The organism is Streptomyces sp. NPDC045968 (genome assembly GCF_056430475.1).
In genome coordinates this window covers 1-112,500 of record NZ_JBWKLF010000005.1, presented here as the reverse complement: position 1 = coordinate 112,500, position 112,500 = coordinate 1, and the positions used below count along the sequence as shown (strand labels likewise).

99 protein-coding genes and 7 pseudogenes (1 of these 106 only partly in view) are annotated in these 112,500 nt (G+C 69.0%); 51 read left to right on the top strand and 55 right to left on the bottom strand.

The annotated features are described in order from the left end of the window. A protein-coding gene (locus tag AC07FA_RS16270) for a VOC family protein (RefSeq protein WP_479076093.1) crosses the window boundary here: on the top strand, window positions 1–592 show its 3' portion. Its footprint begins 233 nt before the window's first position; 592 of the gene's 825 nt are visible here — the last part of the coding sequence; its start codon lies off the left edge, out of view; it ends in the stop codon at window positions 590–592. Here the strand turns inward: AC07FA_RS16270 and AC07FA_RS16265 are convergent. Beyond that, window positions 589–1,155: a DUF6328 family protein gene (locus AC07FA_RS16265; RefSeq protein ID WP_479076091.1), complete on the bottom strand. Its 567-nt coding sequence runs from the start codon at window positions 1,153–1,155 to the stop codon at window positions 589–591. The two genes, AC07FA_RS16270 and AC07FA_RS16265, sit on opposite strands and share 4 nt — an antisense overlap. A 194-nt stretch (window positions 1,156–1,349) precedes the next feature. On the opposite strand from AC07FA_RS16265, the gene AC07FA_RS16260 reads away from it, so the two are divergent. Then, window positions 1,350–1,736 (top strand): VOC family protein, encoded by a 387-nt coding sequence (locus AC07FA_RS16260; RefSeq protein ID WP_479076090.1) that lies wholly within the window; start codon window positions 1,350–1,352, stop codon window positions 1,734–1,736. Window positions 1,737–1,748: 12 nt separating this feature from the next. Here AC07FA_RS16260 and AC07FA_RS16255 read toward each other — a convergent pair whose 3' ends face one another. The 4 genes from AC07FA_RS16255 to AC07FA_RS16240 form a co-directional block, all read right to left on the bottom strand. Beyond that, entirely contained in the window at window positions 1,749–2,240 is a 492-nt protein-coding gene (locus AC07FA_RS16255; RefSeq protein WP_479076089.1) for a GNAT family N-acetyltransferase, read from the bottom strand. Window positions 2,241–2,271: 31 nt separating this feature from the next. Next, window positions 2,272–2,676: a DnaJ family domain-containing protein gene (locus AC07FA_RS16250; RefSeq protein ID WP_479076087.1), complete on the bottom strand. Its 405-nt coding sequence runs from the start codon at window positions 2,674–2,676 to the stop codon at window positions 2,272–2,274. An 86-nt stretch (window positions 2,677–2,762) separates the two neighbouring features. Further along, on the bottom strand, window positions 2,763–3,689 hold the full coding sequence (locus AC07FA_RS16245; protein ID WP_479076086.1) for a hypothetical protein: 927 nt from the start codon (window positions 3,687–3,689) through the stop codon (window positions 2,763–2,765). 118 nt (window positions 3,690–3,807) lie between these two features. After that, window positions 3,808–4,605 (bottom strand): tyrosine-protein phosphatase, encoded by a 798-nt coding sequence (locus AC07FA_RS16240; RefSeq protein ID WP_479076589.1) that lies wholly within the window; start codon window positions 4,603–4,605, stop codon window positions 3,808–3,810. 249 nt (window positions 4,606–4,854) lie between these two features. Between AC07FA_RS16240 and mutA the strand changes: the two genes are divergently transcribed. The 4 genes from mutA to AC07FA_RS16220 all read left to right on the top strand — a co-directional run bounded on the left by mutA (window position 4,855) and on the right by AC07FA_RS16220 (window position 11,937). Next, window positions 4,855–6,717 carry a methylmalonyl-CoA mutase small subunit gene (mutA, locus tag AC07FA_RS16235; RefSeq protein ID WP_479076085.1) on the top strand — a complete coding sequence of 621 codons (1,863 nt, stop codon included), beginning with the start codon at window positions 4,855–4,857 and terminating at the stop codon, window positions 6,715–6,717. Next, the gene (gene scpA, locus AC07FA_RS16230) at window positions 6,717–8,957 is read left to right on the top strand and encodes a methylmalonyl-CoA mutase (protein ID WP_479076084.1); all 2,241 of its coding nucleotides are present in this window, start codon (window positions 6,717–6,719) and stop codon (window positions 8,955–8,957) included. The genes mutA and scpA overlap by 1 nt, the downstream gene beginning before the upstream one ends. A gap of 12 nt (window positions 8,958–8,969) precedes the next feature. Further along, window positions 8,970–9,977 carry a methylmalonyl Co-A mutase-associated GTPase MeaB gene (gene meaB / locus AC07FA_RS16225; RefSeq protein ID WP_479076083.1) on the top strand — a complete coding sequence of 336 codons (1,008 nt, stop codon included), beginning with the start codon at window positions 8,970–8,972 and terminating at the stop codon, window positions 9,975–9,977. A gap of 298 nt (window positions 9,978–10,275) precedes the next feature. Then, entirely contained in the window at window positions 10,276–11,937 is a 1,662-nt protein-coding gene (locus tag AC07FA_RS16220) for an ABC-F family ATP-binding cassette domain-containing protein (protein ID WP_479076081.1), read from the top strand. Between the two features lie 98 nt (window positions 11,938–12,035). On the opposite strand, the gene AC07FA_RS16215 is transcribed toward AC07FA_RS16220, so the two are convergent. Beyond that, complete coding sequence (locus AC07FA_RS16215; RefSeq protein ID WP_479076079.1) at window positions 12,036–13,037, bottom strand: ArsR/SmtB family transcription factor; 1,002 nt, start codon at window positions 13,035–13,037, stop codon at window positions 12,036–12,038. A 60-nt stretch (window positions 13,038–13,097) separates the two neighbouring features. Between AC07FA_RS16215 and AC07FA_RS16210 the strand changes: the two genes are divergently transcribed. Both AC07FA_RS16210 and rho read left to right on the top strand, forming a co-directional pair. Further along, entirely contained in the window at window positions 13,098–14,291 is a 1,194-nt protein-coding gene (locus AC07FA_RS16210) for an MFS transporter (RefSeq protein WP_479076078.1), read from the top strand. Between the two features lie 238 nt (window positions 14,292–14,529). Continuing rightward, window positions 14,530–15,669: a transcription termination factor Rho gene (rho, locus tag AC07FA_RS16205; RefSeq protein ID WP_479076077.1), complete on the top strand. Its 1,140-nt coding sequence runs from the start codon at window positions 14,530–14,532 to the stop codon at window positions 15,667–15,669. A gap of 79 nt (window positions 15,670–15,748) precedes the next feature. Here the strand turns inward: rho and pgm are convergent, their stop codons facing one another. Continuing rightward, entirely contained in the window at window positions 15,749–17,395 is a 1,647-nt protein-coding gene (pgm, locus tag AC07FA_RS16200) for a phosphoglucomutase (alpha-D-glucose-1,6-bisphosphate-dependent) (protein WP_479076075.1), read from the bottom strand. Window positions 17,396–17,696: 301 nt separating this feature from the next. On the opposite strand from pgm, the gene AC07FA_RS16195 reads away from it, so the two are divergent. The 3 genes from AC07FA_RS16195 to AC07FA_RS16185 all read left to right on the top strand — a co-directional run bounded on the left by AC07FA_RS16195 (window position 17,697) and on the right by AC07FA_RS16185 (window position 19,308). Then, the gene (locus AC07FA_RS16195; RefSeq protein WP_479076073.1) at window positions 17,697–18,023 is read left to right on the top strand and encodes a plasmid stabilization protein; all 327 of its coding nucleotides are present in this window, start codon (window positions 17,697–17,699) and stop codon (window positions 18,021–18,023) included. Between the two features lie 97 nt (window positions 18,024–18,120). Beyond that, window positions 18,121–18,537, top strand: coding sequence for a hypothetical protein (locus AC07FA_RS16190; protein ID WP_479076072.1), 417 nt, complete (start codon window positions 18,121–18,123; stop codon window positions 18,535–18,537). 84 nt (window positions 18,538–18,621) lie between these two features. After that, window positions 18,622–19,308 carry a DUF6766 family protein gene (locus AC07FA_RS16185; protein ID WP_479076071.1) on the top strand — a complete coding sequence of 229 codons (687 nt, stop codon included), beginning with the start codon at window positions 18,622–18,624 and terminating at the stop codon, window positions 19,306–19,308. A 281-nt stretch (window positions 19,309–19,589) separates the two neighbouring features. Here AC07FA_RS16185 and AC07FA_RS16180 read toward each other — a convergent pair whose 3' ends face one another. Next, window positions 19,590–20,555 (bottom strand): LLM class F420-dependent oxidoreductase, encoded by a 966-nt coding sequence (locus AC07FA_RS16180; protein WP_479076070.1) that lies wholly within the window; start codon window positions 20,553–20,555, stop codon window positions 19,590–19,592. A 181-nt stretch (window positions 20,556–20,736) separates the two neighbouring features. Between AC07FA_RS16180 and AC07FA_RS16175 the strand changes: the two genes are divergently transcribed. Together AC07FA_RS16175 and AC07FA_RS16170 are read left to right on the top strand one after the other, a co-directional pair. Further along, window positions 20,737–20,901: a CsbD family protein gene (locus AC07FA_RS16175; RefSeq protein WP_479076068.1), complete on the top strand. Its 165-nt coding sequence runs from the start codon at window positions 20,737–20,739 to the stop codon at window positions 20,899–20,901. A gap of 186 nt (window positions 20,902–21,087) precedes the next feature. After that, a complete protein-coding gene (locus AC07FA_RS16170) occupies window positions 21,088–21,243 on the top strand; it encodes a DUF6131 family protein (RefSeq protein ID WP_479076067.1) in 156 nt (51 codons plus the stop codon). A gap of 334 nt (window positions 21,244–21,577) precedes the next feature. Here AC07FA_RS16170 and AC07FA_RS16165 read toward each other — a convergent pair whose 3' ends face one another. The 6 genes from AC07FA_RS16165 to AC07FA_RS16140 all read right to left on the bottom strand — a co-directional run bounded on the left by AC07FA_RS16165 (window position 21,578) and on the right by AC07FA_RS16140 (window position 26,605). Then, entirely contained in the window at window positions 21,578–21,994 is a 417-nt protein-coding gene (locus AC07FA_RS16165; protein ID WP_479076066.1) for a CBS domain-containing protein, read from the bottom strand. A 120-nt stretch (window positions 21,995–22,114) separates the two neighbouring features. Beyond that, the gene (locus AC07FA_RS16160) at window positions 22,115–23,518 is read right to left on the bottom strand and encodes an oxygenase MpaB family protein (RefSeq protein ID WP_479076064.1); all 1,404 of its coding nucleotides are present in this window, start codon (window positions 23,516–23,518) and stop codon (window positions 22,115–22,117) included. Between the two features lie 134 nt (window positions 23,519–23,652). Then, window positions 23,653–23,862, bottom strand: coding sequence for a DUF4287 domain-containing protein (locus AC07FA_RS16155; protein WP_479076063.1), 210 nt, complete (start codon window positions 23,860–23,862; stop codon window positions 23,653–23,655). A 182-nt stretch (window positions 23,863–24,044) separates the two neighbouring features. Then, a complete protein-coding gene (locus AC07FA_RS16150; protein WP_479076062.1) occupies window positions 24,045–24,485 on the bottom strand; it encodes a hypothetical protein in 441 nt (146 codons plus the stop codon). A gap of 20 nt (window positions 24,486–24,505) precedes the next feature. Beyond that, window positions 24,506–25,639 (bottom strand): AraC-like ligand-binding domain-containing protein, encoded by a 1,134-nt coding sequence (locus tag AC07FA_RS16145; protein WP_479076060.1) that lies wholly within the window; start codon window positions 25,637–25,639, stop codon window positions 24,506–24,508. A gap of 126 nt (window positions 25,640–25,765) precedes the next feature. Continuing rightward, a complete protein-coding gene (locus AC07FA_RS16140) occupies window positions 25,766–26,605 on the bottom strand; it encodes a TIGR04222 domain-containing membrane protein (protein ID WP_479076058.1) in 840 nt (279 codons plus the stop codon). A 630-nt stretch (window positions 26,606–27,235) separates the two neighbouring features. On the opposite strand from AC07FA_RS16140, the gene AC07FA_RS16135 reads away from it, so the two are divergent. The 4 genes and pseudogenes from AC07FA_RS16135 to AC07FA_RS16120 all read left to right on the top strand — a co-directional run bounded on the left by AC07FA_RS16135 (window position 27,236) and on the right by AC07FA_RS16120 (window position 30,063). Next, the gene (locus AC07FA_RS16135; RefSeq protein WP_479076057.1) at window positions 27,236–27,841 is read left to right on the top strand and encodes a hypothetical protein; all 606 of its coding nucleotides are present in this window, start codon (window positions 27,236–27,238) and stop codon (window positions 27,839–27,841) included. 106 nt (window positions 27,842–27,947) lie between these two features. Next, window positions 27,948–28,103: a hypothetical protein gene (locus tag AC07FA_RS16130; protein WP_479076056.1), complete on the top strand. Its 156-nt coding sequence runs from the start codon at window positions 27,948–27,950 to the stop codon at window positions 28,101–28,103. A gap of 73 nt (window positions 28,104–28,176) precedes the next feature. Further along, window positions 28,177–28,819 (top strand): annotated as a pseudogene (locus AC07FA_RS16125) (NF041680 family putative transposase); the annotation flags it as partial. A gap of 821 nt (window positions 28,820–29,640) precedes the next feature. Further along, window positions 29,641–30,063, top strand: a complete 423-nt coding sequence (locus tag AC07FA_RS16120; protein WP_479076054.1) for a DUF6924 domain-containing protein — start codon at window positions 29,641–29,643, stop codon at window positions 30,061–30,063. Window positions 30,064–30,067: 4 nt separating this feature from the next. Here AC07FA_RS16120 and AC07FA_RS16115 read toward each other — a convergent pair. Beyond that, window positions 30,068–30,466 (bottom strand): annotated as a pseudogene (locus AC07FA_RS16115) (transposase); the annotation flags it as partial. A 51-nt stretch (window positions 30,467–30,517) separates the two neighbouring features. Here AC07FA_RS16115 and AC07FA_RS16110 point away from each other — a divergent pair. Beyond that, window positions 30,518–30,759, top strand: a pseudogene (locus tag AC07FA_RS16110) (hypothetical protein); the annotation flags it as partial. A 21-nt stretch (window positions 30,760–30,780) separates the two neighbouring features. Further along, window positions 30,781–31,194 (top strand): cytidine deaminase family protein, encoded by a 414-nt coding sequence (locus AC07FA_RS16105; RefSeq protein ID WP_479076052.1) that lies wholly within the window; start codon window positions 30,781–30,783, stop codon window positions 31,192–31,194. Window positions 31,195–31,261: 67 nt separating this feature from the next. On the opposite strand, the pseudogene AC07FA_RS16100 reads toward AC07FA_RS16105, so the two are convergent. Together AC07FA_RS16100 and AC07FA_RS16095 are read right to left on the bottom strand one after the other, a co-directional pair. Beyond that, a pseudogene (locus AC07FA_RS16100) lies at window positions 31,262–31,612 on the bottom strand (transposase); the annotation flags it as partial. Between the two features lie 197 nt (window positions 31,613–31,809). After that, window positions 31,810–33,099 carry an amino acid--tRNA ligase-related protein gene (locus tag AC07FA_RS16095; RefSeq protein WP_479076051.1) on the bottom strand — a complete coding sequence of 430 codons (1,290 nt, stop codon included), beginning with the start codon at window positions 33,097–33,099 and terminating at the stop codon, window positions 31,810–31,812. An 84-nt stretch (window positions 33,100–33,183) separates the two neighbouring features. Between AC07FA_RS16095 and AC07FA_RS16090 the strand changes: the two genes are divergently transcribed. Beyond that, window positions 33,184–34,020: an NAD(P)-dependent oxidoreductase gene (locus AC07FA_RS16090; protein ID WP_479076049.1), complete on the top strand. Its 837-nt coding sequence runs from the start codon at window positions 33,184–33,186 to the stop codon at window positions 34,018–34,020. Here the strand turns inward: AC07FA_RS16090 and AC07FA_RS16085 are convergent. After that, on the bottom strand, window positions 34,007–34,768 hold the full coding sequence (locus AC07FA_RS16085; protein WP_479076048.1) for a hypothetical protein: 762 nt from the start codon (window positions 34,766–34,768) through the stop codon (window positions 34,007–34,009). The two genes, AC07FA_RS16090 and AC07FA_RS16085, sit on opposite strands and share 14 nt — an antisense overlap. Window positions 34,769–35,074: 306 nt before the next feature. Between AC07FA_RS16085 and AC07FA_RS16080 the strand changes: the two are divergent. The 3 genes and pseudogenes from AC07FA_RS16080 to AC07FA_RS16070 form a co-directional block, all read left to right on the top strand. Next, window positions 35,075–35,585 (top strand): annotated as a pseudogene (locus AC07FA_RS16080) (transposase). 18 nt (window positions 35,586–35,603) lie between these two features. Continuing rightward, window positions 35,604–36,041, top strand: coding sequence for an ankyrin repeat domain-containing protein (locus tag AC07FA_RS16075; RefSeq protein ID WP_479076046.1), 438 nt, complete (start codon window positions 35,604–35,606; stop codon window positions 36,039–36,041). A gap of 98 nt (window positions 36,042–36,139) precedes the next feature. Next, window positions 36,140–37,162, top strand: a pseudogene (locus AC07FA_RS16070) (IS630 family transposase); the annotation flags it as partial. A gap of 748 nt (window positions 37,163–37,910) precedes the next feature. On the opposite strand, the pseudogene AC07FA_RS16065 reads toward AC07FA_RS16070, so the two are convergent. Together AC07FA_RS16065 and AC07FA_RS16060 are read right to left on the bottom strand one after the other, a co-directional pair. Further along, a pseudogene (locus AC07FA_RS16065) lies at window positions 37,911–38,550 on the bottom strand (IS5 family transposase). Between the two features lie 127 nt (window positions 38,551–38,677). Next, entirely contained in the window at window positions 38,678–39,055 is a 378-nt protein-coding gene (locus AC07FA_RS16060; RefSeq protein ID WP_479076044.1) for a nuclear transport factor 2 family protein, read from the bottom strand. A gap of 977 nt (window positions 39,056–40,032) precedes the next feature. Here AC07FA_RS16060 and AC07FA_RS16055 point away from each other — a divergent pair. The 3 genes from AC07FA_RS16055 to AC07FA_RS16045 are packed head-to-tail and all read left to right on the top strand — an operon-like array spanning window position 40,033 to window position 43,471. Continuing rightward, complete coding sequence (locus tag AC07FA_RS16055; RefSeq protein ID WP_479076042.1) at window positions 40,033–40,539, top strand: DUF6301 family protein; 507 nt, start codon at window positions 40,033–40,035, stop codon at window positions 40,537–40,539. Further along, on the top strand, window positions 40,539–40,979 hold the full coding sequence (locus tag AC07FA_RS16050) for a TY-Chap domain-containing protein (protein WP_479076040.1): 441 nt from the start codon (window positions 40,539–40,541) through the stop codon (window positions 40,977–40,979). Before AC07FA_RS16055 ends, AC07FA_RS16050 begins: the two co-directional genes overlap by 1 nt. Before the next feature lie 20 nt (window positions 40,980–40,999). Continuing rightward, on the top strand, window positions 41,000–43,471 hold the full coding sequence (locus AC07FA_RS16045; protein ID WP_479076039.1) for a HEAT repeat domain-containing protein: 2,472 nt from the start codon (window positions 41,000–41,002) through the stop codon (window positions 43,469–43,471). A gap of 118 nt (window positions 43,472–43,589) precedes the next feature. Here AC07FA_RS16045 and AC07FA_RS16040 read toward each other — a convergent pair whose 3' ends face one another. Then, window positions 43,590–44,504 (bottom strand): alpha/beta hydrolase, encoded by a 915-nt coding sequence (locus tag AC07FA_RS16040; protein WP_479076037.1) that lies wholly within the window; start codon window positions 44,502–44,504, stop codon window positions 43,590–43,592. 454 nt (window positions 44,505–44,958) lie between these two features. Here AC07FA_RS16040 and AC07FA_RS16035 point away from each other — a divergent pair, with 454 nt between their 5' ends. Beyond that, window positions 44,959–46,434 (top strand): phenylacetate--CoA ligase family protein, encoded by a 1,476-nt coding sequence (locus AC07FA_RS16035; RefSeq protein WP_479076035.1) that lies wholly within the window; start codon window positions 44,959–44,961, stop codon window positions 46,432–46,434. 194 nt (window positions 46,435–46,628) lie between these two features. On the opposite strand, the gene AC07FA_RS16030 is transcribed toward AC07FA_RS16035, so the two are convergent. The 9 genes from AC07FA_RS16030 to AC07FA_RS15990 all read right to left on the bottom strand — a co-directional run bounded on the left by AC07FA_RS16030 (window position 46,629) and on the right by AC07FA_RS15990 (window position 55,726). Further along, the gene (locus AC07FA_RS16030; protein WP_479076034.1) at window positions 46,629–47,570 is read right to left on the bottom strand and encodes a LysR family transcriptional regulator; all 942 of its coding nucleotides are present in this window, start codon (window positions 47,568–47,570) and stop codon (window positions 46,629–46,631) included. Between the two features lie 75 nt (window positions 47,571–47,645). Next, a complete protein-coding gene (locus AC07FA_RS16025) occupies window positions 47,646–48,794 on the bottom strand; it encodes a CaiB/BaiF CoA transferase family protein (protein ID WP_479076033.1) in 1,149 nt (382 codons plus the stop codon). A 19-nt stretch (window positions 48,795–48,813) separates the two neighbouring features. Further along, on the bottom strand, window positions 48,814–50,025 hold the full coding sequence (locus AC07FA_RS16020) for a CaiB/BaiF CoA transferase family protein (RefSeq protein ID WP_479076032.1): 1,212 nt from the start codon (window positions 50,023–50,025) through the stop codon (window positions 48,814–48,816). A gap of 1 nt (window position 50,026) precedes the next feature. Next, window positions 50,027–50,458: a Zn-ribbon domain-containing OB-fold protein gene (locus AC07FA_RS16015; RefSeq protein WP_479076030.1), complete on the bottom strand. Its 432-nt coding sequence runs from the start codon at window positions 50,456–50,458 to the stop codon at window positions 50,027–50,029. 20 nt (window positions 50,459–50,478) lie between these two features. After that, window positions 50,479–51,690, bottom strand: a complete 1,212-nt coding sequence (locus tag AC07FA_RS16010) for a thiolase family protein (RefSeq protein WP_479076029.1) — start codon at window positions 51,688–51,690, stop codon at window positions 50,479–50,481. 10 nt (window positions 51,691–51,700) lie between these two features. Continuing rightward, window positions 51,701–52,210, bottom strand: coding sequence for a MaoC family dehydratase (locus AC07FA_RS16005; protein WP_479076028.1), 510 nt, complete (start codon window positions 52,208–52,210; stop codon window positions 51,701–51,703). A gap of 23 nt (window positions 52,211–52,233) precedes the next feature. Continuing rightward, the gene (locus tag AC07FA_RS16000) at window positions 52,234–53,391 is read right to left on the bottom strand and encodes an acyl-CoA dehydrogenase family protein (RefSeq protein ID WP_479076027.1); all 1,158 of its coding nucleotides are present in this window, start codon (window positions 53,389–53,391) and stop codon (window positions 52,234–52,236) included. A gap of 162 nt (window positions 53,392–53,553) precedes the next feature. Then, window positions 53,554–54,711: a CaiB/BaiF CoA transferase family protein gene (locus tag AC07FA_RS15995; RefSeq protein ID WP_479076025.1), complete on the bottom strand. Its 1,158-nt coding sequence runs from the start codon at window positions 54,709–54,711 to the stop codon at window positions 53,554–53,556. A gap of 208 nt (window positions 54,712–54,919) precedes the next feature. After that, window positions 54,920–55,726 carry an SDR family NAD(P)-dependent oxidoreductase gene (locus AC07FA_RS15990; protein WP_479076024.1) on the bottom strand — a complete coding sequence of 269 codons (807 nt, stop codon included), beginning with the start codon at window positions 55,724–55,726 and terminating at the stop codon, window positions 54,920–54,922. Window positions 55,727–55,972: 246 nt separating this feature from the next. On the opposite strand from AC07FA_RS15990, the gene AC07FA_RS15985 reads away from it, so the two are divergent. Further along, window positions 55,973–56,314 carry a hypothetical protein gene (locus AC07FA_RS15985; protein ID WP_479076023.1) on the top strand — a complete coding sequence of 114 codons (342 nt, stop codon included), beginning with the start codon at window positions 55,973–55,975 and terminating at the stop codon, window positions 56,312–56,314. Window positions 56,315–56,625: 311 nt separating this feature from the next. Further along, window positions 56,626–57,960, top strand: coding sequence for an MFS transporter (locus tag AC07FA_RS15980; protein ID WP_479076022.1), 1,335 nt, complete (start codon window positions 56,626–56,628; stop codon window positions 57,958–57,960). A gap of 95 nt (window positions 57,961–58,055) precedes the next feature. Here the strand turns inward: AC07FA_RS15980 and AC07FA_RS15975 are convergent, their stop codons facing one another. Both AC07FA_RS15975 and AC07FA_RS15970 read right to left on the bottom strand, forming a co-directional pair. Then, window positions 58,056–58,349, bottom strand: coding sequence for a putative quinol monooxygenase (locus tag AC07FA_RS15975; RefSeq protein WP_479076021.1), 294 nt, complete (start codon window positions 58,347–58,349; stop codon window positions 58,056–58,058). 59 nt (window positions 58,350–58,408) lie between these two features. Beyond that, complete coding sequence (locus AC07FA_RS15970) at window positions 58,409–58,840, bottom strand: VOC family protein (protein WP_479076019.1); 432 nt, start codon at window positions 58,838–58,840, stop codon at window positions 58,409–58,411. A 512-nt stretch (window positions 58,841–59,352) separates the two neighbouring features. Here AC07FA_RS15970 and AC07FA_RS15965 point away from each other — a divergent pair. From AC07FA_RS15965 to AC07FA_RS15955, 3 genes are all read left to right on the top strand, one after another. Continuing rightward, on the top strand, window positions 59,353–60,276 hold the full coding sequence (locus AC07FA_RS15965) for an alpha/beta hydrolase (RefSeq protein ID WP_479076018.1): 924 nt from the start codon (window positions 59,353–59,355) through the stop codon (window positions 60,274–60,276). Window positions 60,277–60,529: 253 nt separating this feature from the next. Beyond that, window positions 60,530–62,062, top strand: a complete 1,533-nt coding sequence (locus AC07FA_RS15960; RefSeq protein WP_479076017.1) for an MFS transporter — start codon at window positions 60,530–60,532, stop codon at window positions 62,060–62,062. A 27-nt stretch (window positions 62,063–62,089) separates the two neighbouring features. Further along, window positions 62,090–62,728, top strand: coding sequence for a TetR/AcrR family transcriptional regulator (locus AC07FA_RS15955; protein WP_479076015.1), 639 nt, complete (start codon window positions 62,090–62,092; stop codon window positions 62,726–62,728). A 90-nt stretch (window positions 62,729–62,818) separates the two neighbouring features. On the opposite strand, the gene AC07FA_RS15950 is transcribed toward AC07FA_RS15955, so the two are convergent. The 3 genes from AC07FA_RS15950 to AC07FA_RS15940 all read right to left on the bottom strand — a co-directional run bounded on the left by AC07FA_RS15950 (window position 62,819) and on the right by AC07FA_RS15940 (window position 66,822). Further along, window positions 62,819–64,306, bottom strand: a complete 1,488-nt coding sequence (locus AC07FA_RS15950; protein WP_479076014.1) for an aldehyde dehydrogenase family protein — start codon at window positions 64,304–64,306, stop codon at window positions 62,819–62,821. Window positions 64,307–64,379: 73 nt separating this feature from the next. Beyond that, complete coding sequence (locus AC07FA_RS15945; RefSeq protein ID WP_479076012.1) at window positions 64,380–65,774, bottom strand: MmgE/PrpD family protein; 1,395 nt, start codon at window positions 65,772–65,774, stop codon at window positions 64,380–64,382. A gap of 133 nt (window positions 65,775–65,907) precedes the next feature. Next, on the bottom strand, window positions 65,908–66,822 hold the full coding sequence (locus AC07FA_RS15940) for an alpha/beta hydrolase (protein WP_479076010.1): 915 nt from the start codon (window positions 66,820–66,822) through the stop codon (window positions 65,908–65,910). Between the two features lie 223 nt (window positions 66,823–67,045). Between AC07FA_RS15940 and AC07FA_RS15935 the strand changes: the two genes are divergently transcribed. Further along, on the top strand, window positions 67,046–67,927 hold the full coding sequence (locus tag AC07FA_RS15935; RefSeq protein ID WP_479076008.1) for a helix-turn-helix domain-containing protein: 882 nt from the start codon (window positions 67,046–67,048) through the stop codon (window positions 67,925–67,927). A gap of 26 nt (window positions 67,928–67,953) precedes the next feature. Here the strand turns inward: AC07FA_RS15935 and AC07FA_RS15930 are convergent, their stop codons facing one another. Then, a complete protein-coding gene (locus AC07FA_RS15930) occupies window positions 67,954–70,011 on the bottom strand; it encodes an ATP-binding SpoIIE family protein phosphatase (protein WP_479076006.1) in 2,058 nt (685 codons plus the stop codon). A gap of 205 nt (window positions 70,012–70,216) precedes the next feature. On the opposite strand from AC07FA_RS15930, the gene AC07FA_RS15925 reads away from it, so the two are divergent. Then, window positions 70,217–70,558, top strand: a complete 342-nt coding sequence (locus AC07FA_RS15925; protein WP_479076005.1) for a hypothetical protein — start codon at window positions 70,217–70,219, stop codon at window positions 70,556–70,558. Window positions 70,559–70,665: 107 nt separating this feature from the next. Here AC07FA_RS15925 and AC07FA_RS15920 read toward each other — a convergent pair whose 3' ends face one another. From AC07FA_RS15920 to AC07FA_RS15885, 8 genes are all read right to left on the bottom strand, one after another. Then, entirely contained in the window at window positions 70,666–71,703 is a 1,038-nt protein-coding gene (locus tag AC07FA_RS15920) for an MBL fold metallo-hydrolase (protein ID WP_479076003.1), read from the bottom strand. A 62-nt stretch (window positions 71,704–71,765) separates the two neighbouring features. Beyond that, a complete protein-coding gene (fabG, locus tag AC07FA_RS15915; protein ID WP_479076002.1) occupies window positions 71,766–72,536 on the bottom strand; it encodes a 3-oxoacyl-ACP reductase FabG in 771 nt (256 codons plus the stop codon). A 59-nt stretch (window positions 72,537–72,595) separates the two neighbouring features. Then, window positions 72,596–73,051: a MaoC family dehydratase gene (locus AC07FA_RS15910; protein ID WP_479076000.1), complete on the bottom strand. Its 456-nt coding sequence runs from the start codon at window positions 73,049–73,051 to the stop codon at window positions 72,596–72,598. Window positions 73,052–73,103: 52 nt separating this feature from the next. Continuing rightward, complete coding sequence (locus AC07FA_RS15905; protein WP_479075998.1) at window positions 73,104–74,300, bottom strand: acetyl-CoA C-acetyltransferase; 1,197 nt, start codon at window positions 74,298–74,300, stop codon at window positions 73,104–73,106. 179 nt (window positions 74,301–74,479) lie between these two features. Beyond that, window positions 74,480–75,370 (bottom strand): HpcH/HpaI aldolase/citrate lyase family protein, encoded by an 891-nt coding sequence (locus AC07FA_RS15900; RefSeq protein ID WP_479075997.1) that lies wholly within the window; start codon window positions 75,368–75,370, stop codon window positions 74,480–74,482. Window positions 75,371–75,407: 37 nt separating this feature from the next. After that, a complete protein-coding gene (locus AC07FA_RS15895) occupies window positions 75,408–76,199 on the bottom strand; it encodes an enoyl-CoA hydratase/isomerase family protein (protein WP_479075995.1) in 792 nt (263 codons plus the stop codon). Window positions 76,200–76,251: 52 nt separating this feature from the next. Next, a complete protein-coding gene (locus AC07FA_RS15890; protein ID WP_479075994.1) occupies window positions 76,252–77,430 on the bottom strand; it encodes an acyl-CoA dehydrogenase family protein in 1,179 nt (392 codons plus the stop codon). Beyond that, a complete protein-coding gene (locus tag AC07FA_RS15885) occupies window positions 77,414–79,174 on the bottom strand; it encodes a CoA-transferase (RefSeq protein ID WP_479075993.1) in 1,761 nt (586 codons plus the stop codon). Before AC07FA_RS15885 ends, AC07FA_RS15890 begins: the two co-directional genes overlap by 17 nt. A 181-nt stretch (window positions 79,175–79,355) precedes the next feature. Between AC07FA_RS15885 and AC07FA_RS15880 the strand changes: the two genes are divergently transcribed. Together AC07FA_RS15880 and AC07FA_RS15875 are read left to right on the top strand one after the other, a co-directional pair. Then, window positions 79,356–80,531 (top strand): CaiB/BaiF CoA transferase family protein, encoded by a 1,176-nt coding sequence (locus AC07FA_RS15880; RefSeq protein WP_479075991.1) that lies wholly within the window; start codon window positions 79,356–79,358, stop codon window positions 80,529–80,531. Between the two features lie 155 nt (window positions 80,532–80,686). Continuing rightward, complete coding sequence (locus AC07FA_RS15875; protein ID WP_479075990.1) at window positions 80,687–81,544, top strand: helix-turn-helix domain-containing protein; 858 nt, start codon at window positions 80,687–80,689, stop codon at window positions 81,542–81,544. A 38-nt stretch (window positions 81,545–81,582) separates the two neighbouring features. Here the strand turns inward: AC07FA_RS15875 and AC07FA_RS15870 are convergent, their stop codons facing one another. The 3 genes from AC07FA_RS15870 to AC07FA_RS15860 form a co-directional block, all read right to left on the bottom strand. Then, window positions 81,583–82,545 carry an electron transfer flavoprotein subunit alpha/FixB family protein gene (locus AC07FA_RS15870; protein WP_479075989.1) on the bottom strand — a complete coding sequence of 321 codons (963 nt, stop codon included), beginning with the start codon at window positions 82,543–82,545 and terminating at the stop codon, window positions 81,583–81,585. A gap of 52 nt (window positions 82,546–82,597) precedes the next feature. Beyond that, complete coding sequence (locus tag AC07FA_RS15865; protein WP_479075988.1) at window positions 82,598–83,380, bottom strand: electron transfer flavoprotein subunit beta/FixA family protein; 783 nt, start codon at window positions 83,378–83,380, stop codon at window positions 82,598–82,600. A 98-nt stretch (window positions 83,381–83,478) separates the two neighbouring features. Continuing rightward, complete coding sequence (locus AC07FA_RS15860) at window positions 83,479–84,645, bottom strand: acyl-CoA dehydrogenase family protein (protein WP_479075987.1); 1,167 nt, start codon at window positions 84,643–84,645, stop codon at window positions 83,479–83,481. A gap of 308 nt (window positions 84,646–84,953) precedes the next feature. Between AC07FA_RS15860 and AC07FA_RS15855 the strand changes: the two genes are divergently transcribed. From AC07FA_RS15855 to AC07FA_RS15845, 3 genes are all read left to right on the top strand, one after another. Further along, window positions 84,954–85,901, top strand: a complete 948-nt coding sequence (locus AC07FA_RS15855) for a LysR family transcriptional regulator (RefSeq protein WP_479075986.1) — start codon at window positions 84,954–84,956, stop codon at window positions 85,899–85,901. A 143-nt stretch (window positions 85,902–86,044) separates the two neighbouring features. Next, window positions 86,045–86,914: an HTD2 family dehydratase gene (locus AC07FA_RS15850; RefSeq protein WP_479075984.1), complete on the top strand. Its 870-nt coding sequence runs from the start codon at window positions 86,045–86,047 to the stop codon at window positions 86,912–86,914. Then, the gene (locus tag AC07FA_RS15845; RefSeq protein ID WP_479075983.1) at window positions 86,911–87,720 is read left to right on the top strand and encodes an HpcH/HpaI aldolase/citrate lyase family protein; all 810 of its coding nucleotides are present in this window, start codon (window positions 86,911–86,913) and stop codon (window positions 87,718–87,720) included. The genes AC07FA_RS15850 and AC07FA_RS15845 overlap by 4 nt, the downstream gene beginning before the upstream one ends. Before the next feature lie 62 nt (window positions 87,721–87,782). Here AC07FA_RS15845 and AC07FA_RS15840 read toward each other — a convergent pair whose 3' ends face one another. The 5 genes from AC07FA_RS15840 to AC07FA_RS15820 all read right to left on the bottom strand — a co-directional run bounded on the left by AC07FA_RS15840 (window position 87,783) and on the right by AC07FA_RS15820 (window position 94,006). Further along, window positions 87,783–88,985: a CoA transferase gene (locus tag AC07FA_RS15840; RefSeq protein WP_479075982.1), complete on the bottom strand. Its 1,203-nt coding sequence runs from the start codon at window positions 88,983–88,985 to the stop codon at window positions 87,783–87,785. Window positions 88,986–89,058: 73 nt separating this feature from the next. Continuing rightward, the gene (locus AC07FA_RS15835; RefSeq protein WP_479075981.1) at window positions 89,059–90,183 is read right to left on the bottom strand and encodes a CaiB/BaiF CoA transferase family protein; all 1,125 of its coding nucleotides are present in this window, start codon (window positions 90,181–90,183) and stop codon (window positions 89,059–89,061) included. A gap of 206 nt (window positions 90,184–90,389) precedes the next feature. Next, window positions 90,390–91,553 carry an acyl-CoA dehydrogenase family protein gene (locus AC07FA_RS15830; RefSeq protein ID WP_479075979.1) on the bottom strand — a complete coding sequence of 388 codons (1,164 nt, stop codon included), beginning with the start codon at window positions 91,551–91,553 and terminating at the stop codon, window positions 90,390–90,392. Beyond that, window positions 91,553–93,499 (bottom strand): AMP-binding protein, encoded by a 1,947-nt coding sequence (locus AC07FA_RS15825; RefSeq protein WP_479075978.1) that lies wholly within the window; start codon window positions 93,497–93,499, stop codon window positions 91,553–91,555. Before AC07FA_RS15825 ends, AC07FA_RS15830 begins: the two co-directional genes overlap by 1 nt. Window positions 93,500–93,526: 27 nt before the next feature. Next, window positions 93,527–94,006, bottom strand: a complete 480-nt coding sequence (locus tag AC07FA_RS15820) for a MaoC family dehydratase (RefSeq protein WP_479075977.1) — start codon at window positions 94,004–94,006, stop codon at window positions 93,527–93,529. A gap of 124 nt (window positions 94,007–94,130) precedes the next feature. On the opposite strand from AC07FA_RS15820, the gene AC07FA_RS15815 reads away from it, so the two are divergent. From AC07FA_RS15815 to AC07FA_RS15775, 9 genes are all read left to right on the top strand, one after another. Beyond that, window positions 94,131–94,838, top strand: a complete 708-nt coding sequence (locus tag AC07FA_RS15815; RefSeq protein WP_479075976.1) for a GntR family transcriptional regulator — start codon at window positions 94,131–94,133, stop codon at window positions 94,836–94,838. 248 nt (window positions 94,839–95,086) lie between these two features. Then, window positions 95,087–96,532, top strand: coding sequence for a helix-turn-helix domain-containing protein (locus AC07FA_RS15810; RefSeq protein ID WP_479075975.1), 1,446 nt, complete (start codon window positions 95,087–95,089; stop codon window positions 96,530–96,532). A gap of 270 nt (window positions 96,533–96,802) precedes the next feature. Continuing rightward, window positions 96,803–98,194 (top strand): condensation domain-containing protein, encoded by a 1,392-nt coding sequence (locus tag AC07FA_RS15805; protein WP_479075973.1) that lies wholly within the window; start codon window positions 96,803–96,805, stop codon window positions 98,192–98,194. Between the two features lie 85 nt (window positions 98,195–98,279). After that, window positions 98,280–99,698, top strand: coding sequence for a condensation domain-containing protein (locus AC07FA_RS15800; protein WP_479075972.1), 1,419 nt, complete (start codon window positions 98,280–98,282; stop codon window positions 99,696–99,698). A 121-nt stretch (window positions 99,699–99,819) separates the two neighbouring features. Next, window positions 99,820–101,382, top strand: a complete 1,563-nt coding sequence (locus AC07FA_RS15795) for an ATP-binding protein (RefSeq protein ID WP_479075970.1) — start codon at window positions 99,820–99,822, stop codon at window positions 101,380–101,382. A 156-nt stretch (window positions 101,383–101,538) separates the two neighbouring features. Then, window positions 101,539–101,946, top strand: coding sequence for a roadblock/LC7 domain-containing protein (locus tag AC07FA_RS15790; RefSeq protein ID WP_479075968.1), 408 nt, complete (start codon window positions 101,539–101,541; stop codon window positions 101,944–101,946). Then, a complete protein-coding gene (locus AC07FA_RS15785) occupies window positions 101,943–102,290 on the top strand; it encodes a DUF742 domain-containing protein (RefSeq protein WP_479075966.1) in 348 nt (115 codons plus the stop codon). The genes AC07FA_RS15790 and AC07FA_RS15785 overlap by 4 nt, the downstream gene beginning before the upstream one ends. Continuing rightward, window positions 102,271–102,894: a GTP-binding protein gene (locus AC07FA_RS15780; RefSeq protein ID WP_479075964.1), complete on the top strand. Its 624-nt coding sequence runs from the start codon at window positions 102,271–102,273 to the stop codon at window positions 102,892–102,894. Before AC07FA_RS15785 ends, AC07FA_RS15780 begins: the two co-directional genes overlap by 20 nt. Beyond that, on the top strand, window positions 102,891–104,111 hold the full coding sequence (locus AC07FA_RS15775; RefSeq protein WP_479075962.1) for a cytochrome P450: 1,221 nt from the start codon (window positions 102,891–102,893) through the stop codon (window positions 104,109–104,111). Before AC07FA_RS15780 ends, AC07FA_RS15775 begins: the two co-directional genes overlap by 4 nt. A gap of 161 nt (window positions 104,112–104,272) precedes the next feature. On the opposite strand, the gene AC07FA_RS15770 is transcribed toward AC07FA_RS15775, so the two are convergent. Both AC07FA_RS15770 and AC07FA_RS15765 read right to left on the bottom strand, forming a co-directional pair. Continuing rightward, entirely contained in the window at window positions 104,273–105,073 is an 801-nt protein-coding gene (locus AC07FA_RS15770) for an SDR family NAD(P)-dependent oxidoreductase (RefSeq protein WP_479075960.1), read from the bottom strand. An 81-nt stretch (window positions 105,074–105,154) separates the two neighbouring features. Next, the gene (locus AC07FA_RS15765; RefSeq protein ID WP_479075958.1) at window positions 105,155–106,639 is read right to left on the bottom strand and encodes an aldehyde dehydrogenase family protein; all 1,485 of its coding nucleotides are present in this window, start codon (window positions 106,637–106,639) and stop codon (window positions 105,155–105,157) included. A gap of 175 nt (window positions 106,640–106,814) precedes the next feature. Here AC07FA_RS15765 and AC07FA_RS15760 point away from each other — a divergent pair, with 175 nt between their 5' ends. Both AC07FA_RS15760 and AC07FA_RS15755 read left to right on the top strand, forming a co-directional pair. Then, a complete protein-coding gene (locus tag AC07FA_RS15760; RefSeq protein ID WP_479075957.1) occupies window positions 106,815–107,993 on the top strand; it encodes a low temperature requirement protein A in 1,179 nt (392 codons plus the stop codon). Window positions 107,994–108,087: 94 nt separating this feature from the next. After that, a complete protein-coding gene (locus AC07FA_RS15755; protein WP_479075955.1) occupies window positions 108,088–108,768 on the top strand; it encodes a GntR family transcriptional regulator in 681 nt (226 codons plus the stop codon). A gap of 20 nt (window positions 108,769–108,788) precedes the next feature. Here AC07FA_RS15755 and AC07FA_RS15750 read toward each other — a convergent pair whose 3' ends face one another. After that, entirely contained in the window at window positions 108,789–110,321 is a 1,533-nt protein-coding gene (locus tag AC07FA_RS15750; protein WP_479075953.1) for a sigma-54-dependent Fis family transcriptional regulator, read from the bottom strand. Between the two features lie 373 nt (window positions 110,322–110,694). On the opposite strand from AC07FA_RS15750, the gene AC07FA_RS15745 reads away from it, so the two are divergent. Continuing rightward, on the top strand, window positions 110,695–112,251 hold the full coding sequence (locus tag AC07FA_RS15745) for an aldehyde dehydrogenase family protein (RefSeq protein WP_479075952.1): 1,557 nt from the start codon (window positions 110,695–110,697) through the stop codon (window positions 112,249–112,251). Window positions 112,252–112,500 lie beyond the last annotated feature (249 nt).

Here is a 112,500-nt window from a genome sequence, read left to right as displayed (position 1 = left end):
CGTGGCGTGGATTCCGTACTTCGCCTCCGAGGACGCCGACGTGACCACCGCACGCATCCGCGAGCGCAGCGGAACGGTCGCCGTCGGCCCGCTCTCGCTCGGCAAGGGACGCGGGGCCCTGGCGTCCGACCGGGACGGCGCCGTGTTCGGCATCTGGGAGCGCACCGAGCCCAGCACCGCTCCCCCGGCCCCCGCCGACCATTCCCACGCCTGGCTCCGGCTGCGGACGAGGAACGCCTTCGACGCCGCGATCTTCTACGGCGAGGTGCTGGACTGGGCCAGCGGGAAGCCCGGCGGCTGCGAGGTGGCCTACGTGAAGGACGAGGTCATCGTGCGGTGCGGCGGACGGCCGCTCGCCCGGATCAGCTCCGGCGCGGTCGAGTCCGCTCCGGACCCCCTGGTGCGCCCGCACTGGCAGGTCCAGTTCCCCGTGGCGGACGTGGAGCGGACCGTGACGTCCGCGCTGGAGCACGGCGGGGGTCTGGTCGAGCGACGGCCGGTCCATCAGGGCAGCGAAGCGACCCTTCGGGACCCCGACGGCGGGCTCTTCACCGTCACGGACATCCGGACACCGGACATCACCGAGGACTAGGGTCTGCGGCTTGGACCGGGGCGCTCGGAGGGTTCGTCGTCGTCCGGCGACCGCAGGCCGGCGCCCCGGGCCAGCGCCCGGAGCGGGAACACGAACCAGCACACGAAGAACCACAGCGCCATGGCACCCACGAGCCACAGAGCCAGGGAGTTGTGCAGCGCCACCCTCATGATCAGGAGCAGGGCCGAGCACATCGTGCAGAACAGCAGCCCGAGCCCCAGGACGGTCACCCGCGAGGCCCAGACGACCGTCTGCGGTTTCAGCCGGCGCCCGGTCAGCAGCCGGTGGTAGGAGACCGGCCCTATCAGCGCGGCCACCGTCGCCGATCCCAGCATCACGGTCACGACGTAGATCGTGAGGTCGGTGTCCGAGAGCGTGGTGAACCGGGGCTGGAAGACCACGGCGAGCAGGAACCCGAACAGGATCTGTACACCGGTCTGAGCGACCCGCAGTTCCTGCAGCAGATCGTTCCACCGCCGGTCCGCCCGCTCCTCCTCCGTCTCCTCACGGCCACCGTTCCGCCGTCGCCCGCTGTCGCCGTCGCCGCTCGATATCGACACCACGGAGTACCTCCGTCCCTAAGGCCATGCCTTCCATGGTGGCACCCAACCGGCCACCCACCACATGGCATAGCGCCTAGTGCCCTCGACGGCGCGAGATCATTCGCCTAGGATCTTTCGCACGGCATCGCGCGTCGGTCACCGGCCGGGTGAGGCGTGGAGGTAGCCCGTGAGATGCCCGTTGGAGGCATTCCACAGTGTCGGTCAAGCTGAATCACACCATCGTTCACTGCCGGAACAATCGAGAGTCCGCCGAGTTCCTGGCGGACATACTGGGTCTGGAAGCCGGCGAGCAATGGGGCCCCTTCGTCCCGCTCCCCCTCGCGAACGACATCACTCTGGACTTCGCGGCCATTCCCGCCGAATCGATCACCCCGCAGCACTACGCCTTCCTCATTTCGGAGGCGGAGTTCGACGCGGCCTTCGCCCGTATCCAGGAGCTGGGAATCCCGTACTACGCGGACCCGCATCAGAAGCTCCCGGGCGAGATCAACCGCAACGACGGCGGACGGGGTGTGTACTTCCCCGATCCGAACGGCCACGGGATGGAGATCCTGACGGTCCCCTACGGCGGCTGGTCCTAACCGGGAACAGCGTCAGTCGATGACGAGTCGCAGCTCGGGCCGGTCCCACATCACGGCGGGCGGATTGGCCAGGACCGTTCCGACCGGTTCGGCCCCCATGCTGCGGTAGAAACCCTCGGCCGGCGGGTGCGAGACGACGCGTACGCCGGTCAGCCCGGCACGCCGCGCCTCCTCCTTCAGATGGCCGATGAGCCTGCGCCCGATGCCGAGCCCCTGGGCCTCGTCACCGACGAACATCAGGTCGAGTTCGGGGGGCGAGAGGATCAGCGCGTAGAAACCCAGTACCTGGCCGGTGGCGGTGTCCGCGGCCACGAACACCTGGTGGGCCTCGATGTAGTCGGGGCCCACCCGGTAGCCCTCGACCATGGGCGCGTACGGCCCTTCGTACGCACGCGAGCTCCTGACCAGCCGGGTCAGCCGCTTGGCGTCCCGCGCGGTCGCCCGCCTGATCGCCACGTCCCCGCCCCGCCGGCCGCCACCCGACTCCGTAACAGTTGATCTCATGGAGCGAGTATTACGCATGCGGGGTGCGCCTTCAGCCCTGGTCCCGCGCCCCGCGCCACTCCTGGACGGCGGCCTCGACGTCGAAGGGCCTGAGGTTCAGCGGCGGGCCCTCCGGCGGCATCAGGAGCGCCTTGTGGATCTTCTCGTTCACCTCGGTCAGGACCCGCCGCACCTCGGCCTCGGTCCCGGCCCGGGCCACCGTCTCGACGGCGTCCTCGGCCTCCTTGCGCAGCGCCAGCGTCGGCGGGAGCACGGAGAGACCCTCGCGCCGCATCTTCGCCTTGATCCACCACGTGTCGTCGTACGGTCGCTCCAGCCCGGGGAGCGGCTTCCCGAAGCCGGGCAACTGGGAGACGTCGCCGCGCTCTTCGGCTTCCCGGATCTGCTTGTCCACCCACGACTCGAAACTGACGCCCGGCGGTTTGCGCTCGGTCACCGTGGACCCCTTTCAGGATTCCCGACTCCTGCTCACAGCTGCTCGGTCCCGCCTCTTCACGATACCGGGAGGTGGTATTCAGGCCGTCAGTGGCCCGCAGCGGCCACATCGACGGTGAACGACGCGGTGCGGACCTTGCCCTCGTGCTGGAAGTCGAGGAAGAGCCGATAGGTGCCGGCGCTCGGCGCCGTCGCGGTGAACGAGACCTCCGGGCCGGGGCCACCCTCGTTGGGGTGGACGTGCAGGTAGGCCAGGTCTCCCGAGCGCAGGGCCACCAGGTGTCCGTACGCGCCGAGATAGGGCTGGAGGTCGGTGACGGGCCTGCCGTTCCTGCTGACCGTCAGGGCGAGTTCACCCGCCTTCCCGGCGCGCAGCCCGCCGTCGAGTGCGACCTGGTAGCCGTCGGCCTCGGCGACGCCCCGGACGGGCGGCAGCTCGGCGGGGCGGAAGGTCCCGGCCACGGCGAGGTCGGCGCCGAGCGTGTGGTTCGTACTGCGCTCTCCGGCGGGGGTGAAGTCGGCGAAGGCCCGGTAACCGCCGGCGGCGGGCAGTTCGACCGGGGTCGACCAGGTGCCGTCGGCCTCCCGGACCGGGTGCAGATGGCGGAAGGTGGTGAGGTCGCGCGAGGCCAGGATGAAGTGCAGTTCCTTGCCGTGCTCGCGGCGGTATTCGGTGACGTTGCCGCCGTGGCCGTCCTTGATGGCGAAGCGGATCTCACTACGGGCACCGGCCGTGATCGTCGGCGTTTCCAGCGCCAGCGTGTATCCGCCCTGGGAGATCTCCAGGCCTCCCGCGACCTCATCCTTCCGCGCCGCCCCCGCTCCCTCCTGATGACCACCGTGCCCGTCGCCCTCGGCCTCCTCCTGCTTCCCCTGCTTCTCCTGGGTGGAGTGGCCGGCGTGCTGGGGCGCGGTGTCGAACACGGGGTCGGCGCCCTTGCCGACGCCGTAGGCGGTGCCGAACGTGGCGGCGAGCGCGGCGGCGAATGCGGTGATCTTCAGTCCGGTGTTCATGGCGGTCTCCCCAGGCGTGACGGGACGGGTCTGCTTCCGACACCATTCAACATACCCCCTGGGGGTATCAAGTCAAGCCGGATGTGCCGCCTTGCGCACCACGGCGGCGACGGAAAGATCAGGCGGGCACGGCGAGTTCGCCGCGCAGTCGCTCCACCACCGGCTGCGGCAGCCGCAGTCCGTCCCGTATGTAGCCGTCGAGTCCACCCCACCGCTCGTCCACGGCGTCCAGGGCCGCGTCCAGATAGCGGGGGCGGACCTCAACGACCGCGGAGGCGATGTCCGGGGAGCCACCGGCGTCGAGGAAGCCCTGTACGTACGGTGCGAAAGCGGCCCGTACGGCCGGGTTGACGGCCAGGAACTCCGCCCGTACCGCCTCCCTCGACGCACCGGCGATCAGCAGGAGGAGTGCGGCGGCCCAGCCCGTGCGGTCCTTGCCCGCCGTGCAGTGGAAGAGAACAGGCCTGGCCCGGGGATCGGCCGCCGTCTCCAGAAAGGCCCGGAACGCGGCCGCGGCCCCCGGCATGAGCACCATCTGCCGGTACGTCTCCGCGAACAGCTCCTCGGCCTTGCCACCGCCGAGCACCTTCTCGGCCCCCTCCGGATCGGACAGCAGCGCTTTGAGCCTGGCGGGTGCGACGCCCGGCTTGTCCCCGAGCACATCGGCGACGAAGAGCCGGGCACCCGAGGGCAGCCGGTCCGGGGCCCACTGCCGCTCGTCGGCGGTACGCAGGTCGACGACCGTACGGATACCGAGCGCGGCCACCGCCACGTCACGCTCGGCGTCGAGCTCGCTGAGCTGTCCCGAACGCAACAGAATGCCCTGCCGCATCCTGCGGTCGCGCGCGAGGGTGATGCCACCCAGATCGCGCAGGTTGAAGACGGTGGTGGCCGGGACGGCCCGGGCGGTCTGCATGATCATCTGCCTCTTTCCCGACAAACTGCACAGGCCATGACCAACGTCGCACACAGTGCAAACATCCACATACTAGGCACCGTGTGGCCGATTCCCCTCGTCGAGCGCGGCGGTCGGGTCACGCTCTCCCCGCGCCGCGGGCGGCCCCGGGATACGCCACGGTCCGTAAAGGATCAAGTACGACCCCGGGAGGGCAAGGTCACAGCCGGTCCCCCGCTGCGGCCCAAGCGGCTGGCCTAGCATCTGAGCATGACGGTCCTGCCTGCTGACGGGCTTCCTCTGGCCGCCGAGTTCCCTGAGCCTTCCCACGAGCAGTGGCAGCGCCTTGTCCAAGGCGTACTCCGCAAGTCGGGCAAGGACGTCACGGGCTCGGCCGCCGAGGAAGCACTGTCCACCGCACTGGAGGACGGGCTCACCACCCGGCCCCTCTACACCTCGAACGACGCCTCGCCCGGTACCGGCTTTCCCGGCTTCGCACCCTTCACCAGGGGTGGCAGGGCCGAAGGGAACACCGCGGGCGGCTGGGACGTGCGCCAGCGCCACACCCTGACGGACCCCGCCCGCCTGAACGAGGCCGTGCTCGCCGATCTGGAGAACGGCGCCACGTCCCTGTGGCTGACCGTGGGCGGGTCCGCCGGAATTCCGGTCTCCGGCCTCGCCCGGGCCCTGGACGGTGTGCTGCTCGACCTGGCCCCCGTCGCACTCGACGCGGGCGGCGATTTCGAGCCCGCCGTACGGGAGCTGCTGCGCCTCAACGAGGAGCGGGGCGTACCGAAGGAGGCCGTGCGCGGCAGTCTCGGCGCGGACCCGCTGGGCCACGCGGCCCGTACCGGCACGGAGCCGGACTTCGACGCCGCCGTCCACTGGGCGGGGGTCTGCGACCGTGAGTATCCCGGTCTGCGGGCGCTGACCGTGGACGCGTTGCCGTACCACGAGGCCGGCGGTTCGGCCGCCGAGGAGCTCGGCTTCTCGCTGGCGACCGGGGTTGCCTGCCTGCGGGCACTGACCGGGGCGGGACTCTCCGTCGAAGCGGCGTGCGCCCAGCTGGAGTTCCGGTTCGCGGCCACCGCCGACCAGTTCCTGACCATCGCCAAGCTGCGCGCCGCACGTCTGCTGTGGGCGCGGGTCGCCGAGGCGTGCGGGTCCGTGGACGCCGGGGCACAGCGGCAGCACGCGGTGACCTCGTCGGTCATGATGACGCGCCGCGACCCCTGGGTGAACATGCTGCGGACGACGCTGGCGTGTCTCGGAGCGGGCGTCGGCGGGGCGGATTCCGTGACCGTGCTGCCGTTCGACCACGCGCTGGGCCTCCCCGACGCGTTCGCGCGGCGCATCGCCCGCAACACCTCCACGATCCTGATGGAGGAATCGCACCTGGCGCGGGTCATCGACCCGGCGGGCGGCTCCTGGTACGTGGAGCAGCTCACCGCCGAACTGGCCGCCGCTGCCTGGGAGTTCTTCCAGGAGATCGAGCGGGCCGGTGGCCAGGCCGCCGCTCTGCGCTCCGGAATGGCCGGTGAGCGGCTCGCCGCCACCTGGGCGGCCCGCAGCAGGAATCTGGCGCGCCGCAAGGAGCCGGTGACCGGGGTCAGCGAGTTCCCGAACCTGGCGGAGCCCGCGGTGGAGCGCGAACCGGCGCCCGCCGCCGGAGCCGCCTCGGGCGGCGGCCTGCCGAAGGTCCGCCGGGACGAGGCGTTCGAGGCACTGCGGACCCGGTCCGACGCCCACGCCGTGGCCACGGGTGCCCGTCCCACGGTGTTCCTCGCCGCGCTGGGCCCGGCCGCGACGCACTCGGCGCGGGCCTCGTTCGCGTCCAACCTCTTCCGGGCCGGTGGCATCGAGCCCGTCCACGAGCCCGTCTCGGTGGACGCCTCCACGGTCGCCGACGCCTTCGCCGCCAGTGGGGCCACCCTCGCCTGCCTCTGCTCCAGTGACGCGCTCTACGCCGAACAGGCCGGCCCGGTCGCCGCCGCCCTGAAGGCGGCCGGTGCCGAGCAGGTGTTCCTCGCGGGCCGGCCCGGCGAGTACCCCGGTGTCGACGGTCATGTCTTCGCCGGCTGCGATGTTGTCGCCGTCCTCTCCTCCGTACTCGACCGCATGGGAGTGGCGTGATGCAGACCCCCGAGACCGCCCCCGGTACCGCCGCGGGGAGCCCGATCCCCGACTTCTCCGATGTCCCGCTCGGCACGGCCGTCGCCCCGGAGGTGTCCGCCGACCGCTGGCGCGGCGCGGTGAAGGAGGCGACCGGCCTGTCCGACGAGGGTCTCCTGTGGGAGACACCGGAGGGCATCGCGGTCAAGCCGCTGTACACGGACGAGGACGTGGAAGGTCTCGACTTCCTCGGGACGTACCCGGGCATCGCCCCGTATCTGCGCGGTCCCTATCCGACGATGTACGTCAATCAGCCGTGGACCATCCGGCAGTACGCGGGGTTCTCCACGGCCGAGGAGTCCAACGCCTTCTACCGGCGCAACCTCGCGGCCGGACAGAAGGGGCTCTCGGTCGCCTTCGACCTCCCCACCCACCGCGGCTACGACAGCGATCACCCCCGGGTGACGGGCGATGTCGGCATGGCGGGCGTGGCCATCGACTCGATCTACGACATGCGCCAGCTCTTCGACGGCATCCCGCTGGACAAGATGTCGGTCTCGATGACGATGAACGGTGCGGTGCTGCCCGTACTGGCGCTGTACATCGTGGCGGCCGAGGAACAGGGTGTGCCGCCGGAGAAGCTCGCCGGGACCATTCAGAACGACATCCTCAAGGAGTTCATGGTCCGCAACACCTACATCTACCCGCCGGCTCCCTCGATGCGGATCATCTCCGACATCTTCGCGTTCACCTCGCAGAAGATGCCCCGGTACAACTCGATCTCCATCTCCGGCTACCACATCCAGGAGGCCGGCGCGACGGCCGACCTGGAGCTGGCGTACACGCTGGCCGACGGGGTGGAGTATCTGCGGGCCGGACGTGACGCGGGTCTGGACGTCGACGCGTTCGCTCCGCGCCTGTCGTTCTTCTGGGCGATCGGCATGAACTTCTTCATGGAGATCGCCAAGTTGCGGGCGGCACGGCTGCTGTGGGCGAAGCTGGTCAAGGAGTTCGAGCCGAAGAACGCCAAGTCGCTCTCGCTGCGCACCCATTCGCAGACCTCGGGGTGGTCCCTGACCGCGCAGGACGTGTTCAACAACGTCACCAGGACCTGCGTGGAGGCGATGGCCGCCACCCAGGGGCACACCCAGTCGCTGCACACCAACGCGCTGGACGAGGCCCTGGCCCTGCCGACGGACTTCTCGGCGCGGATCGCCCGTAACACGCAGTTGCTGCTCCAGCAGGAGTCGGGAACCTGCCGGGTCATCGACCCGTGGGGCGGCAGCGCGTACGTGGAGAAGCTCACGCACGATCTGGCGCAGCGGGCCTGGCAGCACATCGAGGAGGTCGAGGCGGCGGGCGGTATGGCCAAGGCCATCGACGCCGGCATCCCGAAGCTCCGCATCGAGGAGGCCGCGGCCCGTACCCAGGCGCGGATCGACGCCGGGCGCCAGCCGGTCATCGGGGTGAACAAGTACCGGGTGGAGACCGACGAGAAGATCGACGTGCTCAAGGTCGACAACTCCTCCGTCCGCACCCAGCAGATCGAGAAGCTGCGGCGACTGCGCGAGGAGCGCGACGAGGCGGCGTGCCAGGAGGCACTGCGCGCGCTGACGGCCGCCGCCGGACGGGAGCCCGGTCCGGGTCTGGACGGGAACCTGCTGGCGCTGGCGGTCGACGCGGCCCGGGCGATGGCCACGGTCGGTGAGATCTCGGACGCGCTGGAGAAGGTGTACGGCAGGCACGCGGGCCAGATCCGTACGATCTCCGGGGTGTACCGCAAAGAGGCAGGAGAGTCCCCGGCAGTGGACCGCACCCGCACGCTGGTCGACGCGTTCGAGGAGGCGGAGGGCCGCCGTCCGCGCATTCTCGTCGCGAAGATGGGCCAGGACGGACACGACCGCGGCCAGAAGGTGATCGCCACGGCCTTCGCCGACCTGGGCTTCGACGTCGACGTCGGCCCGCTCTTCCAGACGCCGGGCGAGGTCGCACGGCAGGCGGTCGAGGCGGACGTGCACATCGTCGGTGTCTCCTCGCTGGCCGCCGGGCATCTCACGCTCGTACCGGCGCTCCGTGAGGAGCTGGCGGCGGAGGGCCGCGAGGACATCATGATCGTGGTCGGCGGGGTGATTCCGCCGCAGGACATCGAGGCGCTGCACACGGCGGGGGCCACAGCCGTGTTCCCGCCCGGCACGGTGATCCCGGACGCGGCCCACGACCTGGTCACGCGGCTCGGTGCCGCGCTCGGCCACGAGCTGTGAGCGGCTGACCTGATGCCTCCCACGATCGACATCGACACGTACGCGGAGGGGGTACTCGACGGGAAGCGGGCGTACATCGCGCGCGCCATCACTCTCGTCGAGTCGACCCGCCCGGCGCACCGGGCCCTGGCCCAGCAGTTGCTGAGCCGGCTGCTGCCGCACGCGGGGCGGGCCCGGCGCATCGGCATCAGCGGGGTGCCGGGCGTCGGCAAGTCCACGTTCATCGACGCGCTCGGCTCCATGCTCACGGGGCTCGGGCACCGGGTTGCGGTGCTGGCCGTCGACCCGTCGTCCACCAGGACCGGCGGTTCCATCCTGGGCGACAAGACCAGGATGGAACGGCTGGCCGTGGACAGCCGGGCCTTCGTGCGCCCCTCCCCGAGCGCGGGGACGCTCGGCGGGGTGGCGAAGGCCACCCGCGAGTCCGTCGTGGTGATGGAGGCGGCGGGATTCGACGTCGTGCTCGTGGAGACGGTCGGGGTCGGACAGTCGGAGACGGCGGTCGCCAACATGGTCGACACGTTCCTGCTGCTGACCCTCGCCCGGACCGGTGACCAGCTCCAGGGCATCAAGAAGGGCGTCCTGGAGCTGGCGGACGTCATCGCGGTCAACAAGGCCGACGGCCCGCACGAGCGCGACGCCAGGTCGGCGGCGCGTGAGCTGGCGGGCGCACTGCGGCTGATGCATCCGGCGGACGCCGCGTGGACTCCCCCGGTGCTCACGTGCAGTGCCCGCGAGTCGAGCGGTCTCGACACCCTGTGGGAGCGGCTGGAACAGCACCGCACCCTGCTCGACTCCACCGGCCGGCTGACGGCGAAGCGCCGGGAGCAGCAGGTCGACTGGACATGGGCGATGGTCCGCGACGAGCTGCTGGACAGTCTGCGCAACCACCCCGCGGTCAGGGCGCTCTCCCCGGACCTCGAACAGCGGGTACGCGAAGGGGAGTTGACGGCCACGCTCGCCGCCGAACAGATTCTCGGCGCGTTCCGCGGCGGCGAGAGGGCACCCGGGCCCCGCTGAGAATCACCGTGCGCGGACTCCGGTGCTTCAGGTACAGTCGCCAGGTCCTGTTGTCTCCGATAGAGGTGGACGTTGCGCATCTGAGGTTCGCGATCATCGCGCCGTACGGCAGTCGCCGTACGCCCGTCACGCTGTAGCCGGCTTTCTGCCGCCCGTGACCCTGCGCGGATGCGACCTCGGTGCATGGGCCGTCCCCTCGTTTTCTGGAGGCCCTCACCCCGTCTTTTCCCGGTTCGGTCGCCGCGCGGTGCTCGCATACGACGCCCCCATCCCTGCGTTTGCGACTGCGAGAATTAACATGACCCACCCCATCGCGCCCAGCGCCGCCGTGACCTGCTCCGCCCTGTCGTTCCGCTGGCCTGACGGCACGCCGGTCTTCGACGGGCTCTCCCTCGGCATCGGCCGCGGCACCACCGGACTGGTCGGTGCCAACGGCTCGGGCAAATCCACCCTGCTGCGGCTGCTGGCCGGCCGGCTGCACCCCTCCCAGGGGTCGGTGAGCGTCACCGGCAGCGTCGCCTACCTTCCGCAGAACATCACCCTCGACACGGCCCTCCGCGTCGACCAGGCGCTGGGCGTCGCCGAGCGGCGCGCGGCGCTGCGTGCCATCGAGGCCGGAGACATCGACGAAAAGCACTTCGAGACGGTCGGCGACGACTGGGACGTCGAGGAACGGGCTCTGGCGACCCTGGGCTCGCTCGGCCTCGCCGGGATCGGACTCGACCGCACCGTGGGCGAGCTCTCGGGCGGGGAGACCGTGCTGCTGCGCCTCGCCGCGCTGCTGCTGGAGCGGCCCGAGGTCCTGCTCCTCGACGAACCGACCAACAACCTCGACGTGTTCGCGCGCCGCCGGCTCTACGACGCCGTCGGCTCCTGGCGCTCCGGTGTGCTGGTCGTGGTCAGCCACGACCGCGAGCTGCTGGAGCGCGTGGACCGGATCGCCGAGCTGCGGTCGGGTTCGGTGAGCTGGTACGGGGGCGGCTGGTCCGTCTACGAGGAAACCCTCGCCACCCAGCAGGAGGCGGCCGGCCGGATGCTGCGGGCCGCCGAGGCCGATGTGCGCCGGCAGAAGCGCGAACTGGAGGAGACCCGCGTCAAGGTGGCCCGTCGCGAGCGGCACAGCAAGAAGATGGACGCCCAGCGCAGGGCTCCGCGCATCGTCGCGGGCGAGCGCAAACGGTCCGCGCAGGAGTCCGCCGACAAGCTCCGCGGCCTGCACGAGGACCGGCTCGGCGAGGCGCGCGAGCGGCGCGAGGAGGCGGCGGACGCGATCCGCGCCGACGCCGAGATCCGGGTGAGCCTTCCGCACACCGCCGTCCCCGCGGGCCGCACTGTCCTGAGCGTGCGCGAGCTGCGCCCCGGGTACGGCAGGCTGCGGGAGGGCAACCTCCACGTGCAGGGTCCCGAACGCATCGCGCTGGTCGGCCGCAACGGCGCGGGCAAGACCACGCTGCTGCGCATCCTCACCGGGGAGCTCACCGCGCTGTCCGGTGAGGCCAGGACGTACGTCCCCCTGCGGTTCCTCCCGCAGCGGCTCGATGTGCTGGACGAGGAGCTGAGCGTCGCGGCGAACGTGGCCCGGATGGCTCCCGGCGTCACCGACAACCACATCCGCGCGCAGCTCGCCCGCTTCCTGTTCAAGGGGGCGCGCGCGGAACAGCCGGCGGGCACGCTCTCGGGCGGCGAACGCTTTCGTGCCGCGCTCGCGGCGACGATGCTCGCCGCGCCTGCTCCGCAGTTGCTGATGCTGGACGAGCCGACCAACAACCTGGACCTGGCCAGCGTCCGGCAGCTGACGAGCGCGCTCGGCTCCTACGAGGGCGCGCTTCTCATCGCCAGTCATGATCTGCCGTTCCTCGACTCGGTCGGCATCACCCGCTGGCTGCTCCTCGGGGAGGAGATCCGGGAGACCACCGCCGACGAGGTCCGCGAGCTGCTCGCATCACCGGAGGCCGACTGAGACGGTCCGCCGCGACTCGGCCGTCGGCGCGTTCTGTCCTCAATCACCGGACGGGCGATTTTCGAGCCTGTCCGGCGATTGGGGGCAGAGCGACGGCACTAGGCACCCTGCGCCCGCACCAGCACGTCGCCCGCATCCGTGCGGTAGTAGAGCACGGACCGCCCCGCACGGCGGCGGCCGACCAGCCCGGCGTCCAGGAGCACCTTGAGGTGGCGGCCCACCGAGCCGAGGCCCTGACCCGTCAGCGCCACCAGGTGCGTCGTGCTCATCGGGCTGTCCATGAGCACCAGCACACCTGCCCGGCCGGCGCCGAGCAGCCGCGCAAGCGCCTCGGGAGCGGCGGGCCGCTCCGGCTCGGAGAGCGTGCCCGAGCACGGGTACACCACGGCGTTGCGGTGCACCGCACCATGGGGGTCCGGCCGGTCGATGGAGATCCATCCCCTGCGCGGGGTGACCGGCACGAGCAGCAGCTCCGCTCCCCTGAGCTGACGGGGCGGGAAGGCCCGGGTGTTGATCTGGAGCCGGTTGCCGCCCAGCCAGCGCATCTCCGGATGCATGTCGTCCAGCGCGGCTGCCCAGCCCGCCCGGCTCAACTGGCGCGTACGCGCGACCACATCGGCTTCGATGACACCGCGCCGCCGCGGCCAGTCGGGCGCCACGGTCTCCCGCCACACCCACTCCAGCAGGTCGGCGATGCGGTCCGGGAGCCCGGAGGCCGGCAACGGGCCCGGCAGCGGCCCGCGATGAGCGGTCTCCAGGTCGGCGCGGGCGGTGTCGGCCGGCGTCTCGCGGATGCGTGCCAGTTCGTCGAAGAACTCCGCGTCGCCCGGTGCCTCACGCTCGTGGGACGGCACCGGGGTGAGGAAGTCGGCGATCCACCGGTGTCTGCCCAGGGCCACGCGCACCAGCAGGGCCGTGACCGGATCGGCGGTCATCCGTTCCCGGTAGGCGGGTCCGTGGCTGTCCAGCCAGCGGCGTTCGGCCGGATGCGCGGGCGAGTCCCTCTCCAGGACCATCAGGCTCGCCGTCGTCTCGCAGAGGGGCGACACGACGAAGCGGCTGCTCGCGAGCGTGTCCGCGTTGACTTCCCACCAGCCCAACGGTTTCGCCTCCCCGCGAAACATTACCTTCGCGTACCGCCGTCCGCCGACACTCCGGCCATGCGTACCTACCAAGAGCTCTTCAGAACCGCGGAGTTCGTTCCGCTGCTCTCGACCACCGCCGCACATGTGGCGGCCCAGACGGTGAGCAGGATGGCTCTCGGGACGCTCGTCTACGACGCGACCGGCTCACCGCTCCTCGCCGCTCTCAGCATGTTCGGCCCGTTGCTGGCGCAGATGATCGGCGCGAGCCTCCTGCTGTCGGCGACGGACCGTCTGCCGCCGCGGGCCGCGACCATCGGCCTGGCGCTCTTCTTCGCCACGGCCACCACCGCCCTGGCCCTGCCAGGCCTGCCGATGGGGGCGGTCTTCGCGATCCTGTCGGCGCAGGGCATGCTCGGCTCGGTCGGAGGCGGGGTGCGCTACGGCCTGCTCGCCGAGATCCTCCCCGCGGAGGGCTACCTGCTCGGGCGCTCGGTGCTGAACATGTGCGCGGGAAGCCTGCAGATCTGCGGTTACGCCGTCGGCGCCGTACTCGTCAACGTCCTGACACCGCGCGGGGCGCTGCTCACCGGCGCCGCCCTGTTCGTCGTCGCCGCGGCCGTCGCCCGTACCGGTCTCGCGCGGCGCCCGCCGCGCGCACAGGGCCGGCCGTCCGCGAGCGACACCTGGCGGACCAACGCACGCCTGTGGGCATCGAAACCGCGGCGCCGGATCTACCTCGCCCTGTGGGTTCCCAACGGGCTCGTCGTCGGCTGCGAGTCCCTCTTCGTCTCCTACGCACCACGCCACGCGGGGCTCCTGTTCGCCTTCGTCGCGGTGGGCATGCTGGCAGGAGACACGCTGACCGGCCGCTTCCTGCCGGAGCACTGGCGCGACCGATTCGGCGCCCCGCCGCTGCTGCTATTGCTGGCCGCCCCGTACCTGATCTTCGTCCTGCACCCGGCGCTCCCCGTCGCGCTCGTCGCCGTGACCGTGGGGTCGGTCGGCTTCTCCGCCAATCTGCTGCTCCAGGAACGCCTGATGTCCCTGGTCCCGGGCGAGTTGCGGGGCCACGCCCTCGGGCTGCACTCCTCAGGGATGTTCACCATGCAGGGCGTCGCCGCGGCGGTCGCGGGCGGCATCGCGCAGCTCACCTCGCCCGCGACCGCCATGACCGTGATGGCGGCCGCCTCCGTCGCGGTCACCCTCGTCCTCACACCCGGTCTCCGGCGCACGAAAACCGCGGCGCGAGCCGTTCGGCTCACCGCGTAGGACACCGCACCCGGCAGGCCGTGCTACAGTGCTGATGGCACGTGTGTACGCCCCTTTATTCGGGCGCCAGTGCCCTTTCTTTCACCCGCTGTCCCGCCCGTCCTTTCACGACCGGCGATCCAGCTTCTCTCCTCCTCCGTCCGGCCCGGGCTCTCAATTCCCGCGCACGGGGCGTGATCACACCGCCTCCGCCGTTCGCCGGACCTTCGTTTCGCCATGTCCGCGAAAGGACCCCCTCATGACCAGCACACTCGAACGCCCCGTCGCCCAGCCCGACCAGCCCGTACGCACCGCCGGAGTCCTCGACACCGCGCAGAGCGGACACGGCGTACTGCGCACCCACGGCGGCCACCCCTCCCCCGGCGACATCCAGGTGTCGTCCTCCCTGATCCGCCGGCACGGCCTGCGCAGAGGCGACGTGGTCGAGGGCACCTGCGACAAGCCCCGCGCCCTGAGCGCGGTGGACCGGGTCAACGGCCTTGCCCCGCACGCCCTGCGGAACCGGCCGCACTTCCGCGACCTCACCCCGCTGCACCCCCGGGAGCGCCTGCGCCTGGAGACGACGGCCGGCGGCCCCGCGATGCGCCTCGTCGACCTGGTCGCACCGATCGGGAAGGGACAGCGCGGCCTCATCGTCGCGCCGCCCCGCACGGGCAAGACCGTTCTTCTCCAGCAACTCGCCGCAGCCGTCGCCACGAACCATCCGGAATGCCATCTGATGGTGGTCCTCCTCGACGAACGTCCGGAAGAGGTCACGGACATGCGCCGATCGGTACGGGGCGAGGTGTACGCCTCCACCTTCGACCGGCCCGCGAAGGAGCACATCGCTCTCGCCGAACTGGCCGTGGAGCGCGCCAAGCGCCTCGTCGAGCAGGGCCGGGACGTGGTCATCCTCCTCGACTCCCTCACCCGGCTCTGCCGCGCCCACAACAACGCGGCGGGCGCGGGCGGCCGGACGCTGAGCGGCGGTGTCGACGCGGCGGCGCTCACCGGCCCCAAACAGCTCTTCGGCGCCGCGCGGCTCGCCGAGGAGGGCGGTTCGCTGACCATCCTGGCGACGGCCCTCGTGGAGACCGGTTCCCGGGCCGACGACTACTTCTTCGAAGAGCTCAAGAGCACCGGCAACATGGAACTCCGACTGGACCGCTCGCTGGCGGAGAAGCGGGTCTTCCCGGCCGTCGACATCACCCCTTCCGGCACCCGCCGGGAGGAACTGCTCCTGCCCGCGGCGGAGTTGGCGACCGTACGAGGACTGCGGCGCGCTCTTCGGACCAGGGACGGACAGATGACGCTGGAAGCGCTGCTGGCCAAGATCCGCAGCACCCCGGACAACGCGACGTTTCTCCGGCAGGTGCACCCCACCCTCCCCGGCGCCTGAGCGGCGGCGCCCGGGGGCTCGCCGGTGGTGCCCAGAGGTCGGCGCGCCGCGGCACCGTGCGGCGCCGCGGCGCGCGGGCTCATCCCGCGGCGTCCAGCGCGGCGGAGACCAGCGCCCGGGCCTCGTCCTGGACCTCGGCCAGGTGAGCCGGCCCTTGGAAGCTCTCCGCGTACACCTTGTACACGTCCTCGGTCCCGGAGGGCCGGGCGGCGAACCAGGCGCTGTCGGTGCAGACCTTGAGGCCGCCGATGGCCGAGCCGTTGCCGGGGGCCTCGGTGAGGACGGCCGTGATGGGTTCACCGGCCAGGGTGTCGGCGGTGACCTGCTCCGGGGAGAGCCCCGCCAGGACCGCCTTCTCCTCACGGGTCGCCGGGGCGTCGACGCGGGCGTACGCGGGGTCACCGAACCGTGCGATGAGCTCGTCGTAGTGCTGGGAGGGGGTGGACCCCGTGACGGCGGTGATCTCGGAGGCCAGCAGGGCGAGCAGGATGCCGTCCTTGTCCGTGGTCCACACCCGGCCGTCGCGGCGCAGGAACGAGGCACCGGCCGACTCCTCGCCACCGAAGCCCAGACTGCCGTCGAAGAGTCCGTCGACGAACCACTTGAAGCCCACCGGCACCTCCGTCAGCGGGCGGCCGAGGTCGGCGGCGACCCGGTCGATCATGGACGAGGAGACCAGGGTCTTGCCGATGCCCGTACCGGCCGGCCAGCCGTCGCGGTGGGAGTACAGATAGCGGATGGCGACGGCGAGATAGTGGTTGGGATTCATCAGCCCGCCGTCGGGGGTGACGATGCCGTGCCGGTCGGCGTCGGCGTCGTTCCCGGTGGCGATGGTGTAGGCGTCGCGCTGCGCGATCAGTGATGCCATGGCGTACGGGGAGGAGCAGTCCATGCGGATCTTCCCGTCCCAGTCCAGCGTCATGAACCGCCAGGTGGGGTCGGCGAGCGGGTTGACCACCGTGAGGTCGATGCGGTGGCGTTCGGCGATGCGCCCCCAGTAGTCGACGGATGCGCCGCCGAGCGGGTCGGCACCGATGCGGACACCGGCGTCGCGGACGGCGTCCAGGTCGAGGACGGCCGGCAGGTCGTCCACGTACGCCGTGAGGAAGTCATGACGGCCGGTCGTGTCGGCGGCCAGCGCCCGGGCGTACGGAACGCGGCGGACCTCCTTCAGTCCGCCCTCGATGAGGGCGTTGGCTCGGTCCTGAATCCATGACGTGGCGTCCGAGCCCGCCGGACCGCCGTGCGGCGGGTTGTACTTGAAGCCGCCGTCCCCCGGAGGGTTGTGCGACGGGGTCACCACGATTCCGTCGGCGAGGCCGGCGGTGCGGTCCCGGTTGTACGTCAGGATGGCGTGCGAGACGGCCGGAGTCGGGGTGTAGCCGTCGTCCGCGTCGATCAGGACCGTGGCGCCGTTGGCGGCCAGCACTTCCAGGGCGGTGACCCGGGCGGGTTCGGACAGCGCGTGGGTGTCGGCGCCGAGGTAGAGCGGCCCATCGGTGCCCTGGCGCGCCCGGTAGTCGCAGATGGCCTGCGTGGTGGCGGCGATGTGGTCCTCGTTGAAACCGGCCGACAGCGCGCTGCCCCGGTGGCCCGAGGTCCCGAAGGCGACGCGCTGGCCGGCCTCGGCGGGGTCGGGGTGGACGGCGTAGTAGGCCGTCACCAGCCGTGCCACGTCCACCAGGTCTCCTGGCTGTGCCGGCTTCCCGGCCCGTTCGTGCACCATCTGATCTCCTCGGTCTCGGCAAGGCCGGCTCCCGCTGCCGGTGCTGCGGTGACGGTCGGCCGGCGGTGTTCTGCCTGATTCTGCCCTCCGGCGTGGCCGCCCCCTGTCGGGCATGGCCCGATTTTCCGGCCTTTCGCGTCTCGACCGTCCGCCCCGGTCGCGTAGCCCCGGTGGGCGCGCCCATGTCGCGGGAGGCGAGTTTCGGACGTCGACTAGTGGTAACCGGGATCTATGACGGCACCGCACGGCTGTGCCGCCCGGCCCGCGTACCAACGAGCCGAACCTCTACGAGGAGTACGTCATGCCTGCAGGGTCCAGCCCCAAACGTGAGCGCCAGTACGAGCATGTGAAGGAGAGCGCCGAGAAGCGCGGCACGTCCGAAGGGCGTGCGAAGGAGATCGCCGCGCGCACGGTGAACAAGGAGCGTGCGCGCGCGGGCGAGACGAAGACCGCCAGCAAGACCTCGACCCGTGACCCGAAGTCCGCGTCGCAGCGCGGCGGTCAGCGCTCGCACAGCGGCGCCCAGGGTCCTACCAAGGACCAGCTGTACGAGGAGGCCAAGAAGAAGAACATCGAGGGCCGTTCGACGATGAACAAGGAACAGCTCCTCAAGGCCGTCGGCCGCTGACCACCCGGCGCTGGACGAGGGGCGGCGTGTCCCGGGGGTGCGACGGAGACGGAACGGCAGAATGCCTCATCACTGCCGACTACGTGCGAGGACAACGGTGACCGCCACACGTCTGCTGCGTTCCGGGACACTGCTCCCGCTGCTCTCGGTCATGATGCTCGTCGGCGGCTGCGGGAGCGACAGCCGGTCGTCATCGGCGAGGAGCGCGGCCGACGCTTTCGAGCAGGGGGTGAGAGACAAGGACGCGGCGGCACTGTGTGCCTCGTTCGCGCCCGGTACACGCGCCGAGCTGGAGTCCGGCGAACAGTCCCCCTGCTCCGAAGCTGTCGCGAAAGTGCCGCTCCCCGCCGGGGGCAGCGTACGAACAGTGGACGTCTACGGCCGTCAGGCCCGCGTGGTCCTGGAATCCGACACCCTGTTCCTCTCCCGGTTTCCCGGCGGCTGGAAGGTAGTGGCCGCCGGCTGCACCCCCCGCCCCGAAAAGCCTTACTCGTGCGAGATCAAGGGGGCTTGACTGCGTGAGAACCCTCTTCATCCTGTGCCTTGGCATCGTCCTCATCGGCCTTGCGTACTTTCTGACGATCGGGCTGATGCGACGATGAAGGCAGCCCTGCGCAGGTTCCTGCGCGACAACTCACTGACGCTCGTTTTCGGGGCGGCGTTTCTGCTGGCCCTGTCCGGCCAGGCCGTCGTGGGACGTATCGAGTTCAACGAACAGCTCGCCGTCGACGACCTGTATCCCGTGTCCTTCGGGTCCTATCTGATGTCCTCCGATTTCGCGGTGGACGTCACGGAGAACTGGCAGTCGGAGTACTTGCAGTTCTTCCTCTACATCTTCGGCACCGTCTGGCTGCTCCAGCGCGGTTCGCCGGAGTCGAAGAGCATGCACGAGGCGGGGCCCGAATCCGACGAGGACCAGCGCGTCGGGCGGTACGCACGCGCCGATTCCCCGTCCTGGGCCGCGGCCGGCGGCTGGCGCAGGCTCGTGTTCTCCCGTTCGCTCGGGCTGACCATGGGCGCACTGTTCGTACTGTCCTGGCTCGCCCAGTCGGTCGCGGGCGTCGCCGCCTACAACGAGCAGCAGCTCCGGGAGCTGCAGGCCCCCATCGGCTGGGGAGACTATCTCGTCTCCGCCGACTTCTGGAGCCGTACGCTGCAGAACTGGCAGTCCGAGTTCCTGGCGGTGGCGTCCATGATCATTCTCTCGGTGTACCTGCGCCAGAGAGGCTCCCCGGAGTCCAAGCCCGTCGGGTCCTCGCACCGGGCGACAGGCGTGGAGGGCTGACGGGCTGACGGGGGGGTTCGCGTCCGGCCGACGGCTCAGGAGCCGGGCGTGCAACGGGACGCCCGTGCGTGCTCCTCCGCGGTCCGTCCTGCGGATTGGTAGCGCTCCCCCTCCGCCTTGAGGCGCTCGTCCCCGAGGGCGGCGCCGTCCGCCCTCATTTTGGCGCCTTTCGCTCTCATGACCTTGGCCCGGATGAGCTCCGCGTGATGTCCCATGGTGTGACCGTTCCTCCCTGTGTCCGTGCCTGTGCCTGTGCCTGTGTCCGTGCCTGTGCCGCGCGCTCAGAGTTCTCGCAGCGCGGGCAGCAGCTTCTGTTCCGCCCAGCGGATGAACGGCTGCTGCTGCGCGCCGCCGATCTGCACGAGCGCGATCTCGGTGAAACCCGCCTCGACGTAGGGGCGGACCGCGTCGACGAATGCGCCGACGTCGTCACCGCACGGTACGGACTCCGCGACGTCCTCCCGCCGTACGTAGGAGGTGGCCTGGTCGAACGCCGACGGGCCCGGCAGCTCGGAGTTCACCTTCCAGCCCCCCATCGACCAGCGGAACTGGTCGTGGGCCCGCTCGACGGCGGCGTCGCGGTCCTCGTCGTAGCAGACGGGGAGCTGGCCGACGCGGGGCTTCCCCGAGCCGCCGTGCCGGTCGAACTCGGTCAGCAGCTCCTGCTTGGGTTCCGTGGCGATGACGAGGTCGGCCAGCCTGCCCGCGATCTCGCAGGAGCGGCTCCCCGATACGGCGACACCCACGGGTACGCGGGTGTCCGGCAGATCCCAGAGCTTGGCGTTGTCCACGTCGAAGTGGGTGCCGCTGTGGCTGACGTACCCGCCGTCGAAGAGGGCGCTGATGATCCCCACGGCCTCTTCCAGCATGTCCAGACGGACGTGCGCCGCCGGCCAGCCGGCGCCGACGACGTGTTCGTTGAGATTCTCGCCCGAGCCCAGACCGAGCCGGAACCGCCCCTCCGAGAGCAGTTGCAGTGTGGCCGCCTTCTGCGCCACCACGGCGGGGTGGTAGCGGACGGTCGGGCACGTCACGTACGTCATCAGCGGGATCGTGGACGTCGCCTGCGCCGCCGCACCGAGCACACTCCAGGCGTAGGGGGCATGGCCCTGCGCGTCGAGCCAGGGGAAGTAGTGGTCCGAGGTGACGGAGAAGTCGAAACCGGCCCGCTCCGCTGCCACCACGTCGTCGACCAGTGCCCGCGGCCCGGTCTGCTCGGTCATCATCGTGTATCCGAATTGCACCATATGGTAGGCGTTTCCGGTACAACGCCGTTGAAACACCCGGAGACCGCAAACACGCGGACGCCGCCCCGTTTGCCGACGGCCGGGGTAAGACCCGCCTCCGTGCCGTACACATCGCGCGACGATGTTCGGTCCGCCCTAGTTTGGGTAGGGAGGGGGACTCGTTCACCGAAGGAGAGATCTGATGCCCGAAGGAAGCGGCAAGGACAAGCTCACCGGCAAGGCGAAGGAAGCCATGGGCAAGATGACCGGCAACCGTCGCAAGGAAGCCGAGGGCAAGATGGAGCAGGCCAAGGGCGAGGCCAAGAAGAAGCTGCTCGGCGACGATCACGGCCGCCGCCCGTCGTAGTCAGCGCCTTCCGGCCGGGCCCGCCCACCCCGTCCTGCTGTACGCCAGAGCCTTGGGCACCGGCCCTTCGGGTCGGTGCCCAAGGGCCGGTGCCGAGGCGCCGCAGGGGTGCCTCGAAGAGGCAGTTGCCCCCGCGCCGTGCTAGGGCCAAACTGGGATCAAAGCTACGCGAGAAGGGAGCGGGCCGTGATCTTGCTCGGAGTCATTCTTCTCGTCATCGGGCTCATAGCCGGTATTTCCATTCTGTGGACGATCGGCATCGTGCTCGTGGTGATCGGCATCGTCCTGTGGATCCTCGGATCGATGGGGCACGCCGTAGCCGGACGAAGGCACTACTGGTAGGAAGCCGGTGGTCCGACTGCCGGGCCGGCAGATCGGGTCGGCTTCGTGTTCAAACGAACTCCCCGGAAAATGATCCATCAGCGCGTCCGGAGCGTGCGCGGATGAAAGGGCCCCCAGCAGCGCATCCCGGTCCGCGGGGAAGAGCCGCACGGCTCGGATGCCGTGCGGGATCCACCCACATTTCCTCGGCCTCGGCCTCCGCCCGGGCCCGCTCCCGTTTCTCACCGGGCGGCGGTACCGGGCAGCCGGGGCCGACCCGTAGGCCGTCGGCGGCGGGAGGCCGCGAGGTTCAGTCGGACGACCTTCAGTCCGACGACCTTCAGTCCGACGACCTTCAGTCCGACGACAGGGCTTCGAGCAGGTCCCCCACCACCGGGTCGGGCAGGGAGCGCGCGACGTCCGCCTGGGCGACCATCCCGACCAGGGTGTGACCGTCGATGACGGGAAGCCGGCGCACCTCGTGCGAGATCATCGTGCGAAGGATCTCCGACGCCTCGTCGTCCGCACCGATGGTGACGGCCTCGCCCTGGGCGAGCTCGCCGGCGGTGGTCTCCGCCGGGTCCTTGTCGGCCGCCAAGACCTTGACCACGATGTCGCGGTCGGTGAGCATTCCCTTCAGCCGCTCGTCCGCTCCACAGATGGGCAGGGCGCCGACGCCCAGCTCCGCCATCCTGTGCGCCGCGACCAGCACGGACTCGTTCGCGCCGATGCACGTGGCGTCGGGCGTCATGATTTCCCGAGCAGTAGCCATGAAGAACACGTCCTTCCCTCTGCCTCGTTCAGGTGCCCTGGGTACCCCGTTCGCCAGCGGCTATCCGCCTGTTCGAGAGCGGAATCCGGGAGTTTCGACTGCGTCCGGCAACGCACCCGGTCACGGTCGTCCCAGGAGCTGGGCGCCCGCGGTGCTGTCCGAGCGGGCGGTGAAGTATTCGGTGAAGGCCCGCAGGAACTCCTCCTCCGTGATCCGTCCGTCACCGTCCGCGTCGAGCTGGCGGAAGCCGTGGTTGAGCTCGGCCGGGTGCACGCGGGAGCCGCCGAAGACCGTGCGGTACTCGTCGGCGCACAGGTGGCCGTTGTCGTCGACGTCCGCCGCCCGGAACAGGGCGCGCACGGCGATGTGGAGCCCGGCGTCGAGGTAGCCGGGGTCGCGGTCGACACCGGCGAGCACGGCCTCGACGAATTCGGCCCGGGAGACCCTGCCGTCGGCGTCGGTGTCCATGGTGGAGCGGATCTGCCGCCACCAGGTGTCGAAGGCGTTGTACACCTCGGACTCCCGTGCCTCGTCGAGTTCGAGCTGCCAGCAGACGTTGTGGGCCATGGCGCGCAGATCGGTCCCGGTGATGTGGCCGTCCCCCGTCTGGTCCATGACCTGCCGGAAGAACGCGTCGACCCTGTGCCGGCGTGAGCGCTCCTGGCGTGGCCTGCGAGGGCCGGGCACCTTCGCCGTGGCGGGGGCGGGCCGGTCGGCGACCAAACCGGTCGGCGGCACGCGGTAGCGCAGCCGCTCCGGCAGGAGCGTCATGACCCGGCGCGTGCCGTGGTGCAGCGTCCAGGACAGCGCCGCGGCGGCCGGGGTACGGGGCAGACCGAACCGTTCCCGGAAGGCGGGAGGAAGGTCGGCGAGGGTGAGCGCGGTCACGACGCGGGCGCTCACGAAACGCAGCAGCGGCCACACGGGCCGCAGTCGCCCCAGGCGCCGGGGAGCGGGGGCCTGGCGCAGCAACGTGTACAGCAGATCGTGCACGGGCGGGCCGTACTCCAGACGCTCGTGGATGGCACGGTCCATGTAGGCGGGCACGTCCGCCGCCGTCAGCGGGAACAGTTCGTCCGGAAGGCCGAACTCGGCGCAGACCGAGCGGAATTCACCATAGAGCCGGTCCAGTTCCGGCTCGGACAAGGGGTCCCCGGACAGCTCACGCATCGCGGTCATCGACTCGTACAGCGTGACCAGGACCCATACCCTCACCGCCGGGTCCATCGCCGTGAACGGCCGGCCCTGGTCGTCGGTGCCGCTGATGCGGCGGTGGGTGCGCTCCAGCCGGGCGACTTCTCTGCGCAGCCCTTCCCGGTCGGCGAAGAAGAGGCGCTTGCCACTGTCCATGGTGTGTTCCACGCGCCGCCAGGGATGGGCCCGGTAGGTGGAGAACTGCGAGACCCCGGCGGCCACGGCCGGGTCCGCGTTCTGCAGCACCAGCAGGCGCCACGCCACCAGTGCGATGCTCCGCTCGCCGAGAGTACGGCGGAAGAGGCTGTCGGGCATCGGCGTTCCGGCCATGTGGCCCTCCGGCATCGGTGCGCCGTATGACGCGTGATCAGGTGTGGTGCAGGAGCCTGATTAACGCGCATATACCGTGTGGCCAGGGCGGCTTTCTCGGTCAAACCACCCGTACGGTGTGATCAGCGCGTGCGTCAGCCGTTGTCCTCGGCGAGGGTGTGTGCGACGAGCGCGTTGGCGTGGCCGTGTCCCAGGCCGTGTTCGGCCTTGAGCCAGGAAACGAGTTCCATGTGCCTGGTCAGGGACGAGGAGCGGATCAGGGCCTTCCACTCCGCGATCGGGCGGCCGTACTTGCTCTCGATCGAGGGGAAGTAGCTGGCGGGGCCCTTCACCGGCTCAGTCATGTCGTGGTGTCCCATCTGCGTGAGGTCTCATCTGTCCGTGCGTCGTGATACCGGATGGCGTGCCGCCCGGGTCGGGACCTGGACGGTGTGACACCGCCCCGGTCCCTGCAGAACGCTACTCCGGCTCCGGCACGGACTTCGGTCCGGCCGGATGATCTTGTCGGAGTCGTAGAACTTCGCCGTCAGTGCCGCGCGCTGATTGTTGATCCGTGATCCGTGATCCGGTCCCGGTCCCGGAGATGGGGTACGGGGTACGGGGTGCTGCAGGTGAACAGGGCAATCTGGATCCCGGCGAAGTTGGGCTCGGAGAACGCGCACACGTACGTGTAGGGGCAGGAGGCCGCGGCACCGGAGCCGCCCGCCGCGTCGAGATCGCGGGCACGCTTCTCGCCGGGAAGGGGCAGCGTCACCTCGGCCTGCGGCAGCAGGATCTTCTTGGCCGCCACCTGGAGCCCGCCCCACTCGGCCAGGCGCGCGTCGATCTTCGCCTGGAGGGAAGCGGCCTCGGCCCCATCGAGACCTGCGTCCTCCGCCTGGGCCGCGAAGTCCGGGGCGGCGACGGTGCTCGCACCGTGTGCGCTCCCGGTTCGGGTCGCCGCGCCGGCCGTTCCCGCCGTAGCCACGCACGCGGCGAGAGTCATCATCAGAGCGACGACGACCCGCCCCACCCCGGTGGGTCTGTGAAAGCGCTGCTGGTCCGATTCACGGAATTGCTCATCTGGTCGGCTTTCCCCATGGGGGACGGCCCCAACTCCGGTGCGGGCGAGGGCGCCCGGTCATTGGCCGGGAATGCAGCCATCGTTCGCTCGAGTGCACCGCGCCGGTGCTCGCCCGGGGTCATCCCGTAGAAGGAACGGAACATCCGGCTGAAGGCCGCCCCGTTCACCAGCCCCCATCGTGCGGCGATGTCGTGGATGGGCAGGTTGCGGAGCCGTGGGTCGAGGAGGTCCGTGGCACAGTTCTCCAGCCGTTTCCTCCGTATCGCGGCGGCCACGGTCTCCTGCCGCTGCCTGAAGAGCTGATGCAAGAGCCGGACGGAGATGTGGTGCCGGGCCGCGATGACACCGGGCGCAAGCGCGGGATCGGCGAGGTTGTCCTGTATGAAGACGTCCATCCGGGCCAACAGCAGTTCGTGCCGCGTCTCCGGCGGCAGACTCTCCTCGGCATCGAGGTGGTGGGCGAGGAAGCCGGTGGCCAGGCCGAGCACCGTATCGCCGAGCCGCACGCGGCTCCGTTCGTCGAGCGCCGGTGCCTCCGCCAGCAGCGATTCGAGAAAGCCCGCGAGCAGGCTGCCGACGCCGGTGCGGGCCTGCAGGCCGTGCGCCAGCACCCGGGCGATCCTGGCCTCCGGAAGTGGGACGAGTGCGCGCGGTATATGGAGGATGAGCGCGCGCGAGACCCCGTTCACGGTCCCGCCCGTCGCCTCGCCGAGATAGGGCCGGGACGAGGTCCAGAGAGTGACGTCACCTGGCTGGAGTCTGCTCGTGTGGCGCCCCTGGGTGAAGCCCATCAACCCCTCAAGGATCAGGGTGAGCTCATAGACCTCGGGGTCGGCCCGTCGGACCAGCTCCGCCGTGCGCTCCGACCGCAGCGCCGGAAACGAGATCTTCGTCAGCTGGAGCCGCCCCAGACCGAGGGAGCCGAGGCTCGCCACGAAGTCGGAGGAGAAGTCGCTGGTGATCGAGGTCGGCTCCACCCCCTGCCAGACGGCGTCCCGCCACCACTCGAACCTCTGCTCCCGCGGTAACAGCGCCGTGTCGAACTCCGTGAACACCATGAGCTCTTCCCCCCACCTGAGCGGCACGCAGTTGCCTCGCACACCGTGGCTCGCGATGTGCAGGGCCCACAACGCCGCCCCGTCGGACACACGCGACGTCCGTGGCCGAGAAGGGTCTGCGATCGGTCAGCTTTCCTCGTACGCCGCATCGTCCGGCAACGCACCGGAACACCGCACCAGAGGCGCGTCGGGCTCCTGGGACCACGCAACGTCCGGAGCGGACCGGCCTCGCCTCACCCCTCCCAGTTGCCTCGCCATCATGTCTTCAGGAACCTCCGCGGCGCCGTAAGCGGCGATCAGGTGGGCCACCGAGCTGGTGTGCGGATGCTCTACGTCGAAGTCATGGACCGCCTGCCTTCCCGCGATGGTCACCCTGTGTCTCGAAACGGGGCGCTGCTGCAGGGCGACAAAGACGCCCGCGAGCGGAACGAGCATGGACAACATACTGAGCGGGGCGGAGAGGGCCGAGGGGTCGGCGGAGAGATGGGCGGGTACCACGGCCATCGACGGCACCGCCAGAAAGCAGAGCACGGCCTGGGCGTCAGCCCACATCGTGAGCCGGCGCATCGAGTCCGCGGGCACCAGCAGTCCCCGGTCGACGAGGGTCCGGCCCAGCTGTCGCACCGCCGGTCCGCGCGCCACCGCACGCCTGACAGCGGGACCCTTGGGCGTCCTGGCCAGCGCTGACAGCACCTCGCGCTCCAAGGCGCTGCGGGCAGTCGCCTCCTGCACGGTGAAGAAGTCGTTACGAGGACCATGGACCCCCAGCCGGCCGTCCACGTACATCCCGAACAGCACGGTATCTGCGACTCGGGTACCACTTCCGCGCACCAGAGCCGCCTCCAGTACATCGCGAACCGGGCCCGGGGTCCCCGCGGCGGGAAGTCTCCTCATCCGTGCGATCAGCAGAACGGACGAAACGGTGACGGCGACATAGACAGCCGTCACGAACAACGCAGTCGTCATCGGCCGACACCGCCCAGGACGCTGCCGGAGACAACCCGGCGTGCCCCAAGGCCGTCCCGCTCCCACGCTCGACTCATGGCTCCCCCTGACTGGGCGGGGGCGGCCCCCGCGATCCTCGATGCGGCGCGCAGAAGTGATTGCCCACGCGCACATCGCCCAACCCCGCGGAGCCATGTTCAGAGGTCGATTTGAGCTATGCCGACCGGCGAGCAGCACTCGCCGCTCTGCGTGGCTTTGTAGGTGCGGACCTACCAGGCCATGGCCAGCATGCATGTCCCCGAAGCGAGCACTGGCCACGGCTCGATCGCCGGCGCGCGGTCGTCTCCGGCAGGCGGCTCTTCGCGCTCGCCGACGGCGGCGGATTGGGGACTCGATCGGGTACACCTGCGCTTCGACTGCCCGTCAGAAGCTGGCGAGCAAGCGCGAGAGGCATGATGCCTCTACCAGGAGGATCACCATCGGTGGGCCTGTCCTCGTCACTCACAGCGATATCGAGCGGCGGCGGCTCAAACAGACGAGACACCGCAGCATGCGAGACCAGTGGCGCCCTCCCGATGCCTCCACCCCGATCGGGGTAGCCGTACAGGCAGTCGCCGACCGTCGATGACCTACCGGAAAAGGAGCACGCTCATGCGCCTCTACGCCCAGACCCCGGCACGTCGGAACCGTCAGATCCTCGCAGACCTGATCGCGGCGGCCCTGATCTACGCTGCGGTGAAGCTGGCCTTGGCCGTGCGCGACGCGATCATGCGACTGGCCGATCCGGGCCGTAAGGCGGAAAGCGCCGGCACCAGCCTCTCCGACGGACTCAGCGACGCGGGCGACGCCGCCTCGAAAGTGCCGTTCGTCGGAGACCAGTTGCAGAAGCCGCTCAGGTCCGCCTCCGAGGCCGGCACCGGGCTGGCCGACGCAGGTCGTTCCCTCCAGGACACTGTGGGCCATCTGGCGACGCTGACCACGGTCGCCCTGATCGTCATCCCGATGGCGTTCGTGCTGCTGCTGTGGCTGCCCCCGCGCCTGCGCTGGATCCGCCGCAGTGCCGTCACCCGGCGAATCGCCACCGGACCGGGCGGCGCCGACCTCCTCGCGCTGCGCGTCCTCACCGGCCCGCCCCGCCGGCTCGCAGCGCTGCCCACCCCACCCGACGGCCTCGCAGCAGCTTGGCGGCGCGGCGACGAAAAGGTCATCGCCGACCTGGCAGCGATCGGCCTGCGCCAAGCCGGTCTACGCGCCTGACGGAGAAGCAGCCTCCCTTGTCTGCTGAACGTGAACGACTGTCCCCATGCGACCTGTCCTCCGACTGTCGGCCCGCTGTCTCCGACCCGCCCGCACAGGAGCTGATGTGGGCGTCACCGTGGATCACGGTACGGGGCAACGCGAAGTGAAGGAGCGGCAGTTCGTCCGCCCAGCGGTCGACGAGGCCGTGGAGGAAGGCGAGGTCTGCCGTCGGGATGGCCTCCGGTGCCCGCTGGGGTCGGTCGCCGGCGACCCGGAGTGAGCCCCATTCGGGCAGCGGCCAGGGTGGTGGGCCAACTGCGTGGATGCGGCGGAGTGGACCAGTCAGTTCGGCCGGCGAAGCGACCGTGCAGGCGTGGGACCGCCTCCACCCGCAACTGACCCGCTGGACGGCCTGGCTCGGCCACGACGGTGAACTCCCCATCATCTCCGGCACCGTCATCCGCCTCAAAGTCGAGTACTTGCCCTCCGGAGATGACCCGGAACCGGTCTGGCTGTTGTGGTCTCGCACCAACGCCCCCGCCGCGGACATCGACCGGTGCTGGCAGACGTTCTTGCGTCGGATCGACATCGCACACACCTTCAGAATGATCAAGCAGACGATGGGCTGGACCAGGCCGAAGGTTCGTGATCCCGAAGCCGAAGACCGTTGGACCTGGCTGGTCATCACCGCCCACACCCCACTCCGCCTCGCCCTCCCTCGCCATCGGCCTGCGACGCCCATGGGAGAAACCTGCCGATCCGAACAGGCTGACCCCGGCCGGCCCGGGTCCGCCGCGGGTTTCGGAACCTCCATGCGCGGCCGCCCTCGCCAGCCGCTGTTCTCCAACCGTCCCGCCCAGGCCACGGACGGTCGTCCGGCTCGAAGAGCCGCCACCCGGCAATACGGCACGATGTCGGCCTCGAACTCGTCACCGGCCATGCCTACCGTCGCCCCTCCCACCACAAGACAGCACCAAGCCCCGACGCACTGCTTGAACGAAGAAACCCGTAGGCTCGGGCGCCGCTACCAGGCAATATGGGTCCTGTGAAGGATCTACCCCCCGGCCTGCCACCGGCAGACTCGCGCAAGTGGCACAGCCGCCGATGGTGGGACCAACTGGGGTATCTGCGTGTGCGCTCCCTGGCGAACCCGAGTTGGACCAGGGACATGCCGTGGCTGATCGCGTGGTTGCGACGCGAACGCTCGTCCGCTCTCCCGACAGATCACGCCCTCTACGACAAAGCGATCACCGCAGCTCAGGGTTACGCGCGGACTCCCGACCAGTCACCAGAAGCGGAACGTGCGTGGGGCCGGGTTCTCGAACCCATCGACGAGCTGCTGAAGCGGCGGCAAGCGAGGCACCTTGACGAAGTCCATAAGGCTCAGGCTGAGCAACGCAACCCAGGTTCCTGACATCGTCACGAGTCCTAGTGCTCAGAGGTTAAACGGAGCCCAGGGCTGTCCCGTTCAACCCTGGCTGCGTAGGCACGCCGGTGACGGGCTCGAGGAAGTTCTACAAAAGCTGCCCTTCCGGCCCCGCGCCGAACTGAAGCATCTGGTGGCCTCACTGGACGCCGTATACCTCGACCGCACTCTGCCTGAGCCCTTCACCGATCGCCGGCAGTGGCGTGCTCACCTCTGGTGGCATCGCCGTCTCACGGTAGGCGGAGAGGTGATGTGAGGTTCGTGGTCCGATCCAGGACTGGGAAGAGCATTTTGTTCCGGCGGAGGTGTTGGTATCGCCGAGTTGTTTGAGGAGGCCGCAGGCACGGTGGGTGTGACGGTCGAGGTCAGCGTCGGGTGAGAGGATCACGGGATGCCACTGCCTCAGCCCGATGATCTGACCTCGCTCGTACTGCGTACCGACTTCGGTGACGATGGAGCTTGGGACGCGGTTCGAGCTGCGCTCGACGCGGCCGACGAGTACCCCCATGCCACGTATGTCAGCGAGCTTCGCTTCGCCGACGTGGAGGTCCGGACGTTGATGGATGAAGAGGCTGCTGCGGATGAAGAAGCGCAGATCATCCACGTCTTTCTGGCGGACGCGGCGACGATGAAGGATCCGGATCACTCGCTCCTGGCCGTGGATCTCTCGGACGAGCCTGGGCGGACGTTCAGGCTCCCTGCTCAGTGGTTTCCTGACGTCTCGGCCAATCTCAGCATCGCCAACATGGACTTTGCCGAGTTCGCCGACGCTGCTGATGGGGCAGGGATGTTCCGCGGCTTTGACGAGGGCTGACGCTCTATCCGGGTGAGCTATGGGTCGTGTGGTTCAGCGTGGCTCCGCAGGTGAGGCGCCGGCTCATCAGGTCGATCATCGCAAGGCGGATCATGGCTTCGGAGCGGTACGGGTGGGTTTCGTAGTCGCGAGCCAGGCGTCGGTGGTGCGTGAGCCAGCCGAAGGTCCGCTCGACGACCCAGCGCCGTGGGATCACCTTGAAGCCTTTCCCGGTCGGGTCGCGATGGGCGACTTCGCCGTCGATGCCCAGGCGTGCTCCGTGCTCGATGGCCTTGATTCGGTAGCCGCTGTCGGCCCAGGCTTTGGTGACGCGCGGCTTGGCCTTCGCGATCTGTGAGAGCACCTGGATGCTGCCGACGTTGTCGGAGGCGCTCGCGGCGGTGACCAGCACGGCCAGGAGCACCTAGTGCCGCATCAGGCAACGTTCGCCCTGTTGTGGTGTGACGCGCCACCCGGGTCCTGGGCCTGGGCGACCCACGGGAACAACGTCGAGATCGCCTACACCCCTACCAACTCCTCGTACTGAGCCGCATCGAGGCCCAGTTCACCGCCTTTCGCTACTTCACCCTCGACGGCACCGACCACGCCAGCCACAAAAAGCAGGGCAGCATGATCCGCCGCTACATCATCTGGCGGAACAAGCACACCGCGGATACTCGCTTGCGCACCATCGTCACGCGGGTCAACGTCGCCTGACACCTGACGAAGGCAGAGAAGATGACCACGCAGACCCACCATGTCGACGACGAACTCATCCAGGCCGCGGCCAACGTCGCGCGCACTCGCTGCCGGGGCGACAACCACACCATGGCGGCAGCAGCCCGTGCCCAGGACGGCCGGATCATCACCGCGGTGAACGCCTACCACTTCACCGGAGGCCCCTGCGCCGAGCTGGTTCTTATCGGCGCGGCAGCCGCCCAGGGCGCCTACGAGCTGGACACGATCGTCGCCGTGGGCGACCGCGACCGGGGGGTTGTCCCCCCATGCGACCGATGCCGGCAAGTCCTCCTCGACTACTTCCCCGCCCTCAAGGTCATCGACGGCAATGACGACCGCGTCCGAACCGTCCTCATTGCCGACTTGCTGCCCGAAAGCTATGTCTGGGCCGACCACCAGCTCAACGCCGGGTAAACCGCGTCACTCAGCACGAGCTGCCACCGCCAGCCGACAACAGGGCGAACGTTGTCTGATGCGGCACTAGGGTGTCGACGCCGATATGGCGTGTGCGGCCCGCGATCTTCTTGCCCGCGTCGATGCCCTGGCCGGCCGCGGGTACGTTCGCGGAAGTCTTGATGCTCTGCGCGTCCAGCACGCACGCACTCGGCTCGCGGTCGCGGCCCTCCGCCTCTCGGACCAGGCGGCGGAGCCAGCCCGTTGAGGATGGAAGACCTTGTCCTTCTGCCAGGCGGCGAAGTAGCCGTAGACCGTCTCCCCCGGCGCGAAGTCGTGCGGCAGGTAGCGCCAGGGGATGCCGGGTGCGGTCGACGTAGAGAACGGCGTCCGTGATCCGCCGCAGGCCGTGCTCGGGTGGGCGGCCGATGTCCAGGCCCTAAACACCGCTGTCGGGGCAAAACTCCCCTTGAGAGGATCACCGCGTCGTCAAGGACATGCGGGATCAGCGATGTTGCGTCGGCAAGCACGGTCTTCCAGGCAGGTCACGAGCGTCGAGAAGTCCATGACCTTGGACTCACGCGCCTGTTCTGCCACCACGCGACCTCAGCTGGCAGGCCGTCACAAAAAAAGAGGCTAGCGGGCGATGGGACCCGACGCCAAAGGGAACGGAACGACGTCGCTCACGCGCCTTACGCCGGTGATCGCGGCCACCAGCCGATTAATGTGCAGGCCGAATCCCGACAGCGGCGGGCAGCCAAGCTTCAGCGCTTCGAGCAATGCATCGTCGTAGCCCCAAGAGTCACCCTGCGTATTGGGGTGCTCTGGCCTAGCGATCCTCTGGGATTCGAATACGGCGTGTTGCTCTTCTGCATCCACCTGCTCTTGAACAACCTCGCAGATCCTGAACCCAGAGAAGAACATGAAACCCCTCATGGCATCGCCCGACGTCGATTCATCCTGCTTTGCCAACGGAGACAGGATTTTAGGAAATTTGTCGACAAAGACCGGCGATCCAAAACTGTCGGAAATGGGCCCGCGCAGCTCGCCATACGCGCGTTTGACTGCGGCTTCCTCACGCGTGGACACGCCCGTGGCGGAAGAGAATGTCTCATAGCGCCACGGCGTGGCCAGCGCCTCAACATGGCCATCCGGCACCGCCGGAAAGCCTCGAACGCTCAGTGCCGCGTTCTGCACAATTTTCTCCACGATGTCGATCAACTCACGCTGAGAGAATCTGGACGTCATTCCCTCGACCATAAGAAATTCGTGAAGCTCTGCCGACTCGTTGCGGAAGGATGGTCCCATGCAGTATACACTTTCAAGCCCTGCCACCATGAGCTGTTTCAGGTGACTCTCGAGCGAACCACGCAGGTAGAGATCAACAGAACCGAGGTCGGTGGATTCCAACCTGAAGAGGTTGGCGGTGCCGGCGAATGGTGAAGAAACGATCGCCGGGACATCGACCTCATCAAATCCGAATTCCATCAACGACTCACGGATGGACCTCATGACTCGGATCCGAACTTTGAGACGCGCGCGCAACTGCGAATCGACGAGTAGCTCCCTAGCGCGGTCCCGCCTTACGGAACGTCCCGTCCTGCGAAGTGCTCCCGCACGGAAGTCCTCGGTCAGTGACCCTTGCTCGTGGGGCTTGGCTACACAGATCAACGTGTCAACCTCGACGATCGCGTCACCGGTCCTGGATCTGCCAACCCTTCCTTCCATTTCGACGACGTCTCCAACGCCAATGCCAAATCGGTCATATTCCGCAGTGCCTGCGAGGCATTGATGGTCCTGCAGTGCGCCGCGCACGTCGAAGAACGTGCTCCGCTTCATTCGACGAACCGCAACGACCCGCCCCATCAAGTGCGTGGACAGCGCCTCCTGCTCGATATGGGACCTGGAAGGTCTTGAATCGTTCATATTCTTCCCTTCTCGCGCCGATAGCCTCGTGTTGGCGATACGATATGGACCCAGTTACCGACTCGACAGGCGAAGGAAATCAGCATGCATAGCATTCTGTGGTTCGGTGCCGGTAGGTTTGGCTCGCCGATGGTGTCCAGGTTGCTGGAGAAGGGATTCACTGTTCATTTGCCACGGTCCGGACACGGCACGGACACCGCGGCTGCGCTCGTGGAAGCCGGGGCATGTTGGTGGAGCGGCGATGACGTTGATCTCTATGGGTTTTGTTTGCCTCGGTCCACGGACGTGGCTCAAGCAATGGACGACTTCCCGCTGAAAACTGGGGTCGAGGTGTTGGATTTCTCCACGGGTGATCCTCAACAGACATCGCGCCTTCTGTCCACTGCGCAGGCCCGTGGCGCCGGCTACATCGACTGCCCTGTTTCCGGGTCAACCGTTCACGGCAGGAACGGGAATCTCACGATGTGGATCGGTGGTGAAAGGTCGTCGGCCGGCGAGCCATGCAAGCAGACGATTGATTCCCTTTCCCATAAGCAGTTCTGGATGGGTCGGGTCGGCGCCGGCTTCTCCGCCAAATTGGTGAATCAGGTAATTCACGTCTTGAATGTCGCAGCCATAGGCGAGGGTCTCAAGTTGGCGCAGGCTCTCGACCTTCCACGAGACCGCATGGTCGAGAGCCTGCGCCACGCGAGTTCGGATTCCGTGATGTTGGATCGTTTTGGCGCCGCAATCGCCTCGCACGACCATACGGCACATTTTCGCCTTGAGCTCGCCGCAAAGGACATCGAGTATGCCTTCAATATCCTGAAGTCATCCTCCGGCATACAGACCTCGTACCTGGACCTCTTGCATGAGGATCTACATTCTGCATTGGCCCGCGGCCAGGGAGATGAAAACTTCACCACGTTCATTGACAACTAAGCCAATTGGAGGCCGGAGGCTCACCCGAGGGAAAATTACAGGCATCTCCGAGCTCCTGCTCTGTCTCAAGGAATATGGTCTGCGCCATCATGTTGATCCTTTTGGCCTGCTCACGAAAAAGTTCAATCGACTCCTCGGGGTGAACGGTATCTATGACCGCATTCTTGCCGATTGCATTGAATTGATGCGACGTCCCTCGCGGGATTTGCATGTCAACCCAAGCGCAAGGCGGCACCACCGCATTGAACCGCGCTCTTGTCCTTCCCTCCTCATATGCAATCTCATCAACGAAAGTGGCGATCACAACCTTCTCCCCGACGGCCTTCGTCAGCATCTTCGGTTCGGCCAGCGTGGATATTCGGACACGCGTACACTTTCCCGTCATGATCCTTACGTAGCGCATTCCGGTGTGCAAATGCATCCTTGAGCACAGGCCTTTCGTTCTGACGTCGTAAAAATCCATCAAATACCGGTCGGCCGCAAAGCTGTCATTTGGCGGGGTCAGCATGAGAACGTCACCCTCCTCAAATTGCTGAGCTCGAACCATTCCGTCTGCATCCGGGGTACGGTTGGATGATATCCCGTGCCCCTCCTGAACAATTTTCGACAGGGCCTCGACCACTCCTTGCGCCGTCTCCTCATCAAGACTGACCACAGGAGTGATCACGCACTGGCCGTCGTCCTCGAATGAGTTCAAACTATGGACTTCGTTCTCGGCGTCCGGGCTGTTCTTCAGTCGGTCGTTCATCCTGCCCCCCGACGGATTGGATCTCGCCTGTTCTGCACAACGACAAGAGAAGTGCCATCAGACCACCGTGGTACTCCCGGGTGAGTCTCGCACCGGCCCAAGCGATTATGTGAGAGAACCGCGAAACCCAGGGCCTCGGCCAACTGATCGTTTCAGAATGCGATCTGACCTCTCGGCGGAGACGGCGCTCAGTGGTGCGAGAGAACTGGTAGCTGTGGCTGCGCGTCGGCTCCGCAGGACCTTTTTTAGGGGGAGAACCTAGGGCTGTATCGAAAGTGGATCTATGGCTGTGAATGATCACAGGTCATGGGTCGGGGAGATCTCACAGACGAGCAGTGGGCAGTGCTGGGGCCGCTGTTGCCGAATGGTGCCAGGGCGGGGCGGCCACCCGCCTGGTGTCGACGGCAGCTGATCGACGGCATACGGTTCCGGGTCCGAACCGGTTTGCGTGGCGGGTCGCGCGGCGGGTTCACCACCAAGCTCCACCTGGCCGTCGAGCAGGGCCAAAGGCCTCTGTCGATCGTAGTGACGGCAGGACAACACGGGGACTCGCCGCATTTCGGACCCGTACTGAAGAAAGGTACGCGTGCCACGCCTCGGACCGGGACGGCCACGTGTCCGTCCCGATCGTGTGCGGGCCGACAAGGCGTACGCCTCCCGCAGGAATCGCGCCTACCTGCGCCGTCGCGGGATCAATCGCCTCAAGCGCCACCGGGCCGTGGCCACGAGATACGACAAACTCGCCGTCCGCTACGAAGCCACTGTGCTGGTCACGGCGATCAACGAATGGATACGAGTAGCTCCGGCGTCGTCATGAACGCTAGCTTCACCAGCTATGAAGCAGCGCAAGCAGAAGAAGCTCTCCCGCCACCTCTTCGAAGCAGTCCTGGCAGGCGACGCCATGCACACGAAGGCCCTGTTGCGCAGTGGAGCAAGTCCAGAGAGACGGAACAGTGACGGCACCACTCCGCTGTACCTGGCTTCAGTGCAGGGCGAGGCCGGGATAGCTCGTCTGCTCATGGAAGCCGGAGCTTCTCCCGACACCGAAAGCAGCGGCCTTGGCGCGGAAGGCACACCGCTGTGCGCAGCCGCCTGCTGGGGGCACACCGAAACGATCCGGCAGTTGTTGGCACATGGTGCCGATCCCAAGCTTCGCGAAGACCACGGCACAGGAAAGTCCCCGCTGGACTGGGCGAACAACGGACTTCACCCCGACGCTGCCGAGATCCTCCGGGCAGCAGGGACCCAACTGACAACTCCCCCGGCTCCGTAGCTAGTGCTGTGACCGTGAAGGTTCGCCGGGTTGGTGGTCGCGACGGTTGGATGTGCGGTGACGTCCGATCCGATCGCAGGAGGCGCGGTGGCTGAGCTGTGCGTGTACGCGGACTGACCGACCAGGAGGGGCAGAAGCTGCAGCAGATCGGGCGCCGGGGCAGCACGAGTTCGGTGCGCTACCGGCGCGATGATGCTGCGCCTCGGCGGGCGGGAATCGGGTGCCGGTGATCGCCCAGCTGGTCCAGGCCGACGAGGGCACCGTGCGCGATGGGGTCCACCGCTTCAACGAAATCGGCCTGGCCTGCCTGGACCCTCAGTGGGCGGGAGGCCGTCCCCGCCTACTCAGTCGTGACGACGGGGACTTCGTCATCCGGACGGCCACCACTCGTCCGAGCAAGCTCGGCCAGCCCTTCATTCGCTGGTCGATCCGCAAACTCGCCGCCTACCTGCGGAACGTGCACGGATGTGTCATCCGCATCGGTCGTAAAGCCTTACGGTGCCTGCTTCGGCGCCGCGGCATCACCTTCCAGCGCACCAAGACCTGGAAGGAGTCACCCGACCCTGATCGCGATGCCAAGCTCGACCGGATCGAGCAGGTGCTGGACCGCTTCCCGGACCGGGTCTTCGCCTTCGACGAGTTCGGGCCCCTGGGTATCCGGCCGATCGCGGGCTCCTGCTGGGCGAAGCAGGGCAAGCCCAACCGGCCGCCGGCGACCTTCCGCCGCACCCACGGCGCCACCTACTTCCACGGCTGCAACTCCGTGGGCGACGACCGCCTGTGGGCCATCAACCGTCGTCGCAAGGGCACCGCCAACACTTTGGCTGCGCTCACGTCGATCCGTGCCGCCCGACCCGACGGCGCCCCGATCTACATCATCTTGGACAACCTCTCCTCCCACACCGGGGCGGACATCCGCCGCTGGGCGAAGAAGAACAAGGTCGAGCTGTGCTTCACCCCGACCTACGCTTCCTGCGCCAACCCGATCGAGGCCCACTTCGGCCCGCTGCGGCAGTTCACCCTGGCCACCTCCCACCAACGCCCGCCACCCCGACGTACTCGCCGCCCAACGCAAGGAACGTGCCCGCATCCGCAACGAAAAGGGCATCCGTTGGGGCGGTTCGTGGTGGGGTGGGGAGCGGAGCGGCTGGAACGCATCGCACACCGCCCCTGCACGTACACTGCTCGCCAAAAGCGGGGGCTCGGCCCCCAGGGGAGGGCGTCGTGCAAGCGAGCGACAACGAGCGCCACTGGATCAGCGCGTGGCACGTTCCGTTGAACGTTGCCGCCATGCACATGAGTGGCGTTCTGCTGTACATCAGCTGCTTCTGGATTCTAGCCGGGTCCGCGGCAACCTATGGCCAATCGTTCGGGTTGATGATCTGGATCCTGGTGCTCCACGTCGCTATCCAGATTCCCGCTGGCCTTCTTGCCTCCCGCTGGGCGGTCCGCGGCCAGGTAGCCAGGGCTGGCCTGGTCGCGCTGGGGCTGGCCACGGCAGCCATATGGACGCTCTATCTGTGCACGGGGCCAGAGCCAGCAACGCGCGCTTTTTGGTGGCAGACCTTGGGATGTCTCTGCGTCTCACTGAGCAGCTACGTGTGGCTGTGCACCCTGCGCCGCTCCACCGTTGAGCGATTCGCCGCACCATTCAAATACTCTGCCCAAACACTCGCCATGTGGGCCTTGTTGCGTCCACCACGGCGCGGTCCCCACTGATCGGAAGATCGCCACGACCCGTACCACATCCGCGCCAGAACAGATGGGGCCTTCAGAGGGAATCGGGGTGCACAGGGGACGCCCCGACGGACTTCGCCCGGGCTCCGGGAACTTCCAGGTCACACTCATGACCGCCCATAAGAAGTCATGTCATTGGGTGAGGCTGCGGAAGCAGATGAGGGTGCAGGCGATGCTGGTGAAGGCGAGGAAGTGGTCAGCTTTGCGTTCGTAGCGTCGGTGGAGTCGTCGGCAGCCCGCGAGCCAGGCCATGGTGCGTTCGACGGTCCAACGGTGACGGCCGAGTCTCTGCGAGGGCTCGATCCCTTTGCGGGCGATGCAGTGGGTGATGCGTCGCTGGCGTAACCATCGCCGCAGGTGGGCGTAGTCGTATCCCTTGTCGGCGTGGAGCTTTCCGGGCTTGCGCCGTCGGCGTCCACGACGCGAGCGGATCGGCTGTATGCCCTTCACGAGAGGGATGAGGGCCTGGTTCGCAGCCGAGATTCCGACGGATATGGGCAGACCTGATCGTTCCGTGATCAGGTGGATCTTCGAGCCGTACTTGCCCCGGTCGACAGGATTCGGGCCCGTCAGGTCCCCCTTTTCAGGGCCCTCATGTTCACCGAGTCGATCGCGCAACGCGACCAGTCCAGCTCGCCGCGGGCGCCAGCACTTCCCGGTCCCCGTGCCGACGCCGGCCGCCACCCTGAGGCCGCGACGGCGCCTCTGGCACCACCCGCTGGAACAGCTCCCACAACGCGTCCGGCACCAGGCGCTCAACGATCCCCACCATGCTCAACAGACTGCTGAGTCATCCAAATGAGATGGCATCTAAGCACCGCACCCTGACCAACTGCGAACCGCAGCCCCCGAGCGCCGAAGGGGCAGGTTCAGGAGAAGGACAGCGACAGAAGGATGACTCAGGAGGCTGACGGCTCGATCTCCCCAGCAAAGACGATGACCTGGTCGATGAGGCTCCGCCGCAGATGGACGACGTCCGTTCCCGCCAGGCGGGGCCCTCCATCCGGCGTGGTGAAGACCCACTTGTACCGGGCCCACTCGTCAGGCATGTCTACCGCTGAGCAGCGCACCATCGTGCCGGTCCCCGCTGGGTGGCGCCGGATGTCCAGCACGAACCGCTCGACCGCCGCGATTCCTTCGCTGCGGCCCAACGGCCCCCAGAAGACCACGTCTGAGGTCAGGGCCTGGGAGAGCAGACCAGTCACATAGCTGTCGTCCGAGGCGTTGAACGCGGAGATGAACGTGTCGATCGCGGAGCGTGCCGTCTCTTCCTGCATACTCCAGTAATACCAGCCGTTTCGCGTGCGCTCGTCCCGCGAGCCGCCTTCCGATCACGGTGAACCATCCCGGTCACAGCACTAGCGCTACCTCAGCGCTCTCTTTCTTAACACGCCCTAGGACGTAGGTGCGATCGTCGGTGTCCTGATTGTTCTGGCCGGCTCACGGCGCTCGACCACATTCACCGTGCGCCTGTCGGTGTCCGGGCTCGGTAGCCGCTCCGGCCGGGGTCTTGGTCCGGCAGGTCTGGTTGTCGCGGGTGTTCTCGCCCCCCAGGAGCAGGAAGTTGAACTGTGCGAGTCGGGCGTCGCCGAATCCTTCGGCTCCTTCAGTCCGGTCGCGTAGCGTGGAAGCCGGCCGGCTGATCGCAGGGCTGACCGGCGCTGACAACGGGGGCGACAACATGAGCGCGGAGCACGTCGTAGGCCTTGCCGGAATCGTCGTGATCATCGCGGGCGTAGTGGCCGGTGTGGTGATTTTGCGGAGCGGATCCATCCTGCGCCCTAGGGTCGTATACCCGTTGTGCGACACGTGCGGGCACGCACGGCCTGAGCACTCCCGGGGAAAGGACACCCGCTGTCTTCACGATTACGGGCACCACACCTGGAACAACGACAGCTACGGCAACAGCCAGCAAAAATATGGTGATACGTGCCGATGCCAGGAGTTCCGGTACAGAACTCGCACCGTAAAGCCCGCTGATTGACCTTGGGTGCGGCGCTGTTCCTGCCCGCGAGACACCCCAGCCCGCGCCCCCCGGCCCGACGTATCACGGATCATCCGTCGCGAGTCCCTGCACGTCCTTCGTGTCGACCCTGCCTCCCAAGTGAGGTCGTGCGGGCGGCTCATCTCGTGCCGGTCCGGGCGGAGCGACGGTGTGTCACGATCGACAAGGTGTCAGTCGGGTGCGGGGTGTCCGCGTGGAGAGTGAGGAGGCAGGGGGCGGGCCGGTGAGCGCGCCGCTCCCTGGGGGCGTATGACGCAATGGCGTGCATTGAGCGATGCCGAGGTTGTCGAACTTGCCGCGCGGTTGCGGTCGTTGGACTGCACGTGGGAGTTGGGCACTACGCCGAGCGCGAGGCGTTCGACGCAGTTCCCTCGTCGGGCGCTGATGATCTGGCCACGCTGGGAGCTGCTCGACACAGGGTTCGAGAGGGTCGGCCGTGCCGCCCTCCGCCGCGGGAGAGTGCAGGACGAGCACATGGTTGAGCGCGTCCAGCTGCGCCTGACCGACTACACGAAGCAATGGGACCAGACCCTGGACGCATTCGCGAGGATGGCCGCCGCGCTGGGCACGTCGCTGGGCGAACCGACGGACCGCAGGCCGGGTTCCGGTGCTGCTGTGCACTGGGCCGGCGGGGACACCACCCTGCTCCTCGTGAACTCGGGAAGCGCTGTGTACCTGGAGCTGGCGACCAACAATCGGCTAGCCCTCGACGAGGAGCTTCGGCAGATGGACGAAGATGAAGAGGGGCTGCTGTGATGGGGTGGGACGGGTTCAGCGAGCGTCTTGCCGAGCAGCTGGCCTCACTGGCCGCCGGTTCGGTGCTGATCATCAGAGAGGGCGGGCAGACGGGCCGGTACGCGCAGTTCCTGCAGAGTGACGAGAGCGTGGACGCCGAACTGGTCGGCGATCACCACCTCGCCCCTGCGCTGCGCGCCGGGGAGGCGGGCAGCCAGCTGATCGCCGAGGCGGGCTGGCGGCCGCCTGAGGACACCGCCTACGGCCACAACTGGTGGGCCGAGCTGCCCTGGCCGTCGTCTTCCGTCGCCTACCGCGAACTGGCGGGGATGACGGTGACCGGCCTGCGCGACGGCCTACGGATCACCGGCCCGCAGGCGCTGGTCTACGAAGCATGGGACGGGCACAGGGGCAATCGCACCCTGACGTTGCCTCTCCTGGGCCTCACCGCGCAAAGCTGACGAAGGGGGCGATCGGCGGTATGTCCAGACAGGACGCGAGAGCGCAACGACTGGCGTGGCTCGCCGCACAGGTCGACTGGTCGAAGGTGGTCGATCCTTACGGCGGCGGGCAGTACGGCCCCGAGGTGGTGGAAGGGCTCTGGTCCGCGACCCGCATCACAGCCGAGCGGACCTGCGAGAACCTGCGCTACGCGGCCATCGGCGACGGCAGTTCGGTGCGGCCCGCGGCCGCCGAGATGCTGCCGATCCTCGTCGAGGCTGCCCGGGATCCGGACGTGACGGTGCGTTTCGAGATCCTGCAGACGATCGCAGACATTGCCGACACGGGCAACACCGCCCCCACCGCGAAGGTTGCCCCGATCCTCGAAGGCAAGTGGCGGCCCACTGTCGACCCGGCGTGGCCGACCGCCTGGGAGCGTGCTGTCGATGCTCTGGTGCCGCTGCTCGACGACGAGGACGACGTCATCCGGTGCGCCGCGGTCGGTGCACTCTCGCAGTCCGCCGCCCACGCGGACGCCCTGATCACCCGATTGCGGACGTGCTTCGAGAACGAGGCGGACCTGTGGGTGGCTGAGCTCCTCGTGCTGGCCGTCGGAGAGCTCGCCCGCTACGCCGTCCAGCGACGCGAAGAGACCCTTGCGTGGCTGCGGTTCCGCATGACCGTCGAGGGGAAGGGACAGGAACCCGACTTCGACGAGGACATCGACGCCTGGATCGCGTGGGACGAGGAAATCCGCCACGACGTCCGTCTGCAAGCCGTGCAGGCGCTGCGCCGTGCCCTGCCCGACCACGCCGATCCTCGCTACGCCCGCGTCACCGCCGACGCACTGCTCGCCTCCTCATCCTCAACCGCATCGGCCCATCCACCCGTGCAGTACTTCTCCGCGCGGGTCGACGTCATCACCGAAGCCGGCCAGCGGCTCGGGGCCGACCTGCCCGGACGGCTCGCCCTCGCCCACGCGCTGCTGGACCACGACAGCGCCACGAAGCGCGCGGAGGGCCTCAGGGTCACCGCCGGCCTGATGTCCCGCTGGCGCTCTGCCGTCCCTGACCTGCTGCCGGCCGTCGCCGAGCTCGTGGACGATACACATCGGGAGAACCGGCTGTTCGCTCTGCGGGTTCTTGCCATGTGCGGCGATGCCGCGCGCCCTTGGGCCGACCTCGTCGCCACCCACCTCACCGCGGCAGGCGAAGCCGACGTACCCGTGCGGGAGCACGCCATCTGGGCGCTGAGCCGGATGGGCGACGACCGCTGCGTGCCGCCCCTGAACGAACTGCTCACCGCCCACGGTGATTTCACCGCCGTCCATGCCGGTTCGATCGATCGCGATTGGAACGTCAGCGACCTCAGCCTCACGGAGGCGCTCGCCCCCTTCGCCGCACACACCGACCTACTCCTCGACCCGCTGTTGGCCCACATCAAGGAGGCGCCGTACGGACGGCATCCGTATTACTCGATCCTGCGCCAATGGCACCAAAACGGAGGATCTGTCGTCCCGTGGCTGGTCGAACTCCTTGATGATGACAAGACGTTGTTGGTCGCTGCGCACGCCCTGCTCGTGGTGGACAGCGGTGCCGTCGCCGCCGCCCACCGCGAACGGCTGCGCGAACGACTGAGCCCCCCGACAATTTCGCGTGGCGACGGCCTCGCCCAGATCAGCCCTTTCGACTACCACGCGCTCACCGGGGACAACACGCCCTTGCACGCCCTGCTGCGCTCGCCCGACAACAGCGGCTTCCCGGAACCCAGCCCTCAGCTCTCCGAGCCCACTCTGCTCCGCGCCTGCGTCACGCTCGGTGGCTCGCTCGGGGCACCGGCGGCGGACCGGCTGCGCGGGATGTTCCGCGAGGCGCTGAGCAGGAAGCCGGAACGCTGGTCCGATGCGCCGAAGGGCGCCGTGGAACGGGCCCGGGCGCTGTGGCGGGTCACCGGGGATGCGCATGAAGTCCTCCCCGGACTGCTGAAGTTGACCGCGCGCAGCGCGCTGGAGTGCTACCAGACCCCGGGTGAGATCGAGGCCCTGGTGCTGCTCGCCGAGGTCGCCGCCACGCATCCTCCCGTCGCGGAACGCGTCGCGCGGCAGCTGACCGCCACCGCCAGGGAACGGATCAGGCACGACAACCGCTTCGACGCGATGAAGGCCGTCCAGAGCCTGTGGCAGCTCACCTCGGACCCCCAGCAGGTCGTCCCAGCCCTGATTGACCTTGTCCAGATCTGCCCGCCCCCCGGCAGCACCAGGCCCACCATCCTCGATCCTCTGCGACTCCTCGCCGAAGCCGCCGCCACCGACCCGGCGTCCGTCACCCCGGCCATGCCGGTCCTGCACGCCCTCCTCGACGCGGACGAACGTCCCGTACGCCATGACCACTGGGGGGCCGTTCAGGACGACGGCGCTCTGCGTGCGGCGGTTGGAGCAGTACTGGACGCCGCTGCCGTGAAGGACGCCACCATCACGACGGACGCCGAGGACGAGGAGGTGCCGGGAACCTGACCCCCCATGGCACCTGTGACCAGGATCAGTACTTCCGCAGCTCAGCCGAGTCCTGTTCCTCGGCTCGGGGGCCCGGCCGGCCGGGCCTCGCTCCAGGAGCGAGACCCGGCCGCTCAGGTCAGGCGGCCAGGTACTCACCGAAGAAGCCGGTGAGCTTCGCGAGGGCCGGGGTGACGTACTCGTCCTTGTCGTACAGGTCCACGTGGGTGGCCCCGTCGATGACGAATAGTTCCTTGGGCTCGTTCGCCTTCTGGATCGCCTCGCGGCTGAAGTAGCCGGTGTCGGCGTCCGAGCCGATGATCATCAGCAGCGGACGCGGCGAGATGAGATCGATGTGTGCGAACGAGTCGTACTGGGCGATCTGGTCGATGCTGCGCAGCGGCCATTCGTTGGTCGAGCGGGGGTGCTGGGCGCGCGGCGTCTTGTAGTAGTCGTGGGCGTCGGCGAACAAGGTGCGCGGCTCCAGGCCCTCGGGCGACTCCGGGACCCAGTTCAGCACCGTGAGAACCCCGGCGCCCTGGGCCTCGGCGGTGCGCAGCTCTCCGGCCTGGTCGAGCATGGCCTGGAGAACCTCCGGTTCCTGCGTGCGGCCCAGACCCGTACGGAACAGGTCGCCGGTGTCCGCCGCGCTGACGGTGGCCACGGCCTTGATGCGGTGGTCGGTCTGCGCGGCGAACGGCACGTAGCCGCCGGAGCCGCAGATGCCCAGCGCGCCGATGCGGGCCGGGTCGATGTCGTCCCGCATGGTCAGGTAGGTGACCGCGGAGCGGATGTCCTCGGCGCGCTGGAAGGGGTCTTCCAGGCCGCGCGGCGTGCCCTCGCTCTCGCCCTGGTAGGCGGCGTCGAAGACGAGGGCGGCGAAGCCCTGGCGGGCCAGGCGCTCGGCGTACTCGCTCGCGGTCTGCTCCTTCACACCACCACAGGGGTGGGAGACGACGACAGCGGGGAGCGGTGCTCCAGTGTGGCTGTCGGGGGTGAAGAGGATGCCGGCGAGGGCGAGGCCGGCGCTGGGAAAGGTGACGTTGGCCTTCATGCTTGAGCGTGTCCCTTGGTTCGGGTGCGGAGATCGCCGTAACGGCGGGAATCAGCGACTGTCTCGCAAGAGCGTCTGCTGTTCCGGGTGTTACCGGTGGCCCCGATGGCGGCCACGTCTTCAAGACTCACACCCGTCGCCCGGTCGCGGAATAGGCCATTCCTGTCCCCGGACCGCCTGGTCCGGGGACAGGTCCGTCCCCCCTCACGCGAGACCGGCCGCGAGTTCGCCACCCCGCTCGGGTGTAGGGAGCCGCTCCCCCTTGGTGACCCGTGAAGACCTCTTCCGCCGTACCGGAGAACAGCCCGGCCTCAAAATATTATGTGACATTGCAGATATCACACTGCCGCACGTCGGTCATTATGGCACCAAAATCGGGCAGTTCACCCCCAGGGACCCCCTACCGGCACCCCTGGGACCCTCCCAGAGGAGGTCTGAAATACGATATATTTTTATGCGGCTGTTCAGTGAGGCCCGCACTTCTCGCGTGCGGCGAATATCTAGACACCTGGCAGGCGTTTCCGATGAGTGCGACAACAGCACGATCATCGATGGGCCGGGGCGAAAGGGAGGCATCATGTCGGTTGCTCCGTTCTCAGAGAAATACTGGAATGAGATCGAGACTCTGCCCGTCGAGGCGGCGCGGGTGGTCCAGAATGAGCGCCTGAGGGAGCAGATTTCCCATTTGGCCGCGAACAGCGTGTTCTACCAGGAGAAATTCTCGCGGCACGGCGTCGAGGTGAAGAAGATCAAGTCGGTCGACGACCTGGCCGGTCTGCCCTTCACCGAGAAGCAGGAGCTCCGCGACAGCCTGGCCGCGGCGCCGCCGCTGGGCGCCCACGTCGCCGTCGACAGCGCTGACATCGTGCAGATCCAGGCATCGTCCGGCACCACGGGAAGTCCGTCATACGTCGCACTGACCTCCGCGGACATCGTCACCTGGTGCGAACTCGGGGCACGTGCCCTCTACGCGAATGGGTTCCGGCCCGGAGACCGGTTGCTGCACGCCTTCGGCATGAGCAAGGGCTTCGTCGGCGGACTGCCCGTCGTCCAGATTCTCCGGTACATGGGCATCGTCGACATTCCGATCGGCGCCGAGGCCGGCGCCGATCGGCTGCTGCGGGTCCAAGCCGACCTGCGGCCGAACGCCCTGATAGGCACCCCGCACTTTCTCGCCCACCTCGCCGAGCAGGCACCGAAGATCGTCGGCCGGCCGGCCCGCGAGCTCGGCGTCCGCAGCATCAGCGTCGGCGGCGAGCCCGGCGGCGGCCTGCCTGCCGTACGGGAGAAGCTCGAATCACTGTGGGGCGCGACCTCGCGGGAGATGCTCGGCGGAACCGACATCGCCTGCACCTACTGGGGCGAGTGCGAAGCGGCCGATGGCATGCACTTCCTGTCACCCGATCTCATGATCGTCGAACTGATCGACCCCGAGACCGGGGACCGGATCGAGCCGGTGGAAGGCGCTCAGGGTGAACTGGTCTACACCGCTCTGCGCCGCCAGGCCTCGGCCCTGTTGCGTTTCCGCACCCGGGACCACGTCGTCGTCACCGGGACCGACTGTTCGTGCGGCCGGACCGGTTTCAAGGTGCGGTGCATCGGACGCACGGACGACATGCTGATCGTGCGCGGGATCAACCTCTTTCCCTCGGCGATCAAGCAGCTGGTCGCGGAGCTGGCGCCGGCGACGACGGGTGAGATGCGCATCCGGGCCGATTTCGAGGGCCACTCGACCCAGCGTCCGCTCCCCCTGGTCGTGGAGCACGCCGCGGGCATGGGCCCGGAACAACGAAACGGCCTGCGCACCACGATCGAGGAGCGTGTCCGCTCCGCCCTCAACGTGAAGACGGTCGTCGAGCTCGTCCCCGACGGGACACTGAAGCGACCGGACCACGTCAAGGTCTCGCTGGTGGAACGCGGCACGCCGTAGCACCGTCACACATACGGTCAGCGGCCCGCCGCTCGTGTCAGGGCCCGTCGGACACCGGGGAACATCGTGTCCGACGGGCCCTGGCGCGTTCCCTGCCCCGGCCGCACCATCAACGCGAAGAACTCCCCGGCCCCGGGATGTTGCCCGGGGCCAGGGAGTTCCGTATGTCTCGTCCGACCGCCGTCGGCCGACGTTCAGGGGTGGGTCGTGCTCCTGCGGTCGTCCGCGGGGCGGTCGAGCAGCTGGCTGAGGAAGGCGCGCGCCGCCGGGCCAAGAGTCCGCCCGTGCGCCGTGGCGATGTGGATCTTCCGTACCGCCCATGGCTCGTCCAGCTGAACCATGGCCACACCGGAGGCCATCTCCTGGGTGACCAGGCATTCGGGCTGCACGGTGACGCCCAGCCCCGCCTGCACGAGGCTGATCGCCACGCTCGCGCTCCGTACGGTGTATTCCGGCTCGAACGTCCGCTCCAGCCGCCGCGCCGCGGCGCGGAAGGCACCGAGCATGGAGTTCACCGCGATCAGGTTCTCCGGGAGCAGGTCATGGAACGTCACGCTGGGCCGGTCGCTCAGCCAGTGGTCCTGGCGTACCACCGCCACCAGGCGGTCCCGCCGGTAGGGCGTGACGTCGACGCCGTCGAGATCAAGCTCGTAGGCGGCCGCGAACACGCCGATGTCCGCCTGGCCGTGGGCGACCTGCTGGACGATATCGGCGTTTTCGACGTCGTGCACCGACAGATTGACACTCGGGTATTCCCGGCTGTAATCGCCGAGTTCCCGGGCGAGAAAGGGTACGAGAATGGTGCGCGCCGACGCGATGGTGAGGTCGCCTCGTACGCCTTCCGTAAAGGAGGCGATTTCGGATCGCATGTCTTCGAGACTGTCGAAGATCTGGCGGGCGTATCGCGCGAGGACCGCACCGGCCGGGCTCGGGACGACCCCTTTCGGTCCGCGTTCGAGGAGCTGGATCCCGGCAATGTCCTCCAGGACCTGAATGCGCTTGGTCGCCGTCGACGCGGCGATGTTCTCCCTGATCGCGGCCCGGCCGATCTGCTGTTCTTCGATCGCGGAGAGAAAGAGTCGCAGCGTGAACAGATCGACCTGACGGATCATGTGCAGTCGATTGAACGTTCCCATGTCTCCACCCTCGCCCTGCGGTGCACCGTGCATCGAACGGGAGGCCACCATCCGCTGATGGCGAGCCTGCCGCCGTCACGGACGGATCTTGAGCACCTTCTGGATGCTTTCATTGTCCGCGCCGATGTCACGCGCCGCGTGGAGCGGCGGCGGACGCCTGCCGTCGAACGACAGGGGCAGGCCTACGAGCCCGATCTCGTCGTCCGCCGGCGTGCCGATCATGCCGAGGGCACGGGTCTGCTCGTGGCCGACGAGCTCGGTGGTGGTCTGGATCGGTGCCACGGGTATGCCCGACGACTGCAGCCTCTCCTGCCAGTGAGCACGCGTCTCCCCTGCCAGCCGCTCCCCGATCAGCCGGTCGATCTCGCGCCGGTTCTCCAGCCGTGCCGCGTTCGTGGCGAACCGGTCGTCCGCGGCCCATTCGGGTGCTCCGAGCGCCTCGCAGAGGCGAGCGAACAGCGGGTCGTTGGCGCAGCTCACAACGAGGTCGCCGTCGGCGGTGGGGAAGGCGCGGTGCGGCACGATGAAGGCCACGCCCGAGCCGTGGCGCGCGCCGGGTTCGCCGTCGGCGGCGTGGTTGGCGATGCCGACGGTCATCCAGGCGATGGCAGTCTCCAGGAGCGAGCCGTTCACGGTCGCGCCGGAGTGCTTGGTACCACGTCGGTGCAGGGCCGCCAGGATGCCGATGGCGGCCCACATCCCGGCCCCGAAGTCGACGATGGAGACACCGGCGCGGACGGGGGGCCCGTCCTCCTCGCCGGTGATGCTCATGATGCCGGCGAAGGCCTGCATCAGCGGATCGTAGCCGGGGAGCGTGTTCAGGGGCCCCTTGTGGCCGAATGCGCCGATCTCGCAGCAGATCAGTTCGGGCTTGGTCACCCGGAGGCTGTCGGCGTCCAGCCCGTACGAGGGGGCGGCACCCGGTCGGAGGTTGTGGACGAACACGTCGGCCTGTTCGGCAATCAACTGGTGGAGGACGGTCAGCTGATCGCGGTCCTTGATGTCGATGCTGATGCACCGCTTGCCCCGGTTGAGGGCGTGAAAGGCGGCTCCGCTGCCCTTCCATGTGCTGGGGCCCCAGCCACGCGCGGAGTCGCCCGTGGGGCGCTCGACCTTCCATACCTCGGCGCCGAGCTCAGCAAGGATCTTCCCGGTGAACGGTGCCGACGCACTGTCGCTCAGCTCCACCACCACCACGCCCGACAAGGGCAGATCGCGCATCATCGTTTCCTCTTTCCCTTCCTCAGCCGGTCGGCGGCGTGTCGGTCCCACGCGCCGCTCCGGAGCGCAGCAGTTCGTCGATCTCGCTCCCGCCGAAGCCGTATTCCGTGAGGAGTTCCACCGAGTGCTCACCGAGACGGGGCGCCGGGTGGCGCATCTCCGGGGTGCTCTCGCTCCACCGCTGCGGGATACCGAGCGTCCGCAGGAGGCCCTCGGTCGGGTGCTCCTGGTCGACGAAGAAGCCGACCTCCTTCATATGCGGGTCGTCGAGCAGCGTCTCAGGGGTGTTCACCTCGATGATCGGGATGTCCGCCTCCACCAGCAGAGCGATCCACTCGGCGGTCGTCCTGGTCGGGAAGGTACCCGCCACGAACTCGTTGACCAGCGCGATGTTCTCGGTACGGGCCTGGACGGTGGCGAAACGCGGATCGTCCGCCAGCTGCGGGTGCCCGGTCAGCTCGCAGAACCGCCGCCAGTGCCGGTCCGTATAGATGTTCGTACCCACGTAGCCGTCGCACGTGCGGTACGGACGGCGGTCGGGGTTCATCATCCGCGCGTACCCCCAGTCCCCGATCGGGGGAACGAAGGTGTGCCCGTACAGGTGATCGCCGAGGACGAAGTGGGCGAACGTCTCGAACATCGGCACCTGGACCTCTTGGCCGCGGCCGGTCCGCTCCCGCCGGTACAGCGCCATCGAGATGGCGGAAGTGGCGGCCATGCCGACCACGCGGTCGGCGATGGCGGTGGCCACGTAGTCGGGCGGGCCGGCCTTGCGGCTCTGCAGGACGGGCATCCCCACCGCAGCCTGGATCAGGTCGTCGTACGCGGGACGGTCCGCGTACGGCCCGTTCTGCCCGAAGCCGTACACGCCGCAGTAGATGATCCGCGGGTTGAGCTCCTGGGCGTCCTCGTACGAGAGCCCCAGCCTGGCCATGGACTTGGGGCGCAGGCTGTACAGCAGCACGTCGGCGGAGCCGATCATCCTCTTCAACGCGGCGTTGCCGTCCTCGCTCTTGAGGTCGAGGACGAGGCTGCGCTTGTTGCGGTTGAGGTGCAGGAAGATCGCGCTCATACCGGGGTTCCGGGACGGCCCGATGCCCCGGGTCGTGTCTCCTTCCGGCGACTCGACCTTTGAGATGTCAGCCCCCATGTCCGCGAGCAGCAGCGTCGCGTACGGTCCCATGAAGTTCGACGACAGATCCAGGATCCGTACGCCGTCCAGAGGCCCTGTCATCTCACAGCTCCGCTTCGGTCGTCGCCTGCGAGAACACCGGGAGTTTCTGCTCGCCGCGCTGGACGAAGCGGACCTCGACCTCCATGCCGATCTCGATGGCATCCGGTTCGCCCTCGATCTGGGTGAACAGGAAGTAGCCCTCGTTCAGGCGCACGAAGCCCACTGTGTACGGGGCGATCCCGGCCCAGACCGGGGTCGGCCCGCGCATGATCGTGCTGTACGAGTAGACCGTGCCGTGCCCGGTGGACGGCACCCATGTCAGTGCCTGTGCCCCGCAGTGGGTGCAGAAGGAGTGCGCCGGCCACACGGCCTGTGCGCAGTCGCCGCAGCGCTGGAAGGTCAGCCGCTCGTCCGACAGTGCCTCCCAGTACGGTTCCGCGTCCAGCAGACGGTACGGCTGCGGCCAGTCCTTCGTCGTTCTCGTCTCGCTCATCGGGTGCTCCCCATCGCGTTTCAGGTGGAGGAGGCCAGCAGCATCACGCTGCCCGCCGCCAGCATGCCGCCCGCGCCCTGCACCAGCGCCGTCCGCGGCCGGCGCTTCGGCGCCAGCCCCAGGGCCTGGCCTCGCAGTTGGCGGACTCCCTCGACCAAACTGTCCATGTTGCAGGAGATCCCGGGTTGACCGAACGACAGCCAGCCGCCGTTCGTGTCGGTCGGGAGGTCTCCGTCCATGCCCGTGCGTCCCTCGCGGTAGACGTCGATCCCGTGTCCCTTCTTCGCGAATCCCAGGTCCTCCATGACGATGGGGCCCATGTGCGCGAAGTTGACGGAGATCTGCATCATGTCGATGTCGGAGGGGCCGAGCCCGGACCTCGTGTACGCCTGGCGGGCGGCTTCCGCCGTCGCGGTGTGTGTGAGGTTGGGGAACGCGCCCAGGTCCGGGAACCGGGACTCGCGCATGTTCATGCGGTCGCCCAGGTACTCGTGGGTCGTGGCCGACCCGTAGCCGAGGACGTACACGGGGTCGCGGGCGTCCTTCGCCTTCTCCGGGGAGGTGACGACCAGCGCGCCCCCGGTGCCGCCGCCCCAGGTGGAGCACATCCACCGGCGCAGCGGCGTGGCCACGTAGGGCGAGGCGAGCACCGTGGCGCGGTCGATCTCCCCGTGCTTCCGCTTGGCGGCGTGGGGGTGGTGGGCTCCCCAGCGCTGGTTGGCGACGGCGACGTCCGCGAGGTCCTCCTCGGTGAGGCCGAACTCGTGGAAGTAGCGCCGGGCCGCCTGGGCGTAGAGCGCGGGGATCGTGGGACCGTACGGGACCTCGAACTGGGGGTCGGCGTCGGCCTCGGCACCCATCGCCACCGCGTCGACGAACAGCTGGGTCGCGTCGCTCTGCAGACACAGCACGTACTCGGCGGCGCCGGCGGCGATCATCTGCGACGCTACGGCGATCGTCGCGGTCAGTCCGGCGCCGTGCATGGTGAGTTCGCTCGTGAGGGTTACCGGCATCTGCATGTGCGAGATGAAGATGTTGCTCCACTGCGACCGCTTGTCGGCCCACGGCGAACGTCCGGTGAACACCGCGTCCACCTGGTCCTTGCGGATCCCGGCGTCGGCGAGTGCCCGGACCGTCGCCTGCGCGGCGAGCTGCAGAGGGTCCTTCCTGTCGTCGAGCGAGGCGTAGGCGTCGCCCATGCCGATGATGGCGGCGACGGGTGCGGTTGACATCGGGTTGACCTCAGGCCTTCTTGCGCGGCTTCTCGGTGGGGACCGACGCGGAGACCAGTGCGTCGAGGTCCTCGCGCCTGCGCAGCATGAGCAGGCTCCACTCGGACTTCTGACACACGTCGCCGTGCTGGTTGAGCGCCTTCATCAGGAAGGTGATGACGCCGAACTTGTCGTCCTTCTCCTTCTTGGCGACGACCTCACAGGTCACGTAGATCGTGTCGTCGATGTGCACCGGTGTGAGGTAGCGAAGGTTGTCGATGCCGTAGTTGGCCTGGATCGACGGACCGAAGGTGATCAGGCCGGTCATGACCGAGTAGGTGAGCGAGCCCTGGACGAGGCGCTCGCCGAAGCGGGTCTGCGCCGCGTAGTGGACGTTCGAGTGGATCTCGATCCAGTTACCGGTCAGCGCGCAGTAGTTGACGACATCGGTCTCGGTGATCGTCCGGCCGCCCGAGCGGAAGACGCGGCCGACCTCGATCTCGTCGAACGGCATGTCGATACGGTTGTCGATGAGGGGCATGATGCGGGTCCTTGTCAGGGGTCTCAGGCGCCGGCGGGCAGACGCATGGACTTGGCGATGATGGTGCGCTGGATCTGCGACGTACCGCCGCCGATGGTGGACTGCACGCTCTCGCGCAGGTAGCGCTCCATGTCGGCCTCGGGGAGGTTGGCGTAGCCGCCGAGGATCTGCATGCCGTCGAGGGCACACTGCTTGAGCGTCTCCGAGCCGTAGAGCTTGGCCATCGAGGTCTCGCGGGCGGCGGGCAGCCCATCGGCCTTCATCTGGGCGGCGCGGTAGCAGAGCAACCGGGCCGCGTCGACACGGGTCTGGTTCTCGGCGAGCATGTGCTTGAGCACCTGGAACTCGTAGATCGGCTTGCCGAACTGGATGCGCTCCTGCGCATAGCGGTTGGCGGCGTTGACAGCCTCCTGCGCATTGCCGGTGTACGCGGCGGCGACCGCGCAGCGCTCGAGCTCCAGGTGGTCGGTGATGATCTTCCAGCCCTGGCCGACCTCGCCGAGGAGGTTCCCGGCGGGGACCCGGACGTCGTCCAGGAAGATCTCGGTAGTGCCGGTCGCGTGTCGCGACAGGGTCGGCAGCTTGCGGATGTCGAGGCCCGGGGTGTCGTTCGGGATCAGCAGGACCGAGAGGCCGCCGTGCTTGTCGGCGCTGTCGGTCCGGACCAGCATCGCGATGACGGTGTCCTTGGCGGCGGCTCCACTGCACCACAGCTTGGAGCCGTTGACGATCCAGTCGCCGTTCTCGTCGCGACGCGCATGAGTCTTGGTGTTCGAGGCGTCCGAGCCTGCGTCGGGCTCGGAGATGGAGACCGAGAAACGGATCCTGCCCTCGATGAACGGCCGGACGTACGTCGCCTTCTGCTCGGCGGAGCCGAACTTTATGATGTTCATCGCCGTGAAGGTCGGCACGAGCACCGAGCAGGCGAAGTCGAAGCCGAACTTGCCGAGGCCCTCGGCCATCAGTGAGTAGTCGAAGATGTCACCGCCCGAGCCGCCCTCCTCCTCGGGGATCATGATGCCCAGCCACCCCTGCGACGCGATCTTCTCGTACGCCTCGTACGGATACCGGCGCTCCGTGTCGCACGCGCGGACGTATTCGACGGTGACTTCCTTGTCCATGAAGTCATTGACCGTACGAAGCCAGTCGGCCTGGGATTCGTCGAGGAAATTCGGAGCCATTTCTCCATCACTCCAAAGCATCTATTCGGGGAAATCTCTGCGGTTGACCACACGTTAAGGCGGGGCCATGGATGATCCAAGTGGCAAGTTTCGAATCCGCGATTCGCATGCGTCGAACCACTCGGTCGCACCTGATTCGACCCTTCCGGGGAAAGGCCGCTTTCAGTCGATCGCGCCGGCCGCGCGCAGCGCTGCCAGGTCGGCGCCCGTGAACCCCCAGTCGGCAAGGACCTCCGCGGTGTCCTGACCTGGTCGCGAGGGTGGGCCCTGGATCGCGCCGGGGGTCCGGCTGAAGCGCGGGGCAGGGGCCGGCTGGACGACTCCGTCGACCTCCACGAACGTGCCTCGCGCGCGCAGATGCGGATGTCGCGGCGCCTCGGCCATCGACAGGACCGGGGCGAAGCAGACCTCCTCGCCGGCCGCCAGCTCGCTCCATTCGTCCCGGGTGCGGGTACGGATCACCGCGGCCAGAGTGGCGCGCATCTCCGGCCAGCGGGAACGGTCGTGCTGGTCCGGCACGTCGTCCTCGGACAGGCGAAGTACCCGCAGGGTGTTGCGCCAGAACCGCGCCTCGTTGGAGCCGACGCTCAGCCAGCGACCGTCCGAGGTCTCATACACGTCGTACCAGGGCGCGCCGGAGTCGAGCCGGTTCGTGCCGCGCTCGTCACTCCAGTAACCGGCGGCACGCAGCCCATAGAAGAGAGTCATCAGGGATGCCGAACCGTCCACCATCGCGGCGTCGATCACCTGCCCCTCCCCCGAGCGCCGGGTCTCCAGGAGCGCCGACAGCACGCCGAGCGCCAGGTAGAGCGAACCTCCGCCGAAGTCGCCGGCGAGGTTGAGGGGAATGGCCGGAGGGCCGCCCGCCGCGCCGATGGAGTGCAGCGCTCCGGTGAGCGAGACGTAGTTGACGTCGTGGCCGGGTTCCTGGGCCAGCGGCCCGTCCTGCCCCCAGCCGGTCATCCGGCCGTAGACGAGCGCCGGGTTCACCGCGAGGCAGGTCTCGGGCCCGAGCCCCAGTTTCTCCGGGACACCGGGGCGGAATCCCTCCACCAGGACATCGGCGCCACGCACCAGCTTCAGGACCGCATCGACGGCCTCTCTCTTCTTCAGGTCCAGGCCGGCGCTGCGCCGTCCACGGTTGAGCAGATTGAAGCGGGGGTCGACCGGCGCGCCACCGTCGTACCCCGCGGGGCGGTCGATGCGAATGATGTCCGCACCCAAATCGGAAAGGAGCATGCAACAGAAAGGAACCGGTCCGACGCCTCCCAGCTCGACTATTTTGACTCCCGCGAGCGGTCCGCTTGCTTTACGTTCCATCGGTGACCTCCAGCATTGTTTCCGGAGCGTATCCCCGGCCCAATTGACCAGCCAATACCCAATCGATTGCAAAGTTTCGAAGTGCCGATTCGAAGATTTCGCATCAGCAGGACGAGGGCGGACGGAAAGAAGGGGTGGTACGCGCGAGGTTCCCGCATACCACCCCTGAGGGCCTCGCAGCTCCTCCCGTCGGAGGAGGCCTGCCCGGTCAGACCGCGCAGCCGCGCAGCGTCTGACCGCCGTCGACGACGATCTGGGCTCCGGTCATGTAGGAGGCAAGGTCGGAGGCGAGGAAGAGCACGACGCGGGCGACGTCGTCCGGCACCGCGATCCGCTGCTTCGGAATCCTCTTCTCCAGTTCCACGATCGCGTCCTCGTCCAGCAGCGGCGCGAGGCCGGGCGTGCGGACGCCGCCGGGACAGACGTTGTTGACGGAGATGCCGTGGGGTGCGAGCTCCAGGGCCATCGTCTTGATCAGCCCCGCCACGGCGTGTTTCGAGGCGCCGTAGTGCGCCAGGCCCAGCACCGACGGATTCACGCCCTCGACGGAGTTCACGTTGACGATCCGGCCGCCCCCGCCCTGCGCGATCATCTGTCGGGACGCCGCTTGCGAACAGACCATGACACCCAAGTAGTTGACGTCCATCGTGCGCCGCGCGAGTTCCGGGCTCGTGTCCAGGAAGGGCGAGCCCTGGTAGATGCCGGCGTTGTTCACCATGATGTCGAGGGATCCGAAGGCGTCGACGGCGGCACGGACCATGGCGTCCGCGTCCTCCACCTTGCTGACATCCGCGGCGACCGTGCGTACACGAGCGGCGTCCTCGAACCCCTGCACGGCCTTGTCGGCGGCGCTCTTGTCGATGTCAGCGATCACGACGTTGGCGCCGGCTTCGTACAGGCGGTGGACGATGCCGAGGCCGATACCCATGGCGCCCCCGGTGACCAGGGCAGTCCTGCCACTGAGGTCCATCAGCTCGCCGATGGTCGCCGTTCCGGACGAGATAGTTTCAGTCATGGCTCACTCATATCATGCACAAAATATTATGCAACCCCGTAGCGCTCGCGCCGCCTCCGTGGCAGCATCACCGTTCGCAGCCGACCTCCGCAACCGGTCGGTGATCGCATGTCACGCGCTCTCCTTCGCAGCACGCGACCCAACGGTGGGGGCAGAACCCCCATGGAGTCGCTGCGGAGTCGCTGCCTTTATCCGGTCACAAAATATTGTGCGTTCGCGCTCCCAGAGCCGCACCAGGAGGAAGCCATGCCGAGGTACACCTACGTCGTGCTGACCAACCCCGTCGAGGGCAAGGAGGAGGAATTCAACGACTGGTACACGAACACGCACCTGCACGACGCGCTCAGGGTTCCGGGATTCGTGGCCGCACAGCGGTTCGCGCTGGCTCCCTCGCAGCGCTCCGAGGCGCCCTTCCCGTGGGGCTACCTCGCGATCTACGAGCTGGAGACCGACAACCTGCAGGACTCCATCGACGCCCTCGCGGTGCGCTACAACACGCCGGAGATGATGATCAGCGAGGCGCTCCACCCGGAGCGGCTCGGCCTGCTCTTCGAAGCCATGGGGCCTCGACTCGAGGCGAAGGTCTGAGCCCCACCGGGCCCCTCCTGAAGCAGTCGCTCCAGGAAGATGCGGCCGGCATGTGGATGCCGGCCGCATCTGAGCACCGCCTTCTCACCGACGCACGGGACCTACATCGCACCGCGCTCCCCTTCGCATGCCTTCCACGACATGCCATCCGGTGTGCCACGTGAGCACGGCCTCCTGAGGTCGTCGACCACCGCAGAGATCGAAGTGCCGGCCGTCCCCCGTGACGCCCTGTCCCCGCAGGGCGCTCTCGCCGCGCTTCGACTCGTCCCGTGTTCCGAAACCTTCGAACGCCGCTCCGGAATGAGGAGAAGATGAGTATCCAGGAAAACCGTCCGACAACCACGGAGGCGGCGACCCCGACGCCCTCGCGCCAGGGTCGGGTCCTCTTCGCCACCGTCGCCGCCCAATCGATCGAGTACTACGACTTCCTCATCTACGGCACGGCCGCGTCACTGGTCCTCAACGACCTCTTCTTCCCTTCGGGGAACCCTCTGCTGAGCACCCTCGCCACGTTCGCCACGTTCGCGGTCGGCTTCGCCGGCCGGCCCATCGGCGCCGCGGTCTTCGGTCACATCGGCGACAAGTTCGGCCGCAAGCCCGCTCTCCTCGCGGCCATGGTGCTGATGGCCGTGGCCTCGACACTCATAGGCCTGCTGCCCACCCACGAGACCATCGGAGTGGCGGCGCCCGTCCTCCTGGTGATCCTCCGGATCGCCCAGGGGGTCTCGGTGGGCGGCCACTTCGGCGGTGCCACCCTGCTGGCCCTGGAGAGTGCGCCACCACACCGCCGAGGTCTCTTCGGGGCCCTTCCCCAGCTGGGCGTCGTCGTCGGCATGGTCACCGGGACGCTGGTCTTCCTGCTCATCAGCAACGTCACGACGGACGACCAGTTCACGGCCTGGGGATGGCGCGTCCCGTTCCTCCTCAGTGTGCTGATGTTCCCCCTCGCCTACTTCGTGCACCGGAGCGTCGAAGACACGCCGGAGTTCCGCAGCGCCGACCGGAAGCTCGCGGACAAGAGCCGGTCCGCGCCGCGCTCGTCCGTGGTTCAGGTGCTGCGCCACCCGAAGCAGGTTCTGCTGGTCGCCTTCGTCTTCCTCCCCGCAGGCATCAACTTCTACGTGATCATCACCGGGGTGCTCCACCACGCGACACAGGACCTGGACATCTCTCAGAACGCGATGCTCGCGGTGCTCATGCTCTCGATGCTGGCGTTCGCCGTCGGCACGGTCGGGTTCGCCTGGCTGTCCGACATCGTGGGCCGCCGCAAGGTCTACGCCGCGGGCGCGGTCTTCGCCGGAGCGTGGGCCTTCGCCCTCTTCCCGCTGGTGGAGACCCGCAGTTTCGCCCTGATCCTGCTCGGCGCGTCCCTCGGGCAGCTCGGCGTGGGAGCGATGTTCGGGCCGGGAACCGCCCTGTTCGCCGAGGCGTTCCCGCCGAAGGTCCGCTTCGCCGGTTCGTCGATCGGCAACCAGTTGGCGAACATCGTCGGTGCGGGGCTCGCTCCTTTCGTCATGGTCGCGCTCCTGGCGGCGACGCACACCTCCGTATCGGTGTCGCTGTACATGGCCGCGGCCTCGGTCGTCAGTCTCGTCGCCCTCACCATGGTCCGGATCCCGAAGCCCGAATCCACCGAGCCGACGTAGCACGGTCCACGCACAGCGGGGCCCGGCCTGCCACGGCCGGGCCCCGCTGCTCTCAGGTCGTCGCTCGTGATGCCGAACCGGCGACCACCAGGCAATCAGACGCCGAAGACGTCGTGGTACCTGAAGTCGATGGCCTCTTCGATCATCCCGGCCAACTCCCCCACCGTGCCCGTTTCGGTGCGCCACGCGAGATAGCTCTCGAAGTTCTGGCGGGCCCCCCACTTCTCCATGAAGACGATCGTGTTCGGGGCGTCCTGGTCGCGGACGACCTCCACGCTGACGTTGCCCTCGAAGCCACGGGTGCCAGGCAGGTGGTCGACGATCCACTTGTGCAGATCGTCCATGCGTCCGTCCTTGACGGTCATTTTGAAGATCACGTGGCAGGTCATGTGCGGTTTCTCCTTGTTCGGTGAGGTGAGACGAGGGCGTTACGGATCAGCGCCACCGGTCACTTCCGCTCGTGGATGTGCGGGACCGGGTGCGGGACCCGCTGCCCGGCCGGAGTGGAGGCGAGGCTGTCGAGATCGCCGGAGACGACTTCGATGAGATAGCCATCGGGATCGACAGCCATCACGATGCTCACGGGGCCGAAGCTGATGGGTTCGATGGCCAGCTCGTACCCGGCCCGGCGGATCGCGTCGCCGGCGGCCTGGACGTCGTCGACCTGGAACACCACCGGCGTCCACCCCGGCACGGACGGTGTGGGCATCACATCGCCGTGCAGGAGCACCAGGGCACGAGCTCCGCTCGCGTCCTCGAGAACGATCTCTTCCACGTCCGGATCGCTGAACTCGAGCCGGACCGCTTCCCGCAGGCCGAACAGCTCCGCATAGAAGGCGAGTGAGCGGTCGAGGTCGCTCACCACAAGCTTGAAATTCATGATGCGTGCATTCACCATGCGCATCTCCAAAATGACGTCGGCCGACCCTATGGGCATGCTCGAAACCCGACGGGGAAGGAGCATCCGAGGCGGCATTGTTAAATCGAATCGATATCGGCGCTTCCGCTGCATCCACGGTAGATCGAATTTCATCAGAGCAGTGTCCAGATATTTGGACACTGCTCTCCTGGCATTCAAAACGGATTAACAGGTTCCGATCATCTCGGATTCCCCGGAAAGAAACTATTCGAATTCCGGGGAAAGGCCCTGTCTCCCGTACGCGGACCCCGCGTCACCCCCGGCCCGGAGCGGGACCTGCACGAAGGCGGCCGTCGCGCCACTCGGACAAGGGGGGCCGGATCTGTCCCTGGATGCCGCACTCGACGCATGGAATGATCCAATATGCGAGGTATAGGCAATATGCCGCAAAGGTCCCTGGGCCACTCACCTCGGCCCGGCGGGCCCGCACCAGGCCGTTGCCGCGGGGCAACGTGTACGGCAAGGAGGAGCACATGGAACACGTGCGATTCAAGAACCGGAGCTGGGACGTCGCAGCCGACCTGCGGCTCCCGAAGGGCTTCGACGCGGCGAAGAAGTACCCGGCCATCATCTGCGGCCATCCGATCAGCAGCTGCAAGGAGCAGACCGCGGGCAGCATCTACGCCGAGCGGCTCACGGAGCAGGGATACGTAACCCTCGCCTTCGACGCCTCGCATCAGGGCGAGAGCGGCGGCGAACCGAAGCACCTCGAAGACCCTGCGACACGAGTGGAGGACTATCGCTGCGCGGTCGACTACCTGGTAACGCTCGACTACGTCGACGAGGACCGCATCGGCGCCCTGGGCGTCTGCGGAGGAGGTGGCTACGCCGCCAACGCCACGATGACGGAGCACCGGATCAAGGCGCTGGTCACGGTCGTGGCCGCCAATTACGGACGGCTCATGCGCGAGGGCAACCTCACGGCCGACGCGGCCCTCGAAACACTGGAGGCCATCGGCAAGCAGCGGACAGCCGAAGCGCGCGGGGCGGACCCGGTGATCACGACCTACATCCCCAACTCCGACGAGGAGCGCGAGAAGGCCGGCATCACCGACATCGACATCGTCCAGGCCATCGACTACTACAAGACGCCTCGCGGTCACAATCCCAACTCCCCGAACAAGCTGCGCTTCTCCGGCCTCGAAGCAGCAGTGGGCTGGGACGCCTTCCATCTGGCCGAGGTACTGCTGACGCAACCGCTCCAGATCGTCGTGGGCGACGTACCGGGCAGTTTCGGCTCGTACCGGGACGGGTTCGAGCTCTTCGACCGGGCCCGGTCGAAGAAGAAGGACATCCTGGTCGTCAAGGGCGCCAGCCACTACGACCTGTACGACCAACCGTTCGCGGTCGACCAGGCATTCGAAAAGATCACGCCGTTCTTCAAGGACAACCTGTAGCTCGACTCCGCGCCGTCCCGCGTCACCTCGCTTCCTGCGGGGTCCCGACGCGGGACGGCGCGGTGCCCGGCCCACCGCGCGAGCCGGCCCCGTCGACCGCACCCCCTGGGGGGTGACTTCGAAGCTCGCCCTTAGCTCGCCCCGACTTGAGCTCGCCCCGACTTGACGGAATGGATTTTATTTTTCATATTTAATGTCATCCGCTGATGACATGGATCGTTGACAACGGTCCGGCCCGAAAGGAAGCCGCAGCATGGCCGAGTCCCGCTCGGACGCCCCGCAGGACGACAGGCGCAGGAACGATGCCACCCGGCCACGGGCTCTGTTGCCCTCCCTGATGTTCACGTCACTGACCGTCTCCGTCATCAGCACGCTCGGGGCGCCGATGGTGCCGACCATCGCACGTGATCAGCACGTGTCGCTCAGTGCCGCCCAGTGGGTGCTGACCGCGACCCTGCTGGCGGGGGCCGTCGCGGGCCCGGTGCTCGGCCGGCTCGGCGACGGGCCGCACCGCCGAACGGCCATCCAGGCATCCCTGGCAGGCGTGCTCGCCGGAAGCGTGCTGGCGGCGACCGCCCCGGGACTCCCGCTACTCCTCGCGGGGCGCGCCCTGCAGGGTATGGGCATGGGTCTCCTGCCCCTCGCGATCGCCGTCGCCCGCGACCACCTGCCCGCGAAGCGGATACGCTCCGGCATCGCCTCGCTCTCCATCACCACGTCCGTCGGCGCGGGCATCGGTTACCCGCTCACAGGTGTTATCGCCCAGCACCTCGACTACCGCGCCGGTTTCTGGTTCGCGGCCCTCCTGAGTGCCGCTGCCCTGGTGGTGGTGCGCTGGGCGGTGCCCGCGGGTTCGTCGGCCCCCTCGCGTCCGCTCGACCTGGCCGGGGCGGTGCTGGTCTGCTCGGGGCTCGCTCTCGTTCTCCTGGCCGTGAGCCAAGGGGTGGCCTGGGGCCCTATGTCGGGTGCCACGCTCGGATCCCTGGGGTCCGGAACGGCTCTGCTGCTCCTGTGGACGCTCCAGGCCCGCCGTACCCCGTATCCCCTGATCGACGTCCGGCTGATGCGCAACCGCGCCGTCCTCGCGGCCAACGCGACCGCGCTGCTCACGGGCATCGGCATGTTCGGCGTGCTGTCCCTGGTCAACCTCTACACACAGGTCCCCGCCGAGGCCGGGTACGGCTTCCACCTCTCCCTCACCGCCACCGGCCTCGTGCTGCTGCCGATGTCCGTGGGCAGTGTGGCCGCGAACCGGTTCGCCTCCGTCCTGGTCTCCCGGTTCGGCCCGTTCCGCGTCCTCCCACTGGGTTCCCTCGTGGTCACCCTCGACCTGGTCGTACTCGCCCTGTGGCGTGACCACTTGACGGTCCTCGTCCTCGGCACCTTCCTGCTCGGCGCAGGCGTCGGTGCGGCGTACGCGGTCATGCCGCTGCTCATCGTCCGCCACGTCCCAGCGTCCGAGACCGGCAGCGCCACCAGCTTCAACCAGGTGCTGCGCACGGTCGGCGGGGCAGTCGGCAGCGCCGCGATCTCGGCGATCATGCTCGCCTTCACCCCAGCGGGCAGTCTCCTCCCCGGCGACTCCGCCTACACCACGGCTCTTCTGGTCACTGCCGCGGCGACCTCCCTCGGGGTCATCGCCGCCGTCGCCCTGCCGCCTCGCCGATCCACCGCCCCGGTGGCCGAGTCCGCCGTCGTGACACGGAGCCCCGCCAAGGACGGCCTGCCCGCGGGGCCCGCCCGCGCGGATTCCGCTGACAACGCCCGCCGCGGCTCCGAACGCTGAACACGATCCGAGCCGGAGGGAGCAGCCATGGACTCGCCCAGGGAACACACGCGCGGCAGGAAGCGCGACGCGGACGCCACTCGGGCCGCGCTGCTGGACGCGGCCCGTGAGCTCTTCGGGCGCCGCGGGTACGCGGCGGTGACGCTACGGGACATCGGCGAGCGGGCCGGGGCCGACGGCTCTCTGGTCGCCCGGTACTTCGGTAACAAGGCCGCTCTGTACCGGGCGGTGGTCGCCGAGGACGGCCGCGAGTCGGCCGCTCCCTCCGAGGGGCTCGATCCACGGGCCTATACGGCTGAGGCACTGCGTCGGGCCGATCTGCGGGGAGCACCGGGCCCGCTCGTGCAGGCCCTCCTCTCCCAGGGCAGCGCTCCCGAGGTACGCGCCTCCGCGGCAGACGAGATACGCACCCACCTCGTGTCACCGCTCGCCGCCCGGCTGGCAGCCCAGGGCGCGGAGACCCCGGAGGCCGGGGCCGAGGTCCTGGTCGCCTGTCTGGTGGGGCTGATCTCCCTGCGGACGAGCGGCTTGTTCGGGGCCCTGTCCGGGGTGGACCCGGAGGTGGTCGGCTCCGTGCTCGAGTCCGCCGCGCGGGCGTGGCCATCGGTGACCGCACACGAGTCGGAGACGGACGTCCCGGCCGGCCTCGGCCGACTGCCTCGGTAGGCATTCTCGGTGGGCTTCCTGATGCCCCTTGAGGGTGCTCTCCGCCCCCGCGCGCAGTCCCTTCGGCCGGACGGCGATGTTCTCGTCCCTCTAGTCGAGATTGATGTATACGGCCTTCGGGTACAGGAAGCTGTCCACGTGCTCCTTGGCGCCCTTCCAGCCGTAACCGCTCATCTTGGTGCCGCCGAACCCCACGGCCGGGTCGAGGACTCCGTAGCAGTTGACCCAGATGGTGCCCGCCGTGATCCCGCGCGAGACCTTGTGCGCGGTCGAGAGATCGCGCGTCCACACACCGCCCGCGAGGCCGTACGGCGTGTCGTTGGCGATGCGCAGTGCGTCGTCCATGTCGTCGAAGGGGATCACGGAGGCGACCGGGCCGAAGATCTCCTCCTGCGCGATGGTCATGTCGTTCGTCGCGCCGGCGAAGATCGTCGGCTCGACGAAGTAACCCCCTGCCAGGTCGCCGCCGAGGCGGTTGCCGCCACCGGCCAGCTGCGCCTCGTCGCCGCCCACGCCGATGTAGTGCATGACGCGTTCGAGCTGTCGCTCCGAGACGAGGGGCCCGAGCTGGGTGTCGGGGTCGAGCCCGTTTCCCACGCGGATCGTCTTCGTGAACTCTCGCATGCGTTCGACGAACTCGTCGTGCACGGACCGCTGGACGAGGATCCGGGTACCGGCGACGCACACCTGCCCGCTGTTGGTGTAGACGCCCATCGCCGCACCGGGCACGGCCTTCTCGAGGTCGGCGTCGGCGAAGACGATGTCGGGCGACTTGCCGCCGAGCTCCAGCTGAAGCCGCTTGAGGTTGCCTGCGGAGGCCTTGACGATCGCCCGCGCGGTACCGACGGAACCGGTGAACGCGACGCGGTCGACGTCCCCGTGCTCCGCCAGGGCCTGGCCCGCCTCCGCGCCGTATCCGGTCACGACGTTGATGACACCTTCGGGCACTCCGGCCTCGGTCAGCAGCTCGGCGACGCGCAGCACCGAGAGAGAGGCGTCCTCGGCCGGCTTCAGGACGGCCGTACAACCGGTGGCCAGCGCCGGGCCGAAGATCCACCAGAGACCGATCAGCGGGCCGTTCCAGGGGATGATGCCTCCGACGACGCCCACGGGAGCCTGCTGCTTCAGGGTGAGGAAGTTGCCGGGCAGCGAGTTCTGCGGTGCGGCGACGCCGGCGGAACCGCACTGTGAGGCGAAGAACTGCAGGACCTGGGAGGTCCATTCGGCGAGACCTCTCGTCCTCGCCAAGGGGGCGCCCATGTCGAGCGTCTCGATCAGCGCGAGTTCGTCGAAGTGGTCGAGGACGACGTCGTGGATCTTCAGCAGGAGCTTGCGGCGCTGGTGCGGCGTCCAGCGGCTCCACTCCCCCTCGAAGGCGCTCCGGGCTGCCTTGACGGCTCGGTCGATGTCGGCAGCGTCGCCCTGGGCGATGGTCCCGAGCGTCTTGCCCGTAGCCGGATCGACGACGTCGATCTGCTTGCCGGAGGCGGCTTCGACCCATTCACCAGCGATCAGAAGCTTCTTGGGACCCGTGACGAAGTCCGGAATCGCCTGTGTCGTTCCTGAGGAGGTAGGCATGCACGTTCTCTTTTCTGTTCGTCCGTAAACAGAAGCGGCTCGGTTAAGGAAAAAGCGGGTGAGGCAGTGGTCTTCAGACGACCAGGAGCTCGACCAAGACGCCGACAGGCATGTCGTCGTGACCACTGGTGACGGCCCGCAACAGCTCCTCGCTCCGCCCGGCGCCCATGCCCGACCCGGTCAGGTCCCGGAATTTGGCGTCGAGATCGGCCTGTGACATCGGGTTCTCGGCGGTACCGAGCGGGTTCTCGACGATGAGGCTCTCCGTGGTCCCGTCGCGGTAGGTGACGGTGATGTCCCCGACCCACTTGCCGGCGTACGCGGTGTCGAGTGCGGGCTTGGCCGTGATGCCGACCCGGTTGGCGAGCTCGGCCACCTCACCGCCCGCGGAGAGGTCGAGCTTGCCGTCGAGGTAGGCGCGGTGGGCTGCGTAGCCGTTACCGAGGCCGAGGAGTGACAGGGCGAACTGGAACGGCAGGCTGTACTGGAGGTTCTCGATGCTCTGGGGCTCGTACGCGTTGACGTTGCACGTGCCGACGATGAGGTTCCCGCCGGTCTGGATGCCCAGCTCGACGCGCTCGATGAGTTCGACGCGGTCCGCGAGCTGTCGTGCGCCGTCGATGTACGCGTGGTTGATACCGCAGCAGCTGTAGGGCTTGATCCACACGCGCTCGATCTCGAACCCGGCATCGGGGGAGAACGCGGCCGCGGCGTCCACGTCGATGTCGCGCCCGACGAAGGTGTGAAAGAACCCCTTGGAGCCGGTGAGGAAGGCAAGGGGACCGGTAATACCGGCCTCGGCCATCTCGGCCGCGCGTATGCCGTTCCGGGTACCGATGCCCGCGTGCACGCGCTTCACCGAACCACCCGAGGACGTGTACTCGGTGGTGCCCGAACAGTGACTCATCGCGATGGCGAGGGCATGGGTGGTGCGGTCCAGGTCGAAGCCGCGCATCTTGGCGACCACCGCGGCGGCGCCGAAGTTCGACAGGACCGCATGCGGGTGGAAGCCCCGCTCCAGGAGCTCCGGCGCGGCGAGAACGCCGATCCGGGTGTAGACCTCGTATCCCGCGACGACTCCGAGCAGCACGTCCCGCATCGTGGCGCCGAGCTCCTCGCCCACGGCGAGGGCGGTCGCGACCACGCAGCTGCCCGGGTGGCTGGAGCTGGCGCGGTGGGCGTCGTCGTACTCGAATCCGTGCCCGAAGGTCGCGTTGACGAAGGCCGCGTCCGCCGCGCTCATCGCGTCGCCGGTGAAGGTCACGTGCGCCCCGCCCGGCACATGACGGGTCAGCGTCAGGTCCAGCACGGCGCGGCTCCAGGGCAGGGTCGCGCAGCCGACCTGCACCGCCAGCTGGTCCTGCATCAGCCGCCGCGCGCCCCGCACCGCCTCGGGCGGGAGCGATTCGTAGTCCAGCTCGGCCACCAGACGGGCAACCGCTGTTTCGACCGGGGGGGTGATCTGCACGACGTGCGCCTCGTTTCCAGCGAAGATTACCTCAAGAAGAATGCTTAATATATTTTATGTTTCCACTCCTTGGCTAGATCTGACCCGAAACCCGCGCCCGGCCCCGAGGGCCGGGCGCGCTGGTGTTCATGGCTCAGGTGGTGAGGTGGGTGGTGTAGAAGGTGTTGAGTTTGGTGATGGCGGGGGTGACGTGGGTGTCCTGGTCGTAGAGGGAGACGTGGGTGGCTCCGTCGATGACGAAGAGTTCCTTGGGTTCGTGGGCCTTGGTGATGGCTTCGGTGCTGAAGTAGGCGGTGTCGGCGCGGGAGCCGATGATCATGAGGATGGGGCGGGGGGAGATGAGTTCGATGTGGGCGTAGGAGTCGTACTGGGCGATCTGGTCGATGCTGCGCAGGACCCATTGGTTGGTGGAGTTGGGGTGGCCGCCGCGGGGGGTGCGGTAGTAGTCCTGGGCTTCGCGGTAGAGCTCTGGGGCCTGTTCCAGGCCGTCGGGGGTTTCGGGGGCCCAGTTCAGGGTGGTGGGGGTTTCGCCCTTGGCCTCGGCGGTGCGCAGGGCGCCGGCCTGGTCGAGCATGGTCTGCAGGACTTCGGGGCCCTGGGTGCGGCCCAGGCCGTTGACCAGGAGGTCGCGCAGGTCGAGGCCGGAGACGGTGGCGACGGCCTTGATGCGGTGGTCGCTCTGGGCGGCGTTGGTGATGTAGCCGCCGGAGGCGCAGATGCCCAGGCCGCCGATGTGGTCGGGGTCGATGTCGTCGCGGGTGGTGAGGTAGGTGACGGCGGACTTGATGTCCTCGACACGCTGGAAGGGGTTTTCCAGGCCGCGGGGCATGCCCTGGCTCTCGCCCTGGTAGGCGGCGTCGAAGACCAGGGTCGCGAAGCCCTGACGGGCCAGGCGCTCGGCGTAGATGCTGGCGGTCTGTTCCTTGACACCGCCGCCGGGGTGGGACACGACGATCGCGGGGATCGGGTCGCCGGTGTGGGCGTCGGGGGTGAACAGGATGCCGGCCAGGTTCAGGCCGGCGCTGGGGAAGGTGACGTTCGTCTTCATGAGCTGGGGGGGGTGTCCTTGCGTTCGTACACGATGTGCAGGGGGGCAAGGCCGTCCGGCGGGGAGCCACGGGGGTCCAGCTCCCGTACCGGACGGCCACACCATGAACACTCACACCCGCCCCGCCAACAGAAAAGGGGCAGAACATGTCCCCGGACACCCCAGTCCCTGGGACACAACAGACCCCCTCACAAAGCACCCTTCCCCTGCGAGACTGAAATGTATGAATCGAAATGCGCACAGCAGTGAACTCGGCGCTTTCCTCAAGGCTCGCCGCATGGAACTCAGCCCCTCGGCGGTCGGGCTGCCGGACACGGGAAACCGGCGCCGGGTGGAGGGACTGCGCCGGGAGGAGGTGGCCCTGCTCGCTTCCATCAGCACCGACTACTACACCCGCCTGGAACAGGGGCGCCGAACGGCATCGCCGCAGGTACTGGACAGTATCGCCCGGATTCTGCAGCTCGACGAGGACCAGCGCGAGTACATGGTCGAACTGGCCGGCCGGGACGCCTCTCGGCCCCGGCGGCAAGCGGTGCAAAAGGTCCATCCCCAGTTGCGGCGACTGCTCGACGACCTGACGACCGTTCCCGCCGTTGTTCTGGGCCGCCGCATGGACATCCTCGCGTGGAATCCCCTCGCAGCCGCCCTGGTCACGGATTTCTCGAAGATTCCCGAGAAGCACCGCAATTACGTACGCCTCGTATTCACTGATCCCGCCGTTCGGGCGCTGTATCCGGAGTGGGAGACCGTCGCCCACACCGGCGTCTCCCAGCTCCGCATGGAGGCGGCGCGCGACCCGCAGGACCGGCGGCTCACCGCCCTCGTGGGCGAACTCTCCGTACAGGACGAGCACTTCCGCCAGTGGTGGGGAGCCCACCACGTCGCCCACCGCGGCATGGGCACCAAGGTGTTCCGCCACCCCGTGGCCGGTGACCTCACGCTCGACTGGGACACGCTCACCTGCGCCACCGATCCCGACCAGTCACTGGTCACCTGGACCGCCGAACCGGGCAGCCCTTCGTACGACGGTCTGTGCTTCCTCGCCTCCTGGGCCGCCAGCGGTGCCGACACGGACGCGAGGTCCGGTACAGGAGCCGGGAACTGACCGGCCGACCGCAGGAGCTCTGCCGTTCACAGGAATCCCGTGAAGTCGAGCTCCGCGAGTTCGAGTTGCCTCGGTTCGAGGGGCTGCTCGGCCCAGATGGTCTTGCCGTGCCTGCCGTGCCGGCTCCCCCACCGGCTGGTCAACTGGGCCACCAGGAACAGGCCACGTCCGCCCTCGTCGCTCCAACGGGCCCTGCGCAGGCGCGGCTGGGTATTGCTGGGGTCGGTGACCTCGCAGACGAGCGTGCTCTCGCGGATGAGCCGCAGCCCGACGGGTCCGCCCGCGTACCGCACGGCATTCGTGACGAGTTCGCTGACGATCAGTTCCGTGGTGAAGACGAGGTCCTCCAGCCCCCATGCGGTGAGCTGTTCGGCGACGACCCGTCGCGCGGTGGACACGATGGTCGGGTCCGCCGGGAACTCCCAGCGCCGGGTGTGCTCGTCGGGTATGGCGCGGGCGCGGGCCAGGAGCAGTGCGATGTCGTCACGCGGCGGCTCCGCGAGGCCTGCGAGGAGCGTGCGTCCCGTCTCCTCCAGGGAGTGACCGGCATCGCACGAGGACGACAGGCTCTCCCGCAGCCAGCGCAGACCACCGTCCGCGTCACCGTCGCGGCCTTCGATCAGGCCATCGGTGTACAGGGCCAGGACGCTGCCCGGCTCGACGTCGAAGACGACCGTCTCGAAGGGGAGTCCGCCCACGCCGAGGGGCGGCCCGGGAGTGATGTCGACCGCTTCGGCCACGCCATCGGGCGTGACGAGAACGGGCGGCGGGTGACCGGCACTGGCCAGGGCGCAGCGCCGGGCGACGGGGTTGTACACGACGTACAGGCAGGTCGCGACGAACGGACTCACCGGGTCCGCGCGATTGCCGAACTGCTGGACCAGGTCGTCGAGATGGGTGAGGAGTTCGGTGGGATCGAGCTCCAGGTCGGCGAGCGTGCGGACGGCCGTACGCAGTCGGCCCATGGTGGCGGTGGCGTACAGGCCGTGTCCTGCCACGTCGCCGACGACGAGGGCCACCCGGAAGGAGGGAAGCGGGATGACGTCGTACCAGTCCGCGCCGACGCCGGCTCCACTGCCAGTGGGCAGATACAGGCCGGCGGTCTCGGCGGCGGGGGCATCGGTGAGGGGCTCCGGCAGCAGGCGCTGCTGGAGCGCGAGGACCGACCGGCGCTCGCGGGTGTAGCGGCGCGCGTTGTCCACACCCAGGGCGGCCCGGGAGGCGATCTCGGTGAGCAGATCCGCGTCCTCCTCGCCGTACGGCTCCCGCTGGGCGGTGCGCCAGACGGCCACGGTGCCGAGGACCAGTCCGCGGGCGAAGAGCGGGGCCCACATGGCGGTGTGCATGCGCTCGGGGAGGTGCTGGAACGGGTCCTTGAAGAGCTCGGCCACCTTCGCCGGGTCGAAGACGGCGGCCCGGCCGTGCTGTACGTCATGTAGCTCGCCCGTGGCGAGCATGGGTGAAATGAACTGGCCGGGCTGCACGAGGTGAGGCGGCCAGGTACCGGTGGCCGAGGCGACCGCCGTCCGGCGCAGGCCCAGGTCTCCCCCGCCGTGGGTCTCCGGCGGTTCTTCCCCGTCGAGCACACTGCCGGCGAGTTCGACGCTGGCCAGGTCTCCAAGGGCGGGGACGAGGACGTCGACCAGGTCCTGCGCGATACGCGCCGCATCGAGAGATCCGCCGATGCGGACGGCGGACTCGTGCAGCAGGTCCCGGTCGCGGCGGGTCCGAAGCCGGCGCTGTTCCTCCGTTCGGCCGACCGCGGGCTCGGTGGGCACGAGGAGTACGAGGAGCTCGCTGGAGGGTTCCAGCCGCAGCGTCCGGAGGTCCACCTCGATCGGGGGCCCGGTCCGGTGAAGGAGCCGTGCACGGCCGTCCAGGGGGACGTCGGCGCCGTCAGCTCGCCCCCGGTCCTCGCCGTCGGCGAGCAGGGCGGCGAAGGGGCGGCCACGGGTCTCCCCGGCGGTCCGGTCCAGCAGGTCCGCGGCGGTCCCGGACCAGCGCAGAACCACCCCCCTGTCGTCGAGGACGACGGCCGCGAAAGGAAACACCTCTGCCGCGTCGCCGTCGGTGGACCCGGCCATCTCGCTCCTCGGACTCGGTAGCCCCACCTGTCCTCACGGTACGTCCGCCAGGCCGATTCGCGCGCTTTCAGGGCACTCTCCCTCACCCCCGCGGGCACGGTGGACCCACCCAGAACGCTTGTTATTTTTTATATGATGCGTGATTATCGGGTCGCGGCGCACATCACGCCCCGCCCCCTCCCGTTCCGAGAAGGAAGGCCCGAGCATGTCCGAGAAGACCCCGCAGGAGCTTGCCGAGAGCTGGCTCCTCGCCCTGTCCGATGTCGATCTCTTCTACGAGTTCTGCGCGCCCGACTGCAGGGTGTGGCACAGCTCCGACGACAAGTGGATGTCGCTGAAGGGCGCCATCGACGCGGTGCACGGCCGGGGCGGCCTTCCGCCGTTCCGCAACTCCCGGTACTCACTGACGGACAAGGGCTTCGTCGTCCAGACGTCGACCACACTCGACGGCACGAACGTGCACATCGTCCAGGTGGCCGGCGTGAAGGACGGCAAGGTCGTCTCGGCCGAGGAGTACATCGGCCCCGAGATGAACATAGCCGTCTGACATCTCCCGCGGTCCCAGCCGGAAGTCCCGGCCGCCGACATGAGTGATCGGCGGCCGGGACTTCCGGCTCCACGACGTCCTGACCGGCGTGGGGCGACAGCCAGCTGTCACCGCATCCGTGTGTACCGGCTGACTCCCTCGACCGAGGCCACCGCGAGCCGGCCCCGAAGAGCCAGGACGTCCAGGTGTGCGACCGTCTCGTTCACCGCGAGCATCTGGTTGAGCGGGCTGAGCGCGCCGAACGCGAGCTCCCGGCGAGTCCACGTGAGGCCACGGGCCACTGAGAAGGCGTCGCACGTGTCGTCCCCGACGACGGCGAGCGCCATGGCCAGCCGGTCGTTGTGGTGTGCGACCAGCTCGGCGACCCGGGTGTGCGTGCTGTCGCCGACAGGCCCGTGCGCCGGCAGCAGTCGGGTGTCCGCGAAGTCGGTCATCAGCCGCAGCGACTCGAGGTATTCGGCCAGCGGCCTGCCCCCGGGATCGGATGCCTCGAAACCGATGGACGGCGTGATCCTCGGCAGCACGTGGTCGCCGGAGAACATCAGCCCGCGTTGCTCGTCCAGATAGACGACATGGCCGCGGGTATGGCCGGGCGTGGGGATGACCCGGAGCGTGTAGGCGCCCTGACACAGCGTCTCAGCTCCCAGCCAGCGGTCCGGTTCCTCCCAGTGACCGGGCTCGTACAGGTCGGGGTAGGTGAGCTGGACGCGGTCGGCCAGCTCGTGCGCCCCAGCCTGCCGCAGCGTCCGCAGGGCGGAGCCGAGCCCGCCCCGCATCTCGTTGAGCAGTTCGAGGCCGCGCCGCTCCCCCACTCCCAGGTGGACGCGCGCACCCGTCAGCCGACGCAGCTCCACCGCCTGGGTGTAGTGGTCGCGGTGGACGTGCGTGACAAGGATGTCGCGGATGTCGGAGAGGTCGTACCCGAGAGTGGCCATCGCCTCCTCAAGGGTCTTGCGCGCCTCGGGAATGGCCCAGCCGCCGTCGATCATGACGAGGCCGCCGTCATCGGCCATGCCTTCGAGGAGGTAGACGTTCACGGCGTGCAGACCGTCGTCGGGGAGCGGCAGGGGCACCCGGTGCACTCCCGGCTGGACGGTCTGCACGCCGGGTTCGGCCCAGGCACCCTGATCGAAACGCGCTGTCATGTCTTTCCTCTACTCGTTCCACTGGTGGTGCGTGCTTCCGGGGTCGCGCGGCGGCACGCCCCTCAGCCCCGCGGTCCTCCGGCCACGTACAAGACCTGTCCGGTCACGAAACCCGCGCCCTCGCTCGCGAAGAAGGAGACGGCGTGGGCGATGTCGTCGGGTTCGCCCACCCGGGGGACGGGGGTGACAGCGGCGCGCCGGGCCTTGAACTCCTCGAAGGGCACGCCGAGCCGCTCGGCGGTGGCGGCGGTCATCTCGGTGACGATGAAGCCGGGGGCGACCGCGTTCGCGGTGACGCCGAACTTCCCGAGCTCGATGGCCAGAGTCTTGGTGAAGCCCTGCAGACCGGCCTTGGCGGCTGAGTAGTTGGCCTGGCCGCGGTTGCCGAGCGCGGAGACGGACGACAGGTTGATGACGCGGCCCCAGCCGGCCTTGGTCATGTGCGCCTGGGCGGCGCGGGTCATCAGGAAGGCGCCGCGCAGGTGCACACCTATGACGGCGTCCCAGTCGGCCTCGTCCATCTTGAACAGCAGGTTGTCGCGGGTGACGCCGGCGTTGTTCACCAGCACGGCGGGCGGGCCCAGTTCGGCGGCCACCCGGGCCACCGCGGACTCGACCCGCGCCGCGTCGGCGACGTCCACGCCGACAGCCAGGGCGCGCCCGCCCTCCTTCGCGATGGCGGCCACGGTGTCGGCGCAGGCCGCCTCGTCGAGGTCGAGAACGGCGACGGCGAAGCCGTCACGGGCGAGGCGCAGGGCTGTGGCGGCGCCGATGCCGCGAGCGGCACCGGTGACGACGGCGACGCGCTGGGCGGGGGTGGTGGGTGCGGACACGGTCGTACTCCTTGAGCATGATGAGGAAGGGGGAGTGAACAGCGGGCGGTGCGGGATGGTCAGACGTAGAGACGGGTGACCGTCTCCGCCACGCAGGCAGGCTTGTCGACGCCGTCGATCTCGACGGTCACCCGGGAGACGACCTGGTGGCCGCCGGACACCGCCTCGACGGTGACGAGGTCCACCAGGGCCCGGACCTTGGAACCGACCCGCACCGGGTTGACGAAGCGGACCTTGTTCAGGCCGTAGTTGACGGCCATGGCCACGCCCTCGGTCCGGTAGACCTCCCTGACCAGGGCTGGGAGCAGGGACAGCGTGAGGAATCCGTGCGCGATCGTGGCGCCGAAGGGGCCGGAGGCGGCACGCTCGGGGTCGACGTGGATCCACTGCTGGTCCCCGGTCGCCTCGGCGAAGAGGTCGATCCGGCGCTGGTCGACGGTGATCCACCGGCCGGTGCCGACGTGCGTGCCGGCGGCCTCGGCGAGCGCGGCCGGGGAAGGGAAGACCTTGGTCATCGGGGTTCCTGTCGGATCTGGGGAGCTTCGTGGAGATCGGTCCGCACCGCGGTCACGCGGCGGAGAAGAGGGCGGCCATGCCCTGGCCTCCTCCGATGCACATGGTCTCCAGCGCGTACCGGCCGCCCCGGCGCCGCAGCTCGTGGAGCATCGTGGTCATGATCCGCGCGCCGGTCGCTCCGATCGGGTGGCCGAGTGAGATGCCCGAGCCGTTGACGTTGAGGCGGTCGGTGTCGTGCCAGCCCCACTCGGCGAGGATCGCGAGGACCTGGACGGCGAACGCCTCGTTGATCTCGACGAGGTCCAGGTCGTCGAACGACTTGCCCGTACGGGCGAACAGCTTGGCCACGGCCGGTACCGGGCCGATGCCCATGACCGCCGGGTCGCAGCCGGCGGCAGCCCACCCCTCCAGGTATCCGAGGGGCTCCAGACCCAGCTCCTCCAGCTTGTCCTCGGCGACCACCAGGCATGCGGCGGCAGCATCGTTCTGCTGGCTCGCGTTGCCGGCCGTGACCGTGCCGCCGGGTGAGAGGGTACGCAGTCGGGCGAGGACCTCGGCAGTCGAGTCGGGGCGGACACCCTCGTCCCGGTCGACGAGGAGAGCGTCGCCGCGCCGCTGGGGCACGCTGACCGGCACGACCTCGTCCTTGAAGAGGCCGGAGTCCCAGGCCGCCGCGGCCCGCTGATGGCTCGCCACGGCGAACGCGTCGGCGGCCTCGCGGGTGATCCCGTAGCGCTTCGCCAGGTTCTCCGCGGTCTCGACCATTCCAGAGATCTTGCCGAAGCGGTGCTCGGGCTGGGATCGTTCCCGGCCGCGATCGAGCCGGTCGTACATCTCCACGTTGCCCGAGCGCCGCCCCCACCGCATGGACGTGGTGTAGTGCTCGATGTTCGACATGCTCTCGACGCCGCCGGCGAGGACGACGTCGCACGCGCCCGTCTGCACCATCATCGCGGCCGTGACCAGGGCCTGGAGTCCGCCGCCGCAGCGGCGGTCGGTCTGGAAGCCGGGCACCGATAGCGGCAGGCCGGCATGGAGTGCCGCCCAGCGGCCGATGCAGGGTGTCTCGGAGTTGGCGTAGGACTGGGCCATGGCGACATCGTCGATCCGCTCAGGATCGATTCCGGTCCGCTCGACGACCGCCTTGATGACGGTGGCGGCAAGATCCTCGACCGCCACGCTCTTCAACGCTCCGCCGAAGGCTCCGACTGGTGTCCGCACAGGGCTGACGATGGCTGCGCGTCGCATGGCTTCCCATCCTCTTCATCGACAAAAACTTAAAATAAAATATCTGATCTGCACTTCACGGACAAGGGTCTCCCGTCGCGCAGCTGCCCCTGCGGGCCCGTGACCGACCGAGGAGCCGGTGCCGGACGAATCCGGCACCGGCTCCTCGGTCGGTCGCGTCGCCCTGGTTCGTCCGCCCTCTACTCCCTGGCGATGGCATCGGCGAGGTCGATCACGCCCTGCGCCGTCTTCGCGTGCGCGAGGTCGATGTGCTGCCCCTCGAAGTCCACGGCGGCACTGCCCCGCGCCTCGGCTTCCCGGAAGGCGGCGATCATGCGCCGGTAGTGCTCCACGGCCTCCGGGGACGGTGTGAAGACCTCGTTCGCCGGGGCCACGTGCGACGGGTGGATGAGGACGATCCCGCGGTAGCCGAGCCGGCGGTTGTCCTCCGCGAAACGCCGGAAGCCGTCGAGGTCGGCGATGTCCTGCCAGACACCGGCCACGGGGTGGTGCAGACCCGCCGCCCGGGCCGCGAGGACGATACGGCTGCGCAGATAGAGCGTCTCCAGGCCCTCGGGAGTGAACTCGAAGCCGAGTTCACGGCCGACGTCGGCGTTGGGGCCTGTCGCGCCGAGCAGGCTGGAGACCCGCGGACTCGCGGCCGCGATCTCCTCGCAGTGGGCCATCGAGACCGCGGTCTCATAACTGACGATGAGGCCGATCGAACCCGCCTCCAGACCGTCCCGCGCCTCGATGTGCGAGACGACCGCGTCGATGCGGACGATTTCCTCGGCGGTGAACACCTTGGGCAGGAACAGTCCGGTCAGACCCGCGGTCACGACCTCCTCGACGTCGGCCCCGAAGAGACCGCTGTCGACACTGTTGGGACGCACCCAGATGTCGGGGTGGCCGCCCTTGGCCCGTAGCCGCTCGATCGTCTCCCGGACGGTCTTGCGTGCGTCGGCCTTGTCCGCGGCCGGCACGGAGTCCTCCAGGTCGAGGATGAGCGCGTCGGCGCCGGTGGCGACGGCCTTCTCCGCCCAGCTGGGCTTGTGCCCCGGCACGAAGAGCATGGAGCGGTACGGATTCATCAGGGAACCTCCTTGGTGCGGGTGGGTAGAAGTCCGGTCAGTACGACGGCTTGCGGCGCTCGCGGTGCGAGGCGAGCCCTTCGAGGACCTCGGGTCCACCGAAGCCGTAGAACTCCAGGGCGAGTGAGGAGTCGAAGATGGACCCGGCGACCTGCCGGTACCAGTTGTTCAGCGACTGTTTGGTCCAGCGGATGGCGCTCGGGGCGCCCTGCGCCAGCTCCAGTGCGACCTCGCGGGCGGTCGGCAGGAGGTCGTCCTCCTCCACGCAGAGCGACACCAGGCCGATCCGTTCGGCCTCCTCGCCCGTCAGCGGGCGGCAGGTCATCAGGTAGTACTTGGCCTTCGCCATGCCACACAGCAACGGCCAGCACACCGCCGCGTGGTCGCCCGCGGCGACCCCGAGCCTGGTGTGTCCGTCGATGATCTTTGCCGTCCTGCTGACCACGGACACGTCGGCGAGGACCCCGGCCACCAGACCCGCGCCGACGGCGGGGCCGTGCATCGCCGAGACGATGGGCTTCGAGCAGTCGATGACGTTGTAGACCAGGTCCCTCGCCTCGCGCATCGTGCGGGTGCGGGTGTCGTAGTCGTTGGTCAGTTTCTCAACCAGGTCGAAGGAGCCGCCGGCAGAGAAGCCCTTGCCCTCGCCCCGGAGCAGCACAGCCTTCACCGCCGGGTCCGCGTCGAACTCGCGCCAGATCTCGGCGAGGTCCGCGTGGGCCTCCTCGCTCACCGCGTTCAGTTTGGGGGCGTCGAGCACGAGCTCGATCACCCCCGCCTCGTCCGGTCCGTCCACCCTCAGGTGAGCAAAGCGCGCGTAGCGGTTCATTCGGGTCCTTCCTTCGTGTTCTCTTCCGTACGGGGGGTGATGGCGCCCGCGATCAGGTGCTGGAGGCGCGTTCCCGGCGCATGAGTTCGCGTCCGATGATCAGCTTCTGGATCTCGCTGGTGCCCTCGTAGAGCCTCAGCAGACGCGCGTCGCGGTAGACCCGTTCCACCGCGACCTCACGCATGTAGCCGCTGCCGCCGTGCACCTGGACCGCCAGATCGGCCACGCGGCCGGCCGACTCGGTACAGAAGAGCTTCGCCGCGGACGGTGCGATGCGGCGGTCGGAGCCGTCGAGGTAGCGGCGGGCCGCGTCGCGGGCCAGCGCCTTCCCGGCCATCACCAGCGACTGCTGCTCGGCCAGCATGGCCTGGACCAGTTGGCGGTCACCGGTCGGCACGCCGCCCTGGAGGTTCTGCGCGGAGTAGGTGACCGACTCGTCGAGCGCCCGCTCGGACAGACCGACGGCCAGGGCAGAGATGTGGACACGGCCGCGGGCCAGGACGGTCATGGCGGCCCGGAAGCCCGTCTCCACCTCGCCGCTGACCAGCGCGTCGGCACCGACCCGCACGTCGTCGAAGTAGACGTCCGCGGTGGTGGCGCCCTCCTGGCCCATCTTGCGGTCCTTGGGGCCGACGGTCAGGCCCTCGGTGCCCGCCGGCACCAGGAAGACCGCGATCCTGCCCTCGGCGTCGGTGCCCTTGACGCGGGCGAAGGTGACGAACAGGTTCGCCAGAGGCGCGTTGGTGATGAACCGCTTTCCGCCGCTGAGCGACCAGCCGTCACCGGTCCAGGTGGCGGTGGTGCGCATGCCGGACGGGTCGGATCCGGCCTCCGGCTCGGTCAGGGCGAAGGAGGCGAGGCACGCGCCTTCAGCCATCGGCTCCAGCCACCGCTTCTTCTGCTCCGGCGTGCCGTAGCCCACCAGCACCTGGCCGGCGATGCCGTTGTTGGTGCCGAACAGGGACCGGAACGCCAGCGCCGTGTAGCCGAACTCGAAGGCCAGCTCGACATCCTGGGTGATGACGAGGCCCAGGCCGCCGTACTCCTGCGGCAGCGCGTACCCGAAGAGCCCCATCTCCGCGGCCTTGCGCCGCAGGTCCTCGGGGATGGCATCGGTGTCGGCGATCTCCCGTTCCCGGGGTACGACCTCCTCACGGATGAACTGACGGACCTGTGCTCGGATCTGTGCGAAGTCCTCGGCGCTGACCGTCTCTTCAGTGGGTGTGGACATCGGCCATCCTCTCTGTGTGGGATTCAGTGGTCGGAACCTGAGTGCGGGCGCGGCCGAGGAAGTACCCCTCGGGGTCGAAGGAGCGGAGTTCCTCGACCTCGGCGGCCGTGACCTCGCGCAGGTCCTGGAGGTGCGGGCTCACGGTCACGGCCCATCCGCACGCGTCCTGGACGCGGGTGACCCGGTCGGCACGCGGTTCCCGTCCGGGGGCCACATGCGTCAGGACGAGTTCCCCGTCAACCTTCGTCAGCACCCCGAGGTCGGTGACCACGGTGCTCACGCGTCCGCCGGGGCTGGTCACGTAGCCGCACTGCTCGACAAAACGCCGCCGGTCCATCGTGCCGATGACCAGGACCTCGTCCGCGTTGGTGATGACGTCGTTGCCGCCGCCGGACCCTACGAGGTACGGGCCGCCGTCGATCCTGGTCGTGTTGATGTTGCCCTGCCGGTCGATCTGGGCCGTGCCCACACAGGCGATCGACCGGAAGAACCGGCCGTTGACCAGATTCCCGAGGACCTGTTCGGTGTCGAGCAGCATGGTCGAGGACGGGAAGTTGTAGAAGCTGAAGATGAAGGGGTCGCCGGGGGTGGGGGTGTAGTCCCAGAGCCCCAGTTCCGCGGCGAGGGCGACCCGGTGGCCTTCCTCCTTGGCGCGCCCGACGCCTACCCAGGCCGCGAGGTTCGCGAGGCCCGCCCCGGCGAGTACGGTGTCGGCCGCGGTCTCGGCGACGCGTCGGGCGACGATGTCGGCGAGCCAGACCGCCGCGCGTTCTGCGCCGGTCGCCGGATCCTCCCGCCGTGTTCGCGTGAGTGCGGGCGCCGGGCATTCGGCCGCTCGGACGAGGCCCTCCAGCCGTTCCGGTCCGAGTTTCGCCAGATAGGCGTCGTGGTCGGCCGGCTCCAGGATCCATTCCTTGATCCAGTCATCGAAGTCCGCCCGCCTCGTCGCCTCGCGGGCGGAGATCCAGAAGGCGATGTCCTCGACATAGCCCCGCACGGGCAGCCTCGCTCCGGAGGGCCCCGGGAAGACGCCGCCGGGGTGGGCTCCGAAGGGGGCCTCGACGATGCCGAGGACTCGGTGGGCGGGGATTCGCACCATCGTGGACCACGGGCGCAGGTCATCGACGACCTTCTCGACCGTGGCGATCACGCCGCGCCGTGAGGCGAGGGCGCCGACCACACCCTCGAACATGGGCGGCGCGATCGCCAGGTTCCCCTGCCGGTCGGCCACGGCGGCATGCACCAGCGTGACGTCCGGGACCAGGGGTGCGACGAGGCCGACCCGGCCGAAGCCGGTGTCCACCTCCTGGTACGCGTCGTTCTCGGCCATCGAGGAATCGCGCACCGATCCGGTCACGACCGCCGGAACACCGGTGGCCGCAGCACGGAGCCTCTGGATGTAGGTGAGGAAAGACCAGTTCTCGACCTCCACCGCACCGGAGGCGTACGCCTCCTGGAACACGGGGTTCGGGGTGAAGACGGGGAACGAGTCGCCGGAGTAGACCGTGATGACCTTCTTGAAGCTCCCCGAGCGGAAGAGAACCGCGCCCAGCGAGGAGAGGCTCGCCATGATCAGGGTGAACTCGGAGGGCTTCCCCCAGTGCTGGCGGGCGAGCTCCCGCACCAGCGCGCTCCAGCGGCTGTGGCCCATCATCACGTGCACGGCGTCCCCCGGGCGCACATAGCGGGAGATAGCCTCGTCAAGTAGGCAGAAGTCAACCGACCGCCGTACGGGTTCATCCATGCCGGGGCTCCCTCGGTGCCGCTCTCTCGGGTTTCGCATAAAATATATTTACCACGCCCTGAAGGCAAGGAGAGGCAGGTCACGCCACCCGCCAGGGGGCCCGGACCCTTGACAAAAGCAAAATTATATATTTTACATAGTCCTGACAGCTGGCGACCATGCGAATGGAACGAGGTCACCGATGCAGCACAAGCCGCTCCACGGCATCCGGATCCTGGAACTGGGGGGCTACATTTCGGCTCCCTACGCCAGCTCACTGCTGTGCGCGCTGGGCGCGGAGGTGGTGAAGGTCGAGAAGCCGGGCACCGGCGAGGACTTCCGGCGCCTCAAGAACGACCGCAGCCCGTACTTCATCCAGTACAACGCGGGCAAACGCAGCCTCGCGGTCGATCTCAAGGCCCCGCAGGGCATCGAGCTGGTGAAGTCGCTCGTCCCCCGGTTCGACGTGATCCTGGAGAACCTGCGCGCGGGGAAGCTGGCCGCCCTCGGGCTAGGACCCGAGGTATGCACAGCACTCCGGCCCGACCTCGTGTACGCGTCCGTCACTGGATTCGGCAGCGGCGGCCCGCTTGCCCAGCGGCCCGCCTACGACACCATCGGACAGTCGTCCGCGGGGCTGTACTCCCTGCTCAGCGACGCCGGCTCGCCCCAGCTGTCCGGCACGATCCTCGCCGACCTGATCACCGGCGTCTCCACCGCCACCGGAGTCCTGGCCGCCCTGGTCGGCCGGGCCGCCACCGGCGCGGGCCAGCACGTGGAGACCTCCGTCATGGAAGCGGTCACCACGCTCACCGCCGACGCCGTCAGCCAGTACTTCGACGACGGGCACCAGAACCCCAGTCGGCAGAGCCGACACCCCCAGGCGCAGAACTTCTGCCTCAAGACCGCCTCCGGCGAGGACATCGCGATCCATCTGTCGTCCTCGCAGAAGTTCTGGCACTGCCTGCTGGAGGCGATGGCCCGGCACGATCTCACCGAGGACCCGAGGTTCGCGTCGTACCCCGAGCGCGAGCGCAACTACTTCGAGCTGGTGGAGATCGTGCAGGCGGAGTTCCTCACGCGGCCGTCGGCCGAGTGGGAGAAGCGGCTCTCCGACGCGGACGTCCCGTTCGCCCTCGTCCTCACCATGTCCGGGGTCATGAGCCACCCGCAGACCAAGTGGCTGGAACTCTTCGAGCGGGAGGAGAACGGCGTCTCGCTGCTGCGCCCGCCGTGGCGGTTCGGCGGCATCCGGCCCGACCGCGGGGGTGTCGCACCGCGCGTCGGTCAGCACACGCGCGAGATCGCCGGCGAGGTCTACGAAGCCTCGCGCATCGAGGAGCTGCTCGCCGCGGGGGTCCTGTTCGCGGGCTCCTGACGAGGTGCCCCGAGAGGGGCTCCTGAGACCGTGCCGGCTGCCGGGGGTAACGCACTCCGCGCATCCGGCGCGGCGTTATGCTGGTTGCGACCGGCCCCCGGCCTGCGGTCGGAGCGCCGGTGACGTCCCTGACCGGTTTCCTGCGAGACTGCCTCATGAGCACGGCCAGCCCTCCCCCCAACGAGCTCGGCGACTTCCTGAAGGCCCGCCGGGCGGCACTCGACCCCTCAGCCGTCGGACTGCCGGACGGCGGTGGCAACCGCCGTGTCACCGGCCTGCGCAGGGAGGAAGTGGCCCTCCTCGCCTCGATCAGCACGGACTATTACACCCGCATCGAGCAGGGGCGGCGCCGGGCCTCCCCCTCCGTCCTGGACGCCCTCGCCGACGTCCTGCAACTGGACGAGGACGAGCGCACCTACATGCGCGAGGTCGCCGACGTACAGGCGGACCACGACAGCGACCTGGCACGCCAGTCCGTCCAGCCTCAACTGCTGCGGGTCCTCGACGGACTCTCCGGCATCCCGGCCCTCGTACTCGGCCGCCGCATGGACGTCCTCGCCTGGAACCCCCTGGCGTCCGCCCTGCTCACCGACTTCTCGCTGCTTCCACCGGACCGGCGGAACTACGCATGGCTGCTCTTCCGCGACCCCGCCTTCAGGGCGCTCTACCCTGATTTCGAGCAGGTTGGCTCGGTGTCCGTGGCGATGCTCCGCAGGGAGGCCGGTCACGACCCGCACGACCGTCGCCTGGCCGACCTGGTCGACGAACTGCTGCGGACCGACGAGGACTTCCGTACGTGGTGGAACGAACACCACGTCGCCGTCGGAAGCACGGGGACCAAGAAGATGTGCCACCCCGTCGTCGGCGACCTCACCCTCGACTGGGACAGCCTCACCTGCGCCCACGACCCCGGCCAACGGCTCGTCGTCTGGACAGCGGAACCCGGCACGCCGTCCCACGACCGTCTGGCCGTGCTGGGCGCGCTGATCGACGAAGAGGCCGCCTCGCGATAGCGCGGGGCGGCCTTCCACGTTCGGGATCCGGATCGCGGTCAGCCCTTGCGGGTCCTGACCTCTTCGGTCAGCTGCGGGACGACGTCGAAGAGGTCTCCGACCACGCCGTAGTCGACGAGGTCGAAGATCGGGGCCTCGGCGTCCTTGTTGATGGCAACGATGGTCTTGGAGGTCTGCATGCCCGCCCGGTGCTGGATCGCGCCGGAGATGCCGGAGGCGATGTACAGCTGTGGCGAGACCGACTTTCCGGTCTGGCCGACCTGGTTGGAGTGCGGGTACCAGCCTGCGTCGACCGCGGCGCGCGAGGCGCCCACGGCCGCACCGAGCGAGTCGGCGAGCGCCTCGATGACTGCGAAGTTCTCCGCGCCGTTGACACCACGGCCACCGGAGACCACGATCGCGGCCTCCGTCAGCTCCGGACGCCCGGTCGACTCGCGCGCGGTGCGGGCGGTCACCTTGGTGCCGGTGGCCGACGCGCCGAAGGAGACCGCGAGGCCCTCGACAGCGCCGGCGGCCGGGGCGGCTTCGACCGGGGCCGAGTTCGGCTTGACCGTGATGACCGGAGTTCCCCGGGTTACCCGCGACCTGGTGGTGTACGAGGCGGCGAACGCGGCCTGCGTCGCTACCGGACCCTCGTCACCGGCCTCCAGATCGACGGCGTCGGTGATGATGCCGGAGCCGATGCGGACCGCCAGGCGGGCCGCGATCTCCTTGCTCTCCGCGGACGAGGGCAGCAGCACTGCGGCCGGGGACACCGCGTCATAGGCGGCCTGGAGCGCGTCCACCTTCGGTACGACGAGGTAGTCGGCGAACTCAGGCGCTTGCGCCGTGAGGACCTTGACCGCGCCGTGCTCGGCGAGCGTGGCAGCGGTGTCGGTGGCCCCGTTGCCAAGGGCGACGGCGACAGGCTCGCCGATGCGGCGTGCCAGCGTCAGCAGCTCCAGGGTGGGCTTGCGGACGGCACCGTCCACGTGGTCGACATAGACGAGAACTTCAGCCATGGAAATGCAACTCCTCGGGATATGGACGGACTTCGCCTCGCAGGGCGGTTTCCTAGACGAACTTCTGCGCCGCGAGGAATGAGGCGAGCTGCTTGCCGCCCTCGCCCTCGTCCTTGACGATCGTGCCGACCGTACGGGCCGGGCGCCGGTCGGCCGTGTCGACCGCCGTCCACGCGCCCTCATGGCCGACCTGCTCGGCCTCGATGCCGAGGTCCGCGAGCTCCCAGGTCTCCACCGGCTTCTTCTTGGCGGCCATGATGCCCTTGAAGGACGGGTAGCGCGCCTCGCCCGAGCGGTCGGTCACCGATACGAGCGCGGGCAGGGACGCCTCCACCTCCTCGGTGGCGGAGTCGGTGTCACGGCGGCCCGTCACCCGTCCGTCCTCCACCGAGATCTCGGACAGCAGCGTGGCCTGAGGGACGCCCAGACGCTCGGCGAGGATCGCCGGCAGGACGCCCATGGTGGCGTCGGTCGACGCCATCCCGCAGACAACCAGGTCATAGCCCGTCTTCTCGATCGCCTTGGCGAGCACCAGCGAGGTGCCCATGACATCGGTGCCGTGCAGGTCGTCGTCCTCCACGTGCACCGCCTTGTCGACGCCCATCGCCAGCGCTTTGCGCAGAGCCTCCCTGGCGTCTTCGGGGCCGATCGTGACCACGGTGACCTGGGCGTCGTCCGACTCCTCGGCGATCTTCAAGGCCTGTTCGACCGCGTACTCGTCGAGCTCCGACAACAGGCCGTCGACCTCGTCACGGTCGACGGTCAGATCATCGGCGAACTTCCGGTCGCCCGTGGCGTCGGGCACGTACTTCACACAGACAACGATGTTCACCATGAGGACGCTCCTGTTTCTCCGTACCGGCCCTCGTCCGGGCCGCTTGATGTCCTGCGTGCTCCTCCACGGTCGTGGCGGAGCACCGCTTCCGCGTGCCGTCAGGCGTCGAGCCCGCCTCGCTTGACGAGCTGGGCGGCGATCACGTTCTTCTGGATCTCGTTGGTGCCCTCGCCGACGATCATCAGCGGGGCGTCGCGGAAGTAGCGCTCGACGTCGAACTCGGTCGAGTAGCCGTAACCGCCGTGGATGCGGACGGCGTTGAGCGCGATCTGCATACCGGTCTCAGAGGCGAACAGCTTGGCCATCCCGGCCTCCATGTCCACGCGCCGGCCGGCGTCGGCCTCGCGGGCGGCGTACAGGGTGAGCTGACGGGCGGCGGTGAGCTGCGTGGCCATGTCGGCGAGGTAGTGGCCGATGGCCTGGTGCTGCCAGATGGGCTTGCCGAAGGACTCGCGTTCCTGGGCGTAGGCGAGGGAGTCCTCCAGAGCGGCCCGGCCGACACCGAGCGCCCGGGCCGCGACCTGGAGCCGGCCGGTCTCCAGGCCCTTCATCATCTGGGCGAAGCCCTTGCCCTCGATCCCTCCGAGGACGGCGTCGGCCGGGGCACGGTAGTCCTCGAAGGCCAGTTCGCAGCTCTCGATTCCCTTGTAGCCGAGCTTGGGCAGGTCCCGGGAGACGGTGAGACCGGGGCCGTGTTCGACGAGGAGGATCGAAATGCCCCTGTGGCCGGGTTCCGCGTCGGGGTCGGTCTTGCACATGAGCGCAATGAGCTGGGCGCGCCGGGAGTTGGTGATCCAGGTCTTCGAGCCGTTGATCAGGTAACCGTCGTCGTCCTTGCGTGCGACGGTGCGCATGGCCTGGAGGTCGGAGCCGCCGCCCGCCTCGGTGAGGGCCATGGTGCCGCGGATCTCGCCGGTGGCCATCTTCGGCAGGTAGCGGCGCTTCTGCTCCTCGGTGCCGAAGTGGAGGAGGAGCTTGGCGACCACGGTGTGGCTTCCCATCGCGCCTGCCAGGCTCATCCATCCCCGGGAGAGCTCCTCGGTGACGAGGACGTAGCAGGGCATGGTTACCGCGTTGCCGCCGTGCTCCTCGGGGATGGCAAGCCCGTAGATGCCGAGCTTCTTCATCTGCTCGATCAGGGCCTCGGGGTACGTGTTGGAGTGCTCGAGTTCCTGGACGACGGGCTTCACCTCCTTGTTCACGAAGTCGTGCACAGTCTTGACGACGAACTGCTCGTCCTCGGAGAGGGCGTCCAAGGTACTCACGGTGTACTCCTCGTGGTTCGGATCTGCGGTGCCGTCATGGTCCGGCCTCCTGGCGACGGGCGGGGATGCGGCAGGAGGGCGAGCCGTCGACGGATCTCCCGAAGGGGCAACGCGAGATCCGTCGACGCCGAGGACGTATGCGGGCGCCCTCGGGCCGTTCCATGCGCCCCTTGAGAAGCAGGCGCATGTCGGGAACCCTCATTCCCGCAGCACAGCCATCATGGGCCCTCATGACACCGCAGGTGAAATACTGTTTCCTGATGGGCCCATGCGGGCTGCGGATGGGTCGGCGCAACGGCGGAGGAACGATGGACGTCAAACAGCTCAGAGCGCTGGTCATGGTGGCGGAGGCCGGGAGCGTGACGCGCGCGGCGGAGCTGCTGCACCTGGTCCAGCCTGCGGTGACCCGGCAGATCCGAACGCTGGAGCAGGAGCTGGGGGTCGCACTGTTCGAGCGGACCAGGCAGGGCATGCGGCCCACCGCAGCAGGGGTGACGATGGTGGAGCGGGCCCGGCGGGCGCTGAACGAGCTGGAGCGGGCCCGTGCCGAGATCCGGCCGACGCCGGGCGTCGTCACCGGCATCGTGACGGTGGGGCTGCTCGACAGCACCACCAGCCTGCTCGCCGAGCCGCTGGTGTCCGCCGTACTCCGCGACCATCCCGGCATCGATCTGCGGCTGCTCACCGCATACTCCGGCCATCTCCAGAAGTGGCTCGACGACGGCGATCTGGACCTGACGCTGCTGTACAACCTCTCCAGCACGCCGTCACTCAACGCCGAACCGCTGGTACGCGAGAGGCTGTGGGCCGTCGCACCGGCCTCGGCCGGTCTGCGGGCCGACCGCCCGGTGCCGTTCACAGAGGCGGTCGCTCACCCGCTGGTCGTGCCCGCCTCGGGTCACGGACTGCGCTCGGTGATCGATACGGCCGCCGCGCAGGCCCGGGTGGAGATGAATCTGGTAGTCCAGACAAACTCGATGCACGTGCAGAAACAGCTGGTGCGGGCCGGGCACGGCTGGACGATCCTGCCGGCTGTCGGCATCGCGGAGGACGTCACCGAAGGCTCCCTGAGCGCCGCGCCCCTGTGCGATCCCGAGGTATGGCGCTCGATCGTGCTGGGCACCGCCAGAGCGGGCCGGGTCTCCCCCGCCGCTCAGGTGGTGGCCGCGGAGCTGACGCGCGGGATCCGCTCCGCCGTAGACGAGGGCCGGTGGCCCTCCGCGGCATTGCACGATCCGGCCCCGAAGGAAGCGTGAGCGCGGGTGCCCGCAAGCGGGTGGCACCGAGAGGCGGTCCCATGCACCCGCAGCATGCTCTCATCACGCTTTTCTATTACTCTCGTCCATCCATCAGCATGCATGATGATTCCTCTGAATTGAGTCGGTTCTGAGGAGAGGCCATGCAGATCACACCGCGCGGGCTGGGCCCGTACGTGGAGTCGTGGAGTCCGGGGGAGGTCACCGACGACGAGGCCCTGTCCCCCGGGCCGGTCGCCGCGCTCTCGGCGGTGCTCGACCAGCCGGGTCCGATCGCGGCGACCGGCGACCCACTGCCGCCCCTCTGGCACTGGCTGTACTTCCTGCAGTGGCCCCCACAGCAGGACTTGGGCGCCGATGGACACCCCCTGAACGGCCATTTCCTGCCCCCCGTCCCGGACCGCCAGCGCATGTTCGCCGGCGGCCGCTGCTCGGTCACCCGGCCGTTGGTCGTCGGCGAGCCGACCCGGCGCGTCAGCAGCCTGAACTCCGTGACCACCAAGCAAGGTTCCACCGGGGAACTGCTCTTCGTGACGGTACGCAACGAGTACCTCCAGCGGGGCACGACGTGCCTCGTCGAGGAGCAGGACCTCGTCTACCGGTCGGGGCGGAGCGCAGGACAGCACCCGGCCGTGCTCGACACCACCACCCCGGCGCGGTCCGACGAGGCGTGGCAGCTCCCGCTGGAAGCGGACCCCACGGTGCTCTTCCGGTTCAGCGCGCTGACCGCGAACGCGCACCGCATTCACTACGACGCGCCGTACGCCACCGGCGAGGAGGGCTACCCCGGCCTCGTCGTCCACGGCCCGCTCCTGGTGCTCGCGATGCTGGAGCTCGTACGCCGCAACTCCCCCGCGCGAGAGGTACGTTCACTCTCCTACCGGTTGCGGCGCCCGGCGTTCTCGGGCGAGCGCCTGCTGGCATCGGGTGCGCCGGGGGAACAGGGAGCCGCGCTCCGTATCGCGACCTCCCGGGAAGAGCGCCACGCCACGGCGGAGGTGGCCTTCGCATGAGCCTGTCCTTCGGCCGGCTCGAGACGGCCCGCAGCTATCTGTTCGTGCCCGGGGACCGGCCTGACCGGTTCGACAAGGCCGTCGCCACCGGTGCGGACGCGGTCATCCTCGATCTCGAGGATGCCGTCGCCGCACCGGACAAGGACCGTGCGCGCGACAACATCGCCGACTGGCTCGGCGCGGGGAACATCGCCGTGGTCCGCATCAACGCGCCAGGCACGCCATGGTGCGACGACGACCTCGCGATGGCGGCGGGCCTCAGCGCACCGATCATGGTGCCGAAGTCCGAGGCCCCGGCCGTGCTCGCGGACATCGCCTGCCGTACGGCCGGGAGGTCGCCCCTGATCCCGCTGGTGGAGACGGCCGCGGGCATCGAGCGGGCGCGGGAGGTGTGCGCCACCGCCGGTGCGGTACGGGTCGCCCTCGGCAACGTCGACCTCGCGGGGCAGCTCGGGGTCGCCCACGGTGACCACGCGGCGCTGTCCTACGCCCGCTCCCGGCTGGTCTCGGCGTCGGCGGCCGCCGGTCTGTGCGCTCCGATCGACGGTGTCACCACCGCGGTGAAGGACCTCGGCACCCTCACCACCGACATCGCGCACGCGCGTCGGCTCGGCTTCACCGCGAAGCTCTGCATCCATCCCGGGCAGGTCGCCGTGGTGGCCGAGCGCTTCGCCCCGACCGCGAGCGAGCGGGAGTGGGCCCTGGCCGTGGTCGCCGCCGGCGACTCGGTCACGGTGGTGGACGGGCACATGGTCGACAAGCCGGTCCTGGAGCGGGCCCGCCGGATCCTCGCCGTCGGCGGCTGACGGGTCCTGCACACACCGATGGCCCGGCCCAAGGGGGGCCGGGCCATCGGGTACGCCGCTGCTCACCCCCGGTCGGAGCTTCCGCCGTCCCCCAGGGATGGCGGAAGCTCCCCGTCGTGCTGGCCGACGGTGGGCGCGGGCAGCGGTTCGAGACGTCCGCCGTCGACGACGATCGGCGACTTCGGTGCCAGGTGCGGGCCCACTCCCGGCTGGTCGACGACGCCGAAGAGGTCGCTTTTCCGCAGCTCCGAACCGCCGTCGCGGCCGAGTTCCGCGAAGCTCCGGTAGCGCTCCCAGAGGAGCCTGTGCTCGTCCAGGAGCCGCGCCACTTCAGCGTACGGCGTGGCGCCGAACCAGCGCGCGAGGAGCGTCGAGATCAGCTCGCGGTGTTCGTAGCGCTGGGACTCCCCGGAGAAGTCGATGTCCAGCGCCTCGGCTAGGCCGTCGAAGGCGTCCGTGAGGCCGGTCGCGGCAAGCAGCTTGGTCCAGTGACGCCAGGTCAGGATCACCAGCATCACCCGTTCCCCGTCCGCCGTCACGAAGTCGCGGCCGTAGGTGCCGAAGACGTCGTTGCCCGACTTTCCCCGGTCATGGGTGGTGACCTGCGCTTCGGCGAGATATCCGAGATTTCCGGCGGTGGCGAGCGCCACCTCGTCGAGCGCCACCCGTATCCGCCGTCCACGCCCGGTCCGCAGCCGGTCCCGCTCGGCGGCGAGCAGTCCGACGGCCAGGTAGAGCCCGGCCGCGATGTCCCAGGCGGGCAGTACCTGGTTGACCGGGGCGGCGCTGCCTGGGGGGCCTGTGACCAGCGGGAATCCGGTGGCCGCCTGGACGGTGTAGTCGACTCCGGCGCCACCGTCGGCGCGTCCCTGGAGCAGGACGTGGATGACGTCGGGGCGGCGGGCGCTGAGTTCCTCGTAGCCGAGTTCCGGGTAGCGGTCGCTGTTGCTGACCACGACGCACGGGCCCCCGTCGACGATCAGTTCGGCCACCCGTCGGCGATCCTCCGCGGACGCCATGTCGACCGCGACGGCACGCTTGCCCTTGTTCAGTCCCGACCAGTAGAGGCTGGTGCCGGAGTCCGCCAACGGCCACCTGGTGCGGTCGGCCGCTCCGCCGAGGGGTTCGACTCTGAGGACGTCGGCCCCCAGCTGGGCGAGGGTGAGCCCGCAGAGCGGAGTGGCCACGTAGCTCGAGAGCTCCACCACCCTGAGGCCGGACAAGAGGGCCTGCGGGGCGCGTTGCCCTTCAGGAGACAGAGACATATCCATCCTCTCAATAAAATCCTTCATATATGCACTGCGCTCGGTAAGGCGGCCATGGACCGCCCGCCACCCGTCAGCTGCGCCCGGGGTTCCAGTACCGGATCACCTGTCGCACGTCGAGTCGCTCGACGCTCGGGGCCGCCGGGCGGCGGCCGGGCGTTCGGCTGAAGCGCGGGGCCGACGCGGGGTGGAGGACGTCCCCGACGCGTTGGAACAGCCGGCGCACCGCATTGTGCGGATCACCGGCCGCCTCGTCGAACGAGAGGACCGGCGTGACGCACGCGTCGGTGCCGGCGTAGACCTCCGCCCACTCCGCTCGCGTCCTGGACGCGATCGCCGCGCCGATGAGCTCGCGCAGTCGAGGCCAGCCGCTCCGGTCCTCCTGGTCGGGCCAGTCGGCTACGTCCACACCCAGGCGCGCGGTGAAGTCCCGGTAGAAGTCCGGTTCCAGTGCCCCCACCGCGATGTAACCGCCGTCCTTGCACCGATAGGTGTCATAGAACGGTGCCCCGGAGTCGAGGTAGTTCGTGCCCGCCACGTCGTCGTAGAGTCCGGCGGCCCGCAGTCCCTGGAGCTTCGCGGTCAGCAGCGCCACCCCGTCGACCATGGCGGCGTCCAGGACCTGTCCGCGTCCCGAGGTCCGCGCCTCCAGGACGGCGCACACGATCCCGAACGCGGCCAACGTCCCACCGCCCGCGTAGTCGCCGAGCAGGTTGATGGGCGGCCGGGGTGCCTCTCCTTCCCGGGCCATGGCATGCAAGGCCCCTGACATCGCCACGTAGTTGATGTCGTGGCCGGCCGTCTTCGCCATGGGCCCGCTCTGGCCGTAACCGGTAAGGCGGGCATAGACGACGGCAGGGTTCCGCTTCGACACGACGTCCGGTCCCAGGCCGAGCCGTTCGGCCACTCCCGGGCGGTAGCCCTCGACGAAGACGTCGGCGGCCTCGACCAGGCGGAGGACCGACTCCACACCTTCGGGATCCTTCAGGTCGACGGCCACGGTGTCCACCCCGCGGTTCCCCAGGTCGTGCTCCTCCCGCAGGCCGTCGGTCTGGCTCAGGGCGCGGGCGGCCCGGTTAGCCGGCCGCGCCACCCGGACGACGTGGGCACCCATGTCGGCCAGGAGCATGCCCGCGAACGGGACAGGTCCCATGCCGGCGAGGGCGACCACCCGGACACCCTCCAGCGGGCCGCTCATGCGGCACCACCGGCGGCCGAGCCATACCCGTCGCGGTCGCCGTCGTCGCCGCGCGGGCCCTCGTCCCGTAGGCGGATCAGCACATCGCGCATGTGTTCCTCGTGTTCTCTCGTCACCTCGGCGGCCGGCGCGGGCCCGGAGGGCGGGTGCTCTCCGGGGCCGCGCCGGACGGTCGTCTTCCGCGCTCGCCGCGGCCGCCTCATGGCCTAGTAGGCCCTGGGGAGGCCGAGCGCCTTGGTGGAGATGTAGTTGAGCACCATCTCCTGCGAGAACGGGGCGTTGGGCAGCAGGCGAGCCTCCCGCCACAGCCGCTCGACGTGGTACTCCTTGGCGTACGCGAAGCCACCGTGGGTCTGCATCGCGCGGTCGCACGCCTGGAAGCCGGCTTCGGCGCCCAGGAACTTGGCGGCGGCGGCCTCCTTGCCGCAGTTCTGCTCGGCATCGAAGAGCCGGGCTGCGTTCATACAGACGAGCTCGGCCGCCTCCAGGCGGATCCAGGAGTCGGCCAGCGGGTGGGCGACGGCCTGGTTCTTGCCGATCGGCCGGTTGAAGACGATCCGCTCGTTGGCGTAATTGCTGGCCAGGTCGAGTGCGGCGCGCCCCAGCCCGATCCCCTCCATGCCGACCACGACACGCTCGGGGTTGAGGCCGTCGATCAGGTAGCGGAAGCCCTGGCCGACCTCGCCGACGACCTCGTCGTCAGCGACCTCGAGGTTGTCGATGAACAGCTCGTTGGAGTCGATCGCGGCGCGGCCCAGCTTGTCGATCTCGCGGACCGTGATGCGGGAACGGTCGAGATCGGTGAAGAACAGGGTCATGCCGTCGAGCGGCTTGTTCTCGTCTCGCGGCGAGGTCCGGGCGAGGAGCAGGATCTTGTGGGCGTTCTGCGCGTTGGTGATCCAGACCTTCTGCCCGTTGACCACCCAGCCTCCGTCGATCTTCTCGGCCTTCGTCCGGATGCGTGAGGTGTCCACACCGGCGGTGGGTTCGGTGACGCCGAAGGCCATGAGAATCTCGCCCTTGGCGAGCTTGGGCAGGAACTCGCGCTTCATCTTCTCCGAGCCGTACCGGAGGATCGGGGCCGGCGGGAAGACGTAGAAGTGGATGGCCGAACCGCCGCTCATACCGGCGCCCGACTCGGCGATCTCCGTCAGCATGACGGCCGACTCGGCGAGGCCGAGCCCGAGACCGCCGTACTCCTCCGGAATCATCGCGCCGAGCCAGCCTCCGTCGGCGAACGCCTTGACGAACTCCCAGGGGTACTCGTGCTTCTTGTCCTTCTCGCGCCAGTACCCCAGGTCGAAGCGGCGTGCCAGCTCGCGCACGGACTTGCGGATCAGTTCCAGGTCGCTGGACTCGGTCACGGCCATCACTTCTCTCCTCGGTACACGGGAATGTCTTCCAGGGGGGTCATGGGGTCGAGCGACGACATGTCGCCCGGTGGGCTCCCGAGGTGGCGGGCGCGGATGGCACGGCGCATGATCTTGCCGTTCTTGGTCTTCGGCAGTGTTGCCACGATGTGGAGGGCCGGGGCGAAGGAGCGGCCCACGTTGTGCGCCGCGGTGGCAGCGAGGGCCCGCTGGTCGATGTCGGAGTCGGCCGCGACGACGAAGGCGACGACGCGCTGGCCGCGCTGCTGGTCGGGGACGCCGATGACGGCGGCCTCGACGATCCGGCGGTCCTTGAGCAGGGATGCCTCCAGCTCGGCCGGGCCGACCCTGCGGCCGGACACCTTGATGGTGTCGTCGGAGCGGCCATGGATACGCCAGGTGCCGTGGGCGTCGACGGTGGCGAGGTCGCCGTGGACCCAGACGCCGTCCCAGCGGCTCCAGTACGTCTCCACGTAGCGCTCGCGGTCCTGCCAGAAGGCATGGGTCATGCCCGGGAAGGTGTTGAGGACGGCGAGCTCGCCGATCTCGCCGACGGCCGGCCTGCCGTCCTGGTCGAGGACGGCCACGTCGATGCCGGGCAGCGGGCCGTTGAACGAGGCAGGGTCCATGGGGAGGAACGGATAACTGTTGAGGAGTCCGCCCCCGACCTCGGTGCCGCCGCTGTAGTTGATGATCGGCCGACGGCGCTCCCCCACGGTCTCGAACAGCCAGCGCCAGGTCTGCTCGTCCCATGCCTCGCCGGTGGAGACGAACGCGCGCAGGGTCGAGAGTTCACCGAACGAGCCGTCACCGGCCGCCATGAGCGCCCGGATCGCCGTGGGCGCGACGCCCTGCACGGTGACGCCGTTGCGCTCGACGAGCTCCCACATGCGGTTCGGCGTGGGGTGGTTGGGCACGCCCTCGGTGAAGACGACCGTGGCGCCCAGCTGGAGCCCGCCCATGATCAGCAGCGGGCCGACCAGCCAGCCCATGTCGCTGATCCAGGCGATGACGTCCTCGCCGTGCACGTCGAAGCCGTAGCCGAAGTCCGACGCGGCCTTGACCGCCAGCCCCGCGTGGGAGTGGACGATGCCCTTGGGAGCGCCGGTGGTGCCCGAGGTGTAGACGATGGTCAGGGGGTCGTTGGGGTCGGTGGCGACCGTCTCGACCGGGGGCGGGTTCGGGTCGAGCTCGTCCCAGTAGATGTCCCTGCCGTCCTTCATCCCGACGCCGTCGGCGAGGTGGCGGACCACCACGGCGTACCGGACGGAGGGCGCGGACGCCAGTGCCTCGTCGGCCGTCTGCTTCAGCGGCACGCGCTTGCCGCGGCGGGTGGTCCCGTCGGCAGTGACCAGGAGCACCGCCTCCGAGTCCCGCAGCCTGGTGGCCAGCGCCTCGGAGCCGTAGCCGGTGAACGCGGGAACGGACACGGCACCGATCATCGCGCAGGCGAGGAAGGCCACGGTGGCCTCGGGGACGACCGGCAGGAAGAGGACCACCCGGTCCCCGCGCGTGACGCCGAGGCCGGTGAGGTTGGCCGCGAACCGCCGTACGTCCGTGTCGAGCTGGGAGTACGTCAGGCTGCGCCGCTGCCCTCCGTCGCCTTCGTAGACCACGGCCGTCTTCCCGGCCAGCTCCCCCGAGGCGTGGCGGTGCGCGCACACCTCCGCCGCGTTGAGGGCCCCGCCGGTGAACCAACGAGGGAACGGCTTTCCTTCGCTGTCGTCACGGACCCGCTCGAACGGCTTCGTGAAGGTGATGTCGAGGTCCTCGACCGCGGCCCGCCAGAACCACTCGGGGTCGTCGACCGACGCCCGGTGCAGGTCCTCGAGCGTGTCGTAGCCCCAGCGCCGCATGGCGGTCATCAGGCGACTCCGCTCGCGTTCGGCCTCGCCAGGCACCCACACCGGTGTGCTCGACGCGCCGAACAGGCTCATGTTTCGCATACCGACTCCTCTCTCCTCGCCGCGTCCTCAGGAGCCCGCCGTCGTCGCCCGCTCGGCGGCGGACCGCTTGAGCATCAGGCCGACGCGGACCGCGTCACAGACGATCTCGTCGCGCTGGTTGATGCCGAGGTGCCGGAAGGTGACGATGCCGGAGTCGTCGCGGCTCTTCGACTCGCGCTTGTCGACGATCTCGGTACGGACGTGGATCGTGTCACCGTGGAAGACGGGCTTCGGGAACTTGATCTCCTGGAAGCCGAGGTTGCCCAGCGTGGTGCCCTGCGTGGTCTCCGGAACGGTGATGCCCGAGACGAGCCCCAGGATGAAGAGGCTGTTGACCAGCCGCTGGCCGTGGATGCTGTTCCTGCTGTACTCGGCGTCCAGGTGCAGCGGCGCCAGATTCAGCGTCAGGGTGCTGAAAAGGACGTTGTCGGTCTCTGTGACCGTGCGCCGGTTGACGTGCTCGATGACGGCACCGGGTTCGAACTCCTCGAAGTAGAGGCCGGCCATGGGAGGTCCTTTCGCTGTACGTACCAGGCAACGTGAAGATACAAAATATATTATGCATAGGCAAGGGGACGTCGGTGCGGCCCACAGGGGGACGCGGGCGATCACCGGAAGGACGGCAGAACTCATGGCGACCGACCACACGGACAGGGAGCGCGATCGGCCCCGCGGGCGTCAGGCCCTCCCCGCGGAGGTGGCAGGCCACGTACGCGAGCTGATCATCTCGGGAGAGGTACGGCCGGGCGAGTTCCTGCGCATCGAGCGCGTCGCCGAGGCCGTCGGGGTCAGCAGCACACCGGCTCGCGAAGGGCTGCTCGCCCTGAGAAGCGAGGGCCTCGTCCGGCTCGTCCCCCACCGGGGGTTCGTGGTCGCGCCGTTCACCCCGCAGGACGTGCGGGACCTGTTCTGGGTCCAGGCACGGCTCTCCGCCCGACTGGCCGCGCGTGCGGCGCGGCGGATCTCGCCGGCGGGGCTCGCACGCCTTGAGGCCAACCTCGACGCGCACCAGGACGCCGTCGACGCAGGGGCCGCGGAACGCGTCGCCGAACTGGGCCACGCGTTCCACCGCGAGATCAACCTGACGGCGGACTCGCGCCGGCTCGCCCTCCTGCTCGGCTCCGTCGTCAAGCACCTGCCCAATCGCTTCTACGCCGCGATCGAAGGCCAGGTCACCGCCACCCGGACCGAGCATCCACTGCTTCTGGACGCTCTCCGTCGGCGCCAGGCGCACCGGGCGGGCGCACTGATGGAACGCCACATCCTGGCGGGCGCCGACCGGCTCGTCGCCGTGCTCGAGGAGCGCGGGCTGTGGCGCGACGGGGAGGGGGCGCCCTGACCGCGGGGCGGGTCGTGGCACGCCCCGCGGTGGCCGGAGCCCTTCACCCGCCCCGGCTGTTATATTTTATTTCGAGCTTGTTCATGCCAGATGACGGGACGGAAACGCGGGGCGGCGGTGGGCGGATGCGACCGAAGAGCGAGCTGTCATGGACGCGTTCGCACTTATACGGCTCTGCCGTCGGGCCTCCGCCGCTCACCAGCGCTCCGGCAGCCCCCGACAGTCCGCTCGTCCGTGCCGCGCGTCCGGTGCTCGAACAGGCGGGCCGCGAGCTCGACGGTGCTCCGGCGATCCTCGTCCTCGGGGACGCGTCGGCCTCCATCGTCGACATCCAGTACGTGGACGCCGCCGTTCGCAGAAAGATGGACGCCGTGGGGCTCACGATAGGCACCCAGGTCGGCGAGGAGCAGCTGGGGACCAACGCGCTGGGCACCCCCGCGGTCACGGGACGTGAGGTACTCCTGCGCGGACACGAGCACACGGTGCCCGCCTTCAGCGCGTTCGTCTGCTACGGACACCCCGTCGTCCACCCGGTGACACACCGCCTCGAAGGCGTCTTCAGCATCAGCTGCCGCACGGAGGACGAGTACCCCCTGCTGCGACCCCTGGCCCTGCGCGTGGTCCAGGACATCCAGGACCGCCTCCGGCCCGACACGGGCCCCGCGCAGCAGCGGCTCCTCACGGCCTTCCGTACGGCGGCACGCCGTCGCGGACACGCCGTCATGGTGATCGGGCAGGGGCTCGTCCTCTCCACTCCCCCCGCCCTCGACCTGCTCCAGCCTGCGGATCAGGCGGTCATCCGTGCCTGGTCCGAGATGACGCGGCCGCCTGGCGAGGCGACTCTGCGGCTCACGCTGGCCTCCGGTCGGACGGTCCGGCTGCGATGTACCCGGCTCGACGGGGCGGACGGGGTGCTGATCCACATCGTGCCCGAGCAGGACGCCCCGCGCGGTGGCGGCGGAAGCGGCACCGGGGCCGCCCGGCCGCTGCTGATCGTCGGCGAGCCGGGCAGCGGCCGTACGACGGAAGCGCGACGGGCCGCAGGGACCGACGCGAGCACGCTCGACGCGGCGGAGGCCGTCCGCCAGGGCGAACACGCCTGGGCGAGGGCCGCGGAGACGCTGCTGGCGTCGGCGGGCCCGGCGGTGGTCGTGGAGAACCTCCACCACCTCTCCGAACACCTGGTGACGCTGCTCGCTCATCTCCTGGGCGGCGCACGGCGGGACGTCGTGCTCACCACCTCACCGGGCGCCCACCTGGAGACCACGCACGCACCGCTCGTGGCCGTCAGCGCCGCACGCCAGGACCTCGTACCCCTGCGCCAGCGCCGACACGATATCGGCCCGCTGGCGACGAGAATGCTCGCCGACATCACGGGGTCCGGCCGGGTCCGGCTCTCCGCCGACACGGTGCGCATCCTGACCGAACAGCCGTGGCAAGGGAATCTCACGGAATTGCGCAGCGTGGTCCAGATTCTCGCCGCAATTCGTTCGGCAGGAGACATCGTTTCCACAGACCTGCCTTTCTCACACCGTGGCACCCCACCGCCGGCCTCGCCTTTCCGCCAGGCCGAACGCGAGATCATCCTCGCCGCGATCGAGGCCGCGGGCGGGAACAAACTGCAGGCGGCACGCGCCCTCGGCGTGAGCCGGTCCACGCTCTACAACAGGATGCGGGCGCTCCGCATCTTCTGACAGGGACCACCGGTCCACCGAACAGGGCGCCGGGCCCTGGTGCCGGAAATGCACCTGCTGAGCAGAGCTCTGATTCTGTGTGCCCATTTCCCACCGCACCCACGTATATCCGGGGCAGCGGTGTCCAATTCTCTGGACACACACACTCACCATTCCTTCCTACCGTGGACACGCGTTGAAGCGATCACGCCAACCGTCCTCGGAAGTGAGGCCGGTTCAGGCTTGCGAGATCCCCCCCACCAGGTACCGCCCGAGTAGTGAGGCAAGCCCATGAAGTTCCTTGACATGTGGGACCTCGACGTCCGCCCCGGACAGTTGACGGCGTGGCGGCCCAGGAGCAACTCCCCGCGCGCGGAAGGCTGGATCCCCGACAGCCGGCCCGCCTCGTACCTCCAGGAGGCCCATATCCGCGGCGCGCTCCGGCCCGCCGCCGAGGGCGGCCACAGCCCTTCCTGGCTGGCCACCACCTTCGAGCTGCCTGGCCCGCTCGACCCGGACGCCCTCCGGACCGCTCTGCTTGGCTGGGCCGACCGCCACGAGACGCTCCGCAGCCGACTGCAGCCCTCCGCCGACGGGACGGACACCACCCGGCTGGACCGCGCCACCCGGCAGCCCGGCGACGTCGACCTCGTCCGGGAGGACTTCGGCGTCTTCACCGACCCCGCCGCCCTGCGCACCCGGATCGAACGCGTCCTGGACGCTGACACCGACCCGCTGGCCTGGCCGTCGTTCGTGTTCCTCACCGTGGAGCACGGCTCCTCCACCACAGTCTGCGTCGGCCTCGACCACCTGAACGCCGACGGCTATTCCGTCCTCCTGATCGCCTACGAGATAGGCCAGCTCTACGGCGCCGCTCTCGACGGCCGCGATGCCGGCCTCACCCCGGTGGGCAGCTACCTGGACTTCACCGGCCCCGAGCGGGAGGCCGCCGATTCGCTGCACGGTGAGCACGAGTCCGTACGCCGTTGGCGGGAGTTCGTCGAGGAGGGGGACGGGCGGCTGCCCGAGTTCTTCGCCCCGGTGGCCGACGGCACGGCGCACCCCGCGGCCGCTCAGACCGGTGGCCTGGACTGGCTGCTCGACGCCGAGCAGGCGCGGGCCTTCGACCTGGTCTGCAAACAGAAGGGCGGGGACCTCCTGTCCGGCGTCCTCGCCTGTCTCGGCATGGCCGCCCGCAACCGGTACGGCCAGGAACGGTTCCGCACGCTGGTGCCCGTCCACACGCGCACCCAGCGCCGCTTACTCCGTTCGCTGGGCTGGTACGTGGGTATCGCGCCCATCAGCCTGCCGGTGCACGTCGAGGACGGTTTCGGGCAGGTGATGAAGGAAGCGGGCGAGGCTCTTCGGATCGCCCGCCCCCTCGCCGACGTACCCCTGGCCCGGCTCGCCGAATTGCTCGGGCGTCCCCTCGAACCACGGTTCATGGTCTCGTACATGGACATGCGCTGGGTCCCCGGCGCCCGGCGGTGGGCCGACTGGAAGGCGGCGGCGGTGCGCTGCCGCCGCTTCGACGCCCACGAGGTCTACGTGTGGGTCATGCGGACCCACGAAGGCGTCTACCTGAGCTACCGCTTCCCCGACTCGGACCCCGGCCGGGCCACCGTGCCTCCCTACCTGGACGAGGCCCGCCGCCTGGTCCGGCTGGCCGCCGCCGGCCTGTGACGCCCGCTTCACCCGTCCCACCCCCCGAGCCGCGTCCGGGCTTCCCCGTCCCGGCGGCAGCAGCAGCGGAAGGATCCCCTGTCCCATGTTGATGACGTTCCTGAGCGACTACCACCCCCGACCGGGCACACTCGTCGAACTGCGGGTGCCGGAGCACGTGATCGAGAAGGCGAAGCACGCTCCGGTCCACCCCGTGCCGCCGTCCCCCGTCCAGGAGAACCACCTGTTCCGCCGCATCGCCAACGTGGCGGCGGGTCGCCCACAGGCGCCGTGGGTCGGGCTCGCCTTCGACTTACCGGGCCGGGTCGACGCAGACGCGCTGGCCGCCGCGCTGAAGAAGTGGGTGCTGCGCCACGACACCGTGCTCACCTGGTTCTCCGCCGAGCCGGGGGCGGCCGCCGGCATGGGCGAGGTGACCCTGGTGCGGCACAAGGTCGACGCCGAGGACGTGGACATCCAGGCCGTGACGCTCGGCGAGCTGGACTCCGGCGACGCGATCAGGGAGCACATGCGCGAGCAGTTCCACGGGAACACCGATCCGCTGGTCTGGCCGCCGTTCACCGCAGGCGTGGTGCTGCGGGAGTCTTCCTCGACCGTCTACTTCGCTGTCGACCACGCGCACAGCGACGCCTACTCCGTCGTGCTCGTCTTCCACGAGTTGCGGGCGCTGTACCAGGCGGAGGTCGAGGGCGTCGAGGCCGTGCTGCCGGACGCGGGCAGCTACATCGACGCCGGTGCCGAGGAACGCGCTCGGGCCGCCGAGCTCCAGGCGGACTCCGCCGAGGTACAGAGCTGGGTCACGTTTCTGCTCTCCGGCCCGATGCCGTCGTTCCCGCTCGACCTGGGCGTGCCGCCGGGCGAGACGCGCCCCAGCCGCTCCTTCGACCTCGACCTGCTGACCGGTTCCGAAGCCGATGCGTTCGCCAAGGTGTGCCGGCAGCACGGGGCGGGTTTCTCGGCCGGCCTGATGGCCGTGCTGGGCATCCTCCACCGCGAGCTGGCCGGCCGTGCCGAGTACCGCGGGTTCTCCGTGGTGCACACCCGCAACGAGACCCGCTGGCACGCCGCCCAGGGCTGGTTCATCAATCTGGTGCCTGTGGCGTTCCCGCTCGTCGGGAACGGCGGGGACCTGACCCGAGCCGAGATCCTGAACAAGGCCGGTATGGCCTTCCGTACCGCCTGCAAACTGGCGAGAGTTTCCCCGTTGCGGGTGGCCGAGCTCGCCGGCATTCCTCTCCAGGACGACGACTCCTCGGTGCTGCCGATCGTCTCGTACATCGACGGCAGACTCATACCGGGTTCCCGCGACTGGGACGCGAGCGACTGCAACGGCCTGTACGACTCGAGTCCGAGCGACGAGGTCCTGATGTGGGTGAACCGCCGATGGGACCGTACGTACGTCAAGGTCACCCATCCGCACACCCCTGAGGCCGGCGCCAACGTGCCGTACTTCTACGAGCGTTTCAGGCAGCTGGTCCGCGAGTTCGCCCGCGGAATCGAGTGATCCCGCAGGGGACCGCACGGAGGTGCACGGGAAGCCCCATGGCACCAGTTCATCATATTTTATATAGTGCACTCTCATCGGGTCACTCCTGACCGCCAGAGAACGATCGAGGACATCCCGCATGACCGCCTCCCTGCCGAACGGCGAACGCTCTCTCCTGTCCGCCGTCGGTCTGCCCGCTCTCTTCGTGGCCGTGACGGCCGGCCTCGCCGTCACGGCCACGGTCGTGGCGGCACCGAGCGGCTTCCGCATGCCACTGGCCTGGGGTGGCGGAGCCGTCACCCTCTTGCTGAGCGTCTCGGTCGCCGCAGCCGCGCACGGCGTCCGCTCGGCCCGGCACACCCGCCGACGACTGGTCACCGCGAGGCAGGAGGTGGCTCGGCTGAGCAACGAACAGAGCCGTCTCACCGAGGAGTTCGGGCGAGAGCGCGCCGGACTTCTCGAGGAGTTCGGGCGACAGCACATCCAGCTCGTCGAGGAGTCCGCCAGGGCACGCAACCGGCTCGTCGAGGAGCTCACGTCGGTGCGAGCCGGACACTCGGGCGAACTCGTCATGGAGCGCGAGCGGTTCAAGGCCGAACTGGGCAGCCTCACCGAGGAGAACGCCCGCCTCGTCGAACATGCCCGCCGGGCAGCGGCCACCCGGGACTCCACCATCGTCGCCATCGCCGGCGTAGCCGGCCGTCTGCAGGCCCTGTCCACCGCCATGCTCGCCGATCTGCGTGCCATGGAGGAGCGGCACACGGACGAGGACGTACTGGCCGATCTGCTCCGCCTCGACCACAGCACAGCCCAGGGGGGCCGGCTCGCGGACTCGGTCGCCGTCCTGACAGGCGCCCGGTCCGGACGCCGCTGGGCACGCCCCATCAGCATGGAGTCGGTCCTGCGCGGCGCCATGGGCCGCGTCAGCGGTTACCAGCGCATCCGCGTCCACTCCGCCAGCGAGGCGTCGGTCGCCGGACACGCGGCCGAGGGCGTCATGCACGCCTTCGCCGAACTGCTCGACAACGCCGCGAACTTCTCACCGCCCAACGCCGAGGTACACGTCTACGTCGAGGAGGTGCCCACCGGGATCGTGGTCTCGGTGGAGGACGCGGGCCTGGTCATGAGCGACGCACAGCTGCGCCGTGCCGAGCACGCGGTCTCCGGAACGGTCAGCGAGCTGGGCGGGCTCAGCGGCACCCGGCTCGGCCTCACGGTGGTCGGCAGACTCGCTCGCAAGCACGGACTGACCGTCTCCTTCCGTCCGTCCGCCCGCGGCGGAACGAGCGCGCTGGTCATGATCCCGCAGGAGATCCTGACCCGGCATCCGGGGATCGCGCCAGGGGGCCCGGAGCGATCCCCGGCCGCGGACGGCCCGCCTCCCGGTGAACCCCCGGCCCTCGGCGAATTCCCTTACCCGGCCGCCGCCGAACGCCGCCCCCCGCACATCGTCCCGTCCGCCCCGAAAGCTCTCGGCTCCACGACCCCCCTGGCCGGCCCCGCCGCCGGGGGGCTGCCGCGCCGCCGCCGCGGTCAGTCCCTCGCCGCGGCCGACGCGAGTCGCACCCGCGCTGCCGACGAACGGACCGGTCAAACGCCCGACCCCAGCACCCGCGCCGTCCGCTTCGGCAGCTTCCGTCAAGGGTTCCGCGGCACGCCCCCGCCCGAGAAACCCGGGACACCCGAGAGGGCCGGCCACTGAGGCACCCGCCCACTGAGCGGTGTCCCGCCGATCGCGCCGCACTCATGTCGCCCGGCTCCGGACCCCGACGCCGGACGCCGGCCCAGTCCGGCCGCAGAGACTCCCCGAACCGGCGGCACCGCCCCACCCCTCCCACCCGGAAGGCAATCGCACGCCATGCCCCTCTCCACCACCGCCGATCAGAGGCTGACCTGGCTCATCGAGGGCCTGCTGGAGCGCACCCCCGGCGCACGGCACGCTCTCGTGTTGTCCCGGGACGGCCTGAAGCTGTGCCGCACGCCCGGTCTCTCCGGGGATCAGGCCGACCATCTCGCCGCGATCTCGGCCGGCATCCAGGCCCTGTCCCACGGTGCGTCCATCGAGTTCGGCGACGGCAGCGGTGGGGTGCGCTCCTCCATGACCGAGTTCTACGGCGGGGTCCTCTTCCTCGTCGAGGCCGGTCACGGCGCCCATCTCGCCCTGATCACCTCGGAGGAGGCCGACGCCGGACTCGCAGGGCACAACATGAACGAACTCGTCGAGCAGCTCGGCGAGCACCTGACGGCACCCCCGCGCGCGTCATGAGCCGCCCGGGCCGTGACGACTCGCCCGACCGGCTGTACATGCTCACGGGTGGGCGCAGCCAGGCCGACTCGGCGCGCCGTTTCGACCTGGTGACCCTGGTGGTCGCCGAATGCGCTCCGTCGCCCGGCATGCAGTCGGAGCACGCCGCCATCCTGCGGATGTGTGACCACCCGGCCGCGGTCGTGGAGATCGCTGCCGGACTGCGGCTGCCCGTGAACATCACGAAGATCCTGCTCTCCGACCTCCTTGTCGCCGGCCGGGTGAGCGTCCGCCACCCGCGCGCAACCGCACTGCCCGACCCCCAGATCCTGGAACAGGTGCTCGTTGGACTCCGTAATCTCTGACATCCGCACGCCCCTCGGCAGCCAAGCCGACAACGGCCTGAAGATCGTGATCGTCGGCGGCTTCGGCGTGGGCAAGACCACGCTGGTCGGATCGGTGAGCGAGATCCGTCCGCTCAGCACCGAGGAGACCATGACCCGGGCCGGCGAGGAGGTCGACGACGTGACCGGCATCCGAGGCAAGTCCGCGACCACGGTCGCGTTCGATTTCGGCCGCATCACGCTGGACGAGCGCAACGTGCTGTATCTCTTCGGCGCACCGGGGCAGCAACGGTTCTGGTTCCTGTGGGACCGGCTGTTCGCCGGCGCACTGGGCGCGGTCGTCCTGGTCGACACCCGGCGCATCGGCGACTCGTGGTACGCCATCGACCGACTGGAGCGCCTGGGCCTGCCGTTCGTCGTCGCATGCAACGACTTCGGCGGCCCGCGCCACTCGGCGGCCGAGGTACGCGAGGCCCTCGACCTCGACCCGTACGTACCGCTGGTCGACTGCGACGCACGCGCGCGCGAGTCCGGCAAAGAGGTGCTGATCGCCCTGGTCGAACATGTGCGGCGTCTTCTCACCGCACCTACCCGTACGTCTGACTCGGACGAGGAGCTGGTGTGACCCTTCCCCCCGTACCCCTGAGCGGGCCGCGGTTCCAGACGGAGCCGGCGGCCCTCTACCGGGAGATGCGGCGCGACCACGGTCCGGTGGTACCGGTCGTGCTCGACGGTGGCGTACCGGCGTGGCTGGTGGTCGGCTACCGCGAGCTGCACCAGCTCACCGCCGACCCCGCGCTGTTCAGCCGCGACTCCAGGCTGTGGAACCAGTTGGGCGCCGTCCCCGACGACTGGCCGCTGCTGCCGGTCATCCTGCGCAGGATTCCGTTGGGTGAGCCTCCCACCGCGGACCGGATACGGGAGCGCGCACGGGTGAGCAACCACGCTCTGGAAGGCGTCGGTCTCGTCGAACTGCGCGCTGTCACCGAGCGGTTCGCCGACGAGCTGATCGACGCGGTGTGCGGTGAGGGCCGGGCGGACCTCACCGCGGACTACGCCGTACAGCTGCCGCTGCGGGTCATCGCGGCCCTCTGCGGCTTCTCGCAGGAGCAGGGGTCCGGACTGGTCACCGCCCTCGCCGAGGTGATGGACGGACAGGAGCGGGCGAACAGCGGTCTGGACCATCTGATCGCCTCCACGGCCGAGCTCCTGGCGGCCCGCAGGGCACGTCCGGCGGACGACATGATGTCGCGGATGCTCGCGCAGGGCCGCGGGTTCAGCGATCAGGAGCTGATCGAGACCCTCCTGGAGAGCGTGGTAGCGGGCCACCAGTCCACCGCCGACTGGATCGGCAACTCGCTGCGGCTGATGCTCACGGACGAGCGCTTCGCGGCGTCCCTCTTCGGTGGCCGCAGCAGTGTCTCGGAGGCGATGAACGAGGTTCTCTGGGAGGACACGCCCCTGCAGAACTGGCCCGGCCGCTGGGCGACGTGCGACACCCATCTCGGCGGCCGGCGCATCCGCGCCGGCGACCTGCTGCTGCTCGGCATCCAGGGCGCCAACCACGATCCCCACGTACGCGCCCCGGGCATCGCACCGACCCGTGGCAACAACGCGCACTTCTCCTTCAGCCACGGTGAGCACCGCTGCCCGTTCCGGGCGCAGGAGATGGCCGAAATCATCGCGGGAACGGCCATCGAGGTGATCCTGGACCGGTTGCCGGACATCGACCTGGCCGTGCCGGCCGAGACCCTCACGCGTCGCCCGTCGGCCTGGCTGCGGGGCCTGACGACACTGCCGGTGGTGTTCACGCCGACTGCTCCCCTGCGCCCCTCGCCCTGACGCAGGGCGAAGCCCCCCACAAGAGCGTCCGACGTCGGCCCGGGCCGATGTCGGACGCTCTTTCCGTACGGTCCCGCCTCCTCCGGAGACACATCGACGCGGGCCGGGCGCCCCTCAGGTGCGCTCAGCCCGCGTCGTGGTGGCGGTGGTACGGCTCCGGGTCAGATCATGGCGCCGCGGAGCGTCCGGCCTCCGTCGACGACGACCTGGGTGCCGGTCATGTACGAGGCGAGGTCGGAGGCGAGGAACAGGACCGCCTTCCCGATCTCGTCCGAGGCGCCCATACGCCCCATCGGAACGCTCTGCGCGAAGTGCGCGAGCACGCCGTCGTCGAGCGGGCCGAGCCCGGGGGTCAGGATGCCGCCGGGGGCGACGTTGTTGACCTGGATGCCGTGGGGCGCGAGCTCCAGGGCCATCGTCTTGGTCAGGCCGACGACGCCGTGCTTGGAAGCGCCGTAGTGGGCCATGCCCTCCAAAGACGGGGTCAGGGACTCGATGGAGGAAACCGTGATGATGCGGCCGCCGCGGCCCTGCTCGACCATCTGCCGTGCGGCGGCCTGTGAACAGGCCATGACGCCCAGAAGGTTGACCTCGAGCGTGCGCCGCGCGAGGTCGAGGCTCGTCTCCAGGAAGGGCGAGATCTTGTAGATGCCCGCGTTGTTCACCTGGATGTCCAGGCCGCCGAAGGAATCGACGGCGGTACGCACCATGGCCGCCGCGTCGTCCGCGCTGCTGACGTCGCCGACGGCGGCCCGGATCCGGTCCGAGTCGAACTCCGAGGCGGCCCGTACCGCCGCCGCCTCATCGACGTCCGCGATCACGACGTTCGCACCGGCCTCGTGGAGGCGTCGCACTATGCCGAGGCCGATGCCCATGGCACCACCGGTGACGAGGGCGGTCTTGCCGCTCAAGTCCATCAGCTCACCGATGGACACCGAATCAGAAGGGGAAGAAGTGGTCATAGCTCATGGATATCATGCATTAAATATTATCTCTATAGAGTTCCCATGCCACTTTCTCCACGGCCTGGACCGAAGCCCGTCTCAGCTGTCGAGCAGGGTCACGAGGGACTTGGTCTCCAGGTACTCCTCGACCGCTTCGGGACCGTTCTCCCGGCCCCAGCCGGACTGCTTGTAGCCGCCGATGGGCATCTGCACGCCCCCGGCGCGGTGCACGTTGATCCCGATCCGCCCGGCCCTGAGCCTGCGGGCGATCGTGTGGGCCCTTGCGACGTCCCTGGTCCACACACTGCCCGCCAGCCCGTAGACCGAGTCGTTGGCCCCGGCGACCGCCTCGGCCACCTCCGTGAAAGGCATCGCGGCCAGGACCGGCCCGAAGATCTCCTCACGAACCACGTCCATCGACGGGTCGACATCGGCCAGAACCGTCGGCTCGTAGAAGTATCCCCTTCCCTCCACCTGCCGGCCTCCGCCCACCAGCCGGGCACCGGCCTTGACGGCGCCGGCCACATGGCGGCTCACCCGGTCCAGGTGCCGGTGCGAGATGAGCGGCCCGAGGTCCACGTCCGGCTCGGTGCCGTAGCCGATCCTGAGGGACCGGCCGTATGCGGCCACCCCCTCGACGACCTCCTCGAAGACGTCCCGGTGTACGAAGAGGCGCGTCCCTGACGTACAGATCTGGCCGGTGTTCCAGAAGACGCCCATGGCGACGCCCGGAATCACCTGGTCCAGGTCCGCGTCCGGCAGCACGATCACCGGGGACTTGCCCCCCAGTTCAAGCTGAAGCTTCTTCAGGTTGCCTGCCGCCGCCGCCTCGACGACCATGCGGCCCACCTGGGTGGACCCGGTGAAGCTGACCTTGTCGACGTCGTGGTGCGCCGCCAGCGCCGCGCCCGCGGGGGCCTTGCCGGTCACCACGTTCACCACACCGTCGGGCACCCCGGCCTCCAGAAGCAGCTGCCCGATCGCCAGAGTCGTCAGCGGCGCCTCCTCCGACGGCTTGACCACACACGCGCACCCCGCCGCCAGTGCGGGCGCCAGTTTCTGGGAGGTCGCGATCATCGGCGCGTTCCAGGGGACGATCATGCCGACAACGCCGACCGGCTCCTTGAGGGTCACTCCCTGGAAGCGACGTCCGGCGGGGCCGATCTCGACGCTCCTGCCGTGAATCTTGTCCGCCCAGCCGGCGAAGTACCGGAACTGGTTCACCGCCTCACCCAGCATCGCCCGCGCCTGAGGCACGGGCATTCCCACGTCCAGGCTCTCCAGGCGGGCAAGTTCGTCGGCGTTGGCCTCAAGGAGTTCGGAGACGCGCCACAGGACCACCGCCCGCTGGGCGCCGGAGAGCCGCAACCACCGCTCGTCCTCGAAGGCCCGCCGGGCTGCCCGCACCGCCCCGTCAACGTCTTCGTCCCCTCCCTCCGGAACCCGAGCCACCACCTCGCCCCTGCCGGGGTCCACCACCGAGAAGGTCCGTCCGGACCGCGCCGGGATCCATGCGCCGTCCACCAGCATGCGCCCCGGCTCCACCAGGGGGTCGAGCTTCTGCATCGCGCCGTCGACCGTCACGTCCACGCTCCCTCGGTATCCACCCCTCACCGGACACCGGGTCGCGATAAAAGCGGTGGTGATTAATATTTTGTATATTATGTGTTACGGGCCAGCGCCCCGGCAACCCCCGTTGCGGGAAACATGCCGTCCCGGCTCCCCTTCCGGCGCGTCCCGACGACCTATCGTGAGCCGCATGCCCCACAGCAGCACCCCCCAGGAGCAGGCGACCCGGAGGCAGGTCTCCCCCCTGGAGCTCTTCTTCGACCTGGTCTTCGTTTTCGCCGTCTCCCAGCTCGCCCACCACCTGATCACCCATCTGACCTGGCGGGGCGCTGTCGAGACCGCCGTACTGCTGGTGGCGGTCTTCGGTGTCTGGGCGTTCACCAGTTTCGAGGCGACCCTGCTCGACATCGCCCGGCCGCGGACCCGGCTCACCGTGCTCACCGTCATGGGTCTCGGTCTCTTCATGAACGCGGCCGTCTCCCGCGCTTTCGCCGGTTCCGCCTGGATGTTCGTGGTGCCGCTGCTGCTGATCATGCTCAGCGTCCAGGGCCTGGCGGCACTTACAGCCCCCACTCACGGGATGCGCGGTCACTACCAGCGCGGCCTGGTGTGGACGGCGGTCTCCGCTCCGCTGTGGATCACAGGCGCGGCCCATGCCCCGGGCACGCGGCTGTGGTGGTGGGCCGCGGCCGCGCTGATCGACCTGACCGGAACCTGGCTCGCCCATCCGCTGCCCGGCCGGGTCTTCCGTTCCGCGCACCTCGACTTCGACGCCGAGCACATGCTCGAAAGGCTCCGGCTCTTTCTGATCATCCTGCTCGGCGAGACCGTCCTCACCATCGGCCGCACGATGTCGGCGACGACCGTCGACGTCCCGACCGTCCTGGCCTTCGTCGGGGTCTTCGTCGCACTGGTCTGCCTGTGGGCGTCGTACTTCGGCGGCGGCGAGGACGTCGTCGCCATGCACATCGCCCTCACCAGTGACCCCATCCGTTCGGTCCGTTGGGGTATCAACGCGACATACGGCTCGCTGGCCGGCCTCGTCGCCGTCGCCGTCGCCGTCGAACTCCTCATCTCCCACCCTCGCGAGCAGGGCTCCGTCTCACTGGCCCTGGTCCTCTTCGGTGGCCCAGCCCTCTATCTCGCCTCCCAGGCCTGGTACTACCACGTCACCACCCGACAGGCTTGGGCCGAGCGCCTCGTGGCCTGCGCCGCGTGCGTCGTTGCCGCCGTCGTCTGCCCGTGGCTGCCTTCCCTCGTCTCGCTCGCGCTGCTCGACGTGATCCTGGTGACGACGGCCTTCGTCCTCTCCGGTGTGCACCGTCGCCTGACGGCCACGCTCAAGAGCGCCGTCGGCGCTCCGCACTGAAGCTCTCCCCGTCACCGTCCGAGGTCAGGCCTGATGCGGTCGGCTATATGATGTGTGGACGAAAGATCAACGGGCACAGGCGAACGGGGCACTCATGGCGCGCGGCGATTCCAAGCGGCAGCAACTCTCGGAAGAGGTGGCGAGCTACGTACGCGAGCTCATCATTTCCGGCAAGGTGCGGCCGGGTGAGTTCCTGCGCATGGAACCCATCGCCGAGGCCGTCGGCGTCAGCAACACCCCGGTCCGCGAGGGGCTGCTCGCCCTGAGCAGCGAGGGCTTCATCGAGCTGGTCCCCCGCCGCGGCTTCGTCGTCACCCCCTTCACCCCCCAGGATGTGCGCGACCTGTTCTGGGTCCAGGCCCAGCTCGGCGGCGAACTGGCCGCCCGGGCCGCCAAGAACATCACCCCCGAGCAGCTCGACGGGCTAGAGGCGATCGTCAAGAAGCAGGAGGCGGCCGCCACGGCCGGTGACGAGGACGCCATGGTCGAGTACGGCCACGACTTCCACCGCCAGATCAACCTCGCCGCCGACTCCCACCGCCTCGCCCTGCTGCTCCGCTCCGTCGTCGGACACCTGCCGAACCGCTTCTACATCTCCATCGAGGGCAGGGCGGCAGCCACCCGCGAGGAACACCCCCTCATCGTCGAAGCGCTTCGGAGGGGCAGCGGCCGCATGGCCCGCACACTCATGGAGCAGCACATCCTGGAAAGCGCCGATCACCTCATCGAGACGCTGGAGGCCCGTGGGCTCTGGCAGGAGGACGTCGCGTCCTGACGTGGCGTCTCGGCGAGGAGTCAGGTAATGCGCAACGCCCGCATCCGGTTGTAGAGGGTTGACCGGCTCACGCCCAACGCGCGGGCCGCCTGGAGCTTGTTCCCGTCGGCCGCCTCGATCGCGGCGACGATGACCTCGCGCTCCGCCTGCCGGAACGGAGAAGCGGGCACGGGTACACCCCGGTGCGAGGCAGGCAGGTCGGACGGAACGATGTCGCCCGCGGAGCGGGTCCCGGCGACCGTCTGGATCACCCGCCGCAGTTCGGCGAGGTTGCCAGGCCATGGCTGCGTCGCGAGCACTCGCAGGCTGTCGGCGGTGAGCCGGGAGCGGCCGGGCCCGCTCAGGTCGGCCAGCATCTGCACCGCCAGCCGGGGCACCTCGTAGGGCCGGCGGCGCAGCGGGATGAGGTCACGGCGCGCGTTGCACAGCGCGACCAGCGAGGCGTGTGCCACGTCCAGGTGTTCGCCGGGAGTCGACGTCAGTACCGTCCTGCGCCGGGTATGGCGCAGGCGGTCCGCGAGCAGCGCCGTGACCGGCTCGGACAGGAGCTGGATGTTCTCGACGATCAGTGGCGGACCCTGGCACGTCAGCAGTCCGGTCATGCCCGTGATCCACGCCTGCTCCCCCGCCCGGAGGACATCCGTCGCGTCCAGGGTGCTCGCGTCCGGCCCGACGGCCTCCCGCGCCTCGGTGGTTCGTCCGCTGCCCGGCTCGCCCACGACGAGCAGCGGCCAGCCGAGCGTCACCTCGGCGCGGTTCGCGCGGGAGGGCACAGCCTCATCCGGGACGATGTCGACCAGCACGCCGTCGGCACCGTCCACCGGCATACATCGCAGGGTGACCGTACGGCCGGAGAGCAGGGGCAGCTTGTATGTTGCACCGCCATTGCCCGAGGTCCCCTCCGCGCACGCCTGCACCGCGGCGTGGTCGGCGGGTTCCAGCAGGGCGAGGGCCGGCGGAGTGGCGAGGACGAGGCCGTGCCCCACCACGAGGACCCGTCGGCGGGGGTTGCAGGACACCTCTTGGAACGCCGCGAGCAGCCGCTGCTGGTGACGGGTCGCATCGAGCATCATGCGCTCCCCGATATCGCGCACCATCCGCCGTACGAACGGGCGGATCAGCGAATGCTCGTGCCCCTCGATGCCGCCGAGGTTGAGGACACCCTCGAGCCGACGGGTGATCGGGTGGACGACCGGATGTCCGTAACAGGCGAACCGACGGAACGCCTCCATGAAGTGGTCCTCCCCCCGGACCGTCAGCGCCTGCCGGGTCTCCAGCGGGGTGCCGACGGCGTTGGTGCCCACCTGGTCCTCGCCGAGTTGCACCCCCAGGACGAGCCCGGCCCCGTCGATCACCCCGCGCGTCGACCTGTCCCCGCAGTGGATGGACATCAGGCGCGCATCTCGGTCGGCCAGGACGAGGGCCAGAGAGGTGTCGGCCAGCTCCACCCTCGCCTGTTCGAGGACGGGGCCGGCGGCGCGGACCAGACCGCTGGCCTTGGCCATCGGCCCTTCCACGAGCCTCGGACTGTCGTCCTCGCGCAGACCGTTCATCCGCGACCTCGTCCACGAGGACTCGATATCGGAACTGCGCGGTCCCCTACTGGCTTGCGGCAAAGTGGCGTACACGCGGGCCTCCTCTGGTCCGTTCCCCGTACCCCGGTGCGGGGCAGGCACCAGACCCGCCCTGCCCCGGTCGGCACATTGGAACCGGCGCATCCCTCCCTGGGAAGGTCCGGAACCGGAAGTGTCCAACAATCTGTACACCTCGCCGCGGGCGCCCGGGAGGAATCCGGTCATCGGTGGACCGCGCCGACGGCACCCCTCGACTGTCCAGCTTCTTGGACATCGCAGCGTCGGATTCTTTCCTAGCGTGTGGTCGAAGCCGCCGACGCCACGCTCGACGGCACGATTCAGACAGGAGCGCATGGTGGCCACTGTGATGACCGAAGGTCCCGCCTCGGACCGGGAAGGCATCCCGCACTACCGCATGTTCATCGGTGGCGAATGGATCGACGCGGACGAGCGGTACGAGCTGATCAACCCCGCCACCGAGGAACGGGTCGCCACCGCCGCCAAGGGCGACACCTCACACGCGGACGCGGCGGTCGCCGCCGCCAAGCAGGCCTTCGAGGAAGGGACATGGCGCAACACGCCCCCGTTGGAGCGCGCCGCGGTCCTCGATCGCGTGGTCGCGGCGTTCAGCGCGCGGATGGACGAGTTCGCGGAGCTCGGTTCCCGCGAATGCGGTTTCCCGCTGCGCCTGTCGCAGGCCATCTGTGTCGGCTTCCCTCTCATGCACATGCAGCACTACGCGGACCTGACCCGCACGTACGCCTGGGAGCGTCCCGGCCCGGTCACCGGCATGGTGCTGAGCACCCAGCTCATCCGCCGGGAGCCGATCGGCGTCTGCGTCGGCATCGTGCCGTGGAACTTCCCGCTGATCATCGCGGTGTGGAAGACGATGCCCGCCCTCGCGGCCGGTAACAGCGTGGTGCTCAAGGTCGACGAGAAGACGCCCACCGCGGCTCTGGAGCTGGCCGCGATGCTGCGCGACGCCGGGCTTCCCGCCGGCACGTTCAACGTGGTCACCGGCGACGGGGAGACGGTGGGCGCGCACCTCGTCCAGCACCCGGACGTCCGGAAGGTCTCGTTCACCGGCTCCACCGCGGTCGGCCGGCAGGTGATGCGCGACGCGTCGGACACCATCAAGCGGGTCACCCTCGAACTGGGCGGCAAGGGACCCAACATCATTCTCGACGACGCCGATCTGGATGCCGCGGTCGACGGCTCGATCTACGGATTCCTGCTCCACGCCGGTCAGGCGTGCGAGTCCGGCACCCGGCTGCTGCTGCCGGCTTCCCTGCACGACGAGTTCGTGGAGCGGTTGACGGCCCGCCTGAAGACGCTGAAGATGGGCGATCCGCTCGACCCGACGACCGACATCGGCCCCGTCATGTCGCTCGTCCAGCGCGACCGGATCCTCGGGTACATCGAGAGCGGCAAGAAGGAGGGCGCCACCGTGGTCCACGGCGGTGGTTCGCCGACCGGCCCGGCCCACGAGAAGGGCTTCTGGGTCGAGCCCACCGTCTTCACCGGTGTCCGCAATGACATGTGCATCGCGCGCGAGGAGATCTTCGGCCCGGTGCTGTCGGTGATCTCGTACGACTCCGTCGACGAAGCCATCAAGATCGCCAACGACACGGAGTACGGCCTGTCCGCCGGCGTGTGGAGCCAGGACGTGCCTCGCGCGCTGGAGGTGGCCCGCCAGCTCCAGGCCGGCTCGGTCTGGATCAACGACTGGCACAACATCTCGCAGCACATGCCGTTCGGCGGCTTCAAGCAGAGCGGTGTGGGCCGCGAGCTCGGCGCGGACGCCCTCGACGAGTTCACCGAGCAGAAGGCCATCACGATCGACCTGACGGGTCGTGTCGAGCGCCGCGCCTACGGACTGGTGCTCGGCACCCCGCCGGCCAATTCCTGAGGAAGCAGGCGGTGTTTGTCGTCGTGTCCACGGCGAACCCCTTGTGAGTCAGGCGAGTTGACGACAGCGTCACACCAGGGAAGTCCGTCCCTTCGGAGTGAGCAGTCGCCCGACTTCCGACCGAGATCCGGCGAGGAGGGGGGGGGGGGGGGGGGAGGGGGGGGGGAAGGGGGGGGGGGGGGGTGGGTGGGGGGGGGGGGGGGGTGGTGGGATGCAAACAGGGGGGCCGCACGAGCAGACTCCAGCAAG

Coding starts and splice junctions, on each gene's coding strand:
- AC07FA_RS16255 (WP_479076089.1), bottom strand. CDS start 2,240: ATGAGATCAACTGTTACGGAGTCGGGTGGCGGCCGGCGGGGCGGGGAC.
- AC07FA_RS16245 (WP_479076086.1), bottom strand. CDS start 3,689: ATGAACACCGGACTGAAGATCACCGCATTCGCCGCCGCGCTCGCCGCC.
- AC07FA_RS16240 (WP_479076589.1), bottom strand. CDS start 4,605: ATGCAGACCGCCCGGGCCGTCCCGGCCACCACCGTCTTCAACCTGCGC.
- mutA (WP_479076085.1), top strand. CDS start 4,855: ATGACGGTCCTGCCTGCTGACGGGCTTCCTCTGGCCGCCGAGTTCCCT.
- scpA (WP_479076084.1), top strand. CDS start 6,717: ATGCAGACCCCCGAGACCGCCCCCGGTACCGCCGCGGGGAGCCCGATC.
- meaB (WP_479076083.1), top strand. CDS start 8,970: ATGCCTCCCACGATCGACATCGACACGTACGCGGAGGGGGTACTCGAC.
- AC07FA_RS16220 (WP_479076081.1), top strand. CDS start 10,276: ATGACCCACCCCATCGCGCCCAGCGCCGCCGTGACCTGCTCCGCCCTG.
- AC07FA_RS16210 (WP_479076078.1), top strand. CDS start 13,098: ATGCGTACCTACCAAGAGCTCTTCAGAACCGCGGAGTTCGTTCCGCTG.
- rho (WP_479076077.1), top strand. CDS start 14,530: ATGACCAGCACACTCGAACGCCCCGTCGCCCAGCCCGACCAGCCCGTA.
- pgm (WP_479076075.1), bottom strand. CDS start 17,395: ATGGTGCACGAACGGGCCGGGAAGCCGGCACAGCCAGGAGACCTGGTG.
- AC07FA_RS16195 (WP_479076073.1), top strand. CDS start 17,697: ATGCCTGCAGGGTCCAGCCCCAAACGTGAGCGCCAGTACGAGCATGTG.
- AC07FA_RS16185 (WP_479076071.1), top strand. CDS start 18,622: ATGAAGGCAGCCCTGCGCAGGTTCCTGCGCGACAACTCACTGACGCTC.
- AC07FA_RS16180 (WP_479076070.1), bottom strand. CDS start 20,555: ATGGTGCAATTCGGATACACGATGATGACCGAGCAGACCGGGCCGCGG.
- AC07FA_RS16175 (WP_479076068.1), top strand. CDS start 20,737: ATGCCCGAAGGAAGCGGCAAGGACAAGCTCACCGGCAAGGCGAAGGAA.
- AC07FA_RS16165 (WP_479076066.1), bottom strand. CDS start 21,994: ATGGCTACTGCTCGGGAAATCATGACGCCCGACGCCACGTGCATCGGC.
- AC07FA_RS16160 (WP_479076064.1), bottom strand. CDS start 23,518: ATGGCCGGAACGCCGATGCCCGACAGCCTCTTCCGCCGTACTCTCGGC.
- AC07FA_RS16155 (WP_479076063.1), bottom strand. CDS start 23,862: ATGACTGAGCCGGTGAAGGGCCCCGCCAGCTACTTCCCCTCGATCGAG.
- AC07FA_RS16145 (WP_479076060.1), bottom strand. CDS start 25,639: ATGGTGTTCACGGAGTTCGACACGGCGCTGTTACCGCGGGAGCAGAGG.
- AC07FA_RS16140 (WP_479076058.1), bottom strand. CDS start 26,605: ATGACGACTGCGTTGTTCGTGACGGCTGTCTATGTCGCCGTCACCGTT.
- AC07FA_RS16135 (WP_479076057.1), top strand. CDS start 27,236: ATGCGCCTCTACGCCCAGACCCCGGCACGTCGGAACCGTCAGATCCTC.
- AC07FA_RS16120 (WP_479076054.1), top strand. CDS start 29,641: ATGCCACTGCCTCAGCCCGATGATCTGACCTCGCTCGTACTGCGTACC.
- AC07FA_RS16105 (WP_479076052.1), top strand. CDS start 30,781: ATGACCACGCAGACCCACCATGTCGACGACGAACTCATCCAGGCCGCG.
- AC07FA_RS16095 (WP_479076051.1), bottom strand. CDS start 33,099: ATGAACGATTCAAGACCTTCCAGGTCCCATATCGAGCAGGAGGCGCTG.
- AC07FA_RS16090 (WP_479076049.1), top strand. CDS start 33,184: ATGCATAGCATTCTGTGGTTCGGTGCCGGTAGGTTTGGCTCGCCGATG.
- AC07FA_RS16085 (WP_479076048.1), bottom strand. CDS start 34,768: ATGAACGACCGACTGAAGAACAGCCCGGACGCCGAGAACGAAGTCCAT.
- AC07FA_RS16075 (WP_479076046.1), top strand. CDS start 35,604: ATGAAGCAGCGCAAGCAGAAGAAGCTCTCCCGCCACCTCTTCGAAGCA.
- AC07FA_RS16060 (WP_479076044.1), bottom strand. CDS start 39,055: ATGCAGGAAGAGACGGCACGCTCCGCGATCGACACGTTCATCTCCGCG.
- AC07FA_RS16055 (WP_479076042.1), top strand. CDS start 40,033: ATGACGCAATGGCGTGCATTGAGCGATGCCGAGGTTGTCGAACTTGCC.
- AC07FA_RS16050 (WP_479076040.1), top strand. CDS start 40,539: ATGGGGTGGGACGGGTTCAGCGAGCGTCTTGCCGAGCAGCTGGCCTCA.
- AC07FA_RS16045 (WP_479076039.1), top strand. CDS start 41,000: ATGTCCAGACAGGACGCGAGAGCGCAACGACTGGCGTGGCTCGCCGCA.
- AC07FA_RS16040 (WP_479076037.1), bottom strand. CDS start 44,504: ATGAAGGCCAACGTCACCTTTCCCAGCGCCGGCCTCGCCCTCGCCGGC.
- AC07FA_RS16035 (WP_479076035.1), top strand. CDS start 44,959: ATGCGGCTGTTCAGTGAGGCCCGCACTTCTCGCGTGCGGCGAATATCT.
- AC07FA_RS16030 (WP_479076034.1), bottom strand. CDS start 47,570: ATGGGAACGTTCAATCGACTGCACATGATCCGTCAGGTCGATCTGTTC.
- AC07FA_RS16025 (WP_479076033.1), bottom strand. CDS start 48,794: ATGATGCGCGATCTGCCCTTGTCGGGCGTGGTGGTGGTGGAGCTGAGC.
- AC07FA_RS16020 (WP_479076032.1), bottom strand. CDS start 50,025: ATGACAGGGCCTCTGGACGGCGTACGGATCCTGGATCTGTCGTCGAAC.
- AC07FA_RS16015 (WP_479076030.1), bottom strand. CDS start 50,458: ATGAGCGAGACGAGAACGACGAAGGACTGGCCGCAGCCGTACCGTCTG.
- AC07FA_RS16010 (WP_479076029.1), bottom strand. CDS start 51,690: ATGTCAACCGCACCCGTCGCCGCCATCATCGGCATGGGCGACGCCTAC.
- AC07FA_RS16005 (WP_479076028.1), bottom strand. CDS start 52,210: ATGCCCCTCATCGACAACCGTATCGACATGCCGTTCGACGAGATCGAG.
- AC07FA_RS16000 (WP_479076027.1), bottom strand. CDS start 53,391: ATGGCTCCGAATTTCCTCGACGAATCCCAGGCCGACTGGCTTCGTACG.
- AC07FA_RS15995 (WP_479076025.1), bottom strand. CDS start 54,711: ATGGAACGTAAAGCAAGCGGACCGCTCGCGGGAGTCAAAATAGTCGAG.
- AC07FA_RS15990 (WP_479076024.1), bottom strand. CDS start 55,726: ATGACTGAAACTATCTCGTCCGGAACGGCGACCATCGGCGAGCTGATG.
- AC07FA_RS15985 (WP_479076023.1), top strand. CDS start 55,973: ATGCCGAGGTACACCTACGTCGTGCTGACCAACCCCGTCGAGGGCAAG.
- AC07FA_RS15980 (WP_479076022.1), top strand. CDS start 56,626: ATGAGTATCCAGGAAAACCGTCCGACAACCACGGAGGCGGCGACCCCG.
- AC07FA_RS15975 (WP_479076021.1), bottom strand. CDS start 58,349: ATGACCTGCCACGTGATCTTCAAAATGACCGTCAAGGACGGACGCATG.
- AC07FA_RS15970 (WP_479076019.1), bottom strand. CDS start 58,840: ATGAATTTCAAGCTTGTGGTGAGCGACCTCGACCGCTCACTCGCCTTC.
- AC07FA_RS15965 (WP_479076018.1), top strand. CDS start 59,353: ATGGAACACGTGCGATTCAAGAACCGGAGCTGGGACGTCGCAGCCGAC.
- AC07FA_RS15960 (WP_479076017.1), top strand. CDS start 60,530: ATGGCCGAGTCCCGCTCGGACGCCCCGCAGGACGACAGGCGCAGGAAC.
- AC07FA_RS15955 (WP_479076015.1), top strand. CDS start 62,090: ATGGACTCGCCCAGGGAACACACGCGCGGCAGGAAGCGCGACGCGGAC.
- AC07FA_RS15950 (WP_479076014.1), bottom strand. CDS start 64,306: ATGCCTACCTCCTCAGGAACGACACAGGCGATTCCGGACTTCGTCACG.
- AC07FA_RS15940 (WP_479076010.1), bottom strand. CDS start 66,822: ATGAAGACGAACGTCACCTTCCCCAGCGCCGGCCTGAACCTGGCCGGC.
- AC07FA_RS15935 (WP_479076008.1), top strand. CDS start 67,046: ATGAATCGAAATGCGCACAGCAGTGAACTCGGCGCTTTCCTCAAGGCT.
- AC07FA_RS15930 (WP_479076006.1), bottom strand. CDS start 70,011: ATGGCCGGGTCCACCGACGGCGACGCGGCAGAGGTGTTTCCTTTCGCG.
- AC07FA_RS15925 (WP_479076005.1), top strand. CDS start 70,217: ATGTCCGAGAAGACCCCGCAGGAGCTTGCCGAGAGCTGGCTCCTCGCC.
- AC07FA_RS15920 (WP_479076003.1), bottom strand. CDS start 71,703: ATGACAGCGCGTTTCGATCAGGGTGCCTGGGCCGAACCCGGCGTGCAG.
- AC07FA_RS15910 (WP_479076000.1), bottom strand. CDS start 73,051: ATGACCAAGGTCTTCCCTTCCCCGGCCGCGCTCGCCGAGGCCGCCGGC.
- AC07FA_RS15905 (WP_479075998.1), bottom strand. CDS start 74,300: ATGCGACGCGCAGCCATCGTCAGCCCTGTGCGGACACCAGTCGGAGCC.
- AC07FA_RS15900 (WP_479075997.1), bottom strand. CDS start 75,370: ATGAATCCGTACCGCTCCATGCTCTTCGTGCCGGGGCACAAGCCCAGC.
- AC07FA_RS15895 (WP_479075995.1), bottom strand. CDS start 76,199: ATGAACCGCTACGCGCGCTTTGCTCACCTGAGGGTGGACGGACCGGAC.
- AC07FA_RS15890 (WP_479075994.1), bottom strand. CDS start 77,430: ATGTCCACACCCACTGAAGAGACGGTCAGCGCCGAGGACTTCGCACAG.
- AC07FA_RS15885 (WP_479075993.1), bottom strand. CDS start 79,174: ATGGATGAACCCGTACGGCGGTCGGTTGACTTCTGCCTACTTGACGAG.
- AC07FA_RS15880 (WP_479075991.1), top strand. CDS start 79,356: ATGCAGCACAAGCCGCTCCACGGCATCCGGATCCTGGAACTGGGGGGC.
- AC07FA_RS15875 (WP_479075990.1), top strand. CDS start 80,687: ATGAGCACGGCCAGCCCTCCCCCCAACGAGCTCGGCGACTTCCTGAAG.
- AC07FA_RS15870 (WP_479075989.1), bottom strand. CDS start 82,545: ATGGCTGAAGTTCTCGTCTATGTCGACCACGTGGACGGTGCCGTCCGC.
- AC07FA_RS15865 (WP_479075988.1), bottom strand. CDS start 83,380: ATGGTGAACATCGTTGTCTGTGTGAAGTACGTGCCCGACGCCACGGGC.
- AC07FA_RS15855 (WP_479075986.1), top strand. CDS start 84,954: ATGGACGTCAAACAGCTCAGAGCGCTGGTCATGGTGGCGGAGGCCGGG.
- AC07FA_RS15850 (WP_479075984.1), top strand. CDS start 86,045: ATGCAGATCACACCGCGCGGGCTGGGCCCGTACGTGGAGTCGTGGAGT.
- AC07FA_RS15845 (WP_479075983.1), top strand. CDS start 86,911: ATGAGCCTGTCCTTCGGCCGGCTCGAGACGGCCCGCAGCTATCTGTTC.
- AC07FA_RS15840 (WP_479075982.1), bottom strand. CDS start 88,985: ATGTCTCTGTCTCCTGAAGGGCAACGCGCCCCGCAGGCCCTCTTGTCC.
- AC07FA_RS15835 (WP_479075981.1), bottom strand. CDS start 90,183: ATGAGCGGCCCGCTGGAGGGTGTCCGGGTGGTCGCCCTCGCCGGCATG.
- AC07FA_RS15830 (WP_479075979.1), bottom strand. CDS start 91,553: ATGGCCGTGACCGAGTCCAGCGACCTGGAACTGATCCGCAAGTCCGTG.
- AC07FA_RS15825 (WP_479075978.1), bottom strand. CDS start 93,499: ATGCGAAACATGAGCCTGTTCGGCGCGTCGAGCACACCGGTGTGGGTG.
- AC07FA_RS15820 (WP_479075977.1), bottom strand. CDS start 94,006: ATGGCCGGCCTCTACTTCGAGGAGTTCGAACCCGGTGCCGTCATCGAG.
- AC07FA_RS15815 (WP_479075976.1), top strand. CDS start 94,131: ATGGCGACCGACCACACGGACAGGGAGCGCGATCGGCCCCGCGGGCGT.
- AC07FA_RS15805 (WP_479075973.1), top strand. CDS start 96,803: ATGAAGTTCCTTGACATGTGGGACCTCGACGTCCGCCCCGGACAGTTG.
- AC07FA_RS15800 (WP_479075972.1), top strand. CDS start 98,280: ATGTTGATGACGTTCCTGAGCGACTACCACCCCCGACCGGGCACACTC.
- AC07FA_RS15795 (WP_479075970.1), top strand. CDS start 99,820: ATGACCGCCTCCCTGCCGAACGGCGAACGCTCTCTCCTGTCCGCCGTC.
- AC07FA_RS15790 (WP_479075968.1), top strand. CDS start 101,539: ATGCCCCTCTCCACCACCGCCGATCAGAGGCTGACCTGGCTCATCGAG.
- AC07FA_RS15785 (WP_479075966.1), top strand. CDS start 101,943: ATGAGCCGCCCGGGCCGTGACGACTCGCCCGACCGGCTGTACATGCTC.
- AC07FA_RS15770 (WP_479075960.1), bottom strand. CDS start 105,073: ATGACCACTTCTTCCCCTTCTGATTCGGTGTCCATCGGTGAGCTGATG.
- AC07FA_RS15760 (WP_479075957.1), top strand. CDS start 106,815: ATGCCCCACAGCAGCACCCCCCAGGAGCAGGCGACCCGGAGGCAGGTC.
- AC07FA_RS15755 (WP_479075955.1), top strand. CDS start 108,088: ATGGCGCGCGGCGATTCCAAGCGGCAGCAACTCTCGGAAGAGGTGGCG.
- AC07FA_RS15750 (WP_479075953.1), bottom strand. CDS start 110,321: ATGAACGGTCTGCGCGAGGACGACAGTCCGAGGCTCGTGGAAGGGCCG.
- AC07FA_RS15745 (WP_479075952.1), top strand. CDS start 110,695: ATGGTGGCCACTGTGATGACCGAAGGTCCCGCCTCGGACCGGGAAGGC.